Raw genomic sequence first — 109,414 nt, 5'->3', positions numbered from 1 at the left:
GGGCAAGCCGGTGATCGGCATCCTCAACACCTGGTCCGAGATCAACCCCTGCCACACCCATCTGCGCGACCGCGCCGAGGCGGTGAAGCGCGCGGTCTGGGCGGCCGGCGGCTTCCCGGTCGAGATTCCCGTGATGTCGGCCTCCGAGCAGTACCAGAAGCCGACGACCATGCTCTATCGCAACTTCCTGGCGATGGAGGCAGAGGAATCGATCCGCTCGCACCCACTCGACGGCGCGGTGCTGCTCGGCGGCTGCGACAAGTCCACTCCGGCTTTGATCATGGGCGCCTGCAGCGCCGGCCTGCCCTTCATCTTCGTGCCGGCCGGGCCGATGCTGCGCGGCAACTGGGCCGGCAAGACGCTCGGCTCGGGCGCCGATGTCTGGAAGTACTGGGCCGAGAAGGAGGCCGGCAACATCTCCGACGCCGACTGGCGCGACATGGAGAGCGGCATCGCCCGTTCGCACGGCACCTGCATGGTGATGGGCACGGCCGCGACCATGATGAGCCATGCCGAGGTGCTCGGCCTCACCCTTCCCGGCGCCTCCGCCATTCCCGCCGCCGACGCCGCCCATCCGCGCATGGCCGCAGCCGCCGGCAAGCGCATCGTCGAGATGGTCTGGGAGGACCTGACGCCGGACCGCATCCTGACCCGCGAGAGCTTCGAGAACGCGCTGACCGTCCACATGGCGGTCGCCGGCTCGACCAACGCCATCATCCATCTCGTCGCCATGGCCGGCCGCGCCGGCGTGCCGCTGACTCCTGATGATTTCGATGCCTTCTCGCGCAAGGTCCCGGTGATCGCCAACCTGCGTCCCTCCGGCGAGTTCCTGATGGAGGATTTCTTCTATGCCGGCGGCCTGCCAGCCCTGCTGAAGCAGCTAGAAAGCAAGCTCCACACCGGCGCCATGACGGTGACCGGCAAGCCGCTCGCCGAGACGATCGCGCTCGCCAAGGTCTATGACGACAACGTCATCCGCCCGCTCGACAAGCCGGTCTCGACCGCCAACGGCCTCGCGGTATTGAAGGGCAACCTCGCCCCTGGCGGCTGCGTCATCAAGCCCTCGGCCGCCGAGGAACGCCTGCTCAAGCATTCCGGCCCGGCCCTCGTCTTCGAGGACTATGATGCGATGATGAAGGCCGTGAACGACGAGACCCTCGACGTCACCGCCGATCATGTCATGGTGCTGAAGAATTGTGGCCCGGTCGGCGGTCCCGGCATGCCGGAATGGGGCATGCTGCCGATTCCGAAGAAACTGCTGAAGCAGGGCGTGCGCGACATGCTCCGGCTCTCCGATGCCCGGATGTCCGGCACCAGCTACGGCGCCTGCGTGCTCCACATCGCACCGGAGGCCTACATCAAGGGCCCGCTCGCGGCGGTCAGGACCGGCGACATCATCAGCGTCGATGTCGAGGCGCGCAGCATCTCCGTGAATTTGACCGACGCCGAGATCGCCGAGCGCCTGAAGAGCTGGTCGCCGCCCGACCGCGACTACCCGCGCGGCTGGGGCAAGATGTCGGCCGCCCATATCCAGCAGGCCGACAAGGGTTGCGATTTCGACTATCTCGCCGGCACCGCGAAGGTGGCCGAGCCGGAGATCCATTGAGCCGAGCAGCCGGCAAGGCGCCTAGAAGGTGGCGCCTCGCTCGTTTTGGCCAACTCGTCTCGCCTCAAGCCTTGACGACGTGCTCACCTATGGCGCCGGTGCGCTCGCAGATATTGCGCGTGTCGATGACGAGCTGCGCCTGCGCGACGAGGGCCTTGTAGTCGACCGCGTCATGGTCGGTCGCGATCAGGACGGCCTGATAGCCCCGCACGATCTCGGGCGTGAGCGCAATAGAATGGCGTCCGGCCAGCGCCGCGTGCTCGCGCGTCGTCGGCAGCACCGGAATATGCGGATCGTGATAGTCGGCCATCGCGCCACGCTGCTCGATGAGTTCGATCAGGCGCAGCGACGGGCTCTCGCGCATGTCGTCGACGTTCTTCTTATAGGCGGCTCCGATGACCAGGATCCTCGCTCCGTTCAGGCCGCGACCAAAGCGCTGGTCCAGCGCCTGGGCCAGCTTTTCGACGACGAGGCGCGGCATGGCGGTGTTGATTTCACCCGCCAGCTCGATGAAGCGCGCCGGGATCTCGTATTCGCGCGCCTTCCAGGACAGATAGAACGGATCGATCGGGATGCAGTGCCCGCCCAGGCCAGGGCCCGGATAGAACGGCATGAAGCCGAAAGGCTTGGTCTTGGCCGCCTCGATGACCTCCCAGACATCGATGCCCATTGCCGCATAGATCAGCTTCAGCTCGTTGACGAGGGCGATGTTGACCGAGCGGAAGATGTTCTCGGTCAGCTTGACCGCCTCGGCGGTGGCGGTCGAGGAAACCGGCACGGTAGTCACCACGAACTGGCCGTAAAGCGCCTGCGCGATCTGCAAGGCGTCGCCGCCATCGCCGCCGACCACCTTCGGAATCGAGGCGGTGCCGAAATGGGGATTGCCGGGATCTTCGCGTTCCGGCGAGAACGCCAGATAGAAATCCCGGCCGCTCTTCAGCCCGGTCCGTTCGAGGATCGGCTTGAGGACCTCGTCGGTCGTGCCCGGGTAGGTGGTCGATTCGAGGACGATGAGCTGGCCGCGGCGTAGATGTCTTTCGATCGCCTCGGCAGTGCGGACGACGAAGCCCAGATCCGGCTCGCGATGGCGCGTGAGCGGTGTCGGCACGCAGATGACGAGGCCGTCCGGCTCGCCCAGCCGCGTGAAATCACCCGTCGCGACGAAACGTCCGGCGTCGATCTCGGCGGCGAGATCTCCGGCAGCGATATGCCTGATCCCCGGTTCACCCCTGTTGAGGCTGTCCACACGCTCGGCGTTGATGTCGAACCCGACGACCTCGAAACCGGCGCGCGCAGCCACAAGCGCCAGCGGCAGGCCGACATAGCCCAGGCCGATGACGCCGAGCTTGAAACTGCGGTCCTGTACCCGCGCGAGCAGCCCGCTCGCGATCCCGTCCTGGGCTGTATCGGTCATGGCGCCTGCTCGGGAAATGGCCGCACAATCGGAGGCCCCAGCCTCAGACCCGCTTGTAGATGTCCTCGATCCGGACGATGTCGTCCTCGCCAAGATAGGAACCGACCTGCACTTCGATCAGCTCGAGCGGGATTTTCCCCGGATTGGCCATGCGGTGCACGCAGCCGATCGGCAGATAGATCGATTCGTTCTCGTGCACGACGATCGTCTCGTCGTTGCGGGTCACCTCGGCGGTGCCGCGCACCACGATCCAGTGCTCGGCCCGGTGATAGTGCTTCTGCAAAGATAGGACGCCGCCGGGCTTCACCGTGATGCGCTTGACCTGATGGCGTGAACCCATGTCGATCGAGAGATATTTACCCCAGGGGCGCTGAATCTCGCGATGGGCACCGGCCTCCGATTCCCCCTTGGAGGTGATCAGGGCGACCATGTCCTTCACCTTGTCCGTCCTGGCCTTCGGCGTGACGAGCACGGCATCGCGCGTCGCGATGACGGCGATCTCGTCGAGCCCGATCACGGCGACCAGGGACTCCTCCGAGCGGACAAGGTTGTTCGAACCGTCGAGCACATAGCCGCGTCCATCGATGACGTTGCCCTGAGCGTCCTTGTCCGACAGGTCCCAGACGGCCGACCAGCCGCCGACATCCGACCAGCCGAAGCCGCCGGCGACGACCGCAGCCTTCCTTGTCCGCTCCATTACGGCGTAGTCGATCGAGATCTTCTTCGCTGCGGTAAAGGCCGCGGCATCGAGCAGCACGAAGTCGAGGTCCGGCTTCGCCTTCGCGACGGCTTCGGCGACAGGCGCGAGCACATCCGGCTCGAAGGCCTCGAGCTCCGAGCGCATCGTCGCCGCATCGAAGATGAAGTTGCCGGAATTCCAGAGATAGCCGTCGAGCAGGTACTGCGCGGCGCGCGGCGCGTCCGGCTTCTCGACGAAAGCGGCAACTCTGCGCGCCCCGTCGCCGATCTCCTCGCCCGGCCGGATATAGCCATAGCCCGTCGCCGGGTGGCTCGGCGGGATGCCGATCGTCACGACATGACCCTGCTGCGCGACGATGCCGGCCTTGCGGCAGGTCGCGACGAAAAGCGCCCCATCCTGGACGACATGGTCGGCGGCGAAGACACCGACGATCGCGTGCTCGTCGCGAGCGAGCGCAAGCTCGGTCGCAGCGGCGACGGCAGCGGCGGAATCACGGCGGGTCGGCTCGAGCACGATCTGGGCGGAGACGCCGATCGTCTGGAGTTGCTCCTGCACCGTGAAGCGATATTCGACATTGGTGATGACGATCGCTGGAGCGAAGACCGTCGTGTCCGAGAGAAGACGCATGGCGCGCTGAAAGGTCGAGTCCTGCCCGAGCAGGCTGATGAACTGCTTCGGCATCGTATCGCGCGAGACCGGCCACAGCCGTGTCCCCGCGCCGCCGCACATCACAACAGGTACGATCTTTGACGGCATCGGCCAGGGCTCCATGTTGGCGGTGCTCTAGATCGCCATGGGGGTTAGAGCAAGGCCCGCGGACATTCGCGCAGCCGGAGCACAGCTCCGGCATCGGTCTGCCCTGATCCACCGCACAATGTGATTGTCACGGCGACGCTGCTCAATCGAGCTCGAACGCGTCCTTGTAGTTCAGCTTCAGCGCCGGGTCCTGCTCCTCCTTGCGCAGCAGGCAGTTGCCGACGACCAGCAGCTCGATCTCCGAGCCCATGAAGCAGCGGAAAGCGTCGCTCGCCGTGCAGACGATCGGCTCGCCACGAACGTTGAAGGAGGTGTTGACCACGACCGGGCAGCCGGTCAGCGCCTTGAAGCGCGAGATCAGCCGGTGATAGCGCGGATTGGTCTCTGCATGGACCGTCTGGATGCGGGCCGAATAATCGACATGGGTGACGGCGGGAATGGTCGAGCGCGGCACGTTGAGCTTGTCGATGCCGAACAGCGCCTTTTCCTCCTGCGTCATCTCACGCCGCAAGCCCTCGCGGACATCGGCGACGAGAAGCATGTAGGGCGAATCGCCATCGAGCTCGAACCAGTCGGCGACGTCCTCGCGCAGCACCGAGGGCGCGAACGGCCGGAAGCTCTCGCGGTACTTCACCTTGAGATTGAGCGTCTTCTGCATCGCCGGCGAGCGGGGATCGCCGAGGATCGAGCGGCCGCCGAGCGCGCGCGGCCCGAACTCCATCCGGCCCTGCATCCAGCCGACCGCCTTGCCGTCGGCGAGGCCCTGGGCCGTCGCCTCGATCAGCGCGGCCTCATCCAAGACCTCGAACTTGGCGCCGGCAGCCGTCAGCTCGGCTTCGATCTCCGCCTGGCTGAAGTCTGGGCCGAGATAGCTGCCGCGCATGGCGTCACCCTTGGCGGGCACCTCGCGTGGCTTGCCATGGAAGAGATGGTAGCCGGCGAGCGCTGCCCCGAGCGCCCCGCCGGCATCACCCGCCGCCGGCTGGATCCACAGCCCGTCGAACAGGCCCTCGCGCAGCAATTTGCCATTGGCAACGCAGTTCAGGGCGACACCGCCGGCGAGGCAGAGATTCGTCATGCCGGTCTCGGCCCGGACCGAGCGGGCGAGCCTGAGCACGATCTCCTCGGTCACAGCCTGCACCGAGGCGGCCATGTCCATGTGGAACTGCGTCAGCAATTGCTCGGGCTTGCGGACCGGCTCGCCGAACAGGGCGGCGAACCTGTCATTGGTCATGGTCAGGCCAACGCCATAATTGAAATAGCTCTGGTCGAGCTGGAAGGAGCCGTCCTCCTTCAGGTCGACGAGCTTTTCCAGCATCAGCTTGGCGAAGCGGGGCTCGCCATAGGGCGCAAGGCCCATCACCTTGTACTCGCCGGAATTGACCTTGAAGCCGATGTAATAGGTCACGGCCGAATAGAGCAGCCCGAGCGAATGTGGGAAGTGCAGCTCCTTGTGGACCTTGAGATCGTTCCCCCTGCCGATGGCGAGCGTCATCGTCGCCCATTCGCCGACCCCGTCCATGGTCAGCACCACCGCCTCCTCGAAGGGCGAGGGGTAGAAGGCGGAGGCCGCATGCGAGAGGTGATGCTCGGTGAAGAGCAGCTTCTCGACATCGAAGCCGGGGCTGAGCTTTTTCAGCTCCTTGGCAATGATCTGCTTCTGGAACAGTTTTTCGCGCAGCCAGAGCGGCATCGCCATGCGGAACGAGGTGAAACCGCGCGGCGCGAAGGAGAGATAGGTCTCGAGCAGTCGCTCGAACTTGATGAAGGGCTTGTCGTAGAAGACGACCGCATCGAGCTCGTCGAGCCCGCAGCCGGCGACCGAAAGGCAGTACTCGACCGCGTGCTTCGGGAACTCGGCATCGTGCTTGCGGCGAGTGAAACGCTCCTCCTGCGCCGCCGCCTCGATGCGCCCGTCGACGACCAGCGCCGCCGCGCTGTCATGATAGAGCCCCGAAATCCCGAGAATGCGCATCGCGGCCGGGACGCTCAGAACAGCGTGTAGATGAAGGGCGCGATCGCGCTGCCCTTGGTCAGGAAGAGCAGGCCGCCGAGCAGCACGCACATCAGAAGGATCGGCACCAGCCAGAACTTCTTTCGCGCCGCCATGAAGCGGAAGAACTCACGCAGGAACGACATCGCAGCAATCCCGTCAGAACTGGTCTTTCATCGAGACCGGCTCTGGCCCCGGCGGATCGCGAACGATCCAGTAGCTCTTCGCCTCCGGCTGCTTCTTCAGCCTGAGGAAGTCCTTGCCCACGAGCCGGGCGATGAAGGCCATCGGCGTGAAGACGAGGAAGAACAGGATGCCGAGCACGATCGGGTTGATGATCGCCGCCAGCAGCAGGCCGAACTTCATCCAGAGCTTGTTCAGCGGCGCCAGCACCACCGGCCGGATCAACGCGACCGCGAGGAAGCCGGCGGCGATGAGCGCGAGCCAGGGCCAGGCCCGGCCATGATGCCAGGCGTTGTAGAGGCCGATCAGCGCGAAGACGGCGGCGAAGACGAAGCCGAAGGAGCGATCGCTCGATCCTTCATGGTCGTCATGGCCGGCCCCGGCCTGGAATTCGTGATGGACGCCCTTCGACAAGCCGCCGCTCCTGTTCAGGCGGCATCCTCTAGGCGATTAAGGGAGGAAGGTACAGGGTAGAGGCAGCGTCGCGGCCACCAGCTCGTCATGCTCGGGCTTGACCCGAGCATCTCAGGCAGGATGAGGCTCCGACCGGTGCCTTCTTGTCATGAGATTCTCGGGTCTGCGCTTCGCTTCGCCCGAGAATGACGCCAGCCCTTCAGCTCAGCATCCGCGTATCGCCGCAGACTGAGATCTCCTGGCCGGAGATCGTCTTGGCGAAGGGCGAGGCCAGGAAGACGATCTGCTTGGCGATGTCCTTGGGATCGACGAACTGCTTGATCGAGACGCCGGCGAAGAGCCGGTCCGTCATCTCGTCATGCGAGACATTGAGCGAGCGCGCCTTGTTGGCGATCACGCTCTGGATGCGCGGCCCGTCGACGAGACCGGGGCAGATCGCATTGGCCCGGATGCCGAACTCGCCGAGCTCGGCTGAGAGCGCCTTGGTGAAGCCGATCACGCCCCATTTCGCTGCCGCGTAGGGCGAGCGCAGCGGGAAGCCGTGCTTGCCGGCCTGGCTGGAGAGATTGACGATCGAGGCATTCTTCGACTGCTTCAGGTGCTCGACGGCGAGCCGGGTGCAGTTGAACTGGCCGGTCAGGTCGATGGCGACGCAAGCGTCCCAGTCCTCCGGCGCGATCTCGTCGACGCGCCCGGTCGGCCCGGCGATACCGGCATTGTTGACCAGGCAGTCGAGCCCGCCCAGCGCGGCAAGCGCCTCCTCGAACAGCCGCGCCACCGCCTTGCGGTCGGAGACGTCGCAGACCGAGCGCGTGATCGCAGGATCGCTCTCAGCCATCTCGGCGAGCGCCTTCTCGTCGACATCGCAGATATGGACCTTGGCGCCCTCAGCAGCGAAGGCGCGCGCCGTCGCCCGGCCGATGCCATTGGCGCCCGCCGTCACCAGCACGCGCAAGCCCTTGATCGTCAGATCCATCGTTTCCGTCCCTTTTCCTTCGTTGTGAGGCCGATCGACTATTCCGCCAGCCGCGCCGTCCGTTCGATATGCTCGGCCGCGGCGCTGATGTCCTCGATCAGCGCCTGCCGCGCCGCTGCTGGATCACGCCGCCGCAGGGCCGCCAGCAATTGCGCATGCGCGACGACGGCACTGCCGCCATCGAGCCGGCGCGGCTCATGCCGCATGTCGAGATTGAGGATAGGCCCGGCCTTGAGCCAGAGTCGGGAGATCATCTCGATCAGCGAGGGCATGCCGGCCGCTTCATAAAGCGCGAAATGTAGGTCGCGATTGGCGCCGACCGCGGCGGCCGGATCCGGCGGGTCCTTCGCCGCCGCCAGGAACGCCGCCTCATGCTGGGCAACCACGGCGATCTGCGCGTCGGTGATGACCTTCGTCGCCTCCTCGGCCGCGAAGCCCTCCACCACCAGCCTGATCCGGGTGAGCTCGCGGAACTGCGTCAGCGTCAGCACCGGCACGCGCACCGCCCGCCCCGGCAGGACCTCCAGCGCCTTGTCCGCGGCGAGCCGGCTGACCGCCTCGCGCACCGGCATCATCGAGACACCGAGCGCCTCGGCGACGCGGCGCAGCGACAGCTTCTCGCCCGGCGCCAACCGTCCCGCGATCAGGAGCGCCCTGAGCTCGCCGGTGACGCGCTCACCCAGCGTCTCGTGCAGGAGCGAGCCGACCTCATCAAGCGCCGACGCCTCACCGGCCTTCCCCAGGGCGGAGGAGGCAGGTCGCGATTGCAGTGCATCAGAGGGCTGGACTCGGGCAACCATGTCTGCCAACCTAACTGTGATCACAGATCACGACAAGCGGTCCGAGACCGCGCAGTGAAGAAGACGATCCACGCAATCCGACGCCGAAGAGCGCGGGCGAGTTCTGGGAGGAACGGAATGTCAGAGCAGTCAAGGATCAAGGGCCTTTCGCGTCGCCAGACGCTCGTCGGGCTCGGCGGTGTGGCCACCGGCCTGATCGCCAGCCCGGCGGTCATTCTCGCGCAGACCTCGGAAGCGATCCGCTTCGGGCACCTGACCCCGCGCACCGGCTTCCTCGGCCCGCTCGGCGAATATGGCGTCATGGCCGCCGATCTTGCTGCCGAGGAGATCAACGCCGCCGGCGGCATCAACGGCCGCAAGCTCGAACTCCTCAAGGAGGACTCGGTCAACCCGCAGACCGCCTCGACCAAGGCCGAGCGCATGATCGAGCGCGACAAGGTCGCCTGTATCATCGGCGAAATCTCTTCGGCCTCCTGCCTGACGATCTCGCAGGTCGCGGCCCGCAACAAGACGCTCTTCCTCAACACCGGCGGCAATTCCGACGCCCTGCGCGGCGAGAGCTGCAACCGCTACATGTTCCATGTCGAGCATCAGAACTCGATGTATGTGAAAAGCGCCGGCCGCTCGCTGCTGGCGCAGGGGCTGGTCAAGGGCAAGAAGTGGTTCTCGCTCACCGCCGACTACGCCTTCGGCCATGACCTCAGCAAGGTCGCCAAGCGCTTCATGGAGGCCAATGGCGGCCAGTTCGCCGCCGACAAGCTGGTTCCGACCGACGCGACCGACTTCTCGGCGCTGCTGCTGGAGATCCGCGCGGCCAAGCCTGATCTCGTGATCTCGAATCTCGCCGGCAACCAGATCACCAACTTCCTCAAGCAGTATTCCGAGTTCGGCCTGACCTTCCCGGTCGCCGGCTTCGGCTTCGACACCGCCCTCGCCTGGGCCGCCGGCAAGGACAATTTCGGCGGCATCTGGCCCTGCGTCTGGCATCACCTGATCGACACGCCCTCGACCAAGGCTTTCGTCGCCGCCTTCACCAAGAAATACGGCAAGCCGCCGGAGAACCAGGCCTGGGGCGACTATGTCGGCGTCAAGGTCATGGCCCAGTCGATGAACGAGCTGAAATCGACCGACACCGCCAAGATCCTCGAGCATCTCGAGAAGGGCGCGAAGTTCGACGTGATGAAGCCGCGCCAGGGCTATTTCCGCGCCTCCGACCACCAATTGATCAGTGAGATGTACACGATCACCGCTCTGCCAGCGGCGCAGGTCAAGAACCAGTGGGATCTCTTCACCTCCTCACCGCCGGTGCCCGGCCCGAACGAGGACATGGAGGTCATCGCCACCCAGGGCGACGAAGCCGTCTGCAAGATGAGCTGAAGTCGTTCGGTACAGGCACTGCGCGACCCCCTCTCCCGCATCGAAGTCGGGTCTACCCGACTTCGATCACTCTGAGTTCTGATCTCGGGCAAGCCCGAGATCAGTGGAGAGGGGCAGGGGTGAGGGACCGCCGCTGATCATCAAAGCGAGGCGGCACCGCTGCGACCTTTATCGGTGAGGGCAAGCCCTCATCCCTGCCCTTCTCCCACACGGGAGAAGGGTTCCCCGCGCCCTTTCAGGCGGCTGAAAGCAACCCGGACAAAGGCCATCCCTTGCTCACCCTCTTCATCCAGCAGGTGCTGAACGGGCTGCTCGACGGGGTCTATTACCTCCTGATCGCGCTCGGCCTGTCGCTGATCTTCTCGCTCGGCGGCATCGTCAACCTGGCGCATGGCGCCTTCTATGCGATCGGCGCCTATCTCACGATCGTGCTCGCCCCCCATATCGGCTTCGGCGGCGCCATCATTGCCTCGCCAGTGCTGGTCGCGCTGATCGGCATCGTCATCGAGCGCGGGCTGTTCCAGCGCTTCTACCGCTCCGACCCGATCCTCTCGCTGCTCCTGACCTTCGGTCTCGCCATGGTCGCCGAGCAGAGCCTGCGCATGATCTTCGGCGCGCCGCCGCTCTCCTTCTCGATCCCGCCCGCCTTGCGCGGCCAGCTCTTCATCGGCGACTTCATTTATTCGCGCTACCGCGCCCTGCTGATCCTGATCGCGGCGGCTTGCGTGCTCGGCCTCTGGTTCCTCCTGCAACGCACCGCCTTCGGCCGCGTCGTGCGCGCCGGTGTACAGAACCCCGACATGGTCGGCGCGCTCGGCATCTCCCTGCAACCCTATATGATGACGGTCGCCGGCATCGGCATCGGCCTTGCCGGCCTCGCCGGCGTGCTGCTCGCGCCGATCTATTCGATCCATCCGGCCATGGGCCAGGAGATCATCACCCCGGCCTTCGTCGTCGTCGTCATCGGTGGCCTCGGCTCCTTCTGGGGCGTCGTCGTCGCCGCGCTGATGGTCGGCCTGGTCAAGGGCATCACCATCGGCCTCGGCCTGACGCAATGGTCGACCGCGGTGATCTACCTGATGATGCTGCTCGTCCTGCTCTTCCGTCCGCGCGGCCTGTTCGGCGAGCGCATCCAGCGCTTCGAGTGAGGCCGTCATGACCAGCTCCCAGCGCGACTATCTCCCGCTCGCCATCGCCGCCATCGGTCTCGCCATCCTGCCCTCGCTGATGCATGCGGTCGGGCTCGGCACGACATCGGCCACCGAGGTCGTCGTCTTCGCCATCGCCTGCATGGCGCTCAATATCCTCGTCGGCACGACCGGCCTCGTCTCCTTCGGCCATGGCGCCTGGTTCGGCATCGCCGCCTATGCAGCCGGCCTGATCCAGCGCAACTGGCTGCCCGGCCAGTTCGCCCTGCCGATCCTGCTCGCGGTCGCGCTCGTCGCTGTCATCGCTTTCGCCTTCGGCGCGCTGATCCTGCGCCGCCGCGGCGTCTATTTCTCACTGTTGACGCTGGCGCTCGCCGCCATGATCTATTCGGTCGCCTTCCGCTGGACTTCGGTTACCGGCGGCGAGGACGGCCTGGGGGGCATCAAGCGCCCGCTCTTCGCCGGCATCGATTTCGAGATCGCCCTGCCCTTCTATGTGCTGGTGGCGACGATCGGCTTCGCCGTGGTCTACGGGCTCTGGCGCTTCCACCGCTCGCCGGTCGGCACTGTGCTCGTCGCCATCCGCGAGAATGAGCAGCGCGCCCGCTTCCTCGGCTATGCCACCACCCGCTACAAGCTCGTCGCCTTCACCGTCTCGGCGGCTTTGACCGGCCTTGCCGGCACGCTCCTGCTCTTCAACAACCGCATGACCTCGGCCGAGCCGATCTCGGTCGCCTTCTCAGGCGAATTGCTGGCGATGGTGGTGATCGGCGGCATGCGCTCCTTCCTTGGGCCGGCGCTGGGCGCGCTTTTCTTCGTCGTCTTCCGCGATCTGCTCTCCAGCGTCACTGAGAACTGGCTGTTCTGGTTCGGCCTGCTCTTCGTCGCCTTCATCGTCTTCTCGCCGGATGGTCTCGTCGGCGTCGGCCAGCGCCTGCTGAAACCCTTCCGCAAGCAGGTCGCCGAGGACGCTGCCATGTCCGCCCGCAAGGCCGGTGCGGTCGAACTCCCCGCCTTCATGAAGCCGGCCGACGCCGGCGACGGCACGATCCTGACCGCGACCGGCCTCGCCAAGAGCTTCGGCGGCATCAAGGCGGTCGAGAACGTCGACATCACCATGCGCGACCGCAAGCTGCACGCGCTGATCGGCCCGAACGGCGCCGGTAAGACCACCGCCTTCAACCTGATCTCCGGGATGTTCGCGCCCGATCGCGGCGAGGTCCGCCTGCGCGAGCGCAACGTCGCCGGCCTCTCGCCCGAGGCGATCACCCAGGCGGGCATCGGCCGTGCCTTCCAGATCACCAACCTCTTCCCGGCGCTCTCCGTCGCCGAGAATGTCCGGCTCGCCGTGCAGGCGCGCGCACCCGAGCGCTTCGGCCTCTGGCAGGCGGCTGGTGGGCTGGATCAGGTCAATGACGAGACCCGCCAGGTCATCTCGACCATGGGCCTCTCCGGCATCGAACAGGCCGAAGCCGGCTCGCTCAGCTATGGCGGCCAGCGCCTGCTCGACATGAGCCTCGCTCTCGCCACCAGCCCGCGCGTGCTCCTGCTCGACGAGCCGCTCGCCGGCCTCGCCGCGGCCGAACGCGAGCGCGTCGGCAACCTCATCAAGTCGATCTCGACCGATTTGCCGGTGCTGCTGGTCGAGCACGACATCGACCGCGTCTTCGCCATCGCCGACCATGTCACCGTGATGAACGAAGGCTCGGTGCTGGTCGACGGCACGGTGGAGGACGCCCGCTCCTCGCCCAAGGTGCAGGAGGTCTATATCGGCTCCGGCGCCCATGCGCTGGCCGAGAAGCCGCGCGAGAGCGCCGCCGGCGACAAGGTGCTGCTCGGCCTCGACAAGGTCGACACCTTCTACGGCAAGAGCCACATCCTGCGGCAGGTCAGCTTCGGCGTGCACGAGAACGAGATCGTCGCTCTGCTCGGCCGCAACGGCGCCGGCAAGTCGACCCTGCTCAAGACCATCACCGGCATCGCCCCGCCTGCCTCCGGTTCGATCAGCCTCGCCGGCGACGACATCGCCCGCCTGCCGCCGGCCCAGATCGCCCGCGCCGGCATCGCCTATGTCCCGCAGGGACGCGGCCTCTTCGCCGGCATGAGCGTCAAGGACAATATGGAGCTCGGCCGCCTGCGCCGCCGCACCGGCAATGGCACGCACTGGGAGGACGAGAAGATCTTCTCCTTCTTCCCGCGCATCAGGGAGCGCTGGCAGTCGCCGGCCGACTATCTCTCCGGCGGCGAGCAGCAGATGGTCGCGGTGGCGCGCGCCCTCTCCGGCGACACCAAGGTGCTCCTGCTCGACGAGCCCTTCGAGGGCCTGGCGCCGGCCGTGGTCGAGGAGCTGTTCGAGGCCTTCGACAAGCTCCGCAAGGAGATCGCTATCGTCATCGTCGACCACCATCTCGACCTGGCGCTAGCGCTCTCCGACCGCACCGTCGTGCTCGAGCGCGGCCAGGTCACCCATATCGGCCCATCCCGCGCCCTCAGCCAGGACCTTGCGCTGCGGCGGCAGGTGCTGTGGCTTTGACCGAGCCCTCTTCTTCGACTGCCATGGACAGGATCGCATGACCAAGATCGCCATCGTCGGTTCGGGCCTGATCGGCCGCGCCTGGGCCACCGTCTTCGCCAGCCATGGCTTCGAGGTCGCGCTGCACGATGTGAAGCCGGAGGCCGCCAAGGCCGCCCGCACCCATATCGGCAAGAACCTCAGGGAACTCGCCGGCCATGGCCTCGTTGACGATCCCGCGGGTTCGCTCGCCCGCATCCGCGTCGCGAAAGACCTTGCCGACGCGCTGAAGGGCGTGGCGCTGGTGCAGGAGAACGGGCCGGAGACGGTCGAGGCCAAGCGCGAGCTCTTCGCGCAGATGGACGCGCTCGCGCCCGCTTCCGCGATCCTCGCCTCCTCGACCTCCTTCATCATGGCCTCGACCTTCTCGGAGACGCTGAAGGGTCGCGCCCGCTGCCTCGTCGCCCATCCGGTCAACCCGCCGCATCTGGTGCCGATCGTCGAGCTGGCGCCGGCGCCCTGGACCGATCCCAAGATCGTCGCCAAGGCCAAGCGCATCTACGAGCAGGCCGGCCAGGTCGCGATCATGCTGCGCAAGGAAAAGCCCGGCTTCGTGCTCAACCGGCTGCAGGCGGTGCTGCTGGCCGAGGCCTTCCGCCTCGTCGGCGAAGGCGTCGCCAGTGCCGAAGACGTCGACAAGACCATCCGCGACGGGCTCGGCCTGCGCTGGTCGTTCATGGGGCCGTTCGAGACGATCGAGCTCAATGCGCCCGGCGGGATCCCGGATTACTGCGCACGCTATTCGGAATCGCTCGACCGCATGGTCAAATCCTCTGAAGGGCTCGGCAACCCGTTCAAGCCCGAGACGGTCGCCGAGGTCATGCGCGAATGGCGCGGCGCGCAGGAAGCCAGCCGCGTCAAGCGCCTCAGCGACTGGCGCGACAGCCGTCTCGCCGCCTTGCAGGCGCACAAGCGCGCGGCGAAGCGCAAGCCGGCGTGAGTTTCAGGATTTAGGGAAGGACTATCGCATGGCCAAGAACCGCAAAGTCATCATCACCTGCGCCGTCACCGGCGCGATCCACACGCCCTCGATGTCGCCCTATCTGCCGGTGACGCCCGACGAGATCATCGATGCCGCGGTCGGTGCGGCCGAGGCCGGCGCGGCGCTCGTCCACGTCCATGCCCGCAACCCGAAGACCGGCCAGCCCGACCAGTCGCCCGAAGCCTTCGAGCCCTTCCTCAAGGTGATCAAGCAGCGCTCGAACTGCGTCATCAACATCACCACCGGCGGCGCCCCGACCATGCTGGTCGAGGAGCGGCTGCAACCCTGCGCCCATTTCAAGCCCGAGGTCGCCTCGCTCAACATGGGCTCGATGAATTTCGGGCTCTACCCGATGCTGAACCGCTTCAAGGAGTTCAAGCATGACTGGGAGCGGCCCTATCTCGAAGGCTCCAACGACCGCGTCTTCAAGAACACCTTCAAGGACATCGAAAACATCCTGACCACCTGCGCCGAGAACGGCACACGCTTCGAGATCGAGTGCTACGACATCGGCCATCTCTACACGCTCGCCCATTTCGTCGATCGCGGGCTGGTGAAGCCGCCCTTCTTCGTCCAGTCGGTCTTCGGCCTGCTCGGCGGCATCGGCCCGCATCCCGAGGACGTCGCCCATATGAAGCGCACCGCCGACCGGCTCTTCGGCGACGACTATCACTGGTCGGTGCTCGGCGCCGGCCGCCACCAGCTCCCGATCGCGGCGATGGCGGTCGCGATGGGCGGCAATCTGCGCGTCGGCCTGGAAGACTCGCTCTGGCTCGGCCCCGGCCAGCTCGCCAAGTCGAACGCCGACCAGGTCCGCGCCGCGCGCAAGATCATCGAGGGCCTCGGCCTGGAGATCGCGACGCCCGACGATGCCCGCGAGCAGCTCCAGCTCAAGGGCGCCGACAAGGTCGCGTTCTGAGATCACCCTGGATCGTGTCCGGCGAGGTTGGCTCGCCGGACGCCAATGGCTAAACCTCGCGGCCAATCCCAGAGCGAACTCGGCTGGCCGCGCAATTCATGCAGACTTTCACCTTCATCCTGATCCTGGTGATGGCCGTGGTGGCTTCACAGCCGCTGACCCGGCTGTTCAGGATCGTCCCGCTGCCGATCATCCAGATCGGCCTCGGCGCAGCGCTTGCCTGGCCGACAGCCGGCTTCCATCCCAGGATCGATCCAGAGCTCTTCCTCCTGCTCTTCATCGCCCCGCTGCTCTTCGCCGATGCCTGGGAGGCGCCGAAGCGCGAATATCGCAAGCTGCTGCGGCCGATCCTGTCGCTCGCCGTCGGGCTGGTATTCTTCACCACATTGTTCGGTGGGCTTGCCCTGCACTGGCTGGTGCCGTCCATGCCGTTGCCGGTCGCCTTCGCGCTCGCTGCCGTGCTCTCGCCGACCGATGCGGTCGCCGTATCCGCCATCGTCGACAAGGAGACCGTGCCGAAGAACCTGATGCACATTCTCGAAGGGGAATCGCTGCTCAACGACGCGTCGGGCCTGGTGATCTTCCGCTTCGCCACCGCGGCTGCCCTGACCGGCAGCTTCTCGCTCTGGCAGGCCTCGCTGGCTTTCCTCCTCGCCGTCGCCGGCGGCATCGCCGCAGGCCTGCTCGCGGTCGTCGTCGTCTCCTGGGTGCTGAAGCTGCTGGCGAAATTCGACCGGATCGCGCCGGAAGCGCAGGTGCTGGTCATCATGTTCCTGCCCTTCGCAGCCTTCCTCGCGGCGGAGGCCGTCCATGCCTCAGGCGTGCTCGCCGCCGTCGTCGCCGGACTCACCGTCGGGCGCACGCGCACGGCCAACCAGCTCAGCGTTTCCGCCTATATGCTCGCCCATTCGTTCTGGACGATGCTGGCCTTCCTCTTGAACGGCACGCTCTTCGTCCTGCTCGGTCTGCAACTGCCGGCAATCATCCGCACCGTTCCACCGGCGCTCATCGACTCTCATTGGCTTTGGCAGCCGCTCGGCATCATCGTCGCGCTGACACTCTGCCTGATCCTGCTGCGCTTTGTCTGGATCACCGTCGCCATCGCGCTGAGCGGCGTCGTCAGCCGGCGCCTTCGCCTGGAGCAGTTTCACACCACGCTGCGCACCCGGCTGGCCGGCTCGGTCGCCGGCGTCCGTGGCGCGGTCACGCTCGCCGGCGTGCTGTCATTCCCCGTGCTGGCGCTCGACGGCTCTCCCTTTCCCGGGCGCGATGCCGCAATTTTCCTGGCTGCTGGCGTGATCCTGCTCTGGCTGGCGATTGCCAGCCTCGGCCTGCCGCCGATCGTGAACGGACTGGCCGTGAGCCATGGCGCTATCCACGCCACGGAGATGAGACGCGCCCGGATCGCTGCCACCGAGGCGGCGATCGCCCGTCTGGAAGGTGTCGCCCATCGCGGCGGCACCGACGGCGCCGCGACCGTCGACCAGGCGGTGGCGGAGGGACTGATCGCGACCTACCGGCGGCGCCTTGCTCTGCTCGACGACGGCCAGACGCCGCGCGAAGAGGCAGTCGCGTTACAGCGGTCCGAAAGCACCTTGCGGCAAACCGCTTTGGCGGCGGAGCGCGAGGCGCTGCGCGGCCTGCTCAGGAGCGGCGAGATCGACGATACGACCTTCAACGCGCTGGCGCACGAACTCGTCCTGCACGACGTGCTGGCCGAGTCGAAGGCTGGGTCGCGCTGACAGCCGGGTTATGCCCGGGTCGCGAGGATGAACAAACGCGGGAAGCGCAGCAGCACCTTGCCGTCCGGCTCGACCGGATAGGCCGCGGCGATCTTCTCGCGATAGCTGGCGAGGAACGCCTCGCGCTCCCCGGCCGGCAGCGGGTCGATATAGGGTTTCAGGCCTGTGCTCTTGAACCACTCGACGATCGCATCGTGCCCAGCGAGCGCATGGACATAGGTCGTCTGCCAGATGTCGACCTGGCAGCCGGCTTCCATCAGCCAGCGCCGATAATCCGAGAACGAGCCGATCACCGCCTTCGAGGCCCGCGCATTGGCGAGGCGGGCCGCCCATGGCCCCTCTGCCGCGGCCGCGTCCATCGACACATGCGACGGTTCGCTGAGGTTGTTCGGCATCTGCACCGCGAGAACCCCGCCAGGCGCCAGCGACCCGGCCAGCCGCGCAAACAGAGCCGGGTGGTCGGGAATCCATTGCAGCGCCGCATTGGCGAAGATCAGGTTGTAGCGGCTTTCGGCCGACCAGCTCTCCAGATCGGCCAGCGTGAAGGAGAGCTGCGGCAGGCGCTTGCGCGCCTTCTCCAGCATATCCGGCGACGAATCGAGCCCTTCCACCGCCGCTCCCGGAAAGCGGGCGGCGACCAGCTCGGTGCTGTTGCCGGGCCCGCAGCCAAGATCGATGCAGCGCTGCGGGTCGTTGAGGCGCACGCGCTGGATCAGGTCGAGCGGCGGCCGCGTCCGCTCGTCCTCGAAGCGCAGATACTGGTTCGCATCCCAGTCGACCTTGCCCGTCATAATCCGCTCCGTCTGTCCACCGATCCGGCGGCGACGGCCTACGCCTCTACAGCGACCGCATCAAGCCGCCATCGACGCGCAGGTTCTGGCCGGTGATGTAGCCGGCACCATCCGAGGCGAGGAAGGCGATCGTCGCGGCGATCTCCTCGCTGGTGCCGTAGCGCTGCATCGGCACGCCGGCGCGACGCTCCTCGGTCGCCGGCAGCGAGTCGATCCAGCCGGGCAGGACATTGTTCATCCGCACGTTCTGCGCCGCATACTGGTCGGCGAAGAGCTTGGTGTAGGCGGCAAGCCCCGCGCGGAACACGGCCGAGGTCGGGAAATTGGCGGCCGGCTCGAAGGCCCAGGCGGTCGAGATGTTGATGATCGCGCCACCCTTCTGCGCCGCCATCACCGGCGCGACCAGCCGGGTCGGCCGGATCACGTTCATCAGATACACGTCGAGCCCGGTATGCCATTGCTCGTCGGTGATCTCGGTGATCGGCGCGCGCGGACCGTGACCGGCGCTGTTGACCAGCACGTCGATACGACCGAAGCGCACCATCGTCTCCTCGACCAGCCGCTTCAGGTCGTCGTTCGACTGGTTCGAGCCGGTGACGCCGAAGCCGCCGAGTTCCCTGGCCAGCGCCTCGCCCTTGCCGGACGAGGACAGGATCGCGAGTTTGAAGCCGTCCTGCGCCAGCCGCTTCGCCGCAGCCGCACCCATGCCGCTGCCGCCAGCAGTGATAATAGCGACTTTTTCTCCTGCCATGGGACGCTCCATCTTTCTGCGAAAAGTATAGAAGCGCTGCCAACAGCGCCGATCATTCTCGCCTTTCTCGCATTAGCCGCGTAAACTCGCCAGCCAGTTGGCCAGCGTCATATCGATAGAAAAACTACTGCATGATCGAACTGCAGCAGCGCCTACCTTCGCTCAACGCGCTGCGCGCCTTCGAAGCGGCGGCCCGGCATCTCAATTTCCGCGCCGCGGCCGATGAGCTTGGCGTCACCCAGGGCGCCGTCGCGCAGCATGTTCGTGGGCTGGAAAGCGAGCTCGGCCTGAAGCTGTTCGAGCGCCAGCCACGCCTGCTCGCTCTGACCAGCGCCGGGCGCAGCTACGCGACCCATGTCGCCCGTGCATTCGCTCTGCTCGCCGAGGCGACCGACACCCTGCGCCCGCAGCCCTTGCGCCTGACGATCAGCGCGACGCCAAGCATCGCCGCGAAATGGCTGGTGCCGCGCCTGCCCGACTTCACCGCCACGCATCCACAGCTCGAGCTCAACATCCTCGCCAGCGATGCGCTGGCGAATTTCCAGTCCGATGGTGTCGACATCGCCATCCGCCAGGGCCGCCCGCCCTTCGGACCCGGCCTGAGCGCAGACCTCCTGTTCGAGCACGAGATCGTCGCGATCTGCCAGCCGACCATGCACCCAACGGAAGAGGAGCTGGCGCGCCTGCCGCTGCTGCGCGACGGGCACGATCTCTGGCCGGAGTTCTTCGAACGCGCACTTGGCCGATCGCTACCTCTGACGACACGCAGCACGCGCTTCAACCAGACGGCGCTCGCGATCGACGCTGCGATCGCCGGCCAGGGCATCGCGCTCGCCAGCCGCTTCCTGGTCGAGCCGGACCTCGCCGCCGGCCGCCTCGCTTTGGCGACGCAAGCCAGCATGCGCGGCGGCCTCGATTTCTACGTGGTCAGCGCCCGCAAGCCGCGGCATGCAGAACAGACGGCGCTGGTCAGGGCATGGCTGCTCGGCCAGCGGAGGTGATCCAAAGAATTGGTTGCAACATACAAACCAAATGGTATGTATTGGCTATGCCACGGCCAACCAAGCAGTCGCCCGAACGCGGCAATGCCCGCACCCGCCTGCTCGAAGCGGCGCGGGACGTCATCCGCGCCAAGGGCTTCGCCGCCACCAGCGTCGACGATCTCTGCCGCGCCGCCGATGTCACCAAGGGCGCCTTCTTCCACCATTTCGAGAGCAAGGGGGCGCTCGGCGTCGCTGCGGCCGAGTTCTGGACGCAGGAAGTGACGCCCTTCTTCGCGGCCGCGCCCTATCACCAGCCGGCGGACGCCCTCGACCGCATCCTCACTTATGTCGCCTTCCGCAAGGCGATCATCGCCGGTGATCTCGCCGAGTTCACCTGCCTGGTCGGGACGCTGGCGCAGGAGGCCCATGCCAGCGCGCCGGAGATTCGCGACGCCTGCGGTCGCAGCATCTTCGGACATGCCGCGACGCTGGAGGCCGATATCGAGCAGGCCCGCCGCGACCGCGGCATAACCACGGCCGGCTGGAGCGCCGAAAGCCTGGCCCGGCACACCCAAGCCGTCTTGCAAGGCGGCTTCGTCCTCGCCAAGGCCGGCAACGATCCTGCTCTCGCGCGCGAAAGCCTCGACCATCTCGACCGCTACATCCGGCTCCTGTTCAACGTCGTAGAGGAACGCGCCCCATGAGCCAGCGCAGGGCCGGACGGATCGCCATGGGCTTCCGCAATCCGAAGATCATGAGAGCGGGGACGGTCGATGCCTGACGACAAGATCGAGAACGTCAACAAGCCCGGCAAGTCCGAGCGGGTCGACCGCGCCAAGTATCTGGCGATGCGCAAGGCCTTGCTCGCGGCGCTGCCGGGCGAGGCGCCGGGGCTGACCGTCCCGGACGCCAAGGAAGCGCTGCTGCCGCTCCTGCCGGATGATCTCTTCCCGCAAGGCGCCACCGCCGGCTGGTGGCTGAAAGCCGTCCAGCTCGACCTCGAAGCGAAGGGCGTGATCAAACGCGCCCCGCGCAAGCCGGTGCATCTCTACCGGCTCGCGGCCAGCTGACCTCAAGCCGTCTCGGCGAAGGCCGTCGCCAACGCTGCCGCCGCCTCGTCGAGTTCGGCCGTCTCATGCGCGGCGCTGACCTGCAGACGCAGCCGCGCTTCGCCCTGCGCCACGATCGGGAAGGACACCGCCGGGGCGAAGACGCCGACCCGGGTCAGGCGCGTGGTCATCGCCCGAGCCCGCTCCTCGCCGCCGACCTTGACCGCAGTGATGGCGCTGTCGCTGTCATGGCAGGCGAGCGCATAGAAGCGCAGCGCCTCGCGTAGATGAGCGACATTGCGCCAGAGCCGCTCGCGGGGCGAAGGATCGTCGCGACAGATCTTCAGCGCCGTCAGCGCCGTCGCGGCGTTCGCCGTCGTCATCCCCATGGTGAAGATCCAGCTGCGCGACTGCGCCTTGAGCTTTTCGACCAGCGCGCGCGGCCCGGCGACGAAGCCGCCACTGGCGCCGCCCAGCGCCTTCGACAGCGAGCCGGTCAGCAGCATGTCCGCCGCGCCATTGGCGAGGCCGCAGAGCGGCGCGGTGCCGGTACCATCAGGCCCGACCACGCCGGTCGCATGCGCCTCGTCGATCATCAGCAGCGCGTCGAATTCGCGCGCCAGCGCCTGGATCTCCGGCAGCGGCGCCGCGCCGCCCTCCATGCTGAAGATGCCGTCGGTGACGATCAGGCGGCGCTTCGCCCGCCGCGTCCCCTCCAGCGCCCGGCGCAGGCCGGCGACGTTGCGGTTCTCATAGGTCTCGACCTCGGCCCGACTCAGGCGGCAGCCATCGATGATGCTGGCATGGTTCAGCCGATCGGAGATGATGACGTCGCCGGCGCCGACCAATGTCGTCAGCACCCCACCATTGGCGCTGCCGCCGGAGGAGAACAGCGCCACCGCCTCGACGCCGAGGAAGGAGGCGAGGTTCTCGGCCAGCGCCTCGTGCAGCGGCGTCGTCGCGAAGACCGGGTAGATTCCGGTCCCGCTGCCATAGAGCCGCAGCGCCTCATTGGTCGCCGCCAGTACGCGCTCATCGGTCGAAAGGCCGAGATAATCGTTGGCGCCGAGCATGATCGTGTCGACGCCGTCGAGCAGGATGCGCCCGCCACGGCGACGCTCGATCACCCTTCGGGTTGGGACATGCGCGTTCATGGCACAGCCTTCGGCAGCGCGCTGGCGACAAGGTTCTGCCAGTAACGCAGGACATGCGGAACGATGCCGTCGTTGAAGACGTAACGGTCGCCATGCAGTCCCTCCCCCGGCCCGACCTCGCCGGCACCGATCCAGGCATAGCAACCGCCTGTGGCGCGGATCATGAAGGCGAAGTCCTCGCAGCCCAGGCTCGGCTTGAACTCGGTCGACACGTTTTCTGGCCCAACCGCGACAGCGGCTGCCTGCGCAGCCAATGCTGCCGCCTCCGTGGTGTTGATCACCGGCGGATAGCCGCGCTTGTAGTCGAGCGTCGCGCTGACGCCGTGCGAGGCGGCGACGCCCTGCGCGATCTCGCCGATGAGCCGCTCGCACAGATCCGACAGCGCCGGATCGAAGAAGCGGCAGGTGCCCTGCAGCCAGACCTCCTTCGGCACAATATTGCCGACATTGCCGCCATGGACCTGCGTCAGGCTGACGACGATCGGCGTCTGCGGGTCGACGGCGCGCGAGACGATGCGCTGCACGGTCTGGATGAAGGCGCCTGCGGCGAGGATCGGATCGTCGCCGAGATGCGGCATGGCGACATGGGCGCCGAGCCCGGAGAAGCGCAGCTCGAAATTGTCGACCGCTGCCATCTGCGGCCCAGTGCGGGCCGCGATAGTGCCGAAGGGCACGCCCGGCCAGTTGTGCACGGCATAGACCGCCTCGACCGGGAAGCGCTCGAACAGCCCGGCCTCGATCATCTTCATGCTGCCGCCCTCGTTCTCTTCGGCCGGCTGGAAGATGAAATGGACGGTGCCGTCGAAATCCGGGGTCTCGCTGAGCAGCTTGGCCGCCCCGAGCAGCATGGCGCTGTGGCCGTCATGGCCGCAGGCATGCATCACGCCCTCCTTCCTGGAAGCATAGGGCAGGCCGGTGCGCTCGATCACCGGCAGCGCGTCGAGCTCGGCGCGCAGGCCGATAGCGCGCTTGCCAGAGCCTGAACGTAGCGTGCCGACCACGCCGGTTCCACCGATCCCCTCTTGCACCTCCAAGCCGAAGGAACGGAGCTTGTCGGCCACGAAGCGGGCGGTCTCAACTTCCCTGAAGCCGAGTTCGGGATTGGCGTGGATGTGATGGCGCCAGGCGACGACCTCTGGCGTCAGCCTGGCGATCGGGTCATTGTGCAGCATGGTTCTCTCCTATCCATGTCCCAGGATTAGGAGAGCGGGCCGGGCAGCGTCTTGAACCAGATTGACCGATGAACGTGCCGCAGCAGGAGAGTCAGGCGTTCTGGCGCCACGCCGCCTTCCGCGAGCTCGGCCTGCTCGCGGCGCGCTTTCGCGAGCATCGCTATGACCGCCACACCCATGAAGGCTATGTCATCGCGTTGATCACCGAGGGCTGCGAGCGCGTCCGCCTCGGCAGGCAGGAGGTGTTGGCACCCGCGGGATCGGTGCTCGTCGTCAATCCCGAGGAGTGGCACGATGGCGAGGCCGGCGCCGAGCAGGGCTGGGCCTACCGCACCTTCTACCCCTCGGTCGCGCTGCTTTCGGAAGTCGCGGCCGAGCTCGGGCAGGCGCGGCCACCGCTATTCCCGCAAGCGCTGCTCGACGACCCCAGCCTCTCCCGCCTCTTGGCCACCGCCCATGCGGAATCGACCTCGGCGGATGCGACCCGCGCCGAAGCCTCGCTGTTGGCTGCGCTGCGCCGCCTGATCCTGTGGCATGGCGACGCCGACCGCCCGGCCGAACCGCTCGATCGCTCGGGCGCGCAGCGCCGCTTCGCGCGCTATGAAGAGATGATCGAGGGTAACCTCGCCGACGAGCTCGACCTGCAGGTTCTCGCCACGGCCGCCGGCGTCACCCGCTTCCAGGTCATCCGCGACTTCAAGAAGCTGACCGGCTCGACGCCGGCGACATTCATCCGCGACCGCCGCCTGCGCCGCGCCAACCGGCTGATCCACGAAGGCGCCAGCCTGGCCGACGCCGCCTTCGCCGCCGGCTTTTCCGACCAGAGCCATCTCTCGCGCAGCTTCCGCGCCGTCCACGGCATCACGCCCGGCATGTTCCGCAAGGCGGGCTGAGCACTCTCTCCGGCAAGATTCGATGAAACCGCGTCACCTCCTGCTCGCGCTCGTGGTCGTCTTCTTCTGGGGCGTCAATTTCGCGATCATCAAGCTCGGCCTGCGCCAGATCTCGCCGCTCGGCCTCGGCGTCATCCGCTTCGTCCTCGCGGCTTTCCCGTGGATCTTCTTCATCCGACGGCCACAGATTCCGCTCGGGTCGCTGGCGCTCTACAGCCTGCTGATCTTCGCGCTGCAATTCGGCTTCCTGTTCACCGGCATGAAGGTCGGCGTCAGCGCCGGGCTGGCCTCGCTGGTCATGCAGTTGCAGGTCTTCTTCACCATCGGCTTTGCCATTTTCTTCCTCGCCGAGCGGCCGACGCCCTGGCAGCTCTTGGGAGCGCTTTTCGCCTTCGGCGGCATCGCCGTCGTCGCGGCGAACCTCGGCGGCGATGTCACGCTCGCCGGCCTGTCGCTGCTGATCCTGGGGGCGATGGCCTGGGGCGGCGGCAACATCGTCTCGCGCGTCATCTCGATGCGCCATGGCGCGATCAACGTGCTCGGCCTGGTCTGCTGGGGCAGCCTGTTCGCCACGCCGCCCTTGCTGGCGGTGGCGCTGATCCTCGACCCGCAGGGTCTCACGGCCAGCTTCGCCGGGCTCGATTGGACCTCGCTCGGCGCGATCGCCTATCTCGTCTACATCTCGACCCTGTTCTGCTTCGGGGCCTGGAGCCTGTTGCTGGCGCTCTATCCCGTGGCGACCGTCGCTCCCTTCACGCTGCTCGTCCCGGTCTTCGGCTTCCTCGGCTCGGCAGTCCTGCTCGGCGAGGCCATCCAGCCCTGGAAGCTCCTGGCCTCGGCCCTGATCATCGCCGGACTGGTCCTCAACGTCTTCGGCCAGCGCCTGTTCAGGTAAGCGGTCGCCGCGGTCACATCCGCGCTAGCCGCGGAACTCGTGCTGCCATTGCCGACTTGCCTCCTCATGCCGTCGGGAGGACCAGCCATGCCGCGCATCGTCAGCAAGGAGGATTTCCCGGTCGGCCGCATCCGGCAATATCTCGAGCCCGGCCCGATCGTGCTGGTCTCCTCGCGCCATCGTGGCAAGAACAACATCATGACCATGGGCTGGCACATGGTGCTGGAGTTCTCGCCTTCACTGGTCGCCTGCCTGATCTCCAGCGGCAACCACAGCCATCGCATGATCAGAGACAGCCGCGAATGCGTCATCAACCTGCCGACGACGAAGCTGACCGAGCAGGCGATCGGCATCGGCAACTGCTCCGGCGCCAGTACCGACAAGTTCGAGCAGTTCAAGCTGACGGCGCAGCGGGCGCACGTGGTCAAAGCGCCGCTGATCGGTGAGTGCCATGCCTGCTTCGAATGCCGCATCCATGACGAGGCGCTGATCGAGCGCTACGACCTCTTCATCCTCGAAGTGGTCAAGGCGCATGTCGCGCCGCGCCCGCTCCACCCGAAGACACTGCACTATACGGGCGGCGGCATCTTCATGACCGCGGGCAAGGTCATCGACGAAAGCGCCAGGTTCGAACCGCTCATGCTGCGAACCTGACTGGCTGGCGTCAGAACTTGTAGGCGAGGCTGGCGCGCACCGCATGGGCCGAGGGTTCGTGCTCGACGGTCCGGCCGAGATAGGCGCCGGCCCCGACATGGTCGAAGCGGCCATAGTCGGTGTAGCGATAGTCGATGCCGAGGATCAGATTGTCGGTCAGGGCGTAGTCGACGCCGCCGCCGACCGTCCAGCCGGTCCTGGAGGAATTGATCGTCTCGGTCAGGCCTGCCAGCGGGCTGACATAGGCGTATTCAAGCTTGGTGAAGGCGACGCCGCCGGTGGCGTAGATCATGATCCGGTCGAGGCTGTAGCCGAGGCGGGCGCGCACCGAGCCCTGCCAGTCCTGCCGCACGCGGACGACGCCGCCGAGATCGCCCTTCCCTTCATGGCCGTTCATGCCCTCGATGTCGCCCTCGACGCCAACAACGATCGAACCGAGCTGATAGTTGAAGCCGACCCGGGCGCCGCCGATGAAGGAGGACGGGCTGTAGTCGAAGGAGCGGCCGAGCGGCATGCGGCCGGCGCTGGCGAATTCGCTGGCACGGTCGGAACCCCAGGAATAGCCGACCTGACCGCCGAGATAGATGCCGCTCCAGTTGTAGAAGGTCGGCAGCTCCGGTGCCGGCGGCAGCACGCCCTTCCCCCGAAAATCAGCCGCCAGCGAAACACCGGCGCTGAGCAGGGCGATGGCTGCGATGGCGGCTTTCAGCAAGGTCTTCATCGAAGTCTCGGGCTTGAACGACGGCTGCTTCAGGCGGACGCTCCCGCCGGCGCCGCGATGGCGTCAGGAGCGCGATTATGAAAATGTTAAGGTTAATGAACCGCTAAGCGGCCTCCTCGCCGGCGCCTTTCTGGAACGAAAACGCCCGCCACGACGTTGGCAAAACCGCAGAGCGATCTACGATCGGCTGCCCCTGGACCGGAGCGCGAATGGCCTATTTCAAGCGACTGACGGGCGCCGCCGGGCTTGTCGCAATGGCCGCTGGCTATGTCCACGGCCTGGTCTCGCGCCGGGTCGGCGAGCCCGCGCGCCAGGCCCGGCTTGGACGCGGCGCCAGAAGCCCGATCACCCTGCCCTGGCGCGGCTGGAAGGACGTGCTGGCGCGCTTCAGCGCCCGCATCCAGGAAGCGCGCGTACTTTCGCTCGCCGGCGCCGTCGCCTTCTTCACCCTGCTCTCGCTGGTGCCGGCCCTGTCGTTGCTGGTGACGCTCTACGGCATGCTGACCGACCCGGCGACGATCGTCGGCCAGCTCGACGACGTCACCATCGTCTTCCCGCAAGCCGCGCGCGAATTGATCCGCGAGCAGGCGGTCAGGCTGGCGGGCCAGGACACCGCCAATCTCTCGCTGACATTCCTGGTCAGCTTCCTCGTCGCGGTCTGGAGCGCCAACGCCGCAATGAAGGCGGCCTTCGACGCGCTCAACATCATCTATGGCGTGCGCGAGCGCCGCGGCTTCATCCGCCTCAACCTCGTCTCGCTAGGGACGACGCTGAGCGCCCTCATTGTCCTGATCCTGGCGCTGTCCCTGATAGCGAGCCTTCCGGTGGTGACCGCGCTCTTCCCCTTCGGCCACGAGCTGGAGGTGCTGATCCGCTGGCTGCGCTGGCCTGCCTTCTTCCTCGTCGGCATCACCGCGATCGGCTGCCTCTACTGGATCGGCCCGAGCCGCAAGCCGCCGCGCTTCGCCTGGGTGCTGCCTGGCGCCATCGCCGCGGCGCTGCTCTGGGTCGCGGCGTCGATCGGCTTCTCCTTCTATGTCAGCACACTCGGCCGCTACACCGCGACCTATGGCTCACTCGCCACCATCGTCGTGTTCATGACCTGGCTCTGGCTTTCGGCGACGATCGTGCTCTCCGGCGCCGAGCTCAATGCCGAACTGGAGCATCAGAGCCGCTACGGCTCGGCCCCAGCACCCGTCACGCAACTCAGCCGCAACGCGCCGGGCGGACGCTGAGCTCGCGGCTGGAGCATGATGCCACAGCCGCACCGGCTTGACCTTGCACTCAGCCGCAGCCTTTGCTCGTGAACTCGGCCCGCCCCGGCCTCCGACCTGGACCCATCATGATCACTGCGACCCGCATCCACCTCACCATCGCCACGCTGATGGGGCTCTCAGGCGTGACGCTGCTCGCCGCCGGCACGCATTCCGGTGCCTCCGACAATGTCCAGATCGCCGGACAGATGCTGCTCTTCCACGCGCCCACGGTGATCGCTGCCTGCGCTGCACGGCGCGCCGAATTGCTCGCCGACTGGCCCGCGCGCCTGGCGATCTCCTTGATGATCCTCGGCGTCGCGCTGTTTTCCGCCGATCTTTCCATGCGCGGTTTCCATGGCGAGCGGCTCTTCCTCGGGGCCGCTCCCGCCGGCGGCTTCATGATGCTCGGCGGCTGGCTCGGGCTCGCCCTTGCAGCTCTGTTCTCCAAGCGCGCCTGACCGGCATCGGCACGCTTTCACAGCCCCCCATCTTCCGCTAGAACGCGGCGCGGCGCGGCTGCCTCCCTGCGCCTTCGCGGAGCCTGCCGATGAACGCCCCTCACAATCTCACGCCCTCGCAAGCCGCTGATCTGCTCGTCCAGGCGCTGCCGCATATGCAGCGCTACGACCAGGAGGTGATCGTGATCAAGTATGGCGGCAACGCCATGGGCGACGCTGCCACCGCCGAGGATTTCGCCGAGGACGTGGTGCTGCTCGAACAGTCCGGCCTGAAGCCGGTGGTCTGCCATGGCGGTGGCCCGCAGATCGCCCGCATGCTGGAGAAGCTCGGCATCAAGTCGGAGTTCAAGCAGGGCCTGCGTGTCACCGACGCCGCGACCGTCGACGTGGTCGAGATGGTTCTGGCCGGTTCGGTCAACAAGGAGATCGTCGGCTACATCTCGCGCGAGGGCGGTAAGGCGATCGGGCTCTGCGGCAAGGACGGCAACATGGTGCTCGCCCGGAAAGCGACCCGCACCATCGTCGATCCCGATTCGAAGATCGAGCAGGTGCTCGATCTCGGCTTCGTCGGCGAGCCCGAGACGGTCGACACCACCGTGCTCAAGGCGATCCTCAAGGAAGAGCTGATCCCGGTGCTGGCGCCGGTCTGCGCTGCCGCCGACGGCCAGACCTACAATGTCAACGCCGACACCTTCGCCGGCGCGATCGCGGGCGCGCTCAATGCCAAGCGCCTGCTGCTGCTCACCGACGTGCCGGGCGTGCTCGACAAGGACAAGAAGCTGATCCCCGAGCTCACCATCGAGCAGTGCCGGCGCCTGATCGCCGACGGCACCATCTCCGGCGGCATGATCCCGAAGATCGAGACCTGCATCTACGCGCTGGAGAAGGGCGTCGAGGCCGTCGTCATCCTCGACGGCAAGGTCCCGCATGCGGCGCTGATCGAGCTCTTCACCGATACGGGTTCGGGCACGATCATCCGGAAGTGAAGCGCGGGGAACCCCTCTCCCGGATGGGAGAGGGGCGGGGGTGAGGGACTGCCACCGATTGCTAGGGCGATGCGGAGCCGTTGCGTCTTCTATTGAGAGGGGTGGCCCTCATCCGGCGCTCCGCGCCACCTTCTCCCATCCGGGAGAAGGAAAGCCGTCGCGGTTCCCTCGTATGAGTGACCTCGTCGTCGCAAACACTTTGCAAGCATCTTGCATGTCATGATGGCGCGTCCCACATGACATGACCCAATGAACCAGAATGCATCAATCACCGCCGCCATCTCGCTCCTGCCGGAGCAGGCGGCGTTCGGCCATGTCGACCACTGGATCTTCGACCTCGACAACACGCTCTATTCGCACGAGGCGCAGGTCTGGCCGCAGGTCAATGAGCGCATCAGCCTTTATCTGCTCCACCTCTTCGGCCTCGACGGCCTCTCGGCGCAACAGCTGCGCCGCTATTACTACGAGCGCTATGGCACGACGCTGAACGGGCTGATGTCGGAGCATGGCGTCGATCCCGACGATTTCCTCGCCTTCGCCCACGACATCGACCTGACGCTGCTCGATCCCAACCCCGCCTTGGGCGAGGCGATCGCGGCGCTTCCCGGCCGCAAGCTGATCCTGACCAATGGCTCGCGCGGCCATGCCGAGAACGTCGCCGGCAAGCTCGGCATCCTCCAGCATTTCGAGGACATCTTCGACATCGTCGAGGCCGGCTTCCTGCCCAAGCCGGAGCGCGCGACCTATGAGAACTTCCTCGCCAAGCACGCGGTCGATCCCGCCCGTGCGGCGATGTTCGAGGACATCGACAAGAACCTGATCGTGCCGAACGACCTCGGCATGAAGACGGTGCTGATCGTGCCGCGCACGCCCGACCCCTTCCGCGACGCCTCCGAGCAGGCCGTGGTCGAAGCCGGCCATGTCCATTTCGTCACGGATGACCTGACCGGCTTCCTAAAGCCGCTGATGCGGTCGGGCGAGGCCGTGCCGATCCTACCGTCTCAGGCGAAACGCTCCGCCGCGAGGCCGTGAGCCCGGCGCAAGCTCATGAGATCGAGCCCGGGAATCGCCCCGTCGATCACGCGCCAGCGCCCGCCGACCATGACGCGATCGGCCCGGTTCGCCCCGCACAGCACCAGCCCTGCGATCGGGTCATGCGCTCCGGAAAAGCGCAGTTCGTCGAGCCTATAGAAGGCGAGATCGGCCTGCATACCGATGGCGATCCGGCCGATATCGGAGCGCCCCAGGCAGCGGGCCGAGCCCTCCGTCGCCCAGCGGATCGTGTCGCGCGCCGTCACCGCGCTTGCGCCCTTGTAGTGCAGCCGGTTGACCAGCAGCGCATGGCGCAGCTCCTCCATCAGGTTCGAGCCGTCATTGCTGGCCGAGCCGTCGACGCCCAGGCCGACCGGCGCTCCGGCGGCCTCCAACTCCCTCGTCTTGCAGAAGCCCGAGGCGAGCACGCCGTTCGAGGTCGGGCAATGGCAGACGCCGACGCCGGCCTTGCCCAGCCGCTCGCATTCCTCGCAGGAGAAGTGGATGCCATGCGCCAGCCAGGTCTTCGGCCGCATCCAGCCGGCTTCCTCCAGCAGGTCGAGCGGACGCTTGCCATAGACCTCCCGGCAATAGGCGTCCTCGTCCTCGGTCTCGGCGAGATGGGTATGCAGCGGCGCATCGAAGCGCGTCGCCAGCTCGGCCGAGGCCGCCATCAACGAGGTCGTCACCGAGAAGGGCGAGCAGGGCGCCAGCGCGATCTGCACCATGCTGCCGGGCTTGGGATCATGGAACAGGCCGAGCACCCGCTCGCAATCGGCGAGGATGGTGTCCTCGTCCTGCACGACCTCATCGGGCGGCAGGCCGCCATCCTTCTGCGACAGGTTCATCGAGCCGCGCGAGATGGTGACGCGGATGCCGAGCGCCCTCGCCTCCTCGACCGCGATGTCGACGGCGTTCTCCAGCCCGGCCGGATAAAGATAATGATGGTCGGCGGCCGTGGTGCAGCCCGAGAGCATGAGCTCGACCAGCGCGGCGCGCACCGCCAGTCGCAGGTCCTCCGGCCGCAGGCGCGCCCAGAGCGGGTAGAGCGCCTTCAGCCAGGGGAAGAGCTCGCGGTCGATCGCCGCCGGATGGGCCCGCGTCAGCGTCTGGTAGAAATGGTGGTGGGTATTGATCAGCCCCGGCAGGACGACATGGCCGGAGGCGTCGAAGCTCTCGGTCACCGGCAGCGCCGGATAGCCGCCGCTGGCGACGAGCTCGACGATCGCCCCGTCCTCGATCACGATCCCGCCGCCCGCATTTTCGGCGAGGATGGCGAGCGGATTCCTGATCCAGATGCGCATGACTGGTTCTATCAACGATTCTCAGCACTTGGCATAGGCTGAGATCGCTGCGCATGCCAGCCTGCACTGCTGGAGCTCAGATGATCAAAGGGACTAGTCAGACGGGGGAGCGCATCGCCGCCCCGCCGCGCGCGTGACTGGCCAGCCCGTGTGGAGGCCGACCAGTACGAGCGATGCGGGCCGGGGGCCGGAGCGGCTTACGCCACCTTGGCGATCACCGGCTTGGCTTCCCACTCCTCGCCCCAGATCATCACGGCATGGCCGGGCGAGACCTCGCGGTACTGGCGCACTGGCGGGACGTAGTCGGCCGGGCGGATCGGGCTCTTGATCTCGTCGTTCGAGACCGGGCGCTTCTGCAGGCGCCGCGCCGGATCGGCGATCGGCACCGCCGCCAGCAGCCGCTTCGTATAGGGGTGCTGCGGATTGCCGAAGATCGCCTCGCGCGGGCCGATCTCGACGATCTCGCCGAGATACATCACCGCGACGCGGTGGCTGACGCGCTCGACCACCGCCATGTCGTGCGAGATGAAGAGATAACCGAGGCCCATGCGGGCCTGCAGATCGAGCATCAGGTTGACCACCTGCGCCTTCACCGAGACGTCGAGCGCCGAGACCGCCTCGTCCGCCACGATCAGACGCGGCTCGACCGCAAGCGCGCGGGCGATGCAGATGCGCTGGCGCTGGCCGCCCGAGAACTCGTGCGGGAAGCGGCTCGCCATCTCCGGCAGCAGGCCGACGCGCTTCAGGAGGTCGGCGACCTTGTCGCGCGCCTCGGAGCGGCTGGCGAGGTTGTTGATCAGCAGCGGCTCGGCGATCGCGGCGCCGACATTCATGCGTGGGTTCAGCGAGGCGAACGGATCCTGGAAGATCATCTGCATGCGCTTGCGCTGCTCGCGCAGCTCGCCCTGGTTGAGCTTCAGCACATCGACGCCGTCGAGCAGCACCGAGCCGGAGAGCGGCTCGACCAGGCGCAGCACCGAGCGCCCCGTCGTCGACTTGCCGCAGCCGGATTCGCCGACCAACGCCAGGGTCTCGCCGGCCTTCAGGCTGAAGGAGACGTTCTCGACCGCATGCACGCGGCCCTTGACCGAGGAGAGCAGGCCCGAGCGGATCTCGAAGCGGGTGGTCAGGCCGGCGACCTCGAGCACCGGGCGCTCGGCGGCCTGGACCGTATCGGGGACCTCGGTGGGAACGTCCGACTGGCCGGTGGTGCGGTCGACAACCGGGAAGCGCATCGGTCGCCGCTTGCCCTCCATCGAGCCGAGCCGCGGGACGGCCGAAAGCAGCGCCTTGGTATAGGGCTTTTGCGGGCTGGCGAAGATGTTCTCGGTCGGGCCGGTCTCGATCTCGTCGCCATTGTACATGACGACGGTGCGGTCGGCGATCTCGGCGACCACGCCCATGTCGTGGGTGATGAAGAGGACGGACATGCCCTCCTCATGCTGCAGCTGCTTGATCAGCTCGAGGATCTGCGCCTGGATCGTCACGTCGAGCGCGGTGGTCGGCTCGTCGGCGATCAGGAGCTTGGGCTTGCAGGCCAGCGCCATCGCGATCATCACGCGCTGGCGCATGCCGCCGGAGAAGCGGTGCGGATATTCGTGGAAGCGCGACTTCGCCGAGGGAATCTTGACCTTCTCCAAGAGGCGGATGGTCTCGGCCTCGGCCGCCGAGCGCGACAGGCCGCGATGCAGGATCAGCGCCTCGGCGATCTGGAAGCCGATGGTCAGCACCGGGTTGAGCGAGGTCATCGGCTCCTGGAAGATCATCGCGATCTCGTTGCCGCGGATCTCGCGCATCTGCGCATCCGGCAGGGTCAGGAGTTCCTTGCCGTTGAGCTTGATCGACCCTTCGATCTTGCTCGAGCTCGGCGGGGTCAGCCGCATGATCGAAAGCGCGGTCACGCTCTTGCCGGAGCCGGACTCGCCGACGACTGCCAGCGTCTCCTGAGGCTTGATGTCGAAGGAGATGTTGCGCACGACCGGCTTCCAGAGCCCTTCGACCCGGAACGAGGTCGTCAGGTTCGAGACCGAGAGGATCGGAGACGTCATGCCAAGTCCTTCATGCCAGGGTCCATCTTAGCGATCGATCACGGAGTTTGCGCGGGCCCCTCGCCCGAACAACCACCGGTGAGCCGGTTGAAAGCGGCCTCAGAATAACCAGCGCGCCGCCGATGTCAGTAGCCGACGTGATAAAAGATTTGGCGTCCCCCCGGCTTTCGCCTCATCAGGGGGCAGGATCGCACGAAACGCGAGCCGGCCGAAGCCTGCCTCGCGCTTGCGTTGCGGCGCTGACGCTGTGCCCTCGTCGCGAGGCCAGGGCCGCTATTTCAGCCCGCTCGTGACGAAGTTGCGGATGTAGAACTTCTGGAAGAGCAGGAACGGCACCAGCGCGACCAGGCCTGCGAGCGTGGTCGAGGAGAACAGCCGCCCCCATTCCGTACCCTCCAGGCTGATATTGCGGGCGATCGCCACCTGCACCACCGTGTGCTCAGGCGAAGGCGTCGCCACCAGCGGCCAGAAGAAGGCCTCGAACTGGTGCATGAACAGCATGATGCCGCCGGTCAGCACCACCGGCCAGGAGATCGGCAGCGCGATCTTCAGCCAGATATGGCCCCATGAGGCGCCGTCGACCCGCGCTGCCTCGTAGAGCTCGCGCGGCAGGCCGGCGAAGAACTGGCGGAACATGAAGATGACGAAGCCGTTGGCGAGGTCGGGCAGAATCAGCGCGGCATAGGTGTCGATCAGGCCGAGGCTCTGCACGAGGATGTAGAGCGGGATGACGATCGCCTCGAACGGCATCATCGCCGCCGCCAGCACGAAGGCAAAGATCAGGTTCTTGAAGCGGAAGTCGAAGACCGCGAAGGCGAACCCCGCGGCGGCGTTGACGACGACCCCGACCACCATTGTCGTCAGCGCGACGAAGAGCGAGTTACCGACAGCGCGCGGGAAGCCGGTGCCGATGAGCGAGGTGTAGTTCTCCAGCGTCAGCCGGTCGGGGATCAGCATGCTCCAGCCGAGGCGGCTGCCATGGGCGAAGATGTCGGCGGGCGGGCGCAGCGAGGAGATGACGAGCCAGATCAGCGGCAAGAGCAGCACGAGCGCGATCAGCGACATCGTGACGTAGCGGGCCGTGCCGAGCGCCAGCACGGTGGAGCGGCGATCGACGCTCATGCCTCGGCTCCTTCCTTGTCGCGGAACAGCCTTAGCTCGATCGCGGCGATCACGCCGATGATGACGAGGATGATCGTCGACAGCGCCAGCGAGCGCCCCCAGTTGATGAAGGTGAAGGCGTTCTCATAGGCGCGGAACATCAGCAGGTCGGTCGCGCCGTTCGGCCCGCCCTTGGTGATGATGTAGACCGGCGCGAAGAACAGGAAGTTGATCGCGGTGTCCGCTACGAAGACGAAGGCGAGCGGCCGGCGCATCTGCGGCAGGGTGATGTGGACGAGCTGGTGCCAGCGGCTGGCGCCGTCGATGCGCGCGGCCTCGTAGAGCTCGCCCGGAATGCGGTAGAGCCCGGCGAGCAGGAAGATCATCCAGTAGCCGCAGCCTTTCCAGGTCGCGATGGCGATCATCGTGCCGAGCGCCTGGTGCTCGGACAGGAAGAAGGGTTGGCGGCCGATGCCAAGGCCTTCGAGGATAGCGTTCACCGGACCCAGGTTGGAATCCAGCATGATGTTCCACAGCACGGCGGTGAGGCCGGTGGAGAGCGTCATCGGCAGGAAGAAGGCGGCGCGGAAGAAGGTGACGCCCTTGCCCGGCGCCATCACCAAGAGCGCGTAGCAGAAGGCGATCGCGATCTGCAGCGGGTTGATGATGATGTTGAAGATCAGCGTGACCTTCAGCGAATTCCAGAAGCGCTCGTCGCCGAAGAGCTGGGCGAAATTCGTCAGGCCGCCGAAGGAGGTCTCTCCGGCGAGATTCTGGGTGAACAGGCTGCCGCCGATGGCGATCACGATCGGCGTCAGCCGGAACAGCACGAGGAAGGCCAGTGCCGGCAGGAGGAAGGCGAGCAGCACCAGCGTGCGCGGCTGCATCGGATCGGCGGAGCGCCGCCGACTGATACGCAGCGCCTCCGAGGCAGCGACAGGGGCGGAAGCCCGGTCGGTCAAGGCGGTCATCTCCGGTCAGCCGCGATATTTGGCGAATTCGCGGTCGATGTCGCGGGCGGCCTTCTTCAGCCGCTGCTCGACATTGGCGCCGCCCTGGATCTCGCGGAAGGCGCCGCGCAGGATGTCCTCGTATTCGAGCCAGCCCGGCGTCGCCGGCCGCGGCACGGCGGTGTTCTCCATCTCGGAGCGGACGATGCGCCAGCCGGGCGTATCGAGCTCGGCGCCCATCGAATCCCAGACCGATTTCAGCACCGGAGGGTTCGGCCGCAGGCGCGCCTGCGCTTCGACATACTCAGGCTGGGCGAAGGCCTTGATGAAGGTCTCGGCCGCGGCGCGCTGCTTGGTGCGCGGGTTCATGCCGATATGCCAGCTGCCGGTCGGCGTCACCGCCTTGCCGCCTTCGAAATAGGGCTGCGGCGCGACGGTCCAGTCGAGGTCCTTGCGCGACGAGATCGAGGCGAGGCTGGGTGTCGTCGCGAGGTACATCGAGGCCCGGCCGGTCGCGAACATCTCAAGCGCGAGATTGGTGTCGAACACGCCGGTCGGCGTCACCTTATGCTTGTTGAACAGGTCGGCGTAGAACTGCACCGCGTCGATGAAGGGCTTGGAATCGACATAACCGGTCGCGGTCAGACCGTCCTCGCTCAGCACCTGCGCGCCCTTGGACTGCGGCAGGGTCAGCGCCTGATAAGGCCGGTCGGCCATCTCGAAGACGAGGCCCCACTGGTTCTTGGCCGGGTCGGTCAGCTTCTTGGCCGCTTCGAGCGTCTGCTCCCAGGTCCAGCGCTTGGCGACGTCGGGCTCCGGCAGGGCGACGCCCGCATCGGCGAAGTGCTTGCGGTTCAGGAACAGCACCATGCCGCTGCTGATATAGGGCAGCGTCATCAGCTTGCCCTTGTAGGTGCCCTGCGCCAGCGCCGCCTTGGTATAGCGGCCAAGATCGTTGCCGAGGATGCCATCCAGTTCCGCAAGATGCTTGCGGATCGAATAGGAGGCGGTCAGCGGCCCGTCGGCGAAGAAGATGTCGGGCAAGGGCGTACGCGCCTGCAGGCGCACTTCCAGCGCCGGGAAGAGTTCGTTGAACGGGATGCGCTCGAGCTTCAGGCTGATCGTCGGGTTGTTCTTCATGAACATCTCGGCCATCGGCGTGATGTGGCCCTCCGGCCAGCCGACCCAGATCACGTTGAGCTCGGTCTTGGCCTGGGCGCGCAGCAGCTGCGGCGCGGCGAGCATGCCGCTGGCGGCGGTCATGCCCTTCAGAACGGTGCGGCGCGTCGTCATCCAATCCTCCTGATCGTTCTTGTCGGTTGTCGGTGGCAGGCCAGTCGAATGCAGGCGCGCTCAGCCGCGCCCATAGCTCGCGATCGTCTCGACCACGTGCCGGGTCGCAGCCGGCCCATCCATGCGGATGCCGGCCTTGACGTTAGCGCGCGGCGGTTCCGGCTCGTCCGGCCGGCGCGTGACATTGCGCTGGTCGGCCACGGTCATGCCGCGCAGCAGCGGGCTCGCCAGCTCCACCTGGATGTGGAAGGGCTTGTGCTCCACCAGGTCCGGCCGCACGAAGGGCACGAAGGCGCTGGGGTCGTGCATCGGCGAGATCGGCTTGCCGTAGCGGGCTTCGTTACGGGTCAGGTAGAAGTCGAGCATGCCGGCGACGGTCTCCGGTACCGCCCCGCCCGCCTGCCGCAGCATCTCGGCATGGCTGCGGTCGAGGATTGCCTGGCGGGTGAAGTTGAGGCCGGCGAGATAGATCTCGGCATCGCAGGAGAAAACGGCCGCCGCCGCTTCCGGATCCTTCAGGATGTTCGCCTCGGCGTAAGGGGCGGCATTGCCGATATCGAGGCTGCCCCCCATGATGGTGATGCATTTCAGCCAGCGCGCCAGCCGCGGCTCGGTCCGCAGCGCCACTGCGACATTGGTCAGCGGGCCGATGGCGGCGAGCACGAGCTCGCCTTCGGCCTTCCTCGCCTGCTCGATGATCATCGCCACCGCGTGCATGTCGACCGGCCGGCGCTTCGGCTCGGGCAGGTCGGCGCCGTCGAGGCCGCTGGCGCCATGGATCATCGATGGCGCGAAGCTGCCGACCAGCGGCGCGCCCATGCCGCCGGCGACCGGGACGTCGAGCCCGGCGAGTTCGCAGATCTTCAGCGCATTGCGCGTGGTGTTCTCGACGATCGAGTTGCCGAACACCGTCGTCAGGCCGCGCAGCTCGAAATGCTTGGCGGCATAGAGGATGGCCATGGAGTCGTCATGGCCTGGATCGCAGTCGATGAGCAGCGGGATCATGGGCGGTCATATCCGAGGATGGTGTCGATGACGGCATCGACGCAGGCCTCGCCGTCCACGGCGACGGCGACATCGCAATTCGCCGCGCGGCTGGCGCCGGGCTGGTCATGGTCGCGGCGCATTGGCCTGGAATCGCAGGCGGTCATGCCGCGCAGCGGACCTTCGCCCAGCTCGATATGGACCGGCAGCGGCTGGAAGGTGATCAACCCCGGCCTGACCAGCGGGATGACGGCGCAGGGATCGTGCATCGCCGCGGTTGGCGTGCCGTAACGCTCCTGCATCTTGGCGAGGTAGAAGGCGAGCAGGTCGGCCATCACCGACGAAACCCGCCCGCCGCCCTGGCGCAACCTCGCGATATGGCGCTCGGCGATCCCGGCCTGGCGGGTGACGTTGAGCCCGACCATGCTGAGCGGTACGCCGGCATCGAAGACGATGGCCGCCGCCTCGGGATCGCAGACGATGTTGAACTCGGCATAGGGCGTGCGGTTGCCGCTGGTGGTCGAGCCGCCCATGATCGCGATCGACTTCAGCCAGCCTGCGAGCCGTGGCTCCAGCCGCAGCGCCAGCGCGACATTGCTGAGCGGCCCGATTGCGATCAGGCTGAGCTCGCCCGGCGCCGCCTTGGCCGTTTCGATGATGAAGTCGACGGCGTGCCGGTTCAGCGGGTCATAGCCGGGCGCCGGCAGCTCGGCGCCGTCGATGCCGGTCGCGCCATGGACATAGGCTCCGTCGAGCGGCGGTTCGATAAGGGCCCGGTCGAGGCCGGGTACGACCGGTAGCTTCAGCCCCGCCAGCGTGCAGATCGCCAGCGCGTTGCGGGTCGAGTTCTCCAGCGAGGAATTGCCGGCGACGGTGGTCAGCCCGACCACGTCGAGATGTTTGGCGGCGTAGAGGATCGCCACCGCATCGTCATGCCCGGGATCGCAGTCGATGATGTAGCGGGTCATGCGGACCTTCCAGGGTTGGTTGCAGGCGTCACGGACAGGCGCTCGACCAGCACCGGCTCCAGCGCCAGCGTGGGCGGCAGCGGCCGGCCATGGTCGAGCAGGCCGACCAGCAATTCGGCCGCCTTGATACCGATGTCGTAGGCCGGCTGGCGGATGGTGGTCAGCGGGGGCGAGGTGAAGGCGGCGATGTCGATATCGTCGTAGCCGATGACCGCGAGGTCCTCCGGCACGCGCAGGCCGCGCTGCTGCGCCGCGCACATCGCGCCGATGGCGACGAGGTCGTTGAAGCAGAAGATCGCATCCGGCCGCTCCCGTCCGCGGCGATCGAGCAGTTCGGCCATCGCCGCATGGCCGCCGCCGACGGTGAGGTCGGATTCGATCATCAGCCTGGGGTCGAGCGGCCTGCCCTCCTCCGCCAGCGCGGCGGTGAAGCCGGCGAGACGCTCGTCGCTGCGCGGATGCCCGGCCGGGCCGGTGATGCAGCCGATGCGGCGGAAGCCCTTGCCTGCCAGATGCGCCCCGGCGAGCCGGCCACCCAGCAGGGAATCGTCGTTGATCAGGCAATCGACGCGCGGGATCGTCGTGTCGAGCGCGATGATCGGCACTGTCTTGATCTGCTCGAGGCGGCGAAAGAAATCCGAGCTGGCATTGCTGGTCATCACCAACAGCGCGTCGATGCGCTTCATCATCAGCGTGCGAAGATAGGCGGTGAGCTTCTGCGCGACGTCGCCGGAGTTGCACAGCATCAGGCTGTAGCCGCGATCGAAGCAGCCGGTTTCGACGCCGCGGATCACCTCGGCGAAGAACGGGTTCGTCGAGCTGGTGACGATCATGCCGACGGTATGGGTGCGGTTGCTCTTCAGCGCCCGCGCCACGCCGCTCGGCTGATAGCCGAGCTGCTCGATCGTCGCCTGGACCTTCTCGATCGTACCCGGATTCACATGGCGCGTGCGGTTGACCGCATGGGACACCGTGGTCACCGAGACTCCGGCGGCGCGGGCGACGTCCTTGATCGTCACCATCAACAACGCTCCTTGCATACAAGGAGTGGATAGCGAAGCAGCCCTGCAGGCTCCGCGGCGATGTGGCGGTGCGTGACGCAAGATGCTCGGCAACCTCGCACCAATTCACCCTCCCCGAGACCGCCTGAAGGGCGCCCATTCCGAGAACGATACCAAGCCAAAACGTTTGCGCAAACGTTTTGTATGCCAGTGAACCAGCGGTTGAGCCGAGTAACCCGATACTCTCGGCCGTGTGCGCGGCTCTTCGCGACTACGATACGGTGAGATGGATGGCTTGCTTCACCGGCAGGTGAGCTCCCGCCATTATCGACACGGATATCCCGGACACAGCGAAAGGGAGATCCCAACCCCATGCCAGGAGCCTTGCCGAAGAAAATCGGAATCAGTCCTGGATTGCCGGCACCCCGGCGCGATCCCTGCCTTGTTCGGCAGAACCGCTCTTCAGCGCTGCTCGATCTCGGCGAGATAGGCGCTGACGGCGCGCTCTGGCCCATGCCAGGCCGCCCCCTTGCCCTGCAGCTCCGGCGCCTCCTTCCAGCCCGGCTCGATGCCGGTCATGTTCGGCAGGAGATGGGCGATGCCCTTGTGGCAGTCGATGCAGGTCTTCTCCTTCGTGACCAGATAGCGGCCATGGATCTCGGCGGCGCGGCGCGTCTGCTTGGTGAAGTCCATCGCTACGGATGAGTGGCAGTTGCGGCATTCGAGCGAGTCGTTCGCCTTCAGCCTGGACCATTCGTGCTTGGCGAGTTCGAGCCGCATGTTGAGGAACTTCTCGCGCGTCGAGATCGTGCCGAAGATCTTGTCAAAGGAGCTTAGTCCTCACCCACAAGTTGTCCAGCCCGGCGCCCCCCGCAAGGTTAGCGGGGCACGGCCGGACTGCTTTGATCTGGATCAATCCTAGAGAGGCCGCAGGCCCAGTTGCCACGCCGTTGACCGGCAGCGCTCCCGAGCCGCTGCCGCGAACCGCGGCATGAGCCGGCTCACATCTTCTTGCCGTCCTTGTCGAACTGCTTGAGGAAGGCGGTGAGGTCCGCGATTTCCTTGTCGTTCTTGATGCCGGCAAAGATCATCTTGGTGCCGGGGATCTTGGCCTTCGGGTCCTTGATGTACTCGGCGAAGATGGCTTCGTCCCAGGTGATGTTGGCGCCCTTGTTGGCGGTCGAATAGCTGTAGCCCTCGACGGCGCCGGTGTGGCGGCCGAACAGGCCGTTGAGCTGCGGGCCGACCAGGTTCTTGGCGCCTTCGCCGACCTGGTGGCAGGCGCGGCACTTGTTCCAGGAGCGCTCCCCGGCCGAAACGTCCTGCGCCTTCGCGCTGGTCGTGAGAAAGGCGGCGGCGAAGGCTGCGGCGACGACAGGCAATTTCATGCGGGGAACCTTGCTGGGACGGGATGGGTTGGCGCCGCCGCGCGAGGCGACGGCGCGGTGAATGGCTTCAGCTGAACATGTCGGCGGTGATCGCGGCGTACCAGCCGACATTCTCGGCCTGGTTCTCCTTGCGCAGCTCGGCGCTTTCGCGCGGCTGCGAGACGAAGGTCTCGGTCGCAGCGATCTTGCCGTCCTTGGCCTCGTAGCGGCCGCCGACCTTGATGGTGTCGTCGGTCTCGATCAGCGACCAGCAGGTGTTGATGTAGCGCGCCGGGAAGGTGCGGCCGCCCGCAAGCTCGCCGCGGATCACCATCGCCGCGACCTTAGCCTGGCTGTTGGCCGAGAAGGCGGATTTCGGCATGTCGCCAGCGATGCAGGCATCGCCGAGCACGAAGATGTTGGGATCGACGGCCGATTTCATCGAGGCCGGATCGATGGTGCAATAGCCGCCGGCGGGCGCCAGGCCCGCGGAGCGGGCGATCTCGCCCGCCATCTGCGCCGGAACGACGTTGACGAAGGCGCAGTCCTTATAGGTCTCGAAACCGGTGACGACGGTGTTGCTCTTCGGATCGACCGACTTGATGCCGTCATGCACCTTCGGCCCGAGCCATTCGATCATCGCGCCGTAATGCTTCTCCCAGCCCTCCTGGAACACGCCCTGCTTGGAGAAGCTGTCCTTCGGATCGAGGATGAGAATCTTGCAGTCGCGCCTGCCGCTCGCCTTGAGCACATGGGCGAACATCGATGCCCGCTCATAGGGGCCGGGCGGACAGCGATAGGGATTGGGCGGGGCGATCATCACGATCGTGCCGCCATTTGGCACCGCGTCGAGCTTCTGCCTGATCAATTGCGTCTGTCGGCCAGGCTTCCAGCCATGCGGCATGGCCTCCTCGACCTCCTTCGACCAGCCGGGGACGGAATCGTATTTCAGGTCGATGCCGGGCGAGACCACGAGGCGGTCATAGGGCAGGCGGTCGCCTGTCGAGAGCACCACCTCCTTCTTGTCGCGATCGATCTGGGTGGCGCGGGCGCGGGCCAGCGTGATGCCGTGGTTCTTCGCCAGCGCGTCATAGCGATGGCTGATCTCCTCATAGGACTTGAAGCCGCCGATGAAGAGGTTGGAGTGGAAGCAGGTCTGGTAGACCTCGTTCTCCTCGACCAGCGTCACCGCGATGGCGCCGTTCGAGTCCTTGGCGATGTATTTCGCAGCGGTAGCTCCGCCCGCTCCGCCGCCGATCACGACGACGCGCGGCTTGCCCTGGCCGAGCACGGCCGGCGAGGCGATGGCGAAGCTGCCTACAGCAGCGAACCCGGTCAGGAATGTGCGGCGGCTGGTCGACATGCTTTCCTCTCCCCTTCCCATCGTGCGCGGCAGGCCTCTTGCGGGCCCTATCCGACCTTCAGATAGGCGAAGCCCTTGCTCTGCATCGCGGCGACGGCGGCGACGCCGGAGGGCACGAAGCTGACGAACTCGGCCTTGCGCGCCCTGCTCTTGTCGATCTTCAGCCGGGAGAAGGTGATCTCGCAGAGATGGACCTTCAGCCCGTTCTTGGCGACGTCCTCGACCCGCTCGAATATCTTCGGGATCGCGGCGGCTTCCTCGCTCCAGCTGGTACCGTCGAGGCTCTCCAGGAAGAACTTCACGCCGGCGCCATGCGCGACGATGGCGAGCTGCAGCGCGAACGGGTCGGCGCCATAGGCGGAATAGTGGTTGGCGATGTTCTGCAGCATCTGGACGAAGCGCTGGGGATCGCCGAAATCGCAATGATAGAGGCAGGCGACGTCGGCTTCCTTCTTGAGGTCGGCGAGCGCCGTCTGCCGAGGCGCTGCAAGCACCGGCGTGGCGGCCGCGCTGACGCCGGCCGCTGCCAGCATCAGCGCCCGGCGCGAAGCCTGCTGGGTATCCTCCGACATCATCTCCCCTCCGCTGTGCAGGCCATATGCCCGGCTAAGGATTGGGCTTCAAACTCTCGTAATAAGCGGCCAGCGCCGCGATCTCCTCGCTGGAGAGCCGCGCTGCGATTGCCTGCATCACCTGATTGTCGCGCTGCCGTTCGCGATAGGCGTTCATCAGCGCGACGAACTGCTCGGCCGGATGGCCGATGATCGCCGGAATGCCGCCGACCTGCTTGCCACTGCTTTGGTGGCAGCTGGTGCATTCGGCGGAGAGATATTCCCCCAGCGCCTTGTCCCCGGCGGCCTTCGCCGGCGCGCAGGCCAGGACGAAGCCGAGCACCGCAAGACGGACGGCGCCGGCTCCTCGCATCAGTCGACCTTCGGCGCCGTCTTGGAATCGGGCGTCACGTCCAGGATCACCGCCCGTCCGGTGATCTTCACCTCCGGCTTGCAGTTGGTCATGCAGGGTTCCTTGCCCCAGAAGGCCTTCTCCGTGGTTTCGCGGTCGTCGTCGTAGAAGGCGGCCGCGTTCGGCAGCTTCACACTGGTAAAGTTCTTATCGGACAGTTCGAAGTCCTCGTCCTTCACGATGTCGTTCAGATAGAGCAAATAGGCGGTGACCGCGTAGAGCTCGTCGGGCGACAGCGACTGGGCATTGCCATAGGGCATGGCCCGGCGGACATAGTCGAACACGGTCGAGAGATCGGGCCAGAACGAGCCGATCGTCTTCTCCGGCCGGTCGGATTTCAGCGAGCCCATCCCGCCGGCCAGCACCGGCCAGCGGTTGTTGCCCTGGCCGAACTCGCCATGGCAGCTGGCGCATTGTGCCTGGAAGATCTCGTCGCCCTGCTTGACCGTGCCCTTGCCGGGCGGGAGGCCCTTGCCGTCGGGGCGCACCGCGATGTCCCAGGCCTTGATCTCCTCCGGCAGCGCCTCGCGGCCGAGACCGAGCTTGGCGGCCGGGGCGGGGGCAGGAGCAGCCTTCGCCGGCGGATGCGCCTGCGCTTGCTTGGCCGCCGGCTTGGTCTGGGCGATCAGCGGCGCGGCGGCCAGAACGGCGATCGCCGCGAGGCCCGCAAGCAGGACGGGATTAACCGATCTCGACATTCTCGGTCTCCCCGTTCGCCTTCACATGCCAAGTCTGGATGCCGTTGTTGTGGTAGATCGAGTTGGTGCCGCGGATCTTGCGCAGCTCCTCCTTGGTCGGCTGGAGATAGCCGGTCGAATCGATGGCGCGCGACTGGATCAAGAGGTCCTGCCCGGTCCAGTCGAAGTCGACATAGAAGCGGGTCAGCGACTTATCGAGCACCGGCCCGTCGATCCTTGCGTGCTGCCAGTTCTTGCCGCCGTCGAGGGTGACGTCGACGCGCTTGATCGTGCCACGCCCCGACCAGGCCAGGCCGGAGAGGACGTTGCGGCCCTTCTGCTTCAGCGGCGCCTGCGGCGAGGGGTTAGTCACCACAGACTTGGCGTCCATGAAGAAGGTGAAGCGGCGCGAGCGGCCATCGGCCAGGAGATCAGTGTACTTCGAGGTCTCCTCGCGCGCTTGCCAGGGCTGGTCGCCGACCTCGAGGCGCCGGAGCCATTTGACCCAGAGATTGCCCTCCCAGCCGGGGATCACGGCGCGCAGCGGATAGCCCTGCTCGGGCCGCAGCGCCTCGCCGTTCATGGCGAAGGCGATCAGCACGTCGTCGAGCGCCTTCTCGATCGGCAGCGAGCGGTTCATGCCGGATGAATCGGCGCCTTCCAGCATCAGCCATTTGGCGTTGGCCTTCACGCCCGCCTCGGCCAGCAGCACCTTCAGCGGCACGCCGGTATACATGACGTTGTGGACCATGCCGTGGGTGAACTGGCAGCCATTGAGCTGCGCGCCACGCCATTCCATCCCGGAATTCGCGGCGCATTCGAGGAAGTGGATGCGGTTCTGCCGCGGCATCCGCTTGATGTCTTCCATGGTGAAGACCAGCGGCTTGTCGACGAGGCCATGGATCATCAGGCGGTGATTGGCCGGGTCGATGTCGGCGATGCCGCCATGGTGGCGCTCGAAGCAGAGGCCTGACGGGGTGATGATCCCGTCTAGCTCGTGCAGCGGCGTGAAGTTGACCGAGGATTCCGGCGAAGCCGTCAGCCAGGAGACGTCGCGGCGGATCACGTTCTTCTCGAAGCGCGACGGCGTGCCATAGGGCCGCTTGTCGACGCCCTCGCCGAGATAGCGGCTCCAGTCCTGGACCTCGGTGATCAGCGGATCGGGCTTGCCTGCTTCGGCGCGGGCGAGCCCAGTGCCGGCGAAGCCGGCTCCGGCGACCGCCGCTCCGCCGAGGAAGCGGCGACGGCTCAGCGCATCAGGTTTTGCGGGAGAGGTCATGCCTCGTCTCCTTGGCTTTCGACGAGAGTGACGGCGGGGGCGCTCATGCCCCGCTCACCTTCACGGCGTCGTTCGGCTTGATGGTGATGGTCTTGGTCGCGGCGACGTGGTCTCGCACCACGTCCCAGATCGGCGGCCCCTGCGTGCCCTCGTTGACGCTGGCCCAGCCGGCGACGACGTATTTGCGGGAGGCGTCGATCGGCTTGCCGGATTTGAGATGGGTGAGGCCGGAGATGCGGCTGCCCATCGGCTTGCCGACATCGATGGCGTAGCCCATGCCGCCGATGCGGACCATGTCGCCGCCGCCTTGGAAATAGGGGTCGGGGTGGAAGATGTTGTCGGCGACGTCCTCGAGGATCTCCTTGAGCTGCGCGCCGGTCATCTCCATCCGGTAGCAGTTCGGATAGGTGATCGCAGTCGCGTTGCTGATCGCCTCCCAGGTGATCGCCTCGCCCGGCAGGAGCGAACCGCCCCAGCGGAAGCCCGGCGAGAGTGCGATCTCGGCGTCGCGCTGCGAGAGCATGGCGTCGCAGATCAGGTCGTCGAAGCTGCCGTTGAAATTGCCGCGCCGATAGAGCAGCGAGTCGGTGCGGCCGATCTCCTTGGCGAGCTCGGCGGCATAGGGCGCGCGCAGCTTGGTCACCAGCGCCGCCATTTCCGGATCGGGCGCGATCGCATCGGCGAAGACCGGCATCAGCTTGAAGCGGATATCGGCGACCTTGCCGTCCTTTACGGCGATGTCGAGGCGCGAGACGAACTTGCCGTGCGAGCCGGAGGCTACCAATGCGGTCTCACCGACACGGATCAGCCCGGGCATGGCGTCGTGGGTGTGGGCGGTCAGGATGACGTCGATGCCCTTGACCCGGCTCGCCAGCTTGCGATCGACATCGAAGCCGTCATGTGAGAGCAGCACGACGACCGCGGCGCCCTCGGCGCGAGCCTCCTCGACCTGCTTCTGTAGCTCGTCCTCGCGGATGCCGAACTCCCACTCCGGGAACATCCAGCGCGGATTGGCGACGGCGGTGCGCGGCAGCGCCTGGCCGATCACAGCGACCTTGACGCCGCCCTTCTCGAAGACCTTGCGCGGCGGGAAGACCGGCTCGTTCCATTCCTTGTCACGGATGTTCTGGGCGAGGAAGGCAAAGGGAGCAGCTTCGACGATCTCCTTGACCCGCTCAGCGCCGAGCGTGAACTCCCAATGCGAGGTCATCGCGTCGAGCTTCAGCGCCGACATCACCTCGACCATGTCCTGGCCCTTGGTCTGGAGCGAGCTCCAGCTGCCCTGCCAGGTGTCGCCGCCGTCGAGCAGCAGCACCTTGTCGTCGCCGCGCTCGGCCCGAACAGCCTTCACCAGCGTCGCGATCCGATCGAGCCCGCCCATCCGGCCATAGTTGCGGGCGAGCGAGACGAAGTCGTCCGAGGTCAGTGCGAAGGCGTCGGCCGAGCCCGCCGCGATCTTGAAATGCTCGCGGAAGGCCGCGTCGGTCAGATGCGGCGGCAGGCCCTTGACCTCGCCGACGCCGAGATTGACCGCCGGTTCGCGGAACTGCAGCGGCATCAGCTGGGCATGGATATCGGCCACATGCAGGATCGTGACCTGCCCCTGCGGCTCGAAGCGCAGGATATCGGCCTGCGACAGCTTCTGCTGGGCGGCGGCGCGCCCGAGCGGGCCGAGGCCGGAGCCGGCGGTCAAAGCCGCAGCGACCGCCGTCGCCTGCAGGAAGTCTCGTCTCGAGATCATGACTCATCCTTTGGATGCGCGCACATCGCGATCCAGGGAATGCAAGGCGAAAGGCGCCGCCGGAAACCGGCGGCGATACGATTTTAAAAGGCTCAGCCGACCGTCAGCTTGTTCTTCGAGGTGTATTCCGAGCCGTCGTCATCCTTCCAGGTGAAGGTGAACTCGCCCGATTCCGTCGCCTTGAAGAAGAAGGACTGGTAGGGGTTGGCCGAAATCGCCGAGAACCAGTCGGCCAAGAAGACCGGCTTGCCGTTGAAGCTCGCCGTGAACTTGTTGATGATCTTGCGCGGGATGGTCTCGCCCTTGGCGTCCTTGCGCTGGCCGGATTCCATCTCGTGCGAGATCAGCGTCTTGATCTCGATGATCTCGCCGGCGGTGGCCTTGGCCGGAACGCGCACGCGCGGCGTGGGCTTGGTGGTCATGGGTGTTTCCTCGCCTTGTTCTGGTCGATGACGATGCGCGGCGTCAGCCGCCGCAGCCGCCGATCGTGACCTTGATGTTGGCCTTGGCCGTGTGCAGCGCGCCGTTCGACATCTCGGCGACGCAGATGATGTCCTGCGTCTGCGCGAGCCGCATGCGCGTCGCGGCCGAGGCCTTTCCGCAGGCCGGGGTGAACTGGTAGCTGACGACGCCCGGCAGCGGGTTGCCCTCGGCGAAGACGTGCACGGCCTTGACGTAGTCGGCCTCGGTCATCGGGCTCTCGATCTCGACATTGATCGGCACCACCAGGCCGTTCTCGGCGATCTCGGGCACGTCGAGCTTGATCTTGCCGGAGGCCATCGGCTTGTCGCCGTAGAGCTTCTTGATCTCTGCGGCGACCGCCTTCTCGTCGGCGAAGGCGAGCTTCGGCGCGATCGCGGCGGCGGCGAGAGCCCAGGCGGCGGCCTTCACCGCATCGCGGCGCGACAGCGTCGACGGTTGGGTCTGCATGCGGGGGCTCCTCCCTGGAATTCGTCTTGTTTTAACGCTTGACGGCGCCGCGCCGGGTCGCCAATCATTTGCACGTATCGTGATATTGTTTTTTGTGAATGTAAAGCCCCCGAAAGGGCCAGCGACCAAGCCGCAGCATAAGCGGCTGTAGAGGAAACGAAAGGGCGAGGGATGAAGCTTCCGATCCTCGGAGCGGCCGCATTGGCGGCCGTCATGATCATGGCGGCCGGGCCGCTGACCGCGCAATCGCCGCCGCAGGACGACAGCGAGAAGGAGATCGAGCGCTATCGCCAGATGCTCTCGGATCCGTTCTCGAATCCGGGCTTCCTCGCGGTCGATCGCGGCGAGGGCCTGTGGGCGGAGAAGCGTGGCACCAAGAACGTCTCGCTGGAGGGCTGCGATCTCGGCGAAGGCCCCGGCAAGCTGGAGGGCGCCTTCGCCAAGCTGCCGCGCTATTTCGCCGACGCCGACAAGGTGATGGACACCGAGCAGCGCCTGCTCTGGTGCATGGACAAGCTGCAGGGGCTCGACACCAAGGAGGTCGTCCTGCGCCGCTTCTCCGGCCCGGCGCGGGCATCCGACATGGAGGACCTCGTCGCCTTCATCGCCAACAAGTCGAGCGAGATGAAGATCCAGCCGCAGCTCTCCCATCCCAAGGAGAAGGAGATGGCGGCGGTGGGCGAGGCACTGTTCTACACCCGCGGCGGCGTCAACGACTTCTCCTGTGCAACCTGCCATGCCGAGGAGGGCAAGCGCATCCGCCTGCAAGGGCTGCCCAACCTCTCGGTCAAGGGCAAGACCGCGCAGGAGACGATGGGCTCCTGGCCAACCTACCGCGTCTCGCAGAGCGCGCTCCGGACGATGCAGCACCGGCTCTGGGACTGCTATCGCCAGCAGCGCTGGCCGGTGCCGGAATACGGCTCGGAAGCCCTGACCGCGCTCACCGTCTTCCTGCAGAAGCAGGCCGAAGGCGGCGAGATCAAAGTTCCGTCGATCAAGCGCTGAGGGGAAACGTGATGATCAGGACATTCATTCCCCTCGCAGCCTTGCTGCTCGCCGCGGGGGCCGCCAGCGCCCAGGAGCGCCCGGCCCAGGCCGTGATCGACGCCTATCTGAAGTCGACCTTCGGCAAGGCCTCGGCCGAATGGCAGGCCAGGATCAAGCCGGACGACTCGCTCGCGGTCTGCAACACGACCCGCAACAACCCGTCCTCGGCCGAGTCCGAGGCGATGCTGAAGCGCGAGAGCGCCCGCGTCGTCTATCCCGCCGACGGAAAATTCCTCGGCGACTGGAAGAAGGGCTATCAGGTCGCCAATAACGGCCGCGGCGGCCAGTTCTCCGATCCGCCGGGCACGGTCGCCGGCGGCAACTGCTTCGCCTGCCACCAGCTCGACCCGAAGGAGGTCAGCTACGGCACGCTGGGGCCGAGCCTGTCCGCCTACGGCAAGGATCGCAAATACGATCCCGAGACGATCAAGGACGCCTACACCAAGATCTACAATTCGATGGCGGTGGTGCCCTGCTCGAACATGCCGCGCTTCGGCGTCAACAAGGTGCTGGACGAGCAGCAGATCAAGGATGTGATGGCCTATCTGTTCGATCCGGAATCACCGGTGAACAAGTAAGCCTTGCCGGAGCAGCCCATGTTGACGCGCCGCCTGTTCGTCACCGCCGGTGCCTGCGCCTTGGCCACACCGGCCCTGACGCAAGTCGTGGCGACGCTCGGCTCCGGCGAGGAGACGCTGACCGTCCTCAGCGACGGCAGCTTCGAATTGCCCTTGTCGATGCTGGCGCGCGATGTCGCGCCGGCAGAGCTCGCCGCCGAGGCGAAGCAGAGCGGGCCGACGCGCTCAGTGCTCAACGTCACCTGCCTGAAGCGCGGCAAGGATGTCATCCTGTTCGATTGCGGCTCGGGCGCGAACTTCCTGGCTGGCTCGGGCAAGCTCGGCGAGAGCCTGAAGACGGCGGGGATCGAGCCCGACGCGGTGACGCATGTGCTCTTCACCCATCTCCATCCCGACCATTTCTGGGGCGCGCTCGACGAATTCGACAGCCCGCTCTTTCCCAATGCGCGCTGGCTGGTGGCCGCACCCGAGATCGGGTTTTGGAGCGATCCCAAGGTCTATGCGGGCTTGCCCGAGGATCGGCATGCTTTCGCGGCCGGGGCGCAGCGCATCGCCAAGGAGCTCGGCGACAAGCTCGAACGGCTGGAGCCCGGCCGCGAATGGCTACCGGGGATCGAGGCGGTGGCGACGCCAGGCCACACGCCCGGTCATGTCTCCTTCGCATTGAAGGCAGCCGGCGGGCCGGTCATGGTGCTCGGCGATGCGCTGACGCATCCGCTGATCTCGTTCGCGCGGCCGGACTGGCGGCCCGCCTCCGACCACGACGCCGATCTCGCCGTCGCGACGCGGCGCAAGCTGCTCGACCGGCTCAGCCAAGACAAGGCGCAGGTGATCGGCTACCACCTGCCCGGCGCCGTCGGCCGCGTCGAGCGGCAGGGCACGGCCTACCGCTTCGTCGCTGCCGGCTGATCGCAAGCCATCAGCCGCGCTGCCACAGCCCCCGGATCGAGCCTTCGACCAGGAAGGCGATGCCGATCCGCGCGCCGATCATCATGCCGACGATCGCCAGCGGCCAGGACAGCGCCAGCATCGAGCCGGCCGAGATGCCCTGACCGATCGTGCAGCCGCCGGCGAGCACGCCGCCACCACCCATCAGCACGGCGCCGAGGAGATGGCGGCGCATCTCGCGGTCGTCGTCGAAGGCTTCCCAGCGGAATTCCCGGTCGTAGAGCGCCGACAGGAAGGAGCCGAGCGTGACGCCGGCAAGCGTGCCGATGCCGAATTCGAGCAGAGCCGAGGGCGCGCTCAGCACAGCGTAGAGCGCCCGCCCGACCGGCGAGACGAAGGTCAGGCTCTGCGCCCGCGGCACGGTGGCGAAGGCGTCGACCGCAACGCCCGTCACCCACCAGCCGAAGACGACGGCCAGGCCGAGCGTCACGCCCGCCAGCAAAAGCCGAGGCGAGCGTCGCAGCCTTGGATCGATGGCGACGATGGCGATGAGGACGAGTGCGCCGGCTGCGGTGATCAGAAGACGCGCGGCGGGAGCGCCGAGATAGGTCATGATCCCGGCGAGATCGCCCTTGAGGCCGCCGGGCAGCGGCCAGTAGACCTTCTCCAGCACCTCGATCCGGATCGGCGCGAACATGCCGCGCAAGGTCGCATAGGCGACCGCGCCGAAGACCATCATCACGATCAGGCTGCGCAGATCGCCCGAGCCCAGCCGGATCAGCGAGCCGAAGCCGCAGGTGCCGACCAGCGCCATGCCGAGCCCGAACAAGGTGCTTCCGACGATGATCGAGAGCCAGGGCAGCGCCGGCTGCACATAGGTCGAACTCGCAGGATCGAGCAGATGCAGCCCGATCAGCGCCTGCGTGCCGATCAGCGCGATCGCCAGGGCAAGGCCGAAGATCCGCAGGCGCCTTGTGTCGCCGCCCATCCAGGCATCCTCGACCGCTCCGAAGGAACAGAGCCGGGCACGGCGGACGGTGAAGCCGCAGGCGGCGCCGACAGCGACACCGGCCAATGCCGCGCCCCAGGGCGGCAGCTCGATCATGGCAGTCGCCGCTGGCGGCTTTGGTTGCTCACGATTTGCCGGCTTCGAGTCCGGGCGGGTTGCAGAAGATGTCGTAGATCACGGCGATGACGCGCCGGACATCGTCGCTGGCGAGGCTGTAATAGATCGCCTTGCCGTCGCGGCGGGTGGTGACGAGCTGGTCGAGCCGCAGGCGCGCCAGCTGCTGCGACACCATGGGCTGGCGCAGCGAGAGCAGGTTCTCGAGCTCGGTCACCGTCCGCTCGCGCTCGGCCAGCAGGCAGAGCAGCAGCAGCCGGTTCTCATGCGAGAGAGCTTTCAGGAAATCGCTGGCCTTGCGGGCCTTGCGCATCAGCTGGTCGAGCTCGGGCGAGAACTCGGCGCCGTCGCGCAGTTCGGTTTCGAGCGCTTTCGAGACGATCGCGGTCATTGGGTCGGTGCGCCTGATCGTTGAACCTGAGGAATCTCAATGACAGCAACCAGCCGCCCGAGCAAACCCCAGAACATGTCGTCGTTGAGGTAGCCGGTGATACGGCCGACTTCCTTCTCGCCGTCCATCAGCACGAAGGTCGGCGTCGCGATGACAGGCTCCAGCAAGCCGCCGCCTCGCATCCCGCCGGCCGGCAGATCGACTCGCCGCAGAGGCGCGGCCGTGCCTTCCGGCGTCTTCGCGTAGACCGGCGCGACCTCGCGCTCGAAGCGGACGCAGAACGGGCAGCCATTGCGGGTGTACATCACGAGCTCGGCGGCGAAGGCCGGCAGCGACAGCAATAGCGGCAACGTGAACGCCGCTGCCAGCCCCGCGCGATGTCTGCCGCTTGCAATCATCGGCCGAACATAGTCGTATTCATATGTTTATACCAGAGCCGTCGAAGCTCTGTGCGGAGGCGACGCCATGATCACACGACGCAGCCTGCTCGCGAGCACGATGGCGGCCGTGGCGACAGCGCCGGCCCTCGCCAAGGCGAAGCTCGGCGAGGACGGGCTCTACCAGGAAGACTGGTATCTGGAGAGCTTCCTCGATCTCGCCGAGGACCTGACCAATGCGAGCCAAAGCGGCAAGCGCTTCGCGATCCTCTGGGGCCTGCGCAACTGCCCGGCCTGCCGGCGCATGCACGAGGTCCACCTCGCCGACCCGGCGATCGAAAGCTATATCCGCAACAATTTCGCGGTGCTGCATCTCAACATCCTCGGCGCGCGCGAGGTCACCGATTTCGACGGCGGCAAGCTGAGCGAAAAGGCGCTGGCGAAGCTCTACGGGATCGAGGGGACACCGGCGATCCAGTTCTTCCCCACCAGCACCGCCGGGCTCGCGGCGAAGCCACCCAAAGAGCGCGAGGTCGCGCGCATGGCGTCACTGCCCGAGCCGCAGGCCTTCCTCGCGCAATTCCGTGCCGTCCGGAACGGCGTGTGAGGCCGAGGCGCCCGGCCGTCTACACCAGCGCCAGCATGTGCAGGCCGACAAAGCAGCCGGCCCCGGCTCCGATCAGCAGGAGCGGGTTGACCGGGGTCAGCATCAGCAACGCCGTCGAGACCAAGGCGAGGCCGCGCGCGAGCCAGCCGCCATCGAGCGCCTGAATCAGGACATAGCTCGCCGCCAGGATCATCCCGGCCGCGACCGGCCGCAAGCCCGTCTCCAGCGCGGTGAGGATGCGGGCGCCCTGATAGCGTGACCACAGGCTGGTGACGGCATAGATCAGCACGGCCGTCGGCCCGAAAATGCCGATCGTCGCGGCGACGGCTCCCCAGAAGCCAGCGATCTGCCAGCCGATCAGCGTCGCCAGCAGCGATCCCGGCCCGGGCGCCAGCCGCGCGATGGCGAAGGCGTCGACGAATTGCGCGGCGTTCAGCCAGTGGTTCACGTCGACGATCTGGCGATGCATGTCGGCGATCGCACTCTGCCCGCCGCCGATCGTGACCAGCGATAGCGGCAGGAAGACAAGGAGGATGCTGAGGGGCGTAGCCGGCATCGAAGCGCGCTCAGCTCTGCTGATAGGCGACGGCGACGCTGAGCGAACCGATGCCCAGCACCGTCCAGAGCAGCGGCCAGTGCAGGACCACGACCGCGATGAAGGTCGCGGTCATGACGGCGAGCGGGAAGATCCGGCGCGGCACGCGCCGCGCCGCCGTCAGCCCCATCGCCAGCGAGAGGCCGATCGCCGCTGCAGCCGCGCCGTTGAGCGCGACATGGCTGAACTCGTAGCCGGAGATCGAAGCGAAGGTGCTGCCGATCAGGACGATGACGAAGGCGGCCGGGACGATCATGCCGAGCCAGGAAGCGATGGCACCGGCGCGCCCGCCGAGCCTGTAGCCGATCCAGATCGCCATGTTGGTGACGTTGACGCCGGGCAGCGCCTGCGCGATCGAAAGCCCGTTGAGGAAGTCCTCCTCGCTCAGCAGCCTGCGCCGCTGCACGAATTCCCGCAGCATCCAGCCGCTGAGGCCGCCGCCGAAGCTGGTCAGGCCGATCCGGGAGAAGATCAGGAAGAGCTGCAGCGGCGTCGGCCGCGTGGCTTGCGTCTCAGGCATGACTGGTTCTTCGCTGCGTGGCCTGCTCGAACAATGCAGGCTTCGCGCCGCTACACCAGCGCAACTGCGCATATCCGGCATGAGTTGCCGGGCGCTCGCTGACGCCTCCCAGAAAATGCCCGAAAGACGCTTGACCTTACCATCGTTGGAAGGTGCAGGGTGAGGCAACCATCACGCGAAGGACTTTGCCGCCATGTGTTCCTGCCAGCAGCATTCCACCACCACCTCGGCCCCGGCGCCCGCTCCCGGCGGTGTGATCAGCCTTCGCGTCGAGGACATGACCTGCGGCCATTGCGCCGGCACGATCAAGCAGGCGGTCGAGGGCAAGATTCCCGGCACCTCCGTCACCGCCGATCCTGGCTCGAAGCTGGTCAGCGTCGAGGGCAGCGCCGATGTCGCCGCGATCCGATCGGCCATCACCGCGGCCGGCTACACGCCGAGCGCGGAGCTGGTCGGTTGAGGCGGGACATGGTGAACGAGCTCACCCTCTCCCGCCGCGGCCTACTGCTTGGCGCCGCCGCATTCGCACTGTCGCGCCCGGCTGATGCCGCCGAGACCTTGCCCAAAATGGTCGTGACGCGCGACCCTAACTGCGGCTGTTGCGGCAACTGGGTCAAGCATGTGCAGGCGGCCGGCTTCCCGGTCGAAGTGGTTGAAGTCGCGGATGTCGCGCCGCTCAAGACGAAACTCGGTGTGCCCGATGCGCTTGCCTCCTGCCACACCGCCGAAATCGGCGGCTATGTGCTGGAAGGCCATGTCCCAGCAGAAGCGATCAAGCGGCTGCTCGCCGAGCGCCCGAAGGTGACCGGCCTCGCCGTTGCCGGCATGCCGGTCGGGTCGCCTGGCATGGAAGTGCCGGGCCAGGCGCCCGATACCTATGACGTCGTCGTCTTCTCCGCCGGCCGGCAGAGCGTCTTCACGCGCTATCGCGGTGCGCAGCAGCTCTGAGGCTCCCTGAGCCCATAGCAAGGCCAGCGGTTCAGTTGACTTTGCTGGCCTAGCCGGATCGCGCACCGGTCCTGAACAGCTCCAGGATGACCTCTCGCGCCCAGCGCAACATGGCATTCTGGGCGTGGCGGCGGCTCCAGTGCAGCGCGACGCTGAAATCGCGCTGCGGCAAGGCCGGCTCCAGCAGGGCGAAAGCGCCGATCGGCTCGAGGTGAAGACCGATCTGGCGCGGCATCAGCACGGCGAGATCGGTGGCGCGGATGATCGGCGGCAGCGCCATGAAGCTGGAGACGACCAACCGGATACGCGGGTCGAGATGCAGCATCTCCAGCATGCGCTGCGTCTGGGCATGCGAGCGCACGGCGACGAAGTCGAGCTTTGCGATCGCCTCAGCGCTCAAGGCGCCGTCTACGGCTTGGCGCGTCACCGGGTGGTCGGCACGGACGAAGACCTGGTAACGGTCGCTCAGCATTTCCACATGGGCGGTGCCGCCTACGATCGGCAGGAAGCCGAGCGCGAAGTGGAGCTGGCCATTGTCCAGTGCCTCGGAGATCGCCTCATGCGGCCAGGCGCGCGCGACTATGCGCAGGTTCGGCGCGATCTCGCGGAAGGTCGTCATCAGCGGCGGCAGGAAGCGCCCTTCGCCGATGTCGCTGAGATGCAGGCGCAACTCGGCATCCGTCGTAGCGGGATCAAAGCTCTCACCCTCTTTAAGGCCGGCTTCCAGCAGCGCGAGGCCCGCCTGGACCGAATGGGCGAGGCGCTCGGAGCGAGCGGTCGGGCGCACGCCCCCGGCGACGCGCTCGAACAGCGGATCGCGCAGCAAGAGGCGCAGGCGCGTCAAGGCCTGGCTGGTTGCCGGCTGCGACAGGCCGAGCTCTTCCGCCGCGCGACTGACATTGCGGGTGCGATAGACCGCGTCGAACAGCCTCAGCAGGTTGAGATCGATCGAATCGATATTCGCCATTCGAATAATACTTAGTCGCTTCATCTAATTGAGCAATGACCGGTGCATCGTCACAGTGCCCTCCGATCCGAGGGACGCGCATGCCAGCCGACAGCACACCATCCTCCGCCCGTCCGAGCGTCCGCGAAGCCGTGCTCGACCTGCTGCGCCAGCTCGGGATCGATACGGTCTTCGGCAATCCCGGCTCGACCGAATTGCCGATGTTCCGGGAGTATCCCGAGGACTTCCGCTATGTGCTCGGCCTGCAGGAAGCGGTCGTGGTGGGGATGGCCGACGGCTATGCCCAGGCGACGCGCAATGCGGCGCTGGTCAACCTGCACTCGGCCGCCGGTGTCGGCCACGCCATGGGCAACATCTTCACGGCGTTCAAGAACCAGACGCCGCTGCTGATCACCGCTGGCCAGCAGGCGCGCTCGATCCTGCCTTTCGACCCCTTTCTCGCCTCGGTGCAGGCGACGGAGCTGCCGAAGCCTTACGTCAAATGGGCGATCGAGCCGGCGCGCGGCGCCGACCTGCCGCTCGCTCTGGCGCGAGCCTACCACATCGCCATGCAGCCGCCGCGCGGCCCGGTCTTCATCTCGATCCCAGCCGATGACTGGGACCAGCCTGGCGAGTTCGTCGTCCCGCGCCGTGTCAGCCAGGCCCTGGCGCCGGCCCCCGATGCGATCGCCGCGGTCGCCGAGCGCCTCAACGCCAGCAAGCGGCCGGCCTTCGTCGTCGGCGCAGGCGTCGCACGTGATCAGGCCATCGACGATGTCGTCGCGCTGGCCGAGCGTCATCGGGCCTCGGTCTATGTCCCGCCGATGTCCGCGCGCTGCGGCTTCCCCGAGCGCCATCCGCAGTTTTGCGGCTTCTTGCCGGCGATGCGCGAGAAGATCGTCGAGCGCCTGGCGCCGCACGACTTCATCCTCGTGCTCGGCGCACCGGCCTTCACCTATCATGTCGAGGGCAACGGCCCGCATGCCCCCCCAGGCGCACAGCTCGCCCAGATCGTCGACGATCCGCAGCAGGCCGCCTGGGCGCCGGTCGGCGACAGCGTCGTCGCCAGCCTCGATCTCGGCGTGCGGGCGCTGCTTGCCGCGAGCGCACCCGGCGCCGGGCGCGAGGCGGCGCTGTCCCGCCCCATCCCGCCGGTCCCCTCCCCCGGCGTGCCGATGTCGGCGGCCTATGCGCTCTCGGTGATCGACCGGGAGCGCCATGCCGACGACGTCGTGGTCGAGGAGGCGCCGAGCACCCGCTCGACCATCCAGACCTATCTGCCGATGAATGGCGCCGACAGCTTCTACACCATGGCGAGCGGCGGGCTCGGGCACAGCATGCCGGCAGCAGTCGGCATCGCGCTGGCACGCCAGCGGATGAAGCTGCCGGGCCGGGTGATCGCGCTGATCGGCGACGGCTCCAGCCTCTATTCGATCCAGGCGCTCTACAGCGCGGCGCAGCTGAACTTGCCGATGACCTTCCTGATCCTCAACAATCGCCGCTATGCGGCGCTGCAGGATTTCGCGCCGGTCTTCGGCTACGCGCCGAACGACAAGCCAGCCGGAACCGAACTGCCGGGCATCGACTTCACGCAATTGGCCGGTGGACAGGGCGTGCCGGGCGAGCGGGTCGAGCGCCCCGAGGATCTTGCCCCGCGCCTGCGCGCCGCCTTCGCAGCGTCCGGCCCGAACCTGATCGACATCGTGATCGCCTGAGCTTCGAGGATCGAAAGATGACCGACACCATCAACCTTCTGATCGACGGCAAGGCGGTCGCAGCGACCGGCGGGCGGATCTTCGAGCGCCGCAATCCGCTCGACGGCTCCGTCGCCAGCCGCGCCGCTGCGGCGACGCCAGATGACGCGCGCGCAGCCGTCGATGCCGCAGCGCGTGCCTTCCCGGCCTGGTCGCAGACGCCGCCGGGCAAGCGCCGCGAATTGCTGGTCAAGGGCGCGCATGCGCTGGAAGCCCGCGCCGCCGATTTCAGCGCGGCGATGTCGGCCGAGACCGGCGCCTCGGCGATCTGGGCCGGCTTCAACGTCCATCTCGCCGCCGACATGCTGATCGAGGCCGCTGCGCTGACGACGCAGATCAGCGGCGAGGTCATCCCCTCCAATGTGCCGGGCAGCCTTGCCATGGCGGTACGCCAGCCGGCCGGCGTCGTGCTCGGCATGGCGCCGTGGAATGCGCCGGTCATCCTCGCCACGCGCGCCGTCGCCGTGCCGCTCGCCTGCGGCAACACCGTCGTGCTGAAAGGCTCGGAGCTCTGCCCGCGCACGCATGGGCTGATCATCGCCGCGCTGCAGGAAGCGGGGCTGCCGGAGGGCGTGGTCAACTTCGTCACCAATGCGCCCGAGGACGCCGCCGAGGTCGTTGCGGCGATGGTGGCGCATCCGGCGGTCAGGCGCGTGAATTTCACCGGCTCGACCGATGTCGGGCGGATCATCGCAAAACTCTGCGCCGAGCATCTGAAGCCGGTGGTGCTGGAGCTTGGCGGCAAGGCCCCTGCCCTCGTCCTCGACGATGCCGATCTCGATGCGGCCGTCGCCGGCATCGCCTTCGGCGCCTTCGCTAATTCCGGCCAGATCTGCATGTCGACCGAGCGCATCGTGGTCGACAGCAAGATCGCCGACGATTTCGTCGCGAGGCTCGCCGCCAAGGCGCAAAAGCTGCCGCTCGGCGATCCGCGCAAAGGGCCGGTCGTGCTCGGCTCGGTCGTCGACATGAAGGCGACCCAGCGCTGCAACGCCCTGATCGACGACGCTCTCGCCAAGGGCGCGACCTTGGTCTGCGGCGGCAAGTCCGAAACCACGCTCTTCCCGGCGACGCTGCTCGATCATGTCACCCCGGCGATGCGGATCTATTGCGAGGAGAGCTTCGGCCCGGTCAAGGCGATCGTGCGCGTCGATGGCGAGGAAGCGGCGATCGCCTGCGCCAACGACAACCCCTATGGGCTCTCGGCCGCCGTCTTCACCGGCGACACGGCGCGCGGCTGGCGCGTGGCGGCCCGCATCGAATCCGGCATCTGCCATGTCAACGGCCCGACCGTGCATGACGAGGCGCAGATGCCGTTCGGCGGCGTCAAGAACAGCGGTTATGGCCGCTTCGGCGGGCGCGCCGGCATCGAGGCTTTCACCGAACTGCGCTGGCTGACGCTGCAGACCACGCCGCGCCACTACCCGTTCTAGGCGCAGGATCCGACGACCGAGCGCGCGAGACAGCGTGCCGCAGATAAACTGGGGAGAAGCACCTATGCAGGAACCCGTGCCGGGCACGCCGGCGAACGATCCGGTCGTTTTCGGACCGTCCGGGCGCGCGCTGCTAGCCGTCGCGAAGGTCCTGGCGATCGCCGGAGGATTGCTCTTCGTCGGTCTCGTCGCGATGTCGATCGTCTCGATCGTCGGCCGCAAGCTGTTCTCCGCCCCGGTTCCCGGCGACGTCGAGCTCCTGCAGATGATCGCCGCTGCAGCATCCGCAGCCTTCTTCGCTTATTGCCACCTCAACCATGGTGACGTGAAGGTCGACTTCTTCACGGCCGCCGCCCCGCCCTGGGTCAACCATGCGCTCGACGCCTTCGGCTCGCTGCTGGTCGGGCTGGTAGGGGCCGTGCTGACCTGGCGCGTCTGTGTCGGCGCCATCGGCACGCAGGAATCGGGCGAGACCTCGGCGATCCTCGACATCCCCGTCTGGTGGGCGCAGATCGCCATGGTGCCGGGCTTCGCGATGCTGGCGCTGGCCGGCTTCTACATGGCGGCGCGCCATGCCCAGGAAGTCACGCGCCGCGGGGAGCCTCGTCGATGAGCGGGATCTCGGTCGGCTTCACCATCTTCGCCTGCCTGCTCGCGCTGATGGCATTCCGCGTGCCGATCGGCATCGCGATGTTCGTCGCCGGCTCCGGCGGCTATGTCTACCTGATGGGCGGCAACTGGACGCCCTGGCTCAACATCCTGAAGTCCATCCCCTATGCCCGCCTGTCGAATTACGATCTGACGGTCATCCCGCTCTTCCTGCTGATGGGCCAGTTCGCTACCCATGGCGGCCTGTCGGCGAGCCTGTTCCGCTGTGTCAGCGCCTTCATCGGCCATCGCCGCGGCGGCGTCGCCATGGCCGCGATCGGCGCCTGCGCCGGCTTCGGCGCGATCTGCGGCTCCTCGCTTGCGACCGCGGCGACGATGGGCCAGGTCGCACTGCCGGAGCTGCGCCGCTACCGCTATTCAGGCAGCCTCGCGACCGGCGCGCTCGCGGCAGGCGGCACGCTCGGCATCATGATCCCGCCCTCGGTGCCGCTGGTGATCTACGCGATCCTGACCCAGGAATCGATCGGCAAGCTGTTCATGGCCGCCGTCGTGCCCGGGCTGATCGCGATGTTCGGCTACATGTTCGTCGTGCAGCTGATCGTGCGGCGCAATCCGGAAGCCGGCCCGGCCGGTCCGCGCGTGCCCTGGCCGGAGCGGCTCAAGGTCCTGGCCGGCGTGTTCCCGGTGATCCTGGTCTTCGCGCTCGTCATCGTCGGCATCTATGGCGGCTGGGCGACGCCGACCGAGGCGGCCGCGATCGGCGCCGCTGCCTGCGGCGCGATCGCAGTGATCAGCGGCGGCATGCGCTGGCGCGGCCTGATCGACAGCGCGCTCGGCACCGCGCAGGCCACGGCGATGATCCTGCTCGTCCTGCTCGGCGCCGACATGCTGAACACGGCGCTGGCCCTGTCGCAGATGCCGGCCGAGCTCGCGGCCTGGGTCAAGGACAGCGGCCTCGCTCCGCTCTTCGTGCTGGCGATGATCCTGCTGATCTACATCCTGCTCGGCTGCGTCATGGACTCGCTGGCGATGATCCTGCTGACGATCCCGATCTTCTACCCGATGATCATCGGACTCGATTTCTACGGCATGTCGGTCGAGGACAAGTCGATCTGGTTCGGCATCCTGGCGCTGATGGTGGTCGAGATCGGCCTGGTGCATCCGCCGGTCGGGATGAACGTCTACATCATCAACCGCCTCGCCAAGGACGTGCCGCTGGTCGAGACCTTCAAGGGCGTGATGCCCTTCCTGGCCTCGGACCTCGTCCGCATCGTCCTCCTCGTCGCCTTCCCCTCGATCTCGCTCGTCCTGGTCAAGGCATTCGGCGCGCTGTGAGGCCCTTCACGATCAAGCAGGCAACGACAGCACAGGCAGAAAACACACAGGGAGGTGCAGCATGAGCAAGCAGCAGACATCCATCCTCAACCGGCTCTGCGCCGGTCTCGTCCTCGGCGGGCTGGCAAGCCTGGCGGGCGTCTCGCAGGCGGCAGCGCAGCAGGTGATCCTGCGCGTCCATCACTTCCTGCCCTCGACCTCGAGCGCACAGGTCAAGCTGATCCAGCCCTGGTGCGACAAGATCGCCAAGGAATCGGGCGACAAGCTCAAATGCCAGATCTATCCGGCGATGCAGCTCGGCGGTACGCCGGCGCAGCTCTTCGACCAGGTCCGCGACGGTGTCGTCGACGCGATCTGGACCGTGCCGACCTATGCCGCCGGCCGCTTCGCCAAGTCCGAGGTCTTCGAACTGCCCTGGATGGTGGTGACGGCCAAGGCTGGAAGCCGTGCCTTCTGGGACTACGTCGAAAAGAACGCGCAGGACGAGTACAAGGGCGTGAAGCGGGTGTTCATGCATGTGCATGACGGCGCGCTCTTCCATTTCACCAGCAAGCAGCCGAAGACGCTCGCCGACATGAAGGGCCTGAAGATCCGGGCGGCGACGCGCGCCAATTCGAAGATGATCGCCGCGCTCGGCGCCACCCCGGTGCAGATGCCGCTGCCGGCGGTGCCTGAATCGCTGGCGAAGGGCGTCGTCGACGGCGCGGCGGTGCCGTGGGAGGGCTCGCCGGCGATCAAGCTGGCCGAGATCGCCAAATACCATCTCAACGTCCCTGCGGAAGCGCCGCGCATCTCGAACACGATCTTCCTGTTCGGGATGAACCAGGCGAAATACGACGCCCTGCCGGCCGATCTGAAGAAGGTGATCGACGCCAATAGCGGGCCGGAGACCTCGGCCTGGGCCGGCGAGACCGGCTTCGATGCGGTGGTCGAGCCGTTCAAGAAGCAGGCGGCCGATCTCGGCGGCGTCTTCTACGACCTGCCCCAGGACGAGTACAAGCGCTGGGTCGACGCGACCGCCTCGGTCGAGGAGGACTGGGTCAAGGAGGTCGGCGCGAAGGGCGCGGACGGCAAGAAGCTGCTCGCCGACGCCCGCGCCCTGATCCAGCAATACGGCAAGTGAACGGAGGCTGGAGCACGCCTCTCGGCCGTAGAGGACCGTTCGAAATCCTGCATCCATCACGACGTGATGGATGTCCGCGGCCGCCTTCCCCAGCCCGCCATTGTCTCTGGACGTCGGTGACGAAGCCGCTCCGGCAACCGCAAGATCACGGATCGTTCAGCTCACCATCCTAGTCTCTCGGCAGGCTGCGGGCCGTGAAATCGCAGCATTCCTGGGCGATCGCCGCTACGCGTTCGGCCAGCGGCGAGATGTCGTCCTTGCGATGCACGGCGTAGTAGCGCAGCGGCGGGATCGGCGGCTCGGTCCGGATGACGCGCAGATGGCCGCGAGCGATCTCCGGCTCGAAATAGCTGGCAGTCAGGAAGGTGACGCCCAGTCCGGCGGCGGCGAGACCGGCGAGCACGTTCAGGCTGTTGCACTGCACGGCACGGTTGATGTCGAGCCCGTTCGCCACGGCCCAGTCGAGCACCAGCTTCTGCAGGCCGGACCCTTGAGTCTGGGTCAGAATCGGGTAGCGCGCCATCTCGTTCAGCGGGATCGTGTCCTCTGCCGGGCCGAAGCCCGGCGCCGACACCCATTCGAGCTGGACAGCGTCGAGCGGCAATCTGGTAAGCTCGATCGCCTGCGGCGGATCGAGCCCGATGACGAGGTCGAGCTCGTTGCTGCCGAGCTTGCCGAACAGGTCGACGCTGGCGGCGACCTCGGGCACGGGCACGACGTTGGGATAGTCGCGCTTCATCGCGACGATCAGCTTGGGCAGCCAGGTCAGGGCGACGAGCTCGGTCGTACCGAACCGGAACGGCCCCGAGAAGGTCGCAGCGCCGCCGGCCGCCTCGCGGAAGCGCGGCTCCAGCGCCAGCATCTCGGCGGCGATCGGCAGGCTCGCTTCGCCGGCACGCGTCAGGCGCAAAGCGTGGCTGGAGCGGTCGAAGAGCGGCCCGCCTATCACGGTTTCGAGCTCGATGATGCGCTTCGACACTGTCGATTGCGCCAGATGAAGATGCCGAGACGCTTCGGTGAAGCCACCGAGCCTCGCGGTCCAATAGAAGGCTTCAATCTGCCTCAGGCTCGCCGGCATCGCTTCCCCGCTCTGGCCGCCATCTATCTTCCAATGAAGAAAAGCGATGGCTGGCGAGAAATATATTCGCTTTCTGGCATTGCCGCCATGTCACATAATTTTCGTAACGACGCCCTCCGGGACAGAATATTCCATGCCGCTGATCGGTCATCGCAATAATCCCAGCGGCCCTGCCGTCCCCGCCACCGTGCTTGACGGCTTCCGGAGCGCACCGGTCTCGATCATCTCCGATGTGATGAACCGCCTGCACGGAACCAGGGCGTTGCGGCCCTATCATCGCTCCGGCCGGCTCATCGGTACCGCAGTGACGGTCAAGACCAGGCCCGGCGACAACCAGACCCTGCACCGTGCCTATGAGCTGCTGCGCCCCGGCGACGTCCTCGTCGTCGATGGCGGCGGCGACCTGACCCAGGCGCTGGTCGGCGAGATCATGATGAGCCGCGCGCGCAAGATGGGCGTCGCCGGCTTCGTCATCGACGGTGCGATCCGCGATGTCGACGCCTTCCTGCAAGCGGATTTCCCCTGCTATGCCCGCGGGGTGACCCATCGCGGGCCCTATAAGAGCGGGCCGGGCGAGATCAACATCCCCGTTTCGGTCGACGGCATGGTGGTGATGCCGGGCGACGTCGTGGTCGGCGATGCCGACGGCGTCGTCGCCTTCGATCGGGCCGACGCAGTCGAGCTCCTCGCACTGGTCCGGCAGCAGGAGGAGCGCGAGGCGAACGCGCTCGCCGCGATCGCGGAGGGACGCATCGACAGCTTCTACATGGGCACCGGAAAGGCTGCGTCGTGACGGTCTCGGCCATTCCGCTTTCGGCCCGTGTCGGCCGGATCAAGCCCTCGCCGAGCATGGTGGCGCGCATGCGGGCCCAGGAGCTGAAGGCGCAGGGCCGCGACATCATCGACCTGACCACCGGCGAGCCCGATTTCGACACGCCAGCCCATATCCAGCAGGCGACGACGGCCGCGATGGCCGCCGGCGAGACGCGCTACGCCCCCGTCAATGGCACGCTCCACCTGCGCAAGGCGATCATCGCCAAGTTCGCCCGTGAGAACGGCGTCAGCTATGCCGCCGACGAGATAGTGGTCGGCAGCGGCGCCAAGCAGGTGATCTTCAACGCGCTCGCCGCGACCATCGGCGAGGGCGACGAGGTCATCGTGCCCGCGCCCTATTGGGTGTCCTATCCCGACATGGTGCTGGCCTGCGACGGCACGCCGGTGATCGTCGCCTGCGGCGAGAATGCCGGCTTCAAGCTCACCGCCGAGGCGCTCGAAGCCGCGATCACGCCGCGCACGCGCTGGCTGATCCTGAACACGCCCTCGAACCCGACCGGCGCCTTCTACTCCGCCGCCGAGATGACGGCGCTGACCGAGGTGCTGAAGCGCCACCCGCAGGTCGCGCTGATGACCGACGACATCTACGAGCATATCCGCTTCGACGGCAGCGAGCCGGTCTGCCCGGTCGCGATCGCGCCCGAACTGCGCGAGCGCACCTTGCTCGTCAACGGCGTCTCCAAGACCTATGCGATGACCGGCTTCCGCATCGGCTACGGCGCCGGGCCGAAGGCGCTGGTCAGGGCGATCAACGTCATCCAGTCGCAGACGACCTCGGGCGCCGCCTCCATGTGCATGGCGGCCGCCGCGGCGGCACTGGAAGGCGACCAGAGCTTCGTCGGCGAGGCACGCACAGCCTATCGCCGGCGGCGCGACCGTGCGGTCGAGCTGCTCGACGCCATTGACGGGATGAGCTGCCTGAAGCCCGACGGCGCCTTCTATGTCTACCCGAGCTGCGCCGGGCTGATCGGCCGGCGCCGGCCGGATGGGCGGGTGCTTAAGAGCGACCTCGATGTCGCCCTCTACTTCCTCGAGGAAGCCGGCGTCGCCGTCCTCGACGGCTCGGCCTATGGGCTCTCGCCCTATCTGCGCCTGTCGATCGCGACCTCGCTCGGCGCGATCGAGGAGGCCTGCGGCCGCATCAGGCGGGCCTGCGAAGCACTGCAGCAATCATAACAACAGGGGATGATGATGAAGCTCTTTTCGGTTCTCGGCCTCGCGGCCGTCCTCACCGCCAGCATCACGGGGGGCGCCCGGGCCGACCAGCTCGCCGACATCAAGGCGCGCGGCAAGCTGATCTGCGGCACGCTCGGAACCTCCGAGCCGTTCTCCTTCCAGCACCCGCAGACCCGCGAGATCGTCGGCTACGACGTCGACATCTGCAAGAAGGTCGCCGATGCGGTCGGCGTGCCGCTCGAGCTCAAGACCATCGCCGTCGAGGCCCGCATCCCGGAGCTGCTGCAGGGCCGCGTCGACATCCTCGCAGCCAATCTCGGCTACACGCCCGAGCGTGCCCAGCAGATCGACTTCTCCTATTCCTATTTCGTCAGCCAGCAGAAGCTGCTGACCACCAAGGAGTCAGGCATCACCACGGCCGAAGGGTTCGGCGGCAAGAAGATCACCGCGATCAAGGGCTCGTCCTCCGAGCAGGGCGTGCGCCGGCTGATCCCGACTGCGGAGACCGTGACCTTCCAGGACACCTCCTCAGCCTTCCTCGCCCTCGCGCAGGACAAGGTCGACGGCTTCTGCGCTTCCGAATTGATCCTCGTGAAGCTCGCCAAGCAGTCGAAGGTGCCGATGCTGGTGATCGAGAAGTCGCTCTTCGTCGAGCCCTGGGGGCTCGGCCTGCGCAAGGGCGAGGCGGCCTTCAAGACGCTGGTCAACGAGACCCTCGCCAAGGCCACTGGCTCGGGCGAGATCGACAAGACCTTCTCGAAGTGGTTCGGGCCGGGCACTGCCTTCGACATCAAGCGCGACTATCCGATCGAAGAGATCAAGGGCTGATCTGACGGCAGGGCATCGGGGAGCCGGTCGATGGGCTATGTCTTCGATCTCGGCAGCGTGCTGAGCGGGAAATATCTCGACTGGTTCCTGATCGGCATCGCCACCACGCTGGCGCTGACGGCGGTGGCCTGGTGCCTCGCCATGGCGATGGGGATCATCCTGACGCTCGTCCGGATGATCCCGTTCCCGCCGCTCGGCTGGTTCGTCGCGCTCTATGTCGAGTACCACCGCAACGTGCCGCTGCTGGTCCAGATCTTCGTCTGGTATTTCGGCGTGCCCTCGCTGCTGCCGCGCCCGGCACGGCAATGGATCAACGCCCATCACGGCGAGTTCCTGCTGGCGGCGATCGCGCTCGGCCTTGCCGCGGCCGCCTATGTCGCCGAGGACATCCGCAGCGGCATCCGCTCGATCCCGAAGGCCCAGTACGAGGCCGCCCGCTCGATCGGCTTCGGCTATCTCGGCGCCATGGGCTACATCGTGCTGCCGCAGGCGATGCGCATCGCCGTGCCGCCGCTGATCAACCAGACCCTGCTCCTGTTCAAGAACACGAGCCTCGCCATGGCGATCGGCGTCGGCGAGCTGACCTACCGGACCCGCGAGGTCGAGAGCTACACCTTCAAGACCTTCGAGGCCTTCGCGGTCGCGACCGCGGTCTATCTCGCCATCTCCTTCAGCATCATGGCGATCGGAAGCTGGTCCGGCCACCGCCTCAAGCTCGAGACGCGCTGATGCTCGAGATACTCCAGAACAACTGGCTGCTCTTCCTCGTCGGGCAGTATCCGCACGGGCCGATCGGCGGCCTCGTCATGACGCTGTTCATGGCCACGATCTCGCTGGCGCTGTGCTTCCCCTTCGCGATCGGCCTGGCCCTGGCGCGCCTCAGCCCCTATCGCTGGCTGCGCCTGCCGGCGACCGCGATCGTGCATACGGTGCGCGGCCTGCCGCTGATCATGTTCATCTTCTGGACCTATTTCTTCTCGCCGCTGATCATCGGCCGGGCGGTCGGCGGGGTCGAGACGCTGGTGATCGCGCTCGTCGTCTACGAGGCCGCCTATCTCTCCGAGATCATCCGCGCCGGCATCGAGGGCCTGCCCAAGGGCCAGGTCGAGGCGGCGACCTCGCTCGGCCTGCGCTACTGGCCGACGACGATCAAGGTCGTGCTGCCGCAGGCGCTGCACAACATGCTGCCGAGCATGGTCAGCCAGTTCGTCTCGACCATCAAGGAGACCTCGCTCGGCTACGTCATCAGCGCCCACGAGCTCACCTTTGCGGCGGCGCAGGTCAACAACGTCCTGCTGACCCAGCCCTTCGAGGTCTACGGCATCCTGGCGCTGACCTATTTCGCGCTCTGCTTCGCGCTGACCTCGCTGGCGCGCTTCATCGAGCGGCGCATCTCGGCCGGCCGCGGCGGCACGCCGGGCGTATTGGTCGCGGCATGAGGCAGACCATGATCCGCTTCGAGAACGTCGACAAATGGTTCGGACCGCTGCAGGTGCTGGCCGATGTCTCCGGCGAGGTCCGGCGCGGCGAGGTCAAGGTGCTGGTCGGCCCCTCCGGCTCCGGCAAGTCGACCCTGATCCGCACCGTCACGCGCCTGGAGCGCTTCCAGGCCGGGCGCGTACTGGTCGACGGCACCGACATCGCCGCCCGCAGCCTCGACATCAATCGCCTGCGCCAGCGCGTGGGCTTCGTCTTCCAGGCCTACAACCTGTTCCCCCATCTCACCGCTATCGGCAACATCACGCTCGGACTGACCAAATTGCGAGGTCTCTCGAAAGCGGCAGCGCGCGAGCGCGCCATGGAGGAACTCGCCCGCGTCGGCCTGACCGAAAAGGCGAACGAGATGCCCGGCATGCTCTCGGGCGGGCAAAGGCAGCGTGTCGCCATCGCCCGCTCGCTGGCGATGGATCCGGAAGTGATGCTGTTCGACGAGCCGACCTCGGCGCTGGACCCGGAAATGGTCGGCGAGGTCCTGACCGCAATGAAGCGGCTCGCGGCCGGCGGCATGACCATGATCTGCGTCACCCATGAGATCGGCTTCGCCCGCGAGGTCGCCGACGAGATCTGGTTCATGGAAGCCGGCCGGGTCATCGAGCGCGGCAGGCCGGCAGAGCTGGCGAATGCCGCGGCTTACCCGCGGCTCGGCGCCTTCCTGCGGTTCGTTGCGCGCAGCTGAAGCGCTTCGATCAGCGCTCCTGCTTCGCAAGGCGGTTGATGTCTTCGACGATCCGCCTGGCCGGCGCGCTTGCGCGGAGGCCATCGGAGATGATGCGGAAAACCCTAACTGAAAGCGACCCAGTTTTAAGGGCTCGGATCAAGGGCAGGAAAACCGCTTGTAAATCAGCGCACTATGAGAAAATGGCTGGGGCGCCAGGATTCGAACCTGGGAATGGCGGTACCAAAAACCGCTGCCTTACCGCTTGGCGACGCCCCAATCTGGGCTGCCTTCTAGAGCGCGCCGCGACGGCGCGCAACAGCGGATCAGCCCGGCTGAACCCGAGATCGCCCGGACTGCGCGGCCGAGCCTCGCCTTCTCCGAAAAGATTGCACAACCCCTGTCCTTGGCTGTTGCACTGCGGCGGCCGGCTGGCTATAAGCCGGCCACCAGTTGATCGGAGTGTGGCTCAGCCTGGTAGAGCACCTCGTTCGGGACGAGGGGGTCGCAGGTTCAAATCCTGCCACTCCGACCAAAATTTCCCGAGATAGTCCAAGATCTTGCGAAAGCAGCCCTTCGGGGCTTTTTTCGTTTCTGGACGGACATGGCGGCAGTTTCGACGAGCGCGGCCCGGTTCGGACGATCCGTGGGGCCGTCCATCCCGGTCCGACGCCGCCGCGCTCCAACCGAAAGGCCGCCTCAGGCGACCCGGATCCGGCCGAGGAAATCGGCGACTTCGTTGTCGAGGTCGGCCGACTGACGCGACAGCACATCGGCCGAGTCCGCCACGTGATTCGCCGCCTCGCCGGTCTCCTCGGCGACACGGCTGACGATGTCGATATGCCCGCCTGCCGTGACCGTTTCATCCGCAGCGCGCCTGACATTCTCGGCGATGCCGGCCGTCGCCACGTTCTGCTTCTCCACGACAGCGGCGACCGCGATCGAAATCTGGTTGAGCGTGTCGATCGTCGCCGTCATCGCGTCGATCGCGTCGATCGCGTCGGCGCCGGAGAGGCCGATCGCGTCGATCTGGCTCTGGATCTGCTCGGTCGCCCGCCAGGTCTCGTCGGCAAGCCCCTTGATCTCATGGGCGACCACGGCGAAGCCACCGCCCATATTGCCGATCCTCGCGGCCTCGATCGAGGCGTTGAGCGCCAGCAGGTTGGTGTGCCGGGCGATGGTCGAGATGACATTGGTGACGTTGCCGATCTCGTCGACCTTGCGCGAGAGATCGCCGACCCTGTCGAGCACGGTCAGCGCCTGCCGCGTGGTGTCGCCGACGAGCCGGGCGGCCTCGTTCACCTGGCGGTCGACCTCGGTGAAGGAACTGGCGAGCTCCGCGGTCGCCGCAGTGATGGCGACGACGTTCGACGACGACGAGCGCGACGCCTTCGATGCGGCGACGGAGCGCTGGGACACCTCTTCGGCACCGGTCCGCATCTGCACGGATGCGGCTCTGAGCGAGGCGATCGAGGCGATTACGGCCCGCGCGATGCCGGCGATCTTGCGCTCGAACTCGTTGGCGAGGTCATGCAGGATGCGCCGCCGCTCATGCGCTGCCCGCGCCGTCGTCTCGGCGACGTCACGGCGCGCCTCGTCGGCGATCGAGCGAGCTGCCAGCGCCTCGCTGCGCTCCCGTTCGGACGATTCCACCGCCTGCCGCAGCGCCCAGACGATCCAGCTCAGCGCGGCCGCCTGCACGGTCACGATGGCGCCGTGCAGGAAAGCCCGCTTGATGTCGCTGCCGCCAGGAAACACGCCCATCGAGTTGAAGGCATTCAGCGCGAGATGGTGGGCGGTGATGGCGAGTGTCGCCGGCAGGAAGATGCGCCAGTCCAGCCAGCCGGCCAGCACCGCCAGCATGGCGAAGAAATACATGTGCAGGTCGGCCTGGTAGGGATGTCCGGCGAAGGCATAGACCAGCAGCATGACCTGGCCGATGAGCGCGACGCTGGTGACCTGACGCGTGACCCAGCCGATGCGATCGATGCGCCAGGCGAGAGTCCCCAGGATTGCGAGAGCCGCACCCATCACGATGAGGTTCGACTGGGCAGGCCCGCCGGCCGGCGTTGCGACCAGAAGCAGTCCGACATTGGCCCAGAGGATCGCGATCAGGAACCTGGCGAACCGCGTCCTGAGGCGCTCGACTTCACCCATTTGCAAGGCTCCTCGCCTGACGGATGCAGGACTGAGCCAGCGAACCGTCGATCACGAGCCAGGCGCCGGCCCGGTAGAGCGAAGCGGCATAGTCGCGGCCATCGCCGACGCTGATCGCGACGGCCGCCGCGGCGTCCAGTTGGAGGATGCTGCCGCCGGCCTCCGCGACCGCGCGCGCCATCTCCGGCTGGGAGGTGCCGTTGGGAAAGAAGGCAGCGATCGGCTGCCCCGGAACCGGCCAGGCCGCGACGAGGAAGGCGGTCAAAGCCATGGCCAGGCTGAACACCAGGCCGAAGCCGATTTCACGCATCGCGTGCCCCCCGGCATCCGATCCGCAGTTGAGAAACTGTCCAAAAGAGTGCGTCTGCTGGGCTTTACAACAGGTAAACGGCAGCAATTACTGTGAACCAGCGTTCACTTCCTGACCAGATCTGGATGTGCACGAACAAACGGCCTCGCCGCAGCGTCTCGCCTGCAAGCCTGGGTAGAAACCGAGAAATCCTCGCTCGGCCGCCTTATCTCCCGAGCAGGACATCCCGCGCCGCTCCAGGACCGGGGAGCCGCGCAGTGGCGCGCGGCAGGTCGCTTCGCTATGCTCGCGCCGCAATCTGGAGCCGAGCTCGCATGAAATCCGCCTTCCGCCTCATCGCCATTCTGGGCCTCACGACGCTGCTCGCCGGCTGCGACCGCTGCGGCAACATGATGGAACTCGACATGTTCCTGCAGCCGGTGAAGAAGGCCTGCACCGACCAGAAGCCGGCGGGCTGAGCCGCTCCAGACAACAGCGCAGACAACAAAAAAGCCGGGGCCAAGCCCCGGCTTTCTGATTCTGCAGTGCGCTCGGACTCAGCCGCGGCGCTTCAGCACCGACCAGCCGGCTCCGACCAGGCTCGCAGCCAGCGCCGCCTTGATCAGGTCGCCGAGCAGGAAAGGCTCGACACCCGCCGCCCACGCCTTGGCGAAGCCGATGCCGGTCGCCCCGCTCGCCATCTGCGCGCCGAGCGCCAGCCAGGCAAAGCCGAGCGTCATCAGCACGATCTCAGCCAGCACCACGCCGCCGGCAAGGCGCCAGAGCGAAGCGCCGCGCGAGCCGGCCCAGCCGGCGATCGCCGCGGCGGCGACGAAGCCGATCAGGAAGCCACCGGTCGGTCCGAGCAGATACAGCGGGCCGGCCGCGACCGGCGGGGTGTTGGTGAAGACCGGCAGGCCGAAGAGGCCGTAGGCGATGTAGAGCGCGACGGTCGCAGCGCCCAGGCGCGCGCCATAAGCGGCGCCAAGGCCGAGCACGGCCAGCGTCTGCAGCGTCATCGGCACCGGCCAGAACGGCACCTTGACCTTGGCGGCGGCGATGATCAGCAGGCTGCCGATGACGGCGAGCGCGACATTGCGCAGCACGCGCGTGCGCGGATCCGACAGGGCCGGCAGGGCCGCGTTGACCATGGAGGTGGCGGGCAGTGGCAGCGTCTCGGCCATCGGATCTCGTCCTTCTTCTTCGGGCGCCGTCGACGCCCGGCTCGTTCGTCTATAGGAAATGGCCCGCCGGCCGACAAGCCGGGGATCATGCCCGCTTCCGGATGTGCAGATGACCAGCGCTACCCCAGAGACCGACGAGCCGCTCGACTTCGACCGCGACACCGGCGCGGCCTCGGGTGAGCTGGTGCAGCTCTCGCCGCTGGTGCGTCGCCTGATTGCCGGCAATGGCGGGCCGATGACCTTCACCGGTACCTGCAGCTACATCGTCGGCCGCGGCAGGATAGCGATCATCGATCCCGGCCCGGACGATCCCGCTCATGTCGAGCGTCTGCTCGCCGCGATCGCCGGCGAGACCGTCACCGACATCGTCATCACCCACACCCATCGCGACCATTCGCCGGCTTCGCGGGCGCTCAAGGCCGCGACCGGCGCGCGCATCGTCGGCTGCGGCCTGCACCGGCCGGCGCGCGAGCTGGTGCTCGGCGAGATCAACCCGCTCGACGCCTCCGCCGACCGGGATTACGCGCCCGACCTGATCATGGCCGAGGGCGATGCCGTCTCCGGCCCGGGCTGGACGCTTGAGGCGCTGGCGACGCCCGGCCACACCGCCAACCACCTCGCCTTCGCCCTGCCTCAGGAGACCACCCTGTTCTCGGGCGACCATGTCATGGCCTGGTCGACCACGATCGTCGCTCCGCCCGACGGCTCGATGGTCGCCTATATGGCCTCGATCGAGAAATTGCGCGGCCGCGACGACCGGCTCTACTGGCCCGGCCATGGCGGCCCGGTGCGCGAGCCGCAGCGCTTCCTGCGCGGACTGGTGCAGCACCGGCGCCTGCGCGAGGCGGCGATCCTCAGCCGCCTGCAGGCCGGCGACGAGACGATCGCCGAGATGGTGCCGCCGATCTATCAAGAGCTGCCACCTCGCCTGCTCGGCGCAGCCTCGCTCTCGGTGCTGGCCCAGCTCGAGGATCTGGTCGAGCGCGGCGTCGTCCTCTGCGATGACGGGGCGCCATTGCTGGCGAGCCGCTACCGGCTGGCTTGAGCGCTTACCGGAGCTCCACCAGCAGCTTCACCTCCTCCTCGAAGGCCGCGACGCGCTTGGCATTGGCGCCGAAATCGAAGCCACCCAGCCGCGAAGCCGAGCGGATGTCGATGCGGCTGCCGTCGGCGCGCGGCCGGATGCGGATGGTGATGTCGTCGACGAGGCGCAGCACGCGCGAGCGCGCCACCGCATCGAGCCGCCCTGCCCCGCTGCGCCCGCCCGGCGCCGCCCCTTCCAGAACCTGCCAGCCGAGATTGACGCAGGCCTTGCGGGCAAGGTCGTAGGCGACCTCGGCCGGCAGTTCGAGCACGATCGGCAGGGCCTTCGGATAGCCTTGGCGCTGCGCCTTGCGTCGCTCGGCCGGAACATCGGGCGGCACCCGGCCCTCGCGCGCCATCAACGCCACGCGCGAGCGGCTGAAAGCCGGCGGCTCGTCTGTATCGGTCGAGACGTCGGCGATGAATGGCAGCGTCGCCAGCTGGAAGCCGCCATAGGCGACAGGAGCAAGCAGGAGCAGGCAGAGCACGAAGGCCTGCACGGCGATGCCGATGCCGCGATGTCCGTCCTGCCAGATCCGGACGAAGGCGGCGAGCGCCAGCAGAAAGGCGAGCCCGACGAAGAGATAGGCCCCCGCGATCGGCGCCAGCCGCTCGAGTGAGGGCTGGCCGAAGCGAAAGATCAGCACGGCGAGCGCGACGACCGTCAGCCCGAACAGCGCCAGCCGCCGGCTCCAGATCGCCGCGCGCGAGATTGGCTCTTCGAAAACGAGGCGCCGATGCATGTCTCTTAGGTGGCGGAGCGCTGGGAGGAAGGCAAGCGCCGCTCGTCAGCGCACGACGATCGGCACGGTCGCTTCGACCACGCCCGGCACGGCGCGCAGTTTCTCGATCAGGTCGAGCACCTCGTCAGATTGCAGGATCGCCGCATCATCGTTCGCGCTCGGCGCCGCCTTGAGCCAGCGCTCGCGCAGCGCCGCCGGCAGTTCGGCTTCCGAGCCGAAGCAGGCGAACAGGTTCTCGAAGGCGGCGTCGAGCACGATGTCGCCCAGCCCGAAATCGTAAGGATAGGACTGGCCGCCGGCGCGCAGCACGCTCTTGCCCTCCTCGCCGCGGACCGGCAGCACGACGGCAGCGGTGCCATCCGAATCCAGCACCCAGCAATAGAGTTTCGCGCCCGCCTTGCCCTCGATCCGGACATCGAGCCGCCTCCCCCTCGCGAAGGGCGAGGCTGCCGGCAGCAGAGCGAGCCGCGCCCGGTCCGAGCCGGCGGTGGCGGCGACATGCTCGAGGAAAGGCCGCACCGCCGGGTCGCAGCCTAGCCCCTCGACCGGGATGCGATTGCGCCCGGTTGGCGCCAGCACCGCGTCGCCGCGGCGAAATTCCAGCTCCATCCAGCTCTGGCCGTCGCGATCCCCGCCGAAGCGGCCGCGCGTCGTCACAGCGTCGCTGGAAGCCGCACACTGTCCCGGCGCCGCCTTGCGGATCTCCAGCGGCCGGGCGCGCAGGACGCGATCGTCCGAGCGCGACTCGGCGTCGAGCGCCAGCAGCAACCGCTCGCCGAGCACGGCGCTGCAGGCGCTGTAGCCGCTCGCCGCCGAGAACGGACAGATATCGACCCGCTTCAGATCAGGCGCAGCACGCACGAGGTTCTCGACCGCCCGGCTCATCACCTGGTCGACGTCGACCACGCCCGGCCTGGTCCTTATCGCGATCTCGACCGGTTCGCTCGTCGCCTTGCAGTCGCCTGCCCTAGCGATCGCCTGCAGGCGGAAGCTTGCCTTGTCGTCCTGCCTCTCCGGCTCGGTGAAGAAGATGCTGGCATCGCCGTCGAACGCCCTGCGGATCTGTGCTTCGGCCTCGCCCGGCTTCTGCAGGTTGAGGCTGTCGCGCAGCGTCTTGATGCGCACAACATCGGCGCTCGCCGCCAGCCTGACCCGCCCCTCGCTCTGCAGCCGGCTTTCGATCGCGAGCCTAACCTCGTCGGCCTGCGTGCGCGACAACACCTGCTGGCCGCCGTCGAAGCCGACCACCGCGAGCGAGAGATCGCGCTTGCCCGAGCAGGCTGCGACGTTGTCGAGCCAGGCCGACAGCGCATCGGCGCGCGCGGCGCCGCATCCGGCAACCAACGTACCGACGATCAGCATTCTGCAGACCAGGCGCATTGCGCGGAACCTCTCTCCGTCATTCCGGGGCAGGCCGAAGGCCTGAGCCCGGAACCCATGACCACGACGATTGCCGATGAAAGCGTGGCCTCTGATCTACTTTATTCGGAAAAGAGGGTGTTCATGGGTTCCGGGCTCGCCGCTACGCGTCGCCCCGGAACGACGGGAGAGGCACCGCACCTGAACACCAAGCCTAATGCTCCTGCTCCAGCGACCGCGCATAGCCGTCGAGCGCCCGGACGAAGACGGGGTTGAAACGGCCATCGATCGCGCCGCTGTAATGATCGGCCTTCTGCGCGGCGCGTTGCAAGGCCCGCACCGTGTCCGGCTTCAGCTTCTGCTCGGAAACGTCGCTGGACGAGATCGCCGCCGCGCCGGCCTCGCCCTTCGCCAGCGCCTTCATCAGCATCTGCAGCGAATTCGTGCCGGGGAAGAAGGAGCCGAAGCCGTTGTCGATCAGCGTCGCCATCGAGACCATGGCGATCGGGTCGCCCTTGTCGGCGGCCTGGCGGAACAGGTCGAAGCCCCTCTGTGGATTCCTGGGGAAGCCCGGCCGCCCTTCGAGATAGGCCGGCACCAGCTTGGCGATCGAGAAGGCGTCGCCCGCCTCGGCCGCCTTCTGGTACCAGCGCAGCGACGCCGCCTCGTCGCGCGGCCGGCCGCGGCCATATTGCAGCATGCGCCCGACATTGCTCATCGCGACGGAGTTGCCTGTGCCGGCCGCCTGCTCGTAGAGGCCGAAGGCCCTCTGTAGCTCGACCTTACTGCCCTGGCCGTTCTCGTAGAGCGCGCCAAGATTGTTCATCGCCGCGGCGCTGCCGGCATCGGCCGCCTTGTCGTAAGCCGCGAGCGCCTCCTTGTAGCGCTCGGCTTTGTCATAGGCGCGGCCGAGCTGGTAGGAGAGCCGCCTGATCTGCGGCTGCGACTCGGATGCCTGCTTGCAGGCCGCGATCGCGGCACGGGCATCGATCCGCGCGAACTTCACGCCCTTGACGCCCTCGCGCCGGTCGGGATCAGCGGGATCGCCGGCGAGCTCGTCGCACTCCTGCACACGCGGATCGCGCGAGGCATCGGTGCGGCCGAGATAGCCTTCCGCCAGGGAGCGATAGGCGCAGACCGTGCCGCAGCCCTTGAGATAATCCTCATACTTGCCGGAGCCGCCGAGCCTGACCCAGTTCTGCTCGTCGGTCGCGGCCTCGCCGCTGCGGCGCTTGTCGAGCAGCAGCGCCATCGCCGCCTCGCGATAGCCGCAGGTCTCGCCGCAGCGCGCGACATAACCCTCGAGCGCGCTGCGCTCGCCGGCCGCCTTGGCCCGTTGCCAGTTGGCCTCGTCCCGCGCCAATGCGACGGCGCGCGCCACGGCCGGCACAGGCTGCGCCACCGGCAATGCGATGGAGGCGAGGTCGATCTCCGGCGCCTGCTCGCGCCCGCTGTCGCGCCTTGCCGCCGCCTCGACGCTGCCCTTGAGGTAACGCTGCAGGTCGGACCAGGCGAGCGGCCCGCTCTCCGGTCCGCCGGCCGGCCGCGCCAGCCCGGCGGCACCCATCAGGAAGCGGCTGGTGAACAGGCCGAGCTTCTGGTTTTCATCCCAGTTCGCCGGCGTGGCGCCGGAGGTCGCGATCAGCTTGACGATGCCGCCGCCGGTGCGCGGCTTGGCCGGCGTGAAGCCCGGGGCCGAGATGGCGAGCAGGCTCTCGCCCTTGCGTCCGGTCTCGCCGGTGAAGCACGCGTCGATCATCACGATCAGCTGCCGCTGCGCCCCGATCTTCTGCCGGACCAGTTCCAGGTTCCGGTAGAGCGTCTGCAGCGCATAGCCGCTCTCGCTGGCATTGGGATTGCCATCCTGCGGCAGTAGGAAGGGCTGGCGCGTGGCGAGGTCGGGCACGCCGTGGCCGGAATAATAGACGAAGACGTTTGAGCGGCCCTCGACCGCGCTGCGCCAGAGCTTGCCACCCTGCGGGTTGGCCTCGCTGCCGAACATCTGGGTGAGCTCGCCGAGCGTCGCATCCTTCAGCAGGAAGACGTTCTGCTCGCGGAAGCCGAGCGTGCCGGTGAGATACGCCTTGATCGCCTCGGCATCGTTATGGGCGAAGTCGACCGTGCTGGTCTGCTTGTAGGTCTTGTTGCCGACCACGACCGCGATCGACTCGGCATTGTCGGAGAGGGTGACTGGCGGCGCTTGCGCGATTGCGGTTGAGAGAAGTCCGAGCCAGAGCAGGGCTGCGATCAGGAACGCCGGCAAGGCCACCTCCAGAATCCGCGCGCCAGCGCTCTGCCGCGCCGGCGCGTCGATTTGTCGATGCGGCTTTTGTCCGGACGATCCGTGGCGAAGATGTGACGCTGGGTCTCCTTAGCGGCTGCTGAGAGGCGCGTTGCGCCCATCCGTCGTCGCGAGCCAGATGCCAATGCCGACGACCACGATCCCGACGGCGAGGTTCCAGCCGATTGGCTCGTTCAGCACGGCCGCGGCCACGAGCGAAGCCGTGACCGGATTGACGGTGACGGTGACCGCAACGCTGGTCGGCGACGCCTTCCCGAGGGCGAAAGCCCAGAGATAGAAGGTCAGCGCGGCGCCGACCACGCCGAGATAGAGCGCCGCCGACCATTGCGGGATGGCAAACTGCGCCACCGCATCGAAGCTGCCGCGCACCAGCGAGATCAGGATCAGCGCCGCAGCGCCGACCGCCATCGCGACGGTCGTGAACGGAATCGGCCCGCAGCGGCGGATCACCGGCTTCGACCAGATGCCGTAAAGCGCCATGCACAAGGCCGCCGCGATCATCAGCAGGTCGCCGCGCCAGGCCTGCGGCGGCGCGTGGCCAAGGCCCGAGAGCAGCGCGAAGCCGACACCCGCCATGGCGATCAGCACGCCGCTGGTCTTCCGCACTGTCAGACGCTCGCGCCCGAGCGCCGCGCCGACGACCAGCGACAAGAGCGGCAAGGTCGAGAGCGCCAGCGCCCCACGCGCGCTGCTCGTATAGATCAGCGAGGCGTTGAACAGGATCGGGAAGATCGCGAAGAAGAGCAGCCCGAGCCCGGCAGTCTGGAGCCAGTCACCGCGCTCGGGCCAGCGCCGGTCGCCAAGCAGGGCGACCGGGGCGAGCAGCAGGCAGCCGATCCCGAAGCGGAAGGAGCCGATCGCCAGCGGATCGAGATGGCCGACGAGATAGCGCGTCGCGGCGATGGAGGTTCCTCCAAGGGCGCTTGACGCCGCCGCGGCCACCACACCCCAGAGCTCGCTCATGCCGGGGCCTCCGCTGGCTTCGTCTCGGCTCAGTCGATCGCCCGCACCGCCCCCTTTGCCGCGCTGGTCGCCAGCGCCGCATAGGCTTTCAGCGCGGTCGAGACCTTGCGCTTGCGCGGCGCCGCCGGCTTCCAGCCATCCTTGCCCTTGGCGTCCATCGCGGCGCGCCGGCGCGCCAGCTCCTCGTCGGAGACCTTGAGGACGATGCTGCGCTTGGGGATGTCTATCTCGATCACGTCGCCGCTCTCGACCAGGCCAATCGCGCCGCCCTCGGCCGCCTCGGGCGAGACGTGCCCGATCGAGAGACCCGAGGAACCGCCGGAGAAGCGCCCGTCGGTGACCAGCGCGCAGGCTTTTCCAAGGCCCTTCGACTTCAGATAGCTCGTCGGATAGAGCATCTCCTGCATGCCCGGCCCGCCGCGCGGCCCCTCATAGCGGATCAGCACGATCTCGCCGGCCTTGACCTTGTTGTTGAGGATGCCCTCGACCGCCGCGTCCTGGCTCTCGAAGATCACCGCCGTGCCCGAGAAGGTCAGGATCGAGGCGTCGACGCCGGCCGTCTTCACGATGCAGCCGTCGAGCGCGATGTTGCCGTAGAGCACGGCGAGGCCGCCATCCTGCGAATGCGCATGCGCCTTCTCGCGGATGACGCCCTTTTCGCGATCGAGGTCGAGCTCCTCATAGCGCCGGTCCTGGCTGAAGGCGGTCTGGGTCGGCACGCCGCCAGGCGCGGCGCTGTAGAAGGAGCGCACCGCCTCGCTCTGCGTCTGCCTGATATCCCAGCGCTCCAGCGCCTCGCCCAGCGTCGCGCTGTGCACGGTCGGCAGCGAGGTGTCGATCAGGCCAGCGCGGTCGAGCTCGCCCAGGATCGCCATGATGCCGCCGGCGCGATGGACATCTTCCATATGGACGTTGGCGACGGCCGGGGCGACCTTGCACAGCACCGGCACATTGCGCGACAGCCGGTCGATATCGGCCATGGTGAAGTCGATCTCGGCTTCATGCGCGGCAGCGAGCAGGTGCAGCACCGTGTTGGTCGAGCCGCCCATCGAGATGTCGAGCGTCATCGCGTTCTCGAAAGCCTTGAAGCTCGCGACATTGCGCGGCAGCACGCTCTCGTCGTCCTGCTCGTAATAGCGCTTGGCGATGTCGACGATGAGGTGGCCGGCCTCGACGAAGAGGCGCTTGCGGTCGGCATGGGTCGCCAGCGTCGAGCCATTGCCCGGCAGCGCCAGGCCGAGCGCCTCGGTCAGGCAGTTCATCGAATTGGCGGTGAACATGCCCGAGCAGGAGCCGCAGGTCGGGCAGGCCGAACGCTCGATCACCTCGACTTCGCTGTCGGTGTACTTGCTGTCGGCGGCGGCGACCATGGCGTCGACCAGGTCGACCTTCTTCAGCACGCCCTCGGCGATGAACTTGCCTGCCTCCATCGGCCCGCCCGAGACGAACACCGTCGGGATGTTCAGGCGCATCGACGCCATCAGCATGCCGGGCGTGATCTTGTCGCAATTGGAGATGCAGACCATCGCGTCGGCGCAATGGGCGTTGACCATGTATTCGACACTGTCGGCGATCAGCTCGCGCGAGGGCAGCGAATAGAGCATGCCGTCATGGCCCATCGCGATGCCGTCATCGACCGCGATGGTATTGAACTCCTTGGCGACGCCGCCGGCCTTCTCGATCTCGCGCGCGACCAGCTGGCCGAGGTCTTTCAGATGGACATGGCCCGGCACGAACTGGGTGAAGGAGTTCACCACCGCGATGATCGGCTTGCCGAAATCGCTGTCCTTCATACCGGTGGCGCGCCAGAGGCCGCGGGCGCCGGCCATGTTGCGGCCATGGGTGGTGGTGGCGGATCTCAGCCTCGGCATGCTTGACCTCGTTGACGCTACATCCGAACAGAAGGGCTCGCCCTATAGCTAGCGGCGGCGTCCGGCCAGCCAAAATTGAATTATTCGATTTTGACCATCGGCGCCGTCCATGCTGCAGGCGCGAAGACAGTTGGAACACCTGAGCCCTCACCCTGAGGAGCAGCCAGAGGCTGCGTCTCGAAGGATGCTTCAGAAAGCTCAGGAGTCTTCCTGGATCATCCTTCGAGACGCGATCTGCGATCGCTCCTCAGGATGAGGGCTGAGGGGAATGCAGGACGTGACCGCACTGCGCAATATCGACATCGACCTGCTGCGGACCTTCGTCACCATTGCGGAGCTGCGCTCCTTCACCCGCGCCGCAGCGGCGCTCAACCGCACGCAGTCGACGATCTCGACGCAGGTGCGAAAGCTCGAGGAGATCGCCGGCCAGACCCTGCTGCAGCGCTCGCCGCAGGAAGTTCTGCTGACCCGCGCCGGCGAGGATTTCCTCTCCTATGCCCGCCGCATCGTCGCGCTGCATGACGAAGCGCTCGACGTCGTCCGGGCTCAGAGCGTGTCCGGCCGCGTCCGGCTCGCGGTGATGGACGACTACGCCACCGTCGTCCTGCCCGAGACGCTGGCCCGCTTCGCCCGCTCCCATCCGGAAGTGGAACTCGAAGTCACCACCGGCTTCACCCGCGACCTGATCGCCAGTCTCGGCGAAGCCTTCGACCTCGTATTGGCGACACAGAAAGCCGGCGACGGCAACGGCGAGGTGCTGCGCGCCGAGCGCACGGCCTGGGCCTGGTCCGACCGGCACGATTTTCCGCCCGCCGGTCCCCTGCCGCTCGCGCTTCTGAAGGCGCCGAACATGTACCGCGAATGGGCGCTCGCCGCACTGAACGAGGCTGGGCGGCCCTGGCGCATCCTGTTCTCCTCGTCCAGCATCGGCGCGGTCGAGGCTGTCGCTGCCGCCGGCGCCGCGCTGACAGTGGTCAAGGCCAGCACGGCGCGCGAAGGGCTGCGCCTGCTCGGGCAGGCGGAAGGACTGCCTTCCCTGCCGGCTTCCGAGATCGCGCTGCATCTCGCGCCAGGCCGGCCGACACCGGCCGTGCGGGCGCTGGCAGGCTTCCTGGCCGAGGCGTTGAAGGACCAGAGCGAATGAGCCTGCCAGCATGACGACAACAGAGCAACGCGACGCCTTCCTTCAACTCGGCGACCACCGGCTGTTCACGCGCAGCTGGACGCCATCCGATCCTGAAGCCAGCCAGCGCGCGCCGGTCCTGCTCTTCCACGACTCGCTCGGCTCGGTCGAACTCTGGCGCAGCTTCCCCGAAAAGCTGGCGGCGGCGACCGGCCGGCGCGTCATCGCCTATGACCGCCTCGGCTTCGGCCGCTCCGATCCGCATCCGGGCAAGCTCGGTATTGGCTTCGTCGCCGACGAGGCGGACAGCGTCGTTCCGCAGCTCTGCGATCGACTCGGCATCGGGGACTTCATCGCCTGCGGCCATAGCGTCGGCGGCGGCATGGCGATCGAGACGGCCGCGCGCTGGCCTGAGCTCTGCCTGGCACTCGTCACCATCGCTGCCCAGACCTTCATCGAGGACAGGACGCTGGCCGGCATCCGGCTGGCGCAGCGCGATTTCCAGGACCCGGGCAATCGCGCCCGGCTGGCGCGCTATCACGGCGACAAGACGCCCTGGGTGCTCGACGCCTGGATCGGCACCTGGCTCTCGCCCACCTTCGCCGACTGGTCGCTCGACCGCCCGCTGGCCGGCGTGCGCTGCCCGGTCCTCGCCATCCATGGCGAACGCGACGAATACGGTTCGACCCGCCATCCGCAGCGCATCGCCGAAGGACGTGGAGAGGCGTTGATTCTGCCGGGGATAGGCCATGTCCCGCATCGCGAGGCGGAAGGTGCACTGCTCGCGGCGATAGCGGGCTTCCTCGCGGCGATCTGATTTGCGGCGCAGGCAGCCCGCTATCGCAGCATGTCGGCGAGAGCTTCGTGCATCGCTGCGCTGGAGACGTGGAACACTCCCTCGTAGGGCAGGCTGAGGTCGACGATCATGAACATGATGCTCGAGACGGAGAGCACTCCAATCGCCAGCACCGCAGCACTGAGCGCACGGCGCGGAATCTGCAGGCCGAAGCTCAGGAAGACCAGGCTGAGCCAGAAGCTGAGAATGCCGACGAAGAAGGCGCCGGAGGGGGCGTTCGCATCCTCGATGACGTTCCACCGCGCCGAAGAGGCCTCCGCATAGGCCGCGCGGCAGCGGGTCGCCGAATGTTCCAGGCCCGTAGTAGGCAAGGCGTCCACATCCGCGCCGATATCGTTCATCAGCTGCGACAGGCTCCGATCCTCGCCGCGAACGGCCATGCCGCGCGTATCGGGCATGCCGGCGACCACAGGCGCCGCCTCGCGGGGCCAGGTGCTTGCGATCACTGCAGCCGTATACTGCCGAAGCTTCAGCCTGGCCGGGTCGGCTGCCGCCTTGAAGAGGCGCAGACACTGATCAAGATTGGCAAGACGCGCGGCATAGGTTGAGCGATTTCCGCTCGCGGCATCAAAATGCGCCCGGGTCGTCGACAATTGTAAGGAGAGGATCAGCGCCGCGAAGGTGACCATCAGCCCGGTCACCAGCCTGATCGAATCCATATTTTCGCTGGTCAGGTGATGCTCGTGCAGGCGCTTCCGCAAAGCCATGCCCGCGAGCGCGCTCAGGCTGAACAGCGCGAGGAACGCCAGGACCAAGAGGAATTCCATGCGATCTCCTCGTCTCGACGCAAATCTGGAAGCCGGTTGGCGTGCGCCTCACCCCGGCAAGCGATACTCCTTGAACATCTCCCGCAGCGCCGTCTTCTGGATCTTGCCCGTCGCCGTGTGCGGGATCGCCTCGACCAGCACGACATCATCGGGCAGCCACCATTTCGCGACCTTGCCGGTCATGAAGGCGAGCATCTCCGCGTGGCCGGGCGTCTTGCCGGGCTTTGGCACGATCACCAGCAGCGGCCGCTCGTCCCATTTCGGATGGGAAACGCCGATCACCGCGGCTTCGGCCACATCGGGATGGCCGATGGCGAGGTTTTCCAGCTCGATCGAGGAGATCCATTCGCCGCCGGACTTGATCACGTCCTTGGAGCGGTCGGTGACCTGCATGTAGCCATGGGGATCGATGGTCGCGACATCGCCGGTGTCGAAGAAGCCGTGCTCGTCCAAGATCGACTGTTCGTGCCGGTAATAGGCGCCGGCGACGGCGGGTCCCCGCACCTTGAGCCGCCCGAAGGTCTTGCCGTCCCAGGGCAGGTCGGCGCCGTCGTCATCGGTCAGGCGGAACTCGACGCCGAATTGCGGATGGCCCTGCTTGACCTTGAGGTCGTAGAGCGCCTCGCCTTCGAGCCCGTCATAAACAGGCTTGATCGAGCAGAACGAGCCGATCGGGCTCATCTCGGTCATGCCCCAGGCATGGTCGACGGTGACGCCGTATTTTGTTTCGAACGCCTCGGTCATCGCCCGCGGACAGGCCGAGCCGCCGATCACCACCCGCTTCAGCGTGTCGAGCTTGCCGCCGGTCGCCTCCAGGTGCTGCAGCAGGCCGAGCCAGACCGTCGGTACCGCCGCGGTCAGCGTCACCTTCTCGCCGTTGAGCAATTCGAGCAGCGAGGCGCCGTCGAGCTTCATGCCGGGCATGACCAGCTTCGCACCAGTCATCGGGGCCGAGAAGGCGAGCGACCAGCTATTGGCGTGGAAGAGCGGCACCACCGGCATCACCACCGTGCGTGCCGACAGGCCCATATAATCGGGCTGGGCGCAGGCCATGGCGTGCAGCACGTTGGAGCGGTGCGAATAGAGCACGCCCTTGGGTCCGCCGGTCGTGCCCGAGGTGTAGCAGAGCCCGGCGGCGGTGTTCTCGTCGAGATCGGCCCAGGCGAAATCGGCGTCGGCCTCGGCGAGCCAGTCCTCATAGGCGATCGCGTTCCGGAGCGAGGTCTCCGGCATATGCGCGGCGTCGGTCAGGACGATGTAGCGCTCGACCGTCGACAGCTTGTCCTTGAGACCCTCGACCAGCCCGACGAAGGTCAGGTCGAGGAAGAGCAGGCGGTCCTCGGCGTGGTTGATCAGCTGGGCGATCTGCTCGGGGAAGAGCCGCGGATTGACGGTGTGGGTGATCGCGCCCATGCCGCTGATGCCGTACCAGAGCGCCAAATGCCGGTCGGTGTTCCAGGCGAGCGTCGCGACGCGGTCGCCGAGCTTGATGCCCTCCCGCGTCAGCCTCTTGCCGATCTTGAGCGCGCTTTGGCGGATTTCGGCATAGGTCGTGCGCCGGATCGGCCCTTCGACGCTGCGGGACGTCACTTCGCGGGTGCCGTGCTGGATTGCCGCGTGGTCGATGATCCGGTGGATCAGCAGCGGCCAATTCTGCATCAGCCCGAGCATGCGTTTCTCCCTGTCGTCTTGCTTCGCTTTTTGGCAGCATAGCCAGCGGACGGCTTGCGGCGAAAGCCCTCGCCTCCGGCATGGAGATGAGTTAGTTTACAAGTAAACGATCTAGGGATGAACGCCTTGTCAGTGCCGCGCCCAATCCCCGCCCCGGAGCCCATCGAGCCGGATCGCGTCTGGTTCCGCTTCATGCGCCTGCACCAGCGCATGCTCGGCCAGATGACGGCGCGCATCCGCGAGCTCGGTCTCTCCATCCCGCAATTCGACCTGCTCTCGACCCTGACCGAGCGCGAAGGCATCAGCCAGAGCGAGCTCGCCGAGCGGCTCTATGTCACCAAGGGCAATGTCTCCGGCCTGGTCGACCGGCTGGTGCAGGCGGGCCTCGTCGAGCGCCGCGCCATCGTCGGCGACCGCCGCTCCTATGCCATGCACCTCACTCCGGAGGGCCGCCGCCTCGCCGAAGCCGGCATGGCGACGCAGCGCGACTATGTCGCCCAGACGCTCGGCAAGCTGCCGACGGATGATCTTGCCGAGCTCGACCGGCTGGTGCTGGCCTGGCGTGAGCGCGCCCGCGCCCTCGACACGGACCAGAGCTGATGTTCGCAGGCCTGGCCTATGCCGGCGGCGGCAATCGCTGCTACTGGCAGGGCGGCTTCTATGAGACCGTCGCGCCTGAGATTGGCCTGAAGCCACGCCGCATCGTCGGTGCAAGCGCCGGCGCCGGGGCGATGCTCTATAATGCGCTCGGCGTCGGCCCGGCCGTGCGCGAGATGCTGCGCGAGGCCTGCACCGGCCGCACCTCCGAGGTCGACTGGGCCGCCTTCCGCCGCGGCGGAAGGCTCTTTCCAGTGGCCGAGATGTATCGCGGCATGCTCGCGGGCCTGTTCACGCCGGAACGCCTGGCGGCGCTGAAAGCCCAGGCCGATTTCCTGATCGCGATCTCGCGGCCGCCGCGCTTCTGGCCATTGCCCGTCATCACCACCATCGGCATCGGCGCCTACCAACTCGAGAAGCGCTTCCGTCGGCCGGTGCATCCGACCGCGGGCCGGAAGCTCGGCTTCCGGCCCGATCTGATCCGCATCGCCGACTGTGCCGATCCCGAAGAGCTGGTCGACGCGCTGATGGCCAGCGCCGCCGTGCCGCCCTTCATGCCGGCCGGGAATATCGGCGCCCGCGCCGCGCTCGATGGCGGCCTGGTCGACAGCGCCCCGGCCTGGGCGCTGGCCGAGATGGAGGCGGCCGGCGAGCAGACATTGGTGCTGCTGACGCGCCCCTTCGCCCAGGTGCCTGATGTCGCGAACCGCACCTATGTCCGGCCCTCGCAGGTGATCCCGGTCAGCCAGTTCACCATCCGCAACTGGGAGGGCATCCGCTTCGCCTATGAGCTCGGGGTCAGGGACGGCGAGGATTTCCTGAGGACGACGGAGCGGCGGAAGGCGGGCTGAGCACAGCCAGGGCCAGTGCCATCCACTTCGTCATGCTCGCCCTTGTGGCGAGCATCCACGTCTTGAACACCGCATTGCGTGGAGAAAGAGGTGGATGGTCGGGACAAGCCCGACCATGACGGGTGCGGTTCCGCCGCCTGCCGCAATGCTCTACGACTTGAGTCCCCACCCGCCGGATCCCCCGATGGCCTCGATCGACCTCACCGCCTCCGCCACGAGCCTGCGCGCCGATCTGCTGGCCCGCCACTTCACTGCCACGGAGCTGCTCGAGGCGACCTTCGCCCGCATCGGCGCGCTGAACTCCAGCCTCAACGCCATCGTCGCGCAGGATCGCGAGGCAGCACGCGCGATGGCGGCGGAATCCGACCGGCGCATCGCCGCTGGCGAGGCTCGCCCGCTAGAGGGTCTGCCGATCACGATCAAGGACGCCTTCGACGTCGCCGGCCTGCCCTCCTCCGGCGGCCTGCCGGCCTATAAGGAGCGCGTTCCTGAGGAGGATGCCGCCGCCGTCGCTCGCCTGCGCACCGCCGGCGCGATCATCCTCGGCAAGACGATGGTTCCGGTCTTCTCCGGCGATTTCCAGAGCTACAACCCCACCCATGGCGTCACCAACAATCCCTGGAACGCCGAGTATTCGCCCGGCGGCTCCTCCGGCGGGGCGGCGGTCGCGGTCGCGACCGGCATGAGCGCCTTCGAGCTCGGCTCCGATCTCGGCTCCTCGATCCGCTGGCCAGCACAGGCTTGCGGCGTCTTCGGGCTGAAGACCAGCTGGGGCCTGGTCTCGACCTGGGGCCTGATCCCGCCGCCACCGGAGCGGCGCACCTTGCGCAATGTCGACCTCGTCGTCGCCGGCCCGATCGCCCGGACGACCGAGGACCTCGATTTGATCCTGCCGGTGCTGACCGGCCCGCGCGATCCGAATGTCGTCGGCGCCGCCCTGCCCGCCCCGCGCAAGCTGGACGCAAAGGGCCTGCGCGTCGCGGTCTGGGCGCAGGAGCCGTTCGCGCCGGTGACCAAGGAAGTCTCGGACACCGTGCGCGAAGCCGGACGACGCCTCGCCGAGGCCGGCGCCATCGTCGACGAGGCGGCCCGCCCCGGTTTCCGCTTCACCGAGGCCTATGAGGTCTATGCGCTGCTTAACCACGCCGTCGTCGCTTATGGCCTGCCGCCAAAGGTGCGCGCCCGCATCCAGGCGCAAGCGGCGAAGTTCGCGCCCGGCGATCTCTCGCATCAGGCGCTGCAAGCCCGCGGCGCCCGGATGACACCCGGCCTCTATCAGCAGCTCCACCAGCGCCGCCTCGCACTGAAGCGGCAATGGGCCCGCTTCTTCCAGAGTTACGACGTGCTGCTCTGCCCGCCGGCGCCGGTCGCAAGCCAGAAGCATGATCATCTGCCCGATTTCCACGCCCGCCGGCTCGACATCGATGGGGTGGAGCGGCCCTATCTCGACTTCCTGTGCTGGGCGAGCCTCGCCACCGGCTCCGATCTGCCCTCGCTGAGCGCACCGGTCGGGCTGTCGCAGGCCGGCCTGCCGACAGGCGTCCAGATCATCGCGCCTTTCGGCGAGGACCGGACGGCGATCGCGGTCGGGGCGATGCTGGAGAAGCGGGGTGGCGGCTATCGCGTGCCGCCGGTCGCAGCGGTCTAAGCCTTCAGCCAGTCCGCCAGCGACGGCCGGCGATTGCCGTCGCGCCCGATCGTCTCCGGCGCGGCCAGCATGGCGTTCAGCACCGCCTCCTGCGTCGCCTCGGCAGCAGCGCGGAAGGGCAGGTCGATCCGGTTCTCGTTAAGCACGGTGAGCGGCACGAGATCGGCCTCGTCGAAATGCGCGATCCGGCCCGCGGTCGAGAAGGCGATGGCAATGTCACCGCTGCCATTGCCCCAGAAGGCGCCGAGCCGCGCCAGCCCCGCGCCGCAGCGCCGGGCGATACGGGCGAGTTGCCGGCTCTCCAATGGCAGATCGGTCGCCAGGATGATGATGACCGAGCCGCGCTCCGGCGGCTGGACGGTGCTCGCGGCCGGCGGCACCGGACGGCGCCCATCCGGCAGCACAAGGTCGCCGGCATTGCCGAAATTCGCCTGCACCAGCACGCCGACAGTAAAGCTGCGGCCATCAATCTCGATCAGGCGCGAGGCGGTGCCGATGCCACCCTTGAAGCCGAAGGCGCTCATGCCGGTGCCGGCGCCGACCGCGCCCTCTTCGACTGGCCCGCCCTCGGCCTCATCGAGCGCCATTTCGGCGTCGGCCACCGTCAGACGCCGGGCCCGGATATCGGAGAGGAAGCCGTCATTGCATTCGAGCACGAGCGAGTTGACCGTGCCGGTACTGCGGCCGATCTCGGGGGTGGCCGCGAGCGCCCGCCCGACCAACGCCTCGATGCCGACAGCGACTGAGAAGGTGTTGCCGAGCAGGAGCGGCGTCTCGATCTGGCCGAGTTCGGCGAGCTGCATCAGCCCGGCGCTCTTGCCGAAGCCGTTGATGACGTCGACGCCGGCCCGGACTTTCTCGCGGAAGAGATCGCCCTGATGCGGCAGGACCGCGGTGAAGCCAGTGCGGATATCGCCTTCGCGGATCGTGCGATGACCGACGGCGACGCCGGCGACATCGGTGATCGCATTGAGCGCGCCGGGCGGCAGCACGCCGCAGACAAGGCCGTGATCGCGCGCCCGCTTGCTCAAAGACATCTCCAGTTCCGCTCACACCGCCGTGTTGAACACAGCCTCGATGTTATGGCCATCGGGATCGATGACGAAGGCGGCATAATAGTGCGGGCCATAATGCGCCCGTAGACCGGGAGCGCCATTGTCGCGCCCGCCATGCTGCAGCGCCACGCGATAGAATTCATCGACGGCGGCTCGACTGGGAGCCGCGAAGGCGACGTGGAAACCCGGCCCCGGCGGCCGCGCTCCGTCCGAGCGGTGCTTGAGCGCCAGCGCATCACCGCTGCCTGGAATGCCGTAACCGACGGCCTGATTGCTTTCGCCTGGCCTGAGATCGCTCCAGACGCGAACATAGCCGAGCGGCGCAAGAGCGGTGTCGTAAAAAGCCGTCGCGCGCTCGATATCGGCGACACCGAGCGAGAGATGGTGCAACATCGGCCGGTCCGGTGCGCTCACGCCGCGGCCTTGACCTTCGCAACGGTCACGCGCGGCCGCCCGCCAGCCAGTTCCTCGCGCAGCACCAGCCGTTCATCCGCCGCGATCATGCCGAGTGGCACGTCATGATCCGCCATGACCGCCGTCGCCGACTTGTTGAGGAAGACGATCACCGGGCGGTTGCCGGCGGCGGCCCAGCGGCGCAGCTGGGTCAGGTAGGGCTCCTTGCGCCAGGCCTGCGGCGCGCCAGGATCGAGCTGGACGAACAGCCAGTTCGTCGCCGGGTCCATGGTCAGCACGAAGCGGGCCTTGTCCGGCTTCCACTCCGGCCCGAGGAAGGTCTGGGTCATCCAGAGGCAGAAGAAGGCGCGGCAATGATCGGGCCGCGTCGCATGGATGCCGCAGCCCCGCCCGGGCAGGCAGTGCTTGCACCAGCTGCCGGCGACGCTCTCGACCGCCGGCACGTCATAGACCTTGCAGCACAGCGTGCAGCTGCCGCAGTCACGGCCGGGGGCCGGCTGGTTCACCATGCGGGCGGGGTCGATCATCGGGCTCTCTCGAAAGTGCGCGGAACCATGCGCATCGCCACAGCGGCTGGCAAGCGATGATTGGAATCGTTTGAAAATCGCTCTGCGACCCTCATCGTCATTCCGCACAAGCGCCGCAGGCGCGCAGCTCCGGAATCCATCGAAGGGCACCGCGTTCTACGATGGATTCCGGCCCTCCGCTTCGCTACGGCCGGAATGACGGTGGAGAGTTTGGCAGGAGGCAGCGAGGAAGGGCCGCCCCGCGCCAGACTCTGCCCCGCTCTGCAGGAAAATCGCTCAGCGCTTGCGCGGGCCGCGGTCTATGCTCGCATAAACGACGCATAAGCATCGGGAGCCGGAAATGCTGACCAACCTCGCCGTCCGCGACATCGAGACCCTCGTCCACCCCTATACCAATCTGGCGGTGCATCGCGAGGTCGGCCCGCTGGTGCTGGAGCGCGGCAAGGGCGTCTATGTCTACGACGTCTCCGGCAAGGACTATATCGAGGGCATGGCCGGGCTCTGGTGCACCTCGCTCGGCTACTCCAACGAGGAGCTCTGCGACGTCGCCTATGAGCAGCTGAAGAAGCTGCCCTTCACCCACATCTTCTCCGGCCGCAGCCACGACCCGGCGATCGAACTGGCCGAGAAGCTGAAGGAGATCGCGCCGGTGCCGATCTCCAAGGTGTTCTACGGCGCCTCCGGCTCGGATGCGAACGACACCCAGGTCAAGCTGGTCTGGTACATGAACAATGCGCTCGGCCGGCCCAAGAAGAAGAAGATCATCTCGCGGCTGAAGGCCTATCACGGCGTCACCGTCGCTTCGGCCTCGCTGACCGGCCTGCCCGCCAACCACACCGATTTCGACCTGCCGCTGCCCGGCATCCTTCACACCTCCAGCCCGCACCACTACCGCTTCGCCCAACCCGGCGAGAGCGAGCTCGACTTCTCGGCACGCCTTGCCGCCGAGCTCGACGAGATGATCCAGCGCGAAGGGCCGGACACGGTCGCCGCCTTCATCGCCGAGCCGGTGATGGGCGCCGGTGGCGCGGTGACGCCGCCGGAAGGCTATTTCGAGGCGATCAACGCCGTCCTGGCGAAATACGACATCCTCTTCATCGCCGACGAGGTCATCACCGGCTTCGGCCGCACCGGCGAGATGTTCGGCACGACCACCTACAAGATGAAGGCCGACACGCTCTCCTGCGCCAAGGCACTGACCTCTGCCTATTTCCCGCTCAGCGCCGTGCTGATCAACGAGCCGGTCTACGAAGTGCTCGTCGACCAGAGCAAGAAGATCGGTACCTTCGGCCACGGCAACACCTATGCCGGCCATCCGGTCGGCTGCGCCGTCGCGGTCAAGACACTGGAGATCTACCAGCGCGACCGGATCATCGAGCATGTCCGCAAGGTCGCGCCGACCTTCCTGCAGCGCCTCGGCAAGCTCGCCGAGCACCCGCTGGTCGGCGAAGCCCGCGGCGTCGGCCTGATCGGCGGCGTCGAGCTCGTCAAGGACAAGGCGAGCAAGGCGCAGTTCGAGGCCAAGAAGGGCGTGGCGGCCAAATCGGTCTCCTTCGCCCAGGACGAAGGCCTGATCCTGCGCGCCATGGGCGGCGACCGCGTCGCCTTCTGCCCGCCGCTGGTGATCACCGAAGCTGAGATCAACGAGATGTTCGACCGCTACGAGCAGGCGCTCGCCAAGACGCTCGACTGGGTGAAGGCCGAGGGCCTGCTCGCGGGCTGAGGAAAACAATTGAGCGCGGGAACCCCTCTCCCGTGTGGGAGAGGGGTAGGGGTGAGGGACCGCCGCTGATTACTTGGGCGCAGCGGAACCGTTGCGCCGTCGGCGGAAAGGGCAGGCCCTCATGCCTGCCCTTCTCCCACACGGGAGAAGGGTTCCCCGCGCCCTTCCTCAACGATTGAGCCTTTCCCCCGCGAAACTGTGCCAAAGCTGACCAAAGCCTCGGTGTGACACGAAAAACGTCACGAGAATTTCACGATGCCGCCGCCGGCCCGACCCGATCGGCCGCGACATTGGCGGTGCTGACGGCCAGGAACCGTCGGCACCCACAACCGGAAACCGAGGATCATGTCTACGCATAAGCCGCGCCACCCCGCGCACCGTTCCGCCAGCTTCCATGATGCCAGCGCACGTGAGGCCTATGCATCGCGCTTCCGCCCGATCGCGATTCCTGCCATCGTGGCGGGAACCCGCTGGACCCCGGCCGCGTTGACCTCGCAGCACAGGGACGTTCCGGCGCTCCTGCGCAACGGTTTCGAAGATTGATACGACGACCTCCGACTGAGACCCAGAATGCTTGACCGGCGCAGAGTTCTTCAAACTCTCGCCGGTCTTTTTCTGTCCGGCTTCGGGCTGGGCGGTTACGCCTATGCCTGGGAGCCGGCGCATCAGGGCGTGACCCGCTACAGGCTGAAGCCCGCCCGTTGGCCCGACGGCCGGCGGCTGCGGCTCGCTGTGATCTCGGACCTGCATGTCGGCGGCCCGCATATGCCGGTCGAGCGCGTTCGCCAGATCGTTGAGCAGACCAATGCGCTGAAGCCCGATCTTGCCTTGCTGCTCGGTGATTTCGTCGCCAGCCGAGCCCGCCGCGCAGACGACCCGGCACCCGCCGAATGGGCGTCCGAGCTCGCCCGGTTGCAGGCGCCTGCCGGCCGCTTCGCCATACTCGGCAACCATGATTGGTGGCAGGACCAGCGCGCTCAGCGTGAGTTGAGTGGACCAACGCAGTCCACGGTGGCGCTCGACCAAGTCGGTATCCCCGTCCTTGAGAACCGGGCGATCAGGCTCGAAACCAGCGCTGGGCCGCTCTGGATCGCGGGCCTAGGCGATCAGGAGGCCTTTGTCTTGCGTCGCCGTCCGCGCGGGCTGCGCTATGGCGTCGACGACCTCCCTGCAACGCTCGCTATTGTCGACGACGATGCGCCGATCATCCTGATGGCGCACGAGCCCGACATCTTCGCCAGGGTGCCTGCCCGTGTCGCGCTGACCCTTTCGGGCCATACCCATGGCGGCCAGGTCAGGCTGTTCGGCTGGTCGCCGATCGTGCCTTCGCGCTACGGCAATCGCTAAGCCTACGGCCATGTCCATGAGAATGGCCGCGACCTCGTCGTCTCGGCCGGGCTCGGCACCAGCAAACTGCCGATCCGGCTGGGCGCGCCGCCGGAGATCGTGCTGATCGAACTGGGCTGAAGGCGACGCCTTAGCGCCACCTGGTCAGCGGACGATGACCTTCCCGCCGACCGCGGCGCGGTTATAGAGGTCGATCGCGTCGATATTGCGCATCCGGATGCAGCCGGACGAGGCCGAACGGCCGATCGTCTCCGGCTCGTTGGTACCGTGGATGCGGTACAGCGTGTCCTTGCCATTCTGGTAAAGATAGAGGGCGCGGGCGCCGAGCGGATTGTCCGGCCCGCCTTCCATGCCGCCGGCGCGCGGCGCCAGATGCGGCCAGCGCGCGATCATCTCGGCCGGGGGCGTCCAGCGCGGCCACTCGGCCTTGCGCTGCATCACCGCGGTGCCGGTCCAGCCGAAGGCCTCGTCGCCGGTCGCGACGCCATAGCGGATCGCCTTCTTGTTCGGCAGGACGAAGTAGAGGAACTTCTCGGTGGTATCGACCACGATCGTACCAGGCTCTTCGCCGGTCGGATCGTTGATCTCGTAAGGCAGATGCGTGATCTGCGTCTCGAAATTCGGGACGAGCGCCATGTATTCGGCATCGCGGGCCGAGAGCGACGGAGCATGAACGGTCTTGTATTGGCAGGCGCCGAGAAGCACCGACAGGCCGAGCACCGCAACGAAAGTCTGCTTCATGGTTTCCACCGCCGGCACCGAAACGGTGCTCGTTATGATGAATGCTTCGTTAAAAAACGGTGACCCGATAAGGCACGGTGCGGGTCGAACACAACCCGGTCTTACGGCGCAATCGTCTTGCAGGCAATGAAGTTCCCGCCTTGCTCTGGCGTCTTGCTGCATTGCAGTGACAATATGGTCACGCTTGCGGCCTAGACAATCGGGCCCTACGCCGACCTTCGGAGACCCGCGTGACGACGCTGCTGATCAGCCACCCTTCCAGCCTTCGCCACGCCACGCCGCCGGGCCATCCCGAGCGCGCCGACCGCATCCGCGCCGTCGAGGAGGCTCTGGCGGAAGAGCGATTCGCACTCCTGCAACGCGTCGAGGCCCCGGAAGGCACGCTCGCGCAGGTCGAACTCTGCCATCCCGCCGCTTATGCGCGGGCGATCGTCGAGGCGTCGCCGCAGGAGGGGTTGGTCCAGGTCGATGCCGACACCATCATGTCGCCGGGCACGCTCGCGGCTGCGCTGCACGGCGTCGGCGCCGCCGTGCATGCCGTCGACGAGGTCATGACCCGGCGCGCGACCAACGCCTTCAGTGCCATGCGCCCGCCCGGCCACCATGCCGAGAGCGACAAGGCGATGGGCTTCTGCTTCTTCAACAGTTCAGCCATTGCCGCACGCCATGCGCGGAAGGCTCACGGCGCCGAGCGCGTCGTCATCGTCGACTGGGACGTCCATCACGGCAACGGCACGCAGGAGATCTTCTGGGACGACGCCAGCGTGCTCTACGCTTCGACCCATGAGATGCCGCTCTACCCCGGCACCGGCGCGCCCTCCGAGCGCGGCGAGCACGGCACCATCGTCAACGCCCCCTTGCGGGCCGGCGACGGCGCCGATGCCTTCCGCGACGCCTTCGAGAGCGCGATCCTGCCCCGGCTCGAGGCCTTCCGGCCGGATCTCGTAATCGTCTCGGCCGGCTTCGACGCGCATTGGCGCGACCCGCTCGCCAACATCAACCTGAAGGAAGCCGACTTCGCCTGGGCGACACAGAAGCTGATGGAGATCGCCGACCGCCATGCCGGCGGACGCCTCGTCTCGATCCTGGAAGGCGGCTACGACCTCGAAGGCCTGGCGAAATCGACCGCCGCCCATGTCATGGCACTGATGCGCGGCTGAGACCGCGCCCTTCGATCGAATGACGCGGCACGCCGCGAGACGAGCTCAGATCGAGCATCGTCCCGACAAGCGGCGTGCTGCGATGTTCTCGATCGACCAACCCGATGTGATCCTCTCCCTCGCGGGCACCTACGCGCTGATTGCGGTCACGCCCGGCCCGAATTTCGCAGTCGTCGCTCAATGCGGTCTGTCGGCCTCTCGCGCCAAGGCAGCGGCAGCGGCCTTCGGTGTCGCTCTCGGTGCCGGCCTCGTGGCGATGGCGGCGGCGTCCGGAGCCGCGTCGCTCCTCGCGCTCGGCCCTTCGCGGCTCGCCATCGGCCTCGGCTTCACCCTGCTTCTGCTCTGGCTCGCCTTGGGCAGCCTTCGGACGGCGCACATATCGGCCACCCAGCCCCGTCGTTGCGAAGAGGTATCGCTCGCCCGCTGTCTGCGGCTCGGCCTGTTGACGGCGACGAGCAACCCGCTGACTTTCGCCTTCTTCCTCGGCCTCAGCTCCGCGCCCGGCTGCGGTGCCCAGGGTTGCTCGCCAGCATCGGCCTTTCTCGCAGCCTTCGCGGTCGCACTGGTCTGGTTCGGCTGTGTCGCGCTGCTGCTGTCGGATCGGCGGGTCGCGCGTCTCTGCACAGGCAAGCGGGCCGGCATGCATGTCGCCATCGCAGCGCTGCTCGCCTGCCATGCCGCCTGGGCGGCGACCGCAACCATCCGCCTGCTATAAGCGGCCGCTCACTCCAGCGGCGCGGTATCCGCGATCTCGATGCCGAAGCCGGAAAGGCCGACGAAGGCGCGGGTCGACGAGGCCAGGTTGACGATCGAGGCGACGCCGAGATCGCGCAGAATCTGGGCGCCAAGGCCAACCTCGCGCCATTGCTGCGAGCGCAGCGCATCCGAGCCTTCCTCGCCCTCGACGCTCTTGATCGGCACGCCGGCCGAACCGTCGCGCAGATAGACCAGCACGCCCTTGCCCTCCTGCTGGAAACGGCGCAGCACGCACTGGATCGAGGACGCCCCGCCGAGCACGTCGGCGACGACATTGGCGCGGTGCAGGCGGGCCGGCACCTTCTCGCCGTCGCCGAGCTTGCCCATGACGAAGGCGAAGTGCTGGGTGTCGTCGAAGGGCGTCACATAGACATGGCCGGTCATCTCGCCGAACTCGGTCTTGACCGGGAAGGAGTGCACGCGCTCGACCAGCTTTTCGCGCGCCTGGCGATAGGCGATCAGGTCGGCGACCGTGATCTGCTTGAGGCCGTGCTTCTGGGCGAAGGCGGTGATCTGCGCGCCCTTCATCACCGTGCCGTCATCGTTGGCGAGTTCGCAGATCACGCCGACCGGCGGCAAATCGGCGAGCCTGCAGAGGTCGACCGCGGCCTCGGTATGGCCCGAGCGCATCAGCACGCCACCATCCCTCGCGATCAGCGGGAAGACGTGGCCGGGCCGGACGAAGTCGGCGGCGCCCATATTGCCGTTGGCGAGCGCACGCACTGTATTGGTGCGCTGCTCGGCCGAGATGCCGGTGGTCAGCCCGTGCTTGACGTCGACGGTGATGGTGAAGGCGGTGCCGAGCGGAGCATCGTTGGAGGAGACCATCGGATCGAGCCGCAGGCGGCGCGCCTCGCCCGACGTCAGCGGCGCGCAGACGATGCCGCAGGTGTTGCGGATGATGAAGGCCATCTTCTCCGGCGTGCAGAGCGAGGCGGCGACGATGAGATCGCCCTCGTTCTCGCGATCGTCGTCATCGGTGACGATGACGATCTCGCCGCGTGCGAAGGCTTCGACGGTCTCGGCGACATTGCTTGCGGTCATGGCAGCCTCGCGCGGGCCCTGCAGGCCCAGAAAATCGTTGGGGGTGACGGCGCCGCCGGTCGCGGCGGCGATGCGCTCGGCGCTCTCGCGCGAGATCCAGGCGGAAGGATCGTTGCAGAGCGCCGTGACGCTGGCCGGAGACAGGCCGACCTGCCGCGCGAAGGCGCTGCGGGCGGTTTTGGTTTGCTGGAGCCAGATGTCGAGCTTCATAAGGCGAAGCTAGTACGCCTTCGCTTCATTATCAATGAATGGCTGATAATTTTTCAGCGACACTGAAATCATAGCCGCTTCGTCATGGTCGGGCTTGACCCGACCATGACGGAAACCAGCTAACTGGTCACGAGATTCTCGGGACAAGCCCGAGAATGACGCCCTTGGTCACCCCTCGAACGGCCAGCGCGGCTCGATCACGCCGACCTGGGCGCGGTGGCGCAGATACTGGTCGGCGAGCACGCAAGCGACCATGGCTTCGCCGACCGGCACGGCGCGGATGCCGACGCAGGGGTCGTGCCGGCCCTTGGTGAACATCTCGGTCTCGCCACCGGTGCGGTTCACCGTGGCGCGGGGCGAGAGGATCGACGAGGTCGGCTTCACCGCGAAGCGCGCCACGATCGGCTGGCCGGTCGAGATGCCGCCCAGGACGCCGCCGGCATGGTTCGACAGGAACAGCGGCTTGCCGTCATTGCCGGCGCGCATCTCGTCGGCATTCTCCTCGCCGGAGAGCTCGGCGACGCCAAAGCCGTCACCGATTTCGACGCCCTTGACCGCGTTGATGCTCATCAGCGCCGCGGCGATCTCGGCGTCGAGCTTGCCGTAGATCGGCGCGCCCAGCCCCGCCGGCACGCCTTCGGCCACGATCTCCAGCACCGCCCCGATCGAGGAGCCGGACTTGCGGATGCCGTCGAGATAATCGGCAAAGCGCTCGGCCGCCTTCGCATCCGGGCAGAAGAACGGGTTGTTGCCGACCTCGTCCCAATCCCAGTTGCCGCGATCGATCTTGTGCGGCCCCATCTGGACGAGGGCGCCGCGCACCACCATGCCCGGCACGACCTTGCGGGCGATCGCCCCGGCCGCGACCCGCATCGCCGTCTCGCGCGCCGAGGATCGGCCGCCGCCACGATAGTCGCGGATGCCGTATTTCACGTCATAGGTGAAATCGGCATGGCCCGGCCGATACTTGTCCTTGATCTCGGAATAGTCCTTCGAGCGCTGGTCGACATTGTCGATCATCAGGCCGATCGAAGTGCCCGTCGTGACCTGCTCGCCATCGCTCTCCCGCGCGAAGACGCCCGAGACGATGCGGACCTGGTCCGGCTCCTGGCGCTGGGTCGTGTAGCGCGACTGGCCGGGCCGACGCTTGTCGAGGTCGCGCTGGATCTCGGCTTCGCTCAGCGGGATCAGCGGCGGGCAGCCATCGACGACGCAGCCGATCGCAGGCCCATGGCTCTCGCCGAAGGTGGTGACGCGGAAGAGATGGCCGAAAGTGTTGTGCGACATGGAAACCCGACAAGACTGGAGCGCTGGCTTCTTATCCGGTTTCCGGCAACGGTGGCAGCCCCTGAAACGGATCGAGCGCGGAAACGCCCAAAGGCGAAAAATGCCGGAGATTTCGGGTCAGAACGGTCAAGCCGTGCACCTGGGCCGTCGCAGCGATGGCGATGTCTTCGAAACCCGGCCGATGCGCCCGTGCGCGATCAAGCATTCTTCCAGCAAGATGCGCGCAGCGTAGATCGAACGGAAGAACCTTCTCACCGTAGAAGTGCTCGACCGCCTGCCACCACTCGCTGAGCGAACGCGCCTTGGCCATTGCCCCTTCCCGCTCTGCTTTCGCGATGCCAGCTGCTACCTCAGCGGCCGTGACTACCGACAGAAAGAGATGCGAGCTCACCTGATCGAGCCAGACGGCCAATTCTTTCGCTTCTGCTCGCTTCGAGGGGGCGAGCGCCGAGATCACATTGGTGTCGACCAGGAACATCAGAGATCGGCAGGCGAGCGCAGCTCCCCGCTTCGGACCGGGATATCCTCCGCCTCACCCGGAAACGCCGCGAGCAGACGCCCGAAACTCGGGGCGCGCGCCAGCCGCTCATAGTCCTCGAACGACAGGATCACCGCATCCTTGCGACCATGGCGCGTGATGATCGACGGCGTTCCACCAACCGCCTGATCCACCACCGCCGACAGCGTTGCCTTGGCGTCCTTGAGCTGGATTTCCCGCATCGCCACCCTCAGTATGACCACTATAGTCATATAGTGTCGAAGCGGGCCGAAGGCAATCCAATCAGCACGGAGGCCGCTCGTCAGTAGTGCCCGACCACCGCCGCCGCCGGCACCGCCGGCGCGCCTTCCCAGCGTGTGTTCGCCGGCAGATTCTCGCCCTTCATGATCACCGTAAGCAGGCCGATCTGGGCGTAGTCGCCGACATGGGTGTCGTAGAGCACCGTCGCCCCGGCGCCGACGCAGACTCCCTTGCCGAGCGTGACCCTGCCGACCTTCATCACCCGGTCCTCGTAGAGATGGGTCTGCAGGGCCGAATGGGCGTTGACGGTGCAGAAATCGCCGACCTTGATGCAGTCGAACTCGGTGATATCGGTCGAGTCCAGCCAGACGCCCTGGCCGTATTGCGCGCCGAACAGGCGCAGGAACCAGGGCAGGAACGGCGTGCCGCGCAGATAGTCGAACAGCACCTTGCCGCCGAGCCCCCAGTAGAGCACCGCGACCGCCTCGGTCCGCATCGCCCAGAATGACCACATCGGCTTCATCACCGGCTTGTAGACGCCCATCAGCAGCCATTTCATCAAGGCGCAAATCAGCGCCTGGGTGATGGCTATCAGCACGGCGCAGCCCATGAAGGCGAGCGCGAGACCCGCCCAGTCGCGATCGAAAATCTTCTGCTGCAGCACGAGATCGACCGCGAGCGTGCCGAAAGTGATGAACAGCATCGCCGGGAAGGAGGTGTGCAGCGCCTCGAAGGCGGCGCGCGCCAGCTGCTTGCCCGTCGAGGGCTTGTAGGTCCAGTCGGCGCCGAGATCGACCTTCTGCCGCGTCGGCAGCTTGATCGGCGGCGAGCCGAACCAGGTGTCGCCGGGGCTCATCAGCTCATTCGCCGGCGGCTTCGACTTGATGCCGATCAGCACCTTGTCGGGGATCACCGCACCAGGCGGCACCACGGCGTCGTTGCCGACGAAAACCTGCTCGCCGGTGCGGGTCATGTCGAGGCGCATATAGCCGCGCCGCAGGTCCTCATCGCCGAAGATCACCTCGTCGGCGATGAAGTTGCCGGCGCCGATCCCGGTGATGTCGTAGCGCCCCGAGAGATTGGTCGAGATCTCGGCGCCGTTGCCGATGCTCGCGCCCATCATCCGGTACCAGAAGCGCATGTAGATCGTCGCGAACAGCGAGGACAGCGTCTCCAGCGTCACTTCGGTCGCCAGCGCCACCGTCCATTTGCGGGCGTAGAAGCCCGAATGGATCGAATAGGAGCCGGAGGAAACGCGCGGCAGGATCGCCCAGCGCAGCGCGCAGATCAGGAAGACCGTGATGCTGATGAGGCCGATCGCCGTCGGCCAGGTCAGGATCGGCAGGTACCAGAGATAGCTGAGATCGGACCAGGTCGCGACCCAGTTGTCGATCCTGTCGAACAGCCAGAAGGCCGGGAAGATCGGCAAGAGGCTGATCGGCGGCAGCACGATCAGCATCACCACGTAGAACAGCGTCATCGCTGCCCGCCGCCCGGCACTCGCTTCGGCCTGAGGCGGCAGGGCTTCGATATCGACCATGCCGGTCTTGCGGGCGGGCGAACCGTCCCAGATCTCGGCCGTGCCGATGGTCGCGCCCGGCGCGATCGCGGTCAGGTCGCCGATCTCGGCGTGGTCACCGACAGTACAGCCATGGCCGAACACGACGGAGGACCCGGCATAGACGTCCTTGCCGATCGCGATCCGGCCGATGATGAAGTCGGCGCCAACAGCCTCGGCATTGGCGAAGGTGGTCTTCGAGCCCAGCGTGGTGCCGTCGCCGAGCTCGACCAGGTCGATCGCGCCGGCCTCGTAATCGGAGATGATGACGTCGCGCCCGACCTTGGCGCCGAGCAGGCGCCAGTAGAAGCGCATCACCGGCGTGCCCTGCAGCCATTTGATGTGCACGAGCCCGGCGACGCGCGAGGCGAACCACCAGCGGAAGTAATAGACGCCCCAGAGCGGGTACGTGCCCGGCTTGGTCCGGCCCAGCACCAGCCATTTCAGGCCGATCGCGATGAAGCCGGTGATGATGGTGATCGCGACATAGATGCCGAGCAGCGCGAAGACCTGCGCCATCGCCGACAACTCTTCGCCGGAGAGCAGCATGTAGCTGACGAAGATGCCGAGCCATTGCGCCGTCGAGAGGCTGATGATGATCGGCAGCGCGATCGCCTGCGCTAAGCCGCAGAGGAAGCGGCGCCGCAGCGGCGGCGGCGTGAAGGAAAGGTCCTCCTCGGCCCGGATACCGCGAGAATCGAGCAGCTCCGCCATCGCCCGCAAGGTGCGCGCACCATAGACGTCCTGCAGGGTGATGCCGGCATAGGCAGGCGTCTCGCGCACGATCGAGATGAAGCGCGCCGCCAGCAGCGAATGGCCGCCGAGATCGACGAAGAAGTCAGCTTCCAGCGGCAGCGCCTGCGCGCCGAGCACGCGCTTGGCGGCGTCGAGCAGGGCGGCCTCGGTCTCGTTGCGCGGCGGCTCCTGCTCGCCGCTCGCGGCCGGCGCCGTCAGCGGCGCTGCCTTCAGCATCTTGCGGTCGACCTTGCCGGAGATCATGCGCGGCAGCGAGCCGACCGGCTCGAAATGCGCCGGGATCATGTAGGGCGGCAGCTTCTCGCGCAGCGATGCCCGCAGCACCTTGCCTTCGATCTGCACCCCGGGCTCGCCAACCAGGAAGGCGACGAGCCGCTCGATGCCGTCATCGGTGCGCAGCACGACCGCGGCCTGGCTGATGCCGGCCTCGTCCGAGAGCGCCGTCTCGATCTCGCCGAGCTCGACGCGGAAGCCGCGGATCTTGACCTGGTCGTCGATACGGCCGTGGAAGACGATGTTGCCGCTCTCGTCGAGGCTGACGGCATCGCCGGAGCGATAGAGGACCGGGTCGCCGCCGCTGCCGCCGAACGGGTTGGCGATGAACTTCTCGGCCGTCAGCTCGGGGCGCAGATGGTAGCCCTTGGCGACGCCGGGACCGCCGATCAGCAATTCGCCCTGCTGGCCGACGCCGGTCAGCTTCATCTCATCATTGACGATATAAGCGGTGTAGTTCGGGATCGGCTTGCCGATCGTCACCGTTTCGCCGGGCTCGACCGAGGCGGCCGTCGCCACCACCGTCGCTTCTGTCGGCCCATAGGTGTTGAAGATGCGCCGGCCCGGCTTCGACCATTTCTGCACGATCGAGGGCGGCAGCGCCTCGCCGCCGAGCAGGATCAGCTTCAGCGAGGGCACATCGGAAGGCAGGATGCCGAGCAGGGTCGGCACCGTGTCGATCACGGTGACGCCGGCATCGTTCAGGATCGCCGGCAGCTTCTCGGCGTCGCCCATCATCTGCGGCGTCGCCACGAACAGGGTCGCGCCGACGAGATAAGGCGTCCAGATCTCCTCCATCGACAGGTCGAAGGCGACGGAAGCGCCCTGGAAAACGACGTCGTCGGGCCCCATGCCGTAGAGCGCGTTCCCCGAGCGCAGGAAATGGCAGATGTTGCGCTGGCTGATGACGATCGCCTTGGGCGTGCCGGTCGAGCCCGAGGTGTAGATCAGATAGGCCGGATGGTCGGGCGTCAGCCCGGTTGGCCGAGCCGGCATCGGCTTGCCGTCGCTCGCCTCGGCGAGCTGTTGCGGGCACCAGACGGTACGCCCCGTCGCCGCGGCACGCGCCTTCCAGTCGGTCTGCGTCACCAGCCCCTTGGCGCTGGCGTCCTCCAGGCAGATGGCGATGCGCTCGACCGGCGCCTCTGCGTCGAAAGGCAGCCAGGCGGCGCCGGACAGCGTGATCGCGATCTGCGCCACCAGGAGCTCGATGCCGCGCGGCATCCACAGGCCGACCATGTCGCCCGGGCCGACGCCCGCGAGCGCAAGGCCGCGCGCCTGCGCCTGCGCCTGCGCCCAGACCTGCGCATAGCTCAGCCGGCTCTCACCGGAGATCATCGCCGGGTGATCGGGACGCGCTGACACGCTCGCCGCAAAGATCTCGGCGAGCACCTCGTCGCGCAGCAGCTCCGGACGCTTCTCGCCTGCCAGCATCGCAAGCGCGGTCGCGCTTGTGTCGGCGCCGCCCGCCGAAACCGTGGTGATGTCGTTCATGCTGCCCCGCCGCAGGTCCCGGCCTTACCGCCCGGACTGCACCTCACGTCGAACGCCTCGCCTCCCCGCGGCAACGCGTCCATCGAATCCAAGGCCGGACACCCGCAGCCGCGCGGAAACTCGCCTGCCGGCCGTATAGGAGCAGATTTGGCTTAACCGCGGCTGAACGGCAAGCCTGAAGAGGGCATGGGGTTAAGCTTCGGCGCCGCACCCGCGGCCGCTTCTCACATCCAGTTCGCCTTGCCGCCTTCGACCACCAGGATCTTGCCCTGCCAGATCTCGACGCGGGCGGCATCGGCCGTGCCGACGGCGCCGATCAGCGCCAGCACCGCCCGCGCCACGCCGCCATGGCTGACCATCACCGTGTCCGGCGCCAGCCCCTCGAGCACCGGCCGGATGCGCTCCGCCAGCATGCGGTAGCTCTCGCCCCCAGGGGGCACGAAGCCCCATTTGTCGCGCTCGCGGGCCTGGGCGCGCTCGCGCTCGGCCGCGCTCGCACTCTTGCGGATCTCGCGCCAGGTGAAGCCTTCCCAGTCGCCGAAAGTCAGCTCGCGCAGGCGCTCGTCGATACGGAACTCCTGCGGCGGCAGGTCGAGCTCGCGCCGCAGGATCGTCATCGTCTCCCGGGCTCGCTCCATCGGCGAGCAGATATAATCGACGCTGGCATAGTCCGGGGTCAGCGCCTTGAGCCGGCGTGCCGCCTCCTCCGCCTGCATCCGGCCGAGCGCGTTGAGCGGAATGTCCTTCCCGCCTTGCAATCGGCCCTCCCGATTCCAGTCGGTTTCGCCATGGCGGACGAGGAAAAGGCGACCTGGAATCGTGAGCGGAGTCATGCCTCGCCTCATGCACGCTGGCGACGGCAACGTCAAAGCGGCGAAAGCGCCGCAGGCCTCATCCTCACCGCCTCGTGAGCTTTGTGGTGGCCGCGCCTCCTGGCGCTGTGTAAGAGGCAGCCTCCAGCATCAACCCGATCGCCGCATGACCGCCACGCTGACATTGCCGGATGGCCGCAGGCTCGACCTCGGCGCCAGGCCCCTGCTGATGGGCGTGGTCAACGTCACCCCGGATTCCTTTTCCGACGGCGGCCTCTTCGCCGATCCCGCCGTGGCGGTCGCGCATGGGCTGACGCTGGCGCGGCAAGGCGCCGATATCGTCGATGTCGGCGGCGAGTCGACCCGGCCGGACCATGTCCGCCTCGATGCATCAAGCGAGCTCGCCCGCGTCATGCCGGTGATCACCGGCATCGCCGCGCAGAGCGACATCCCGATCTCGATCGACACCTACAAGGCAGAGGTCGCCGAGGCCGCGCTCAAGGCCGGCGCCTCGATCGTCAACGATGTCTGGGGTGCGCAACGCGAGCCCGCCACAGCCGGCGTCGCGGCGCGCCATGGCGCGCCGATCGTCCTGATGCACAACCGCGAGGAGGTCGATCCGACGCTCGACATCCTCGCCGACGTCCTGCGCTTCCTCGAGCGCTCGATCGCGATCGCCATCGAGGCCGGCGTGCCGCGCAGCCAGATCGTCGTCGACCCCGGCATCGGCCGCTTCGGCAAGACCGCCGAGCAGTCGCTGCTGCTGATGCGGGAGCTTCGCCGCCTTGGCGAGCTCGGCTGTCCGGTCCTGCTCGGCGCCTCCCGCAAATCGGTGCTCGGCCATGTCATCGGCAAGGCGGTGCCGGCGGAGCGTGTCGCCGCCAGCATCGCCGCACATCTCTACGGCGTCAGCCAAGGCGCCACCATCATCCGCGCCCATGACGTCGACGAGCATGTCGACGCCCTGAAAATCTGGGCGGCGATCGGAGCAGCACGATGAGCGCGACCGGACAGATCTTCATCGAGGCGCTCGACCTCTACGCCTATCACGGCCATTTCGCCGAGGAGGGCCGGCTCGGCCAGCGCTTCTCGATGGACCTGGTGCTGGATTGCGACCTGCGGGCATCCTCGCTCAGCGACAGCCTTGCCGACACCGTCGACTATGGCGATGTCGTCGCCCTGGTCACGCGCACCTTCTCGGCCAGGCGCTTCAAGCTGCTGGAGGCGGCAGCGCGCGCTCTCGCCGACGCGATCCTGGCGGAGTATCCGGCTGTGACCCGCGTCGCCGTCACCTTGCGCAAGCCGGCGCCGCCGATCCCGGGCCGGATGGAATCGGTTGGGATCAAGCTGGACTTCACGCGGTGAGCATCGAGGCGACGCTCGGCCTCGGCGGCAATCTCGGCGACCCCGTCGTGGCCTTCGCCGCGGCGCTGGCGCGGCTGCGCGCTCACGCCGCCGTCGAAGTGAAGGTTACCTCCTCGGTCTGGCGCACGGCGCCCTGGGGCAAGCTCGACCAGCCGGAGTTCCGCAACATGGCGGTGCTGATCGAGACCTCACTCTCAGCCGACGACCTGCTTTCGCTCTGCCTCGAGATCGAACGCGAGAGCGGCCGCGAGCGGCGCGAGCGCTGGGGGCCGCGCACGCTCGACATCGACATACTGACCTATGGCGATGAGACGATCGACCGGCCAGGCCTGCAGATCCCGCATCCGCGCATCGCCGAGCGCGCCTTCGTGCTGGCGCCGCTGGCGGAGGTCGCGCCGGGGATCATGGTCGGAGGCAGAAGCGTCACCGATCTGCTGACGGCGATCGCGAGCGATGACGTCAGCCGCGATGCCGAAGGCACCACGCGGCTAAAAGAGCTGGTCGCAGCTCAGCCGGGCTGAGCCCTCACTCGCCCTTGTCGAGCGAGATGTCCGGCGCGGTCGGCACCTTCATGCCGACGACATGGTAGCCGGCATCGACATGCATCACCTCACCGGTGATGCCACGCGACATGTCGGAGACCAGGAACACGGCGGTCTCGCCGACCTCCTCGATGGTGACGGTGCGGCGCAGCGGCGAGTTGTACTCGTTCCACTTCAGGATGTAGCGGAAATCGCCGATGCCCGAGGCGGCCAGCGTCTTGATCGGCCCGGCCGAGATCGCGTTGACGCGGATCTTCTGGGGGCCGAGATCGGCGGCGAGATACTGCACGCTCGATTCGAGCGCGGCCTTGGCGACGCCCATGACGTTGTAGTGCGGCATCCACTTCTCGGCGCCGTAATAGGTCAGCGTCAGCAGCGAGCCGCCATCCGGCATCAGCTTCTCGGCGCGCTGGGTGATCGCCGTGAAGGAATAGCAGGAGATCAGCAGCGACTTCGAGAAGTTGGCCTCGGTCGTGTCGACATAGCGGCCGGTCAGTTCGTCCTTGTCGGAGAAGGCGATGCAGTGGACGACGAAGTCGAGCTTGCCCCAGAGCTTCTCGATCTCGGCGAAGACTGCGTCAATGGTGGCACCGTCGGTGACGTCGCAATGGCCGACGACATGGCCGCCGAGCTGCTGCGCCAGCGGCTCGACCCGCTTCTTCAGAGCATCGCCCTGATAGGTGAAGGCGAGCTCGGCGCCGGCATCCGCAGCCGCCTTGGCGATACCCCAGGCGATCGAGCGGTTGTTGGCAACGCCCATGACGAGACCGCGCTTGCCCCGCAGGAGGTTGGCGGTCGGGGCGGCGCTGCTGGATTCAGGCATCTGAGACCTTCGAACTGGACGAACCGGCAAAAGAGAACCGGACGGTCTCATAACTGAGGTAACGAGGCGGTGGAAGCGCCCTGTGCCGAAATCCTGTTCAGGCGTCCCGGCCGGCCCGCGCCTTCATCAGTGCCGTCAGATCGGCATCCTCGCTGGGCATCTCGATGTCGATCGAGACGAAGAGGTCGCCATGCTCGCCCTTCTTGGCGCCGGGCAGCCCCTTGCCGCGCAGCCGGAACTGGCGCGCCGTCCCCGTCAGCGGCGGCACGTTCATCTCGACGGCGCCTGACAGCGTCGGCACATGGATCGGCCCGCCGAGCACCGCGGTCGCCAACGGCACGGCGACGCGCGCGCGCAGGTTGATGCCGTCGATCGTGAAGCGCGAATCGGGCTTCACCTTGATCGTCATCAGCACGTCGCCGGCCTCGCCGGTGAGCGGATGGGTCTGGCCGAGACCGCGCAGGCGCATGACCTTGCCGTCGGCGACGCCCTCGGGGATCGTCACCTCGACCTCGCGCCCGCCGGGCAGCTTCACCCGTCGCGTACCGCCATTGACCGCCTCGGCCAGGCCGACCTCAAGGGTGAAGCTCTGCTCGGGCGGCTTCTGCGGCTGGCTCTGCCGGCCACGCCCGCCACCGCGCCTGGCCGCCTCGCCGAAGAGCGAGCCGAAGATGTCGGCGGGATCGAAGCCCGGATCGCCGCCGCGGCCGGGTCCACCGCCGTCGAAATGGAAATCGAAGCCGCCATGCTGCGCGCCGCGGCGCCCCGCGCCCATGCCCTCGAAGCCGGAAAAGCGCGGCTTACCCTCAGCGTCGATCTCGCCGCGGTCGAACTGCTTGCGCTTGTCGGTGTCGCCGAGGATCTCATAGGCGGTGTTCAGCTCGGAAAAGCGCTCCTGCGCCTTCGGGTCGCCCTGGTTGCGGTCGGGGTGCAGGTCCTTGGCGCGGCGGCGATAAGCCTTCTTGATCTCGGCCTCGTCGGCCGATTTCGCCACGCCCAGAACCTGATACGGATCACGCATTCAAACACACCCCCGAAGGCTTCGTATTCCGGCCTACCGGAACCGCCTCATAGATCATCGCGCGTCCGGGCGGACGCGGTCACGAGGATCTATCACATTGTTATCGCATCGGATTATTCCGAAAAGTGGGATCCACTTTTCTGTCCGATGCTATAGATGGGAAGACTGTGGCGCAGTTGCAACAGGCTTAGGCCGCGCCTTTCCACGGCTTGGCGTCTTTCACGGCCCATTCGCCGCCGGATGGCCGGCAGGCAGTGCCCTGCAGCTTCACCGGACCGGTCTGCAGACTCATCGAGGCCAGGAAGGCCCGGCAGATCTCGTCCGACTTCAGGAACGGGCCGCCAACCGGGGTGAACGTGCCCTTCATGCCGCTCTGGGCGTTGTCCCAGGAGACCGGTGCGCCATTGCCCTGCGGATCGAGCGCCAGTGCCATCGCGCCCTCGGCCCGGCGCCAGTCCTCGGTGCCGAGATCGGGGGCGAGCGTGACGAGCGGGCTTTTGCCCTCGACGGCGCGCGCCGGCAGTACCGAGGCGGTGGTCATAGCGACCTCATCCTCGGCCTTGCTGGAGAGGCCCATGATCGGGAAGGAGATCGAGCAGCCGGCCGAACCCAGCGCAAGCAGGAGCAGGCCTGCGAGCGATGCCCCGCGTGCAAGGGGACTGCGCTCATGCGGCCTCTGGCTCCGCTGGCCGCGGGGCTTATATATGACTGCCAACTCAAATCGCATTACGGATCGCGCTCGCCCGACGCTTCCTGAACCTACCGAGGATTAAGCACGTGAATGCGTTAATGAGCGGTGACTTCACCGAAGCCAGCGAGCCCTTCTCCCTGTTCGAAAGCTGGCTGGAGGAGGCCAAGGCCTCCGAGCCGAACGACCCCAACGGCATGGCGCTCTCGACGGTCGACGCCGACGGCATGCCCAATTCCCGGATGGTCCTGCTCAACGGCCGCAGCCCCGAGGGTTTCGTCTTCTACACCAACACCCAGAGCCAGAAGGGCGAGGAACTCGCCGGCCAGCCCAAGGCCGCCGCGCTGTTCCACTGGAAGAGCCTGCGCCGGCAGGTCCGCATCCGCGGCCCCGTCAGCCGGGTCAGCGACGCCGAGGCCGACGCCTATTTCCAGTCGCGCCCGCGCGACAGCCGGATCGGCGCCTGGGCCTCGCAGCAATCGCGGCCTCTCGAAAGCAGGTTTGCTCTGGAAAAGGCGGTGGCGAGCTATGCGCTGAAATTCGGCGTCGGCGAGGTGCCGCGCCCGCCGCACTGGACCGGCTTCCGCATTGCTCCGGTCTATATGGAATTCTGGCGCGACGGCGCCTTCCGCCTGCACGACCGCATCGTCTTCCGCCGCGCCTCGCCCGCCGACGCCTGGACGAAGACCCGGCTCTATCCCTGAGGATCGCCCTTCCATGGCCATGCCCAAATTCGACTTCCCGAAGACGGAACCCGGCAAGCGGCCGGTCATGCTCTTGACCGGTGCCAGCCGCGGCATCGGCCATGCCACGGTGATGCAGTTCGCCATGGCCGGCTGGCGCATCCTGTCCTGCTCGCGCCAGGCCTTCTCCGAGAAATGCCCCTGGCCTTCGGGCGCGGACGACCATGTCCAGATCGACCTC

The 109,414-nt window shown here is 67.1% G+C and carries 108 protein-coding genes, 2 tRNA genes and 2 pseudogenes (2 of these 112 cut by a window edge); 51 read left to right on the top strand and 61 right to left on the bottom strand.

Translation table 11 applies throughout. From position 1 onward, the window contains the following. Positions 1-1,606, top strand: the 3' portion of a protein-coding gene (gene araD / locus ACQKLX_RS04870; RefSeq protein ID WP_427359980.1) for an L-arabinonate dehydratase. It extends 125 nt beyond the left edge of the window; only the last 1,606 of its 1,731 coding nucleotides appear in the window; its start codon lies off the left edge, out of view; the stop codon is at positions 1,604-1,606. 64 nt (positions 1,607-1,670) lie between these two features. Here araD and ACQKLX_RS04865 read toward each other — a convergent pair whose 3' ends face one another. The 7 genes from ACQKLX_RS04865 to ACQKLX_RS04835 all read right to left on the bottom strand — a co-directional run bounded on the left by ACQKLX_RS04865 (position 1,671) and on the right by ACQKLX_RS04835 (position 8,842). Beyond that, the gene (locus ACQKLX_RS04865; protein ID WP_427359978.1) at positions 1,671-3,020 is read right to left on the bottom strand and encodes a nucleotide sugar dehydrogenase; all 1,350 of its coding nucleotides are present in this window, start codon (positions 3,018-3,020) and stop codon (positions 1,671-1,673) included. 43 nt (positions 3,021-3,063) lie between these two features. Continuing rightward, entirely contained in the window at positions 3,064-4,476 is a 1,413-nt protein-coding gene (locus tag ACQKLX_RS04860; protein ID WP_427359976.1) for a mannose-1-phosphate guanylyltransferase/mannose-6-phosphate isomerase, read from the bottom strand. A gap of 142 nt (positions 4,477-4,618) precedes the next feature. After that, positions 4,619-6,451 (bottom strand): carbamoyltransferase family protein, encoded by a 1,833-nt coding sequence (locus ACQKLX_RS04855; RefSeq protein WP_427359974.1) that lies wholly within the window; start codon positions 6,449-6,451, stop codon positions 4,619-4,621. Positions 6,452-6,465: 14 nt separating this feature from the next. Beyond that, positions 6,466-6,615 (bottom strand): DUF5989 family protein, encoded by a 150-nt coding sequence (locus ACQKLX_RS04850; RefSeq protein WP_164470445.1) that lies wholly within the window; start codon positions 6,613-6,615, stop codon positions 6,466-6,468. 13 nt (positions 6,616-6,628) lie between these two features. After that, the gene (locus tag ACQKLX_RS04845; RefSeq protein WP_427359972.1) at positions 6,629-7,066 is read right to left on the bottom strand and encodes an SxtJ family membrane protein; all 438 of its coding nucleotides are present in this window, start codon (positions 7,064-7,066) and stop codon (positions 6,629-6,631) included. 199 nt (positions 7,067-7,265) lie between these two features. Then, a complete protein-coding gene (locus tag ACQKLX_RS04840; protein ID WP_427359970.1) occupies positions 7,266-8,042 on the bottom strand; it encodes an SDR family oxidoreductase in 777 nt (258 codons plus the stop codon). Positions 8,043-8,080: 38 nt separating this feature from the next. Further along, positions 8,081-8,842, bottom strand: a complete 762-nt coding sequence (locus tag ACQKLX_RS04835) for a GntR family transcriptional regulator (RefSeq protein WP_427359968.1) — start codon at positions 8,840-8,842, stop codon at positions 8,081-8,083. A gap of 117 nt (positions 8,843-8,959) precedes the next feature. On the opposite strand from ACQKLX_RS04835, the gene ACQKLX_RS04830 reads away from it, so the two are divergent. The 6 genes from ACQKLX_RS04830 (at position 8,960) to ACQKLX_RS04805 (ending at position 17,582) form a co-directional block, all read left to right on the top strand. Then, complete coding sequence (locus ACQKLX_RS04830) at positions 8,960-10,219, top strand: ABC transporter substrate-binding protein (protein WP_427359966.1); 1,260 nt, start codon at positions 8,960-8,962, stop codon at positions 10,217-10,219. 272 nt (positions 10,220-10,491) lie between these two features. Continuing rightward, positions 10,492-11,367, top strand: a complete 876-nt coding sequence (locus ACQKLX_RS04825) for a branched-chain amino acid ABC transporter permease (protein WP_092156502.1) — start codon at positions 10,492-10,494, stop codon at positions 11,365-11,367. 7 nt (positions 11,368-11,374) lie between these two features. Next, the gene (locus tag ACQKLX_RS04820; RefSeq protein ID WP_427359964.1) at positions 11,375-13,900 is read left to right on the top strand and encodes a branched-chain amino acid ABC transporter ATP-binding protein/permease; all 2,526 of its coding nucleotides are present in this window, start codon (positions 11,375-11,377) and stop codon (positions 13,898-13,900) included. 37 nt (positions 13,901-13,937) lie between these two features. Then, the gene (locus ACQKLX_RS04815; RefSeq protein ID WP_427359963.1) at positions 13,938-14,879 is read left to right on the top strand and encodes a 3-hydroxyacyl-CoA dehydrogenase; all 942 of its coding nucleotides are present in this window, start codon (positions 13,938-13,940) and stop codon (positions 14,877-14,879) included. 28 nt (positions 14,880-14,907) lie between these two features. Continuing rightward, positions 14,908-15,840 carry a 3,5-dioxohexanoate:acetyl-CoA acetone transferase gene (gene kce / locus ACQKLX_RS04810; protein WP_427359961.1) on the top strand — a complete coding sequence of 311 codons (933 nt, stop codon included), beginning with the start codon at positions 14,908-14,910 and terminating at the stop codon, positions 15,838-15,840. Between the two features lie 98 nt (positions 15,841-15,938). Next, entirely contained in the window at positions 15,939-17,582 is a 1,644-nt protein-coding gene (locus ACQKLX_RS04805; protein ID WP_427359959.1) for a Na+/H+ antiporter, read from the top strand. An 8-nt stretch (positions 17,583-17,590) separates the two neighbouring features. On the opposite strand, the gene tam is transcribed toward ACQKLX_RS04805, so the two are convergent. After that, entirely contained in the window at positions 17,591-18,373 is a 783-nt protein-coding gene (tam, locus tag ACQKLX_RS04800; protein ID WP_427359957.1) for a trans-aconitate 2-methyltransferase, read from the bottom strand. 46 nt (positions 18,374-18,419) lie between these two features. Beyond that, a complete protein-coding gene (locus tag ACQKLX_RS04795; protein WP_427359955.1) occupies positions 18,420-19,124 on the bottom strand; it encodes an SDR family oxidoreductase in 705 nt (234 codons plus the stop codon). Positions 19,125-19,255: 131 nt separating this feature from the next. Between ACQKLX_RS04795 and ACQKLX_RS04790 the strand changes: the two genes are divergently transcribed. From ACQKLX_RS04790 to ACQKLX_RS04780, 3 genes are all read left to right on the top strand, one after another. Beyond that, positions 19,256-20,125: a LysR substrate-binding domain-containing protein gene (locus tag ACQKLX_RS04790; protein ID WP_427359953.1), complete on the top strand. Its 870-nt coding sequence runs from the start codon at positions 19,256-19,258 to the stop codon at positions 20,123-20,125. A 47-nt stretch (positions 20,126-20,172) separates the two neighbouring features. Beyond that, positions 20,173-20,811, top strand: coding sequence for a TetR/AcrR family transcriptional regulator (locus ACQKLX_RS04785; protein ID WP_427359951.1), 639 nt, complete (start codon positions 20,173-20,175; stop codon positions 20,809-20,811). A gap of 69 nt (positions 20,812-20,880) precedes the next feature. Then, a complete protein-coding gene (locus ACQKLX_RS04780; protein WP_427359949.1) occupies positions 20,881-21,177 on the top strand; it encodes a DUF6958 family protein in 297 nt (98 codons plus the stop codon). Positions 21,178-21,179: 2 nt separating this feature from the next. Here the strand turns inward: ACQKLX_RS04780 and ACQKLX_RS04775 are convergent, their stop codons facing one another. Beyond that, positions 21,180-22,310 carry an aminotransferase class I/II-fold pyridoxal phosphate-dependent enzyme gene (locus tag ACQKLX_RS04775; protein WP_427359947.1) on the bottom strand — a complete coding sequence of 377 codons (1,131 nt, stop codon included), beginning with the start codon at positions 22,308-22,310 and terminating at the stop codon, positions 21,180-21,182. Next, positions 22,307-23,482 (bottom strand): amidohydrolase, encoded by a 1,176-nt coding sequence (locus ACQKLX_RS04770; RefSeq protein WP_427359945.1) that lies wholly within the window; start codon positions 23,480-23,482, stop codon positions 22,307-22,309. The genes ACQKLX_RS04775 and ACQKLX_RS04770 overlap by 4 nt, the downstream gene beginning before the upstream one ends. A 68-nt stretch (positions 23,483-23,550) precedes the next feature. Between ACQKLX_RS04770 and ACQKLX_RS04765 the strand changes: the two genes are divergently transcribed. The 3 genes from ACQKLX_RS04765 to ACQKLX_RS04755 all read left to right on the top strand — a co-directional run bounded on the left by ACQKLX_RS04765 (position 23,551) and on the right by ACQKLX_RS04755 (position 25,924). Beyond that, positions 23,551-24,375: an AraC family transcriptional regulator gene (locus ACQKLX_RS04765; RefSeq protein ID WP_427359943.1), complete on the top strand. Its 825-nt coding sequence runs from the start codon at positions 23,551-23,553 to the stop codon at positions 24,373-24,375. A 22-nt stretch (positions 24,376-24,397) separates the two neighbouring features. Next, positions 24,398-25,270: an EamA family transporter gene (locus tag ACQKLX_RS04760; protein ID WP_427359941.1), complete on the top strand. Its 873-nt coding sequence runs from the start codon at positions 24,398-24,400 to the stop codon at positions 25,268-25,270. Positions 25,271-25,357: 87 nt separating this feature from the next. Continuing rightward, positions 25,358-25,924, top strand: coding sequence for a flavin reductase family protein (locus ACQKLX_RS04755; protein ID WP_427359939.1), 567 nt, complete (start codon positions 25,358-25,360; stop codon positions 25,922-25,924). 10 nt (positions 25,925-25,934) lie between these two features. On the opposite strand, the gene ACQKLX_RS04750 is transcribed toward ACQKLX_RS04755, so the two are convergent. Next, on the bottom strand, positions 25,935-26,645 hold the full coding sequence (locus ACQKLX_RS04750) for an outer membrane protein (RefSeq protein ID WP_427359937.1): 711 nt from the start codon (positions 26,643-26,645) through the stop codon (positions 25,935-25,937). 209 nt (positions 26,646-26,854) lie between these two features. Between ACQKLX_RS04750 and ACQKLX_RS04745 the strand changes: the two genes are divergently transcribed. From ACQKLX_RS04745 to ACQKLX_RS04730, 4 genes are all read left to right on the top strand, one after another. Continuing rightward, positions 26,855-27,880: a YihY/virulence factor BrkB family protein gene (locus ACQKLX_RS04745; protein WP_427359935.1), complete on the top strand. Its 1,026-nt coding sequence runs from the start codon at positions 26,855-26,857 to the stop codon at positions 27,878-27,880. A gap of 107 nt (positions 27,881-27,987) precedes the next feature. Beyond that, entirely contained in the window at positions 27,988-28,359 is a 372-nt protein-coding gene (locus ACQKLX_RS04740) for a DUF423 domain-containing protein (RefSeq protein ID WP_427359934.1), read from the top strand. Between the two features lie 89 nt (positions 28,360-28,448). After that, positions 28,449-29,345, top strand: a complete 897-nt coding sequence (gene argB / locus ACQKLX_RS04735) for an acetylglutamate kinase (protein WP_326876138.1) — start codon at positions 28,449-28,451, stop codon at positions 29,343-29,345. 249 nt (positions 29,346-29,594) lie between these two features. After that, a complete protein-coding gene (locus ACQKLX_RS04730) occupies positions 29,595-30,377 on the top strand; it encodes a pyrimidine 5'-nucleotidase (protein WP_427359931.1) in 783 nt (260 codons plus the stop codon). Here ACQKLX_RS04730 and ACQKLX_RS04725 read toward each other — a convergent pair. The 18 genes and pseudogenes from ACQKLX_RS04725 to soxY all read right to left on the bottom strand — a co-directional run bounded on the left by ACQKLX_RS04725 (position 30,347) and on the right by soxY (position 48,346). Then, positions 30,347-31,681 carry an 8-oxoguanine deaminase gene (locus ACQKLX_RS04725; protein WP_427359929.1) on the bottom strand — a complete coding sequence of 445 codons (1,335 nt, stop codon included), beginning with the start codon at positions 31,679-31,681 and terminating at the stop codon, positions 30,347-30,349. The genes ACQKLX_RS04730 and ACQKLX_RS04725 overlap by 31 nt on opposite strands. Before the next feature lie 197 nt (positions 31,682-31,878). After that, positions 31,879-33,729, bottom strand: a complete 1,851-nt coding sequence (locus ACQKLX_RS04720; protein WP_427359927.1) for an ABC transporter ATP-binding protein — start codon at positions 33,727-33,729, stop codon at positions 31,879-31,881. Between the two features lie 273 nt (positions 33,730-34,002). Then, entirely contained in the window at positions 34,003-34,851 is an 849-nt protein-coding gene (locus tag ACQKLX_RS04715) for a carbohydrate ABC transporter permease (RefSeq protein ID WP_427359925.1), read from the bottom strand. After that, the gene (locus ACQKLX_RS04710; RefSeq protein WP_427359923.1) at positions 34,848-35,801 is read right to left on the bottom strand and encodes a carbohydrate ABC transporter permease; all 954 of its coding nucleotides are present in this window, start codon (positions 35,799-35,801) and stop codon (positions 34,848-34,850) included. Before ACQKLX_RS04710 ends, ACQKLX_RS04715 begins: the two co-directional genes overlap by 4 nt. Positions 35,802-35,807: 6 nt before the next feature. Further along, positions 35,808-37,073, bottom strand: coding sequence for an ABC transporter substrate-binding protein (locus ACQKLX_RS04705; protein WP_427359921.1), 1,266 nt, complete (start codon positions 37,071-37,073; stop codon positions 35,808-35,810). A gap of 60 nt (positions 37,074-37,133) precedes the next feature. Then, positions 37,134-38,078: a nucleoside hydrolase gene (locus ACQKLX_RS04700; RefSeq protein ID WP_427359920.1), complete on the bottom strand. Its 945-nt coding sequence runs from the start codon at positions 38,076-38,078 to the stop codon at positions 37,134-37,136. Next, positions 38,075-39,025, bottom strand: coding sequence for a nucleoside hydrolase (locus ACQKLX_RS04695; protein ID WP_427359918.1), 951 nt, complete (start codon positions 39,023-39,025; stop codon positions 38,075-38,077). Before ACQKLX_RS04695 ends, ACQKLX_RS04700 begins: the two co-directional genes overlap by 4 nt. Continuing rightward, positions 39,022-40,047: a LacI family DNA-binding transcriptional regulator gene (locus ACQKLX_RS04690; RefSeq protein WP_427359916.1), complete on the bottom strand. Its 1,026-nt coding sequence runs from the start codon at positions 40,045-40,047 to the stop codon at positions 39,022-39,024. Before ACQKLX_RS04690 ends, ACQKLX_RS04695 begins: the two co-directional genes overlap by 4 nt. A gap of 441 nt (positions 40,048-40,488) precedes the next feature. Then, a pseudogene (locus tag ACQKLX_RS04685) lies at positions 40,489-40,848 on the bottom strand (NapC/NirT family cytochrome c); the annotation flags it as partial. 179 nt (positions 40,849-41,027) lie between these two features. Further along, positions 41,028-41,414 carry a c-type cytochrome gene (locus ACQKLX_RS04680; RefSeq protein WP_427359914.1) on the bottom strand — a complete coding sequence of 129 codons (387 nt, stop codon included), beginning with the start codon at positions 41,412-41,414 and terminating at the stop codon, positions 41,028-41,030. A 67-nt stretch (positions 41,415-41,481) separates the two neighbouring features. After that, on the bottom strand, positions 41,482-42,756 hold the full coding sequence (locus ACQKLX_RS04675) for an FCSD flavin-binding domain-containing protein (RefSeq protein ID WP_427359912.1): 1,275 nt from the start codon (positions 42,754-42,756) through the stop codon (positions 41,482-41,484). Positions 42,757-42,803: 47 nt separating this feature from the next. Next, positions 42,804-43,328 carry a DsrE family protein gene (locus tag ACQKLX_RS04670; RefSeq protein WP_427359910.1) on the bottom strand — a complete coding sequence of 175 codons (525 nt, stop codon included), beginning with the start codon at positions 43,326-43,328 and terminating at the stop codon, positions 42,804-42,806. 34 nt (positions 43,329-43,362) lie between these two features. After that, positions 43,363-43,680: a c-type cytochrome gene (locus ACQKLX_RS04665; RefSeq protein WP_427359909.1), complete on the bottom strand. Its 318-nt coding sequence runs from the start codon at positions 43,678-43,680 to the stop codon at positions 43,363-43,365. Further along, on the bottom strand, positions 43,680-44,417 hold the full coding sequence (locus ACQKLX_RS04660; protein WP_427359907.1) for a c-type cytochrome: 738 nt from the start codon (positions 44,415-44,417) through the stop codon (positions 43,680-43,682). The genes ACQKLX_RS04665 and ACQKLX_RS04660 overlap by 1 nt, the downstream gene beginning before the upstream one ends. Continuing rightward, entirely contained in the window at positions 44,401-45,675 is a 1,275-nt protein-coding gene (gene soxC, locus ACQKLX_RS04655) for a sulfite dehydrogenase (protein WP_427359906.1), read from the bottom strand. The genes ACQKLX_RS04660 and soxC overlap by 17 nt, the downstream gene beginning before the upstream one ends. 43 nt (positions 45,676-45,718) lie before the next feature. Next, a complete protein-coding gene (gene soxB, locus ACQKLX_RS04650; protein ID WP_427359904.1) occupies positions 45,719-47,416 on the bottom strand; it encodes a thiosulfohydrolase SoxB in 1,698 nt (565 codons plus the stop codon). 92 nt (positions 47,417-47,508) lie between these two features. After that, on the bottom strand, positions 47,509-47,838 hold the full coding sequence (gene soxZ, locus ACQKLX_RS04645) for a thiosulfate oxidation carrier complex protein SoxZ (protein WP_427359902.1): 330 nt from the start codon (positions 47,836-47,838) through the stop codon (positions 47,509-47,511). Positions 47,839-47,881: 43 nt separating this feature from the next. Next, on the bottom strand, positions 47,882-48,346 hold the full coding sequence (gene soxY / locus ACQKLX_RS04640) for a thiosulfate oxidation carrier protein SoxY (protein ID WP_326874898.1): 465 nt from the start codon (positions 48,344-48,346) through the stop codon (positions 47,882-47,884). Between the two features lie 213 nt (positions 48,347-48,559). Between soxY and soxA the strand changes: the two genes are divergently transcribed. The 3 genes from soxA to ACQKLX_RS04625 are packed head-to-tail and all read left to right on the top strand — an operon-like array spanning position 48,560 to position 50,880. Continuing rightward, positions 48,560-49,351: a sulfur oxidation c-type cytochrome SoxA gene (gene soxA, locus ACQKLX_RS04635; protein ID WP_427360101.1), complete on the top strand. Its 792-nt coding sequence runs from the start codon at positions 48,560-48,562 to the stop codon at positions 49,349-49,351. 11 nt (positions 49,352-49,362) lie between these two features. After that, the gene (gene soxX, locus ACQKLX_RS04630; protein ID WP_427359899.1) at positions 49,363-49,971 is read left to right on the top strand and encodes a sulfur oxidation c-type cytochrome SoxX; all 609 of its coding nucleotides are present in this window, start codon (positions 49,363-49,365) and stop codon (positions 49,969-49,971) included. Between the two features lie 18 nt (positions 49,972-49,989). Then, positions 49,990-50,880 carry an MBL fold metallo-hydrolase gene (locus ACQKLX_RS04625; protein WP_427359898.1) on the top strand — a complete coding sequence of 297 codons (891 nt, stop codon included), beginning with the start codon at positions 49,990-49,992 and terminating at the stop codon, positions 50,878-50,880. Positions 50,881-50,890: 10 nt separating this feature from the next. Here the strand turns inward: ACQKLX_RS04625 and ACQKLX_RS04620 are convergent, their stop codons facing one another. The 3 genes from ACQKLX_RS04620 to ACQKLX_RS04610 are packed head-to-tail and all read right to left on the bottom strand — an operon-like array spanning position 50,891 to position 52,723. Beyond that, positions 50,891-51,964 (bottom strand): YeeE/YedE family protein, encoded by a 1,074-nt coding sequence (locus ACQKLX_RS04620; protein WP_427359896.1) that lies wholly within the window; start codon positions 51,962-51,964, stop codon positions 50,891-50,893. 28 nt (positions 51,965-51,992) lie between these two features. Beyond that, positions 51,993-52,373, bottom strand: a complete 381-nt coding sequence (locus ACQKLX_RS04615) for a metalloregulator ArsR/SmtB family transcription factor (protein ID WP_427359894.1) — start codon at positions 52,371-52,373, stop codon at positions 51,993-51,995. Beyond that, on the bottom strand, positions 52,370-52,723 hold the full coding sequence (locus ACQKLX_RS04610) for a thioredoxin family protein (RefSeq protein ID WP_427359892.1): 354 nt from the start codon (positions 52,721-52,723) through the stop codon (positions 52,370-52,372). The genes ACQKLX_RS04615 and ACQKLX_RS04610 overlap by 4 nt, the downstream gene beginning before the upstream one ends. 115 nt (positions 52,724-52,838) lie before the next feature. Between ACQKLX_RS04610 and ACQKLX_RS04605 the strand changes: the two genes are divergently transcribed. Further along, the gene (locus ACQKLX_RS04605) at positions 52,839-53,357 is read left to right on the top strand and encodes a thioredoxin family protein (RefSeq protein WP_427359891.1); all 519 of its coding nucleotides are present in this window, start codon (positions 52,839-52,841) and stop codon (positions 53,355-53,357) included. A gap of 19 nt (positions 53,358-53,376) precedes the next feature. Here ACQKLX_RS04605 and ACQKLX_RS04600 read toward each other — a convergent pair whose 3' ends face one another. Together ACQKLX_RS04600 and ACQKLX_RS04595 are read right to left on the bottom strand one after the other, a co-directional pair. Beyond that, the gene (locus ACQKLX_RS04600) at positions 53,377-53,913 is read right to left on the bottom strand and encodes a chromate transporter (RefSeq protein WP_427359889.1); all 537 of its coding nucleotides are present in this window, start codon (positions 53,911-53,913) and stop codon (positions 53,377-53,379) included. Between the two features lie 10 nt (positions 53,914-53,923). After that, a complete protein-coding gene (locus ACQKLX_RS04595) occupies positions 53,924-54,472 on the bottom strand; it encodes a chromate transporter (RefSeq protein WP_427359887.1) in 549 nt (182 codons plus the stop codon). A 193-nt stretch (positions 54,473-54,665) separates the two neighbouring features. Between ACQKLX_RS04595 and ACQKLX_RS04590 the strand changes: the two genes are divergently transcribed. Beyond that, positions 54,666-54,932 (top strand): heavy-metal-associated domain-containing protein, encoded by a 267-nt coding sequence (locus tag ACQKLX_RS04590; RefSeq protein WP_427359885.1) that lies wholly within the window; start codon positions 54,666-54,668, stop codon positions 54,930-54,932. 8 nt (positions 54,933-54,940) lie between these two features. Next, positions 54,941-55,420, top strand: a complete 480-nt coding sequence (locus tag ACQKLX_RS04585) for a DUF411 domain-containing protein (RefSeq protein ID WP_427359884.1) — start codon at positions 54,941-54,943, stop codon at positions 55,418-55,420. 49 nt (positions 55,421-55,469) lie between these two features. Here the strand turns inward: ACQKLX_RS04585 and ACQKLX_RS04580 are convergent, their stop codons facing one another. Beyond that, the gene (locus tag ACQKLX_RS04580; protein WP_427359882.1) at positions 55,470-56,387 is read right to left on the bottom strand and encodes a LysR family transcriptional regulator; all 918 of its coding nucleotides are present in this window, start codon (positions 56,385-56,387) and stop codon (positions 55,470-55,472) included. Positions 56,388-56,467: 80 nt separating this feature from the next. On the opposite strand from ACQKLX_RS04580, the gene mdlC reads away from it, so the two are divergent. From mdlC to ACQKLX_RS04555, 5 genes are all read left to right on the top strand, one after another. Further along, positions 56,468-58,081, top strand: a complete 1,614-nt coding sequence (mdlC, locus tag ACQKLX_RS04575; protein ID WP_427359881.1) for a benzoylformate decarboxylase — start codon at positions 56,468-56,470, stop codon at positions 58,079-58,081. Positions 58,082-58,098: 17 nt separating this feature from the next. Beyond that, positions 58,099-59,553 carry an aldehyde dehydrogenase gene (locus ACQKLX_RS04570; RefSeq protein WP_427359879.1) on the top strand — a complete coding sequence of 485 codons (1,455 nt, stop codon included), beginning with the start codon at positions 58,099-58,101 and terminating at the stop codon, positions 59,551-59,553. Between the two features lie 64 nt (positions 59,554-59,617). Next, a complete protein-coding gene (locus ACQKLX_RS04565) occupies positions 59,618-60,166 on the top strand; it encodes a TRAP transporter small permease (RefSeq protein ID WP_427359877.1) in 549 nt (182 codons plus the stop codon). Beyond that, positions 60,163-61,497 (top strand): TRAP transporter large permease, encoded by a 1,335-nt coding sequence (locus ACQKLX_RS04560; protein WP_427359875.1) that lies wholly within the window; start codon positions 60,163-60,165, stop codon positions 61,495-61,497. Before ACQKLX_RS04565 ends, ACQKLX_RS04560 begins: the two co-directional genes overlap by 4 nt. Before the next feature lie 61 nt (positions 61,498-61,558). Next, positions 61,559-62,620: a TRAP transporter substrate-binding protein gene (locus tag ACQKLX_RS04555; protein ID WP_427359873.1), complete on the top strand. Its 1,062-nt coding sequence runs from the start codon at positions 61,559-61,561 to the stop codon at positions 62,618-62,620. A 169-nt stretch (positions 62,621-62,789) separates the two neighbouring features. On the opposite strand, the gene ACQKLX_RS04550 is transcribed toward ACQKLX_RS04555, so the two are convergent. Continuing rightward, positions 62,790-63,698 carry a LysR family transcriptional regulator gene (locus ACQKLX_RS04550; RefSeq protein WP_427359871.1) on the bottom strand — a complete coding sequence of 303 codons (909 nt, stop codon included), beginning with the start codon at positions 63,696-63,698 and terminating at the stop codon, positions 62,790-62,792. A 133-nt stretch (positions 63,699-63,831) separates the two neighbouring features. Here ACQKLX_RS04550 and ACQKLX_RS04545 point away from each other — a divergent pair, with 133 nt between their 5' ends. From ACQKLX_RS04545 to ACQKLX_RS04520, 6 genes are read left to right on the top strand one after another with little or no spacing between them, the layout of a single operon-like run. Next, complete coding sequence (locus ACQKLX_RS04545; RefSeq protein WP_427359869.1) at positions 63,832-64,491, top strand: RraA family protein; 660 nt, start codon at positions 63,832-63,834, stop codon at positions 64,489-64,491. Then, complete coding sequence (locus ACQKLX_RS04540) at positions 64,488-65,708, top strand: aspartate transaminase (protein ID WP_427359867.1); 1,221 nt, start codon at positions 64,488-64,490, stop codon at positions 65,706-65,708. The genes ACQKLX_RS04545 and ACQKLX_RS04540 overlap by 4 nt, the downstream gene beginning before the upstream one ends. Before the next feature lie 15 nt (positions 65,709-65,723). Next, positions 65,724-66,536 (top strand): ABC transporter substrate-binding protein, encoded by an 813-nt coding sequence (locus ACQKLX_RS04535; RefSeq protein ID WP_427359866.1) that lies wholly within the window; start codon positions 65,724-65,726, stop codon positions 66,534-66,536. 30 nt (positions 66,537-66,566) lie between these two features. Continuing rightward, a complete protein-coding gene (locus tag ACQKLX_RS04530) occupies positions 66,567-67,265 on the top strand; it encodes an amino acid ABC transporter permease (RefSeq protein ID WP_427359865.1) in 699 nt (232 codons plus the stop codon). Continuing rightward, positions 67,265-67,975: an amino acid ABC transporter permease gene (locus ACQKLX_RS04525; RefSeq protein ID WP_427359863.1), complete on the top strand. Its 711-nt coding sequence runs from the start codon at positions 67,265-67,267 to the stop codon at positions 67,973-67,975. The genes ACQKLX_RS04530 and ACQKLX_RS04525 overlap by 1 nt, the downstream gene beginning before the upstream one ends. A gap of 8 nt (positions 67,976-67,983) precedes the next feature. After that, a complete protein-coding gene (locus ACQKLX_RS04520) occupies positions 67,984-68,712 on the top strand; it encodes an amino acid ABC transporter ATP-binding protein (RefSeq protein ID WP_427359861.1) in 729 nt (242 codons plus the stop codon). Positions 68,713-68,895: 183 nt separating this feature from the next. On the opposite strand, the gene ACQKLX_RS04515 is transcribed toward ACQKLX_RS04520, so the two are convergent. After that, a tRNA-Gln gene (locus tag ACQKLX_RS04515) sits at positions 68,896-68,970 on the bottom strand. A gap of 179 nt (positions 68,971-69,149) precedes the next feature. On the opposite strand from ACQKLX_RS04515, the gene ACQKLX_RS04510 reads away from it, so the two are divergent. Next, a tRNA-Pro gene (locus tag ACQKLX_RS04510) sits at positions 69,150-69,226 on the top strand. A 164-nt stretch (positions 69,227-69,390) separates the two neighbouring features. Here the strand turns inward: ACQKLX_RS04510 and ACQKLX_RS04505 are convergent. Both ACQKLX_RS04505 and ACQKLX_RS04500 read right to left on the bottom strand, forming a co-directional pair. Continuing rightward, positions 69,391-70,848 carry a methyl-accepting chemotaxis protein gene (locus ACQKLX_RS04505; protein ID WP_427359859.1) on the bottom strand — a complete coding sequence of 486 codons (1,458 nt, stop codon included), beginning with the start codon at positions 70,846-70,848 and terminating at the stop codon, positions 69,391-69,393. Next, a complete protein-coding gene (locus ACQKLX_RS04500) occupies positions 70,841-71,245 on the bottom strand; it encodes a hypothetical protein (RefSeq protein ID WP_427359858.1) in 405 nt (134 codons plus the stop codon). Before ACQKLX_RS04500 ends, ACQKLX_RS04505 begins: the two co-directional genes overlap by 8 nt. A gap of 227 nt (positions 71,246-71,472) precedes the next feature. Between ACQKLX_RS04500 and ACQKLX_RS04495 the strand changes: the two genes are divergently transcribed. Then, entirely contained in the window at positions 71,473-71,616 is a 144-nt protein-coding gene (locus tag ACQKLX_RS04495; RefSeq protein WP_159650180.1) for a hypothetical protein, read from the top strand. 78 nt (positions 71,617-71,694) lie between these two features. Here the strand turns inward: ACQKLX_RS04495 and ACQKLX_RS04490 are convergent, their stop codons facing one another. Next, complete coding sequence (locus tag ACQKLX_RS04490) at positions 71,695-72,321, bottom strand: biotin transporter BioY (RefSeq protein WP_427359857.1); 627 nt, start codon at positions 72,319-72,321, stop codon at positions 71,695-71,697. 109 nt (positions 72,322-72,430) lie between these two features. Between ACQKLX_RS04490 and ACQKLX_RS04485 the strand changes: the two genes are divergently transcribed. After that, complete coding sequence (locus ACQKLX_RS04485; RefSeq protein ID WP_427359855.1) at positions 72,431-73,366, top strand: MBL fold metallo-hydrolase; 936 nt, start codon at positions 72,431-72,433, stop codon at positions 73,364-73,366. A gap of 4 nt (positions 73,367-73,370) precedes the next feature. Here ACQKLX_RS04485 and ACQKLX_RS04480 read toward each other — a convergent pair whose 3' ends face one another. From ACQKLX_RS04480 to ilvD, 5 genes are all read right to left on the bottom strand, one after another. Continuing rightward, entirely contained in the window at positions 73,371-74,147 is a 777-nt protein-coding gene (locus ACQKLX_RS04480) for a DUF1499 domain-containing protein (protein WP_427359853.1), read from the bottom strand. 45 nt (positions 74,148-74,192) lie between these two features. Further along, a complete protein-coding gene (locus ACQKLX_RS04475) occupies positions 74,193-75,509 on the bottom strand; it encodes a hypothetical protein (protein ID WP_427359851.1) in 1,317 nt (438 codons plus the stop codon). Positions 75,510-75,720: 211 nt separating this feature from the next. Continuing rightward, positions 75,721-77,775: a caspase family protein gene (locus ACQKLX_RS04470; RefSeq protein ID WP_427359849.1), complete on the bottom strand. Its 2,055-nt coding sequence runs from the start codon at positions 77,773-77,775 to the stop codon at positions 75,721-75,723. A 102-nt stretch (positions 77,776-77,877) separates the two neighbouring features. Further along, positions 77,878-78,771: a DMT family transporter gene (locus ACQKLX_RS04465; protein ID WP_427359847.1), complete on the bottom strand. Its 894-nt coding sequence runs from the start codon at positions 78,769-78,771 to the stop codon at positions 77,878-77,880. A gap of 29 nt (positions 78,772-78,800) precedes the next feature. Further along, positions 78,801-80,642 carry a dihydroxy-acid dehydratase gene (gene ilvD, locus ACQKLX_RS04460; RefSeq protein ID WP_427359845.1) on the bottom strand — a complete coding sequence of 614 codons (1,842 nt, stop codon included), beginning with the start codon at positions 80,640-80,642 and terminating at the stop codon, positions 78,801-78,803. A gap of 268 nt (positions 80,643-80,910) precedes the next feature. Here ilvD and ACQKLX_RS04455 point away from each other — a divergent pair, with 268 nt between their 5' ends. Together ACQKLX_RS04455 and ACQKLX_RS04450 are read left to right on the top strand one after the other, a co-directional pair. Then, positions 80,911-81,786 (top strand): LysR substrate-binding domain-containing protein, encoded by an 876-nt coding sequence (locus ACQKLX_RS04455; RefSeq protein WP_427359843.1) that lies wholly within the window; start codon positions 80,911-80,913, stop codon positions 81,784-81,786. 10 nt (positions 81,787-81,796) lie between these two features. Continuing rightward, entirely contained in the window at positions 81,797-82,582 is a 786-nt protein-coding gene (locus tag ACQKLX_RS04450) for an alpha/beta fold hydrolase (protein ID WP_427359841.1), read from the top strand. Between the two features lie 20 nt (positions 82,583-82,602). On the opposite strand, the gene ACQKLX_RS04445 is transcribed toward ACQKLX_RS04450, so the two are convergent. After that, the gene (locus ACQKLX_RS04445) at positions 82,603-83,388 is read right to left on the bottom strand and encodes a bestrophin-like domain (protein WP_465247602.1); all 786 of its coding nucleotides are present in this window, start codon (positions 83,386-83,388) and stop codon (positions 82,603-82,605) included. 48 nt (positions 83,389-83,436) lie between these two features. Continuing rightward, a complete protein-coding gene (locus ACQKLX_RS04440; RefSeq protein ID WP_427359837.1) occupies positions 83,437-85,059 on the bottom strand; it encodes a long-chain-fatty-acid--CoA ligase in 1,623 nt (540 codons plus the stop codon). 117 nt (positions 85,060-85,176) lie between these two features. Between ACQKLX_RS04440 and ACQKLX_RS04435 the strand changes: the two genes are divergently transcribed. From ACQKLX_RS04435 to ACQKLX_RS04425, 3 genes are all read left to right on the top strand, one after another. Beyond that, the gene (locus ACQKLX_RS04435; protein ID WP_427359835.1) at positions 85,177-85,659 is read left to right on the top strand and encodes a MarR family winged helix-turn-helix transcriptional regulator; all 483 of its coding nucleotides are present in this window, start codon (positions 85,177-85,179) and stop codon (positions 85,657-85,659) included. After that, complete coding sequence (locus ACQKLX_RS04430) at positions 85,659-86,507, top strand: patatin-like phospholipase family protein (RefSeq protein WP_427359833.1); 849 nt, start codon at positions 85,659-85,661, stop codon at positions 86,505-86,507. The genes ACQKLX_RS04435 and ACQKLX_RS04430 overlap by 1 nt, the downstream gene beginning before the upstream one ends. 184 nt (positions 86,508-86,691) lie before the next feature. Further along, positions 86,692-88,155, top strand: coding sequence for an amidase family protein (locus ACQKLX_RS04425; protein ID WP_427359832.1), 1,464 nt, complete (start codon positions 86,692-86,694; stop codon positions 88,153-88,155). Here ACQKLX_RS04425 and ACQKLX_RS04420 read toward each other — a convergent pair. The 3 genes from ACQKLX_RS04420 to ACQKLX_RS04410 are packed head-to-tail and all read right to left on the bottom strand — an operon-like array spanning position 88,152 to position 90,151. Then, a complete protein-coding gene (locus ACQKLX_RS04420; protein ID WP_427360100.1) occupies positions 88,152-89,186 on the bottom strand; it encodes a DmpA family aminopeptidase in 1,035 nt (344 codons plus the stop codon). The two genes, ACQKLX_RS04425 and ACQKLX_RS04420, sit on opposite strands and share 4 nt — an antisense overlap. Before the next feature lie 18 nt (positions 89,187-89,204). Beyond that, complete coding sequence (locus ACQKLX_RS04415) at positions 89,205-89,603, bottom strand: VOC family protein (protein ID WP_427359830.1); 399 nt, start codon at positions 89,601-89,603, stop codon at positions 89,205-89,207. 17 nt (positions 89,604-89,620) lie between these two features. After that, the gene (locus ACQKLX_RS04410; RefSeq protein ID WP_427359828.1) at positions 89,621-90,151 is read right to left on the bottom strand and encodes a hypothetical protein; all 531 of its coding nucleotides are present in this window, start codon (positions 90,149-90,151) and stop codon (positions 89,621-89,623) included. Between the two features lie 340 nt (positions 90,152-90,491). On the opposite strand from ACQKLX_RS04410, the gene ACQKLX_RS04405 reads away from it, so the two are divergent. After that, positions 90,492-91,874: an aminotransferase gene (locus ACQKLX_RS04405; RefSeq protein WP_427359826.1), complete on the top strand. Its 1,383-nt coding sequence runs from the start codon at positions 90,492-90,494 to the stop codon at positions 91,872-91,874. Positions 91,875-92,444: 570 nt separating this feature from the next. Beyond that, positions 92,445-93,341, top strand: a pseudogene (locus tag ACQKLX_RS04400) (metallophosphoesterase). A gap of 24 nt (positions 93,342-93,365) precedes the next feature. Here the strand turns inward: ACQKLX_RS04400 and ACQKLX_RS04395 are convergent. Next, positions 93,366-93,962, bottom strand: a complete 597-nt coding sequence (locus tag ACQKLX_RS04395) for a L,D-transpeptidase (RefSeq protein WP_427359824.1) — start codon at positions 93,960-93,962, stop codon at positions 93,366-93,368. Positions 93,963-94,192: 230 nt separating this feature from the next. Between ACQKLX_RS04395 and ACQKLX_RS04390 the strand changes: the two genes are divergently transcribed. Next, positions 94,193-95,122 (top strand): histone deacetylase family protein, encoded by a 930-nt coding sequence (locus tag ACQKLX_RS04390; RefSeq protein WP_427359822.1) that lies wholly within the window; start codon positions 94,193-94,195, stop codon positions 95,120-95,122. A gap of 82 nt (positions 95,123-95,204) precedes the next feature. Then, positions 95,205-95,837, top strand: a complete 633-nt coding sequence (locus ACQKLX_RS04385) for a LysE family transporter (protein ID WP_427359820.1) — start codon at positions 95,205-95,207, stop codon at positions 95,835-95,837. 8 nt (positions 95,838-95,845) lie between these two features. On the opposite strand, the gene ribB is transcribed toward ACQKLX_RS04385, so the two are convergent. The 6 genes from ribB to ACQKLX_RS04355 form a co-directional block, all read right to left on the bottom strand. Next, positions 95,846-97,132 carry a 3,4-dihydroxy-2-butanone-4-phosphate synthase gene (ribB, locus tag ACQKLX_RS04380; protein WP_427359818.1) on the bottom strand — a complete coding sequence of 429 codons (1,287 nt, stop codon included), beginning with the start codon at positions 97,130-97,132 and terminating at the stop codon, positions 95,846-95,848. 168 nt (positions 97,133-97,300) lie between these two features. Then, positions 97,301-98,419, bottom strand: coding sequence for a chorismate synthase (gene aroC, locus ACQKLX_RS04375; protein WP_427359816.1), 1,119 nt, complete (start codon positions 98,417-98,419; stop codon positions 97,301-97,303). A 31-nt stretch (positions 98,420-98,450) separates the two neighbouring features. After that, positions 98,451-98,897: a type II toxin-antitoxin system VapC family toxin gene (locus tag ACQKLX_RS04370; protein WP_427359814.1), complete on the bottom strand. Its 447-nt coding sequence runs from the start codon at positions 98,895-98,897 to the stop codon at positions 98,451-98,453. Continuing rightward, positions 98,897-99,139, bottom strand: coding sequence for a type II toxin-antitoxin system Phd/YefM family antitoxin (locus ACQKLX_RS04365; RefSeq protein ID WP_427359812.1), 243 nt, complete (start codon positions 99,137-99,139; stop codon positions 98,897-98,899). The genes ACQKLX_RS04370 and ACQKLX_RS04365 overlap by 1 nt, the downstream gene beginning before the upstream one ends. A gap of 80 nt (positions 99,140-99,219) precedes the next feature. After that, positions 99,220-103,239: a Pls/PosA family non-ribosomal peptide synthetase gene (locus ACQKLX_RS04360; RefSeq protein WP_427359811.1), complete on the bottom strand. Its 4,020-nt coding sequence runs from the start codon at positions 103,237-103,239 to the stop codon at positions 99,220-99,222. A 224-nt stretch (positions 103,240-103,463) separates the two neighbouring features. Then, entirely contained in the window at positions 103,464-104,072 is a 609-nt protein-coding gene (locus ACQKLX_RS04355) for a histidine phosphatase family protein (RefSeq protein WP_427359809.1), read from the bottom strand. Between the two features lie 145 nt (positions 104,073-104,217). Between ACQKLX_RS04355 and folP the strand changes: the two genes are divergently transcribed. The 3 genes from folP to folK are packed head-to-tail and all read left to right on the top strand — an operon-like array spanning position 104,218 to position 105,937. Next, entirely contained in the window at positions 104,218-105,051 is an 834-nt protein-coding gene (folP, locus tag ACQKLX_RS04350; RefSeq protein WP_427359807.1) for a dihydropteroate synthase, read from the top strand. Continuing rightward, on the top strand, positions 105,048-105,416 hold the full coding sequence (gene folB / locus ACQKLX_RS04345) for a dihydroneopterin aldolase (protein ID WP_427359806.1): 369 nt from the start codon (positions 105,048-105,050) through the stop codon (positions 105,414-105,416). Before folP ends, folB begins: the two co-directional genes overlap by 4 nt. After that, the gene (gene folK / locus ACQKLX_RS04340; protein ID WP_427359804.1) at positions 105,413-105,937 is read left to right on the top strand and encodes a 2-amino-4-hydroxy-6-hydroxymethyldihydropteridine diphosphokinase; all 525 of its coding nucleotides are present in this window, start codon (positions 105,413-105,415) and stop codon (positions 105,935-105,937) included. Before folB ends, folK begins: the two co-directional genes overlap by 4 nt. Before the next feature lie 4 nt (positions 105,938-105,941). Here folK and fabI read toward each other — a convergent pair whose 3' ends face one another. The 3 genes from fabI to ACQKLX_RS04325 all read right to left on the bottom strand — a co-directional run bounded on the left by fabI (position 105,942) and on the right by ACQKLX_RS04325 (position 108,343). Continuing rightward, positions 105,942-106,781, bottom strand: coding sequence for an enoyl-ACP reductase FabI (fabI, locus tag ACQKLX_RS04335; protein WP_427359802.1), 840 nt, complete (start codon positions 106,779-106,781; stop codon positions 105,942-105,944). 97 nt (positions 106,782-106,878) lie between these two features. Further along, positions 106,879-107,802: a DnaJ C-terminal domain-containing protein gene (locus ACQKLX_RS04330; protein WP_427359800.1), complete on the bottom strand. Its 924-nt coding sequence runs from the start codon at positions 107,800-107,802 to the stop codon at positions 106,879-106,881. A gap of 187 nt (positions 107,803-107,989) precedes the next feature. Beyond that, positions 107,990-108,343 (bottom strand): RT0821/Lpp0805 family surface protein, encoded by a 354-nt coding sequence (locus ACQKLX_RS04325; protein WP_427359798.1) that lies wholly within the window; start codon positions 108,341-108,343, stop codon positions 107,990-107,992. A gap of 248 nt (positions 108,344-108,591) precedes the next feature. On the opposite strand from ACQKLX_RS04325, the gene pdxH reads away from it, so the two are divergent. Together pdxH and ACQKLX_RS04315 are read left to right on the top strand one after the other, a co-directional pair. Then, positions 108,592-109,194: a pyridoxamine 5'-phosphate oxidase gene (gene pdxH, locus ACQKLX_RS04320; protein WP_427359797.1), complete on the top strand. Its 603-nt coding sequence runs from the start codon at positions 108,592-108,594 to the stop codon at positions 109,192-109,194. Between the two features lie 67 nt (positions 109,195-109,261). Beyond that, positions 109,262-109,414: the start of an SDR family NAD(P)-dependent oxidoreductase gene (locus ACQKLX_RS04315; protein ID WP_427360098.1), read on the top strand. The gene runs 570 nt beyond the window's last position; only the first 153 of its 723 coding nucleotides appear in the window; it begins with the start codon at positions 109,262-109,264; its stop codon lies beyond the right edge, outside the window.

The organism is Allobosea sp. NPDC003192 (assembly GCF_050275675.1).
In the GTDB taxonomy this organism is placed as follows: domain Bacteria; phylum Pseudomonadota; class Alphaproteobacteria; order Rhizobiales; family Beijerinckiaceae; genus Allobosea.
The sequence above is the reverse complement of the archived record's forward strand: the minus strand, read 5'-3'. Positions and strand labels throughout refer to the sequence as shown.

What these genes read in the sequence shown, in the direction of transcription:
- ACQKLX_RS04495 (WP_159650180.1), top strand. Translation starts at nt 71,473, where the DNA reads ATGAAATCCGCCTTCCGCCTCATCGCCATTCTGGGCCTCACGACGCTG.
- ACQKLX_RS04395 (WP_427359824.1), bottom strand. Translation starts at nt 93,962, where the DNA reads ATGAAGCAGACTTTCGTTGCGGTGCTCGGCCTGTCGGTGCTTCTCGGC.
- ACQKLX_RS04680 (WP_427359914.1), bottom strand. Translation starts at nt 41,414, where the DNA reads ATGAAATTGCCTGTCGTCGCCGCAGCCTTCGCCGCCGCCTTTCTCACG.
- ACQKLX_RS04410 (WP_427359828.1), bottom strand. Translation starts at nt 90,151, where the DNA reads ATGATCGACCCCGCCCGCATGGTGAACCAGCCGGCCCCCGGCCGTGAC.
- ACQKLX_RS04585 (WP_427359884.1), top strand. Translation starts at nt 54,941, where the DNA reads ATGGTGAACGAGCTCACCCTCTCCCGCCGCGGCCTACTGCTTGGCGCC.
- ACQKLX_RS04850 (WP_164470445.1), bottom strand. Translation starts at nt 6,615, where the DNA reads ATGTCGTTCCTGCGTGAGTTCTTCCGCTTCATGGCGGCGCGAAAGAAG.
- ACQKLX_RS04580 (WP_427359882.1), bottom strand. Translation starts at nt 56,387, where the DNA reads ATGGCGAATATCGATTCGATCGATCTCAACCTGCTGAGGCTGTTCGAC.
- ACQKLX_RS04330 (WP_427359800.1), bottom strand. Translation starts at nt 107,802, where the DNA reads ATGCGTGATCCGTATCAGGTTCTGGGCGTGGCGAAATCGGCCGACGAG.
- ACQKLX_RS04855 (WP_427359974.1), bottom strand. Translation starts at nt 6,451, where the DNA reads ATGCGCATTCTCGGGATTTCGGGGCTCTATCATGACAGCGCGGCGGCG.
- ACQKLX_RS04675 (WP_427359912.1), bottom strand. Translation starts at nt 42,756, where the DNA reads ATGTCGACCAGCCGCCGCACATTCCTGACCGGGTTCGCTGCTGTAGGC.
- ACQKLX_RS04415 (WP_427359830.1), bottom strand. Translation starts at nt 89,603, where the DNA reads ATGTTGCACCATCTCTCGCTCGGTGTCGCCGATATCGAGCGCGCGACG.
- ACQKLX_RS04745 (WP_427359935.1), top strand. Translation starts at nt 26,855, where the DNA reads ATGGCCTATTTCAAGCGACTGACGGGCGCCGCCGGGCTTGTCGCAATG.
- ACQKLX_RS04505 (WP_427359859.1), bottom strand. Translation starts at nt 70,848, where the DNA reads ATGGGTGAAGTCGAGCGCCTCAGGACGCGGTTCGCCAGGTTCCTGATC.
- ACQKLX_RS04710 (WP_427359923.1), bottom strand. Translation starts at nt 35,801, where the DNA reads ATGACCGCCTTGACCGACCGGGCTTCCGCCCCTGTCGCTGCCTCGGAG.
- ACQKLX_RS04790 (WP_427359953.1), top strand. Translation starts at nt 19,256, where the DNA reads ATGATCGAACTGCAGCAGCGCCTACCTTCGCTCAACGCGCTGCGCGCC.
- ACQKLX_RS04835 (WP_427359968.1), bottom strand. Translation starts at nt 8,842, where the DNA reads ATGGTTGCCCGAGTCCAGCCCTCTGATGCACTGCAATCGCGACCTGCC.
- ACQKLX_RS04450 (WP_427359841.1), top strand. Translation starts at nt 81,797, where the DNA reads ATGACGACAACAGAGCAACGCGACGCCTTCCTTCAACTCGGCGACCAC.
- ACQKLX_RS04770 (WP_427359945.1), bottom strand. Translation starts at nt 23,482, where the DNA reads ATGCTGCACAATGACCCGATCGCCAGGCTGACGCCAGAGGTCGTCGCC.
- ACQKLX_RS04605 (WP_427359891.1), top strand. Translation starts at nt 52,839, where the DNA reads ATGATCACACGACGCAGCCTGCTCGCGAGCACGATGGCGGCCGTGGCG.
- ACQKLX_RS04525 (WP_427359863.1), top strand. Translation starts at nt 67,265, where the DNA reads ATGCTCGAGATACTCCAGAACAACTGGCTGCTCTTCCTCGTCGGGCAG.
- ACQKLX_RS04560 (WP_427359875.1), top strand. Translation starts at nt 60,163, where the DNA reads ATGAGCGGGATCTCGGTCGGCTTCACCATCTTCGCCTGCCTGCTCGCG.
- ACQKLX_RS04865 (WP_427359978.1), bottom strand. Translation starts at nt 3,020, where the DNA reads ATGACCGATACAGCCCAGGACGGGATCGCGAGCGGGCTGCTCGCGCGG.
- ACQKLX_RS04405 (WP_427359826.1), top strand. Translation starts at nt 90,492, where the DNA reads ATGCTGACCAACCTCGCCGTCCGCGACATCGAGACCCTCGTCCACCCC.
- folB (WP_427359806.1), top strand. Translation starts at nt 105,048, where the DNA reads ATGAGCGCGACCGGACAGATCTTCATCGAGGCGCTCGACCTCTACGCC.
- ACQKLX_RS04590 (WP_427359885.1), top strand. Translation starts at nt 54,666, where the DNA reads ATGTGTTCCTGCCAGCAGCATTCCACCACCACCTCGGCCCCGGCGCCC.
- ACQKLX_RS04720 (WP_427359927.1), bottom strand. Translation starts at nt 33,729, where the DNA reads ATGACGTCTCCGATCCTCTCGGTCTCGAACCTGACGACCTCGTTCCGG.
- ACQKLX_RS04520 (WP_427359861.1), top strand. Translation starts at nt 67,984, where the DNA reads ATGATCCGCTTCGAGAACGTCGACAAATGGTTCGGACCGCTGCAGGTG.
- tam (WP_427359957.1), bottom strand. Translation starts at nt 18,373, where the DNA reads ATGACGGGCAAGGTCGACTGGGATGCGAACCAGTATCTGCGCTTCGAG.
- ACQKLX_RS04445 (WP_465247602.1), bottom strand. Translation starts at nt 83,388, where the DNA reads ATGGAATTCCTCTTGGTCCTGGCGTTCCTCGCGCTGTTCAGCCTGAGC.
- ACQKLX_RS04830 (WP_427359966.1), top strand. Translation starts at nt 8,960, where the DNA reads ATGTCAGAGCAGTCAAGGATCAAGGGCCTTTCGCGTCGCCAGACGCTC.
- ACQKLX_RS04465 (WP_427359847.1), bottom strand. Translation starts at nt 78,771, where the DNA reads ATGAGCGAGCTCTGGGGTGTGGTGGCCGCGGCGGCGTCAAGCGCCCTT.
- ACQKLX_RS04820 (WP_427359964.1), top strand. Translation starts at nt 11,375, where the DNA reads ATGACCAGCTCCCAGCGCGACTATCTCCCGCTCGCCATCGCCGCCATC.
- ACQKLX_RS04455 (WP_427359843.1), top strand. Translation starts at nt 80,911, where the DNA reads ATGCAGGACGTGACCGCACTGCGCAATATCGACATCGACCTGCTGCGG.
- argB (WP_326876138.1), top strand. Translation starts at nt 28,449, where the DNA reads ATGAACGCCCCTCACAATCTCACGCCCTCGCAAGCCGCTGATCTGCTC.
- soxB (WP_427359904.1), bottom strand. Translation starts at nt 47,416, where the DNA reads ATGATCTCGAGACGAGACTTCCTGCAGGCGACGGCGGTCGCTGCGGCT.
- soxZ (WP_427359902.1), bottom strand. Translation starts at nt 47,838, where the DNA reads ATGACCACCAAGCCCACGCCGCGCGTGCGCGTTCCGGCCAAGGCCACC.
- ACQKLX_RS04360 (WP_427359811.1), bottom strand. Translation starts at nt 103,239, where the DNA reads ATGAACGACATCACCACGGTTTCGGCGGGCGGCGCCGACACAAGCGCG.
- ACQKLX_RS04425 (WP_427359832.1), top strand. Translation starts at nt 86,692, where the DNA reads ATGGCCTCGATCGACCTCACCGCCTCCGCCACGAGCCTGCGCGCCGAT.
- ACQKLX_RS04775 (WP_427359947.1), bottom strand. Translation starts at nt 22,310, where the DNA reads ATGAACGCGCATGTCCCAACCCGAAGGGTGATCGAGCGTCGCCGTGGC.
- ACQKLX_RS04780 (WP_427359949.1), top strand. Translation starts at nt 20,881, where the DNA reads ATGCCTGACGACAAGATCGAGAACGTCAACAAGCCCGGCAAGTCCGAG.
- ribB (WP_427359818.1), bottom strand. Translation starts at nt 97,132, where the DNA reads ATGAAGCTCGACATCTGGCTCCAGCAAACCAAAACCGCCCGCAGCGCC.
- ACQKLX_RS04725 (WP_427359929.1), bottom strand. Translation starts at nt 31,681, where the DNA reads ATGCGCATCTGGATCAGGAATCCGCTCGCCATCCTCGCCGAAAATGCG.
- ACQKLX_RS04750 (WP_427359937.1), bottom strand. Translation starts at nt 26,645, where the DNA reads ATGAAGACCTTGCTGAAAGCCGCCATCGCAGCCATCGCCCTGCTCAGC.
- mdlC (WP_427359881.1), top strand. Translation starts at nt 56,468, where the DNA reads ATGCCAGCCGACAGCACACCATCCTCCGCCCGTCCGAGCGTCCGCGAA.
- ACQKLX_RS04665 (WP_427359909.1), bottom strand. Translation starts at nt 43,680, where the DNA reads ATGCGAGGAGCCGGCGCCGTCCGTCTTGCGGTGCTCGGCTTCGTCCTG.
- ACQKLX_RS04430 (WP_427359833.1), top strand. Translation starts at nt 85,659, where the DNA reads ATGTTCGCAGGCCTGGCCTATGCCGGCGGCGGCAATCGCTGCTACTGG.
- ACQKLX_RS04765 (WP_427359943.1), top strand. Translation starts at nt 23,551, where the DNA reads ATGAACGTGCCGCAGCAGGAGAGTCAGGCGTTCTGGCGCCACGCCGCC.
- ACQKLX_RS04805 (WP_427359959.1), top strand. Translation starts at nt 15,939, where the DNA reads ATGCAGACTTTCACCTTCATCCTGATCCTGGTGATGGCCGTGGTGGCT.
- ACQKLX_RS04535 (WP_427359866.1), top strand. Translation starts at nt 65,724, where the DNA reads ATGAAGCTCTTTTCGGTTCTCGGCCTCGCGGCCGTCCTCACCGCCAGC.
- ACQKLX_RS04440 (WP_427359837.1), bottom strand. Translation starts at nt 85,059, where the DNA reads ATGCTCGGGCTGATGCAGAATTGGCCGCTGCTGATCCACCGGATCATC.
- soxA (WP_427360101.1), top strand. Translation starts at nt 48,560, where the DNA reads ATGATCATGGCGGCCGGGCCGCTGACCGCGCAATCGCCGCCGCAGGAC.
- ACQKLX_RS04670 (WP_427359910.1), bottom strand. Translation starts at nt 43,328, where the DNA reads ATGTCGGAGGATACCCAGCAGGCTTCGCGCCGGGCGCTGATGCTGGCA.
- ACQKLX_RS04555 (WP_427359873.1), top strand. Translation starts at nt 61,559, where the DNA reads ATGAGCAAGCAGCAGACATCCATCCTCAACCGGCTCTGCGCCGGTCTC.
- ACQKLX_RS04700 (WP_427359920.1), bottom strand. Translation starts at nt 38,078, where the DNA reads ATGATCCCGCTGCTCATCGACTGCGATCCAGGCCATGACGACTCCATG.
- ACQKLX_RS04485 (WP_427359855.1), top strand. Translation starts at nt 72,431, where the DNA reads ATGACCAGCGCTACCCCAGAGACCGACGAGCCGCTCGACTTCGACCGC.
- ACQKLX_RS04860 (WP_427359976.1), bottom strand. Translation starts at nt 4,476, where the DNA reads ATGCCGTCAAAGATCGTACCTGTTGTGATGTGCGGCGGCGCGGGGACA.
- ACQKLX_RS04815 (WP_427359963.1), top strand. Translation starts at nt 13,938, where the DNA reads ATGACCAAGATCGCCATCGTCGGTTCGGGCCTGATCGGCCGCGCCTGG.
- soxX (WP_427359899.1), top strand. Translation starts at nt 49,363, where the DNA reads ATGATCAGGACATTCATTCCCCTCGCAGCCTTGCTGCTCGCCGCGGGG.
- ACQKLX_RS04760 (WP_427359941.1), top strand. Translation starts at nt 24,398, where the DNA reads ATGAAACCGCGTCACCTCCTGCTCGCGCTCGTGGTCGTCTTCTTCTGG.
- ACQKLX_RS04370 (WP_427359814.1), bottom strand. Translation starts at nt 98,897, where the DNA reads ATGTTCCTGGTCGACACCAATGTGATCTCGGCGCTCGCCCCCTCGAAG.
- ACQKLX_RS04545 (WP_427359869.1), top strand. Translation starts at nt 63,832, where the DNA reads ATGCCGCTGATCGGTCATCGCAATAATCCCAGCGGCCCTGCCGTCCCC.
- ACQKLX_RS04435 (WP_427359835.1), top strand. Translation starts at nt 85,177, where the DNA reads ATGAACGCCTTGTCAGTGCCGCGCCCAATCCCCGCCCCGGAGCCCATC.
- ACQKLX_RS04840 (WP_427359970.1), bottom strand. Translation starts at nt 8,042, where the DNA reads ATGGATCTGACGATCAAGGGCTTGCGCGTGCTGGTGACGGCGGGCGCC.
- kce (WP_427359961.1), top strand. Translation starts at nt 14,908, where the DNA reads ATGGCCAAGAACCGCAAAGTCATCATCACCTGCGCCGTCACCGGCGCG.
- soxC (WP_427359906.1), bottom strand. Translation starts at nt 45,675, where the DNA reads ATGACCTCTCCCGCAAAACCTGATGCGCTGAGCCGTCGCCGCTTCCTC.
- ACQKLX_RS04705 (WP_427359921.1), bottom strand. Translation starts at nt 37,073, where the DNA reads ATGACGACGCGCCGCACCGTTCTGAAGGGCATGACCGCCGCCAGCGGC.
- ACQKLX_RS04365 (WP_427359812.1), bottom strand. Translation starts at nt 99,139, where the DNA reads ATGCGGGAAATCCAGCTCAAGGACGCCAAGGCAACGCTGTCGGCGGTG.
- aroC (WP_427359816.1), bottom strand. Translation starts at nt 98,419, where the DNA reads ATGTCGCACAACACTTTCGGCCATCTCTTCCGCGTCACCACCTTCGGC.
- ACQKLX_RS04550 (WP_427359871.1), bottom strand. Translation starts at nt 63,698, where the DNA reads ATGCCGGCGAGCCTGAGGCAGATTGAAGCCTTCTATTGGACCGCGAGG.
- ACQKLX_RS04565 (WP_427359877.1), top strand. Translation starts at nt 59,618, where the DNA reads ATGCAGGAACCCGTGCCGGGCACGCCGGCGAACGATCCGGTCGTTTTC.
- ACQKLX_RS04755 (WP_427359939.1), top strand. Translation starts at nt 25,358, where the DNA reads ATGCCGCGCATCGTCAGCAAGGAGGATTTCCCGGTCGGCCGCATCCGG.
- fabI (WP_427359802.1), bottom strand. Translation starts at nt 106,781, where the DNA reads ATGCCTGAATCCAGCAGCGCCGCCCCGACCGCCAACCTCCTGCGGGGC.
- ACQKLX_RS04325 (WP_427359798.1), bottom strand. Translation starts at nt 108,343, where the DNA reads ATGACCACCGCCTCGGTACTGCCGGCGCGCGCCGTCGAGGGCAAAAGC.
- ACQKLX_RS04475 (WP_427359851.1), bottom strand. Translation starts at nt 75,509, where the DNA reads ATGCTGATCGTCGGTACGTTGGTTGCCGGATGCGGCGCCGCGCGCGCC.
- ACQKLX_RS04695 (WP_427359918.1), bottom strand. Translation starts at nt 39,025, where the DNA reads ATGACCCGCTACATCATCGACTGCGATCCCGGGCATGACGATGCGGTG.
- ACQKLX_RS04690 (WP_427359916.1), bottom strand. Translation starts at nt 40,047, where the DNA reads ATGGTGACGATCAAGGACGTCGCCCGCGCCGCCGGAGTCTCGGTGACC.
- ACQKLX_RS04740 (WP_427359934.1), top strand. Translation starts at nt 27,988, where the DNA reads ATGATCACTGCGACCCGCATCCACCTCACCATCGCCACGCTGATGGGG.
- ACQKLX_RS04600 (WP_427359889.1), bottom strand. Translation starts at nt 53,913, where the DNA reads ATGCCGGCTACGCCCCTCAGCATCCTCCTTGTCTTCCTGCCGCTATCG.
- pdxH (WP_427359797.1), top strand. Translation starts at nt 108,592, where the DNA reads ATGAGCGGTGACTTCACCGAAGCCAGCGAGCCCTTCTCCCTGTTCGAA.
- soxY (WP_326874898.1), bottom strand. Translation starts at nt 48,346, where the DNA reads ATGCAGACCCAACCGTCGACGCTGTCGCGCCGCGATGCGGTGAAGGCC.
- ACQKLX_RS04355 (WP_427359809.1), bottom strand. Translation starts at nt 104,072, where the DNA reads ATGACTCCGCTCACGATTCCAGGTCGCCTTTTCCTCGTCCGCCATGGC.
- ACQKLX_RS04595 (WP_427359887.1), bottom strand. Translation starts at nt 54,472, where the DNA reads ATGCCTGAGACGCAAGCCACGCGGCCGACGCCGCTGCAGCTCTTCCTG.
- ACQKLX_RS04785 (WP_427359951.1), top strand. Translation starts at nt 20,173, where the DNA reads ATGCCACGGCCAACCAAGCAGTCGCCCGAACGCGGCAATGCCCGCACC.
- ACQKLX_RS04480 (WP_427359853.1), bottom strand. Translation starts at nt 74,147, where the DNA reads ATGCATCGGCGCCTCGTTTTCGAAGAGCCAATCTCGCGCGCGGCGATC.
- ilvD (WP_427359845.1), bottom strand. Translation starts at nt 80,642, where the DNA reads ATGCCGAGGCTGAGATCCGCCACCACCACCCATGGCCGCAACATGGCC.
- ACQKLX_RS04715 (WP_427359925.1), bottom strand. Translation starts at nt 34,851, where the DNA reads ATGAGCGTCGATCGCCGCTCCACCGTGCTGGCGCTCGGCACGGCCCGC.
- ACQKLX_RS04615 (WP_427359894.1), bottom strand. Translation starts at nt 52,373, where the DNA reads ATGACCGCGATCGTCTCGAAAGCGCTCGAAACCGAACTGCGCGACGGC.
- ACQKLX_RS04385 (WP_427359820.1), top strand. Translation starts at nt 95,205, where the DNA reads ATGTTCTCGATCGACCAACCCGATGTGATCCTCTCCCTCGCGGGCACC.
- ACQKLX_RS04530 (WP_427359865.1), top strand. Translation starts at nt 66,567, where the DNA reads ATGGGCTATGTCTTCGATCTCGGCAGCGTGCTGAGCGGGAAATATCTC.
- folP (WP_427359807.1), top strand. Translation starts at nt 104,218, where the DNA reads ATGACCGCCACGCTGACATTGCCGGATGGCCGCAGGCTCGACCTCGGC.
- ACQKLX_RS04795 (WP_427359955.1), bottom strand. Translation starts at nt 19,124, where the DNA reads ATGGCAGGAGAAAAAGTCGCTATTATCACTGCTGGCGGCAGCGGCATG.
- ACQKLX_RS04490 (WP_427359857.1), bottom strand. Translation starts at nt 72,321, where the DNA reads ATGGCCGAGACGCTGCCACTGCCCGCCACCTCCATGGTCAACGCGGCC.
- ACQKLX_RS04660 (WP_427359907.1), bottom strand. Translation starts at nt 44,417, where the DNA reads ATGTCGAGATCGGTTAATCCCGTCCTGCTTGCGGGCCTCGCGGCGATC.
- ACQKLX_RS04730 (WP_427359931.1), top strand. Translation starts at nt 29,595, where the DNA reads ATGAACCAGAATGCATCAATCACCGCCGCCATCTCGCTCCTGCCGGAG.
- ACQKLX_RS04625 (WP_427359898.1), top strand. Translation starts at nt 49,990, where the DNA reads ATGTTGACGCGCCGCCTGTTCGTCACCGCCGGTGCCTGCGCCTTGGCC.
- ACQKLX_RS04620 (WP_427359896.1), bottom strand. Translation starts at nt 51,964, where the DNA reads ATGATCGAGCTGCCGCCCTGGGGCGCGGCATTGGCCGGTGTCGCTGTC.
- ACQKLX_RS04570 (WP_427359879.1), top strand. Translation starts at nt 58,099, where the DNA reads ATGACCGACACCATCAACCTTCTGATCGACGGCAAGGCGGTCGCAGCG.